The organism is Halorubrum sp. CGM4_25_10-8A, from assembly GCF_005435025.1.
Taxonomy (GTDB): Archaea; Halobacteriota; Halobacteria; order Halobacteriales; family Haloferacaceae; genus Halorubrum; species Halorubrum ezzemoulense.
The window spans coordinates 56,380-167,506 of the sequence record NZ_SGTX01000001.1 but is presented as its reverse complement, the minus strand read 5'-3'; the positions used below and the strand labels follow the sequence as shown (position 1 = coordinate 167,506).

The following is a 111,127-nucleotide window of genomic DNA, read 5'->3' as shown; positions in this document are numbered from 1 at the left end:
ATGCCTGTCTACGACGCCCTGTACGACTCCTCCGTCCGGCACGTGACGATGGCCCACGAGCAGGGCGCCGCGCACGCCGCCGACGCGTACGGCGTCGTCGCGGGCGAACCCGGGCTCTGTATGGCCACGTCCGGCCCCGGCGCGACGAACCTCGTCACCGGCATCGCCGACGCCGACATGGACTCCGACGCGATGTTGGCGCTGACCGGGCAGGTGCCCACGGAGTTCGTCGGCAACGACGCGTTCCAGGAGACCGACACGGTCGGCGTCACGCGCCCGATCACGAAGCACAACTACTTCGCGAGCGGGGCCGACACCGTCGGCGACACTGTCGGCGAGGCGTTCGAGCTGTCGCGCGCGGGGCGCCCCGGGCCGACGCTCGTCGACCTCCCGAAGGACGTCACGCAGGACGAGACCGACCGGACGCCCGGTCCGGCGACGCCGCCCGCGGGGACCGACCCCGACCCGAACGCCGACGCGGAGTCGGTCGAGGAGGCAGCGCGCGCCATCGAGGCCGCCGAGCGCCCCGTCTGTCTGTTCGGCGGCGGCGTCATCAAGGCGGACGCGAGCGACGAGGCGCGGACGTTCGCCCGGAGCTACGGGATCCCGGTGACGACGACGATGCCGGGGATCGGCTCGTTCCCCGAGGACGACGACCTCTGCCTCTCGTGGGCGGGGATGCACGGAACCGGCTACGCGAACCTGGCGATCACCCACACCGACTGCCTGATCGCGGTCGGCACTCGGTTCGACGACCGGCTCACGGGCGGGATCGACACGTTCGCGCCCGAGGCCGAGGTGATCCACGTCGACATCGACCCCGCGGAGATCTCGAAGAACGTCCACGCCGACTACCCGCTGATCGGCGACGCCGGGCGCGTCCTCGACCAACTGACCGCCGCGGTCCGCGACGCGCCCGACGCCGAGGCGTGGCGCGACCGGTGCGACGAGTGGCGGGAGACGTACCCGCTCACGTACGCGACGCCCGAGGACGAGCCGCTGAAGCCCCAGTTCGTCGTCGAGGCGTTCGACGAGGCGACCGACGATGACACGATCGTCACGACCGGCGTCGGCCAGCATCAGATGTGGGCCTCGCAGTTCTGGACGTACACGGAGCCGCGGACGTGGGTCTCCTCCCACGGGCTGGGGACCATGGGGTACGGCGTGCCCGCCGCGGTCGGCGCGCGGGTCGCGGCCGACACGATGGGCGAGGAGGACCGCGACGTGGTGTGTTTCGACGGCGACGGCTCCTTCCTGATGACGATGCAGGAGCTGTCGGTCGCGGTCCGCGAGGAGCTCGACATCACGATCGCCGTGCTCAACAACGAGTACATCGGGATGGTTCGCCAGTGGCAGGACGCGTTCTACGAGGGCCGACACATGGCCTCCGACTACACGTGGATGCCCGAGTTCGACAAGCTCGCGGAGGCGTTCGGCGCGCTCGGTCTCCGCGTCGACGACTACGACGAGGTCGCGCCCGCGGTCGAGGAAGCCCTCGACTATGACGGGCCGGCCGTGGTCGACTTCCACGTCGACCCCGCGGAGAACGTCCTGCCGATGGTGCCGAGCGGCGGTGCGAACGGGAAGTTCGCGGCCGCGGAGGACCAGCTATGAGCGACGACACCGCGGCGTCCGACGGGGGGCCGCACACCGGGCGCGATGAGGCGTCCGCGGCGGCCGACGGCGGGTCGCCCGTCGCGCCCGGCGCCGACTCCCGGCCGCTCCCGGGCGAACAGCCCGGTCCGAACGAGCGCGACCACCCGGAGGGGCGCCGGAACCTCGAGGGGATCCGGATCGACCCCGTCGTCGAGGCCGAACACGAGTCGCACCGCGCCGTCATCTCGGCACTCGTCGAGGACGAGCCCGGCGTGCTGGCGCGCGTCTCCGGCCTCGTCTCCCGCCGCCAGTTCAACATCGAGAGCCTCACCGTGGGGCCGACGACCGTCGACGGTCACTCGCGGATCACCATGGTCGTCGAGGAGACGGACCCCGGGATCGACCAGATCGAAAAGCAGATGTCGAAGCTGAAGCCGGTCATCTCGGTCGGCGAGGTCGCCGGCGACGCGGTCACCTCGGAGCTCGTCCTGCTGAAGGTCGAGGCCGACGACCCCGCGGCGGTCCACGCGGTCGCCGAGATGTACGACGGCCGGACGGTCGACGCCGGCCCCGAGACGATCACCGTCGAACTCACCGGCGACAAGGCGAGCATCGACAACGCGATCGGCGCGTTCGACCGGTTCGGTATCGTCGAGATCGCGCGGACGGGGCCGACAGCCCTCGCTCGCGGTAACACCCCCACGGCGCCCGGCGAGAAGCCCGGCACGGCCGCCGAACCGACCACGCACGACGACTGACACGCGACCACACAGGAACTCACAACGATACACATGACCGAAGACGACACGCAGACGTTCGACTCGACAGTATACTACGACGAAGACGCCGACGAGGAGGCGATCGCGCACAAGACGGTGGCCGTCCTCGGCTACGGCTCGCAGGGCCACGCGCACGCGCAGAACCTCGCCGACAGCGGGGTCGACGTGATCGTCGGCCTCCGCGAGAGCAGCTCCTCCCGGGCCGCCGCCGAAGGCGACGGGCTCCGCGTGGAGGCCCCCGCGGACGCCGTCGCCGCGGCCGACGTGGTGAGCGTCCTCGTCCCCGACACGGTTCAGCCGGACGTGTACGAGAACGCGATCGAACCGAACCTGGACGCGGGCGACACGCTCCAGTTCGCGCACGGGTTCAACATCCACTACAACCAGATCCAACCGCCCGAGGACGTCGACGTGACGATGGTCGCGCCGAAGTCGCCGGGCCACCTCGTGCGCCGCAACTACGAGAATGACCAGGGGACGCCCGGCCTGCTGGCGGTGTACCAGGACGCCACCGGCGACGCCCACGACGAGGGGCTCGCGTACGCGGCCGCGATCGGCTGTACCCGCGCCGGCGTCGTCGAGACGTCGTTCCGCGAGGAGACGGAGACCGACCTGTTCGGCGAGCAGGCGGTGCTCTGCGGCGGCGTCACCTCGCTGGTGAAACAGGGGTACGAGACGCTCGTCGACGCAGGGTACTCCCCCGAGATGGCGTACTTCGAGTGCCTCAACGAACTCAAACTCATCGTCGACCTGATGTACGAGGACGGGCTCGGCGGGATGTGGGACTCCGTCTCCGACACCGCCGAGTACGGCGGCCTCACGCAGGGCGACGTGGTCGTCGACGAGCACGCCCGCGAGAACATGGAAGAGGTCTTGGAGAAGGTCCAGAACGGCCAGTTCGCCCGCGAGTGGATCGCGGAGAACCAGGCGGGCCGCCCCTCCTACACCCAGCTCCGCGAGGCGGAGAAGACCCACGAGATCGAGGCCGTCGGCGAGGAGCTGCGCGGCCTGTTCGCGTGGGAGGAGTCGGCCGAGGGCGACGAGGAGGAGAGCGCCGAGGTGACCGCCTGATGGGCGTAGCGGTGAGCGGTCGGTCTTCCGACTGCGCGGCGGTCCGGGGTGACGCCCGATGAGCGAGGGAACGCTGTACGACAAGGTGTGGGAGCGCCACAAGGTGACGGAGCTGCCGAACGGGCAGGACCAGCTGTTCGTCGGGCTCCACCTCGTCCACGAGGTGACGAGCCCGCAGGCGTTCGGGATGCTGCGCGAGCGCGACCTCGACGTGGCGTACCCGGAGCGGACGTTCGCGACCACCGACCACATCGCGCCGACGGAGGCGGACAAGCGCGAGCGCCCGCTGGCCGACGACCAAGCCGAGGAGATGCTCTCGGCGCTCGAACGCAACACGAGCGAGAGCGGGATCACCTTCTTCGGATTCGACTCCGGGAAGCAGGGGATCACGCACGTCGTCGCCCCCGAACTCGGCCTCTCGCAGCCGGGGATGACGGTCGCGTGCGGCGACAGCCACACGGCGACCCACGGCGCGTTCGGCTCCATCGGCGTCGGCATCGGGACCAGCCAGATCCGCGACGTGCTCGCGACCGGCTGTATCGCCGCGGACAAGCAGAAGGTCCGCCGGATCGAAGTCGAGGGCGAGCTCGGCGAGGGCGTCTACGCCAAGGACGTGATCATGAAAGTGATCAAGGACCTCGGCGTCGACGGCGGCGTCGGCCACGTGTACGAGTACGGCGGCCCCGCAATCGAGGCGCTCGACATGGAGGGACGGCTTGCCGTCTGTAACATGTCCATCGAGGGCGGCGCCCGCGCGGGGTACATCAACCCCGACGAGACCACCTACGAGTACCTGCGGGGCCGCGAGTACGTCCCCGAGGGCGAGGCGTTCGAGGAGCGGAAGCGGTACTGGGAATCGATCGCCTCCGACGACGACGCCGAGTACGACGACGTGGTCACGGTCGACGCCGACGGACTCGACCCGCTGGTCACGTGGGGGATCAACCCCGGGCAGGTGGTCGGGATCGACGAGGCGGTGCCGCACCCGGACGACTTCGAGGAGCGGACCGACCGGGAGGCCGCCGAGAAGGCGATCGACCACATGGAGGTCGAGCCCGGGCAGTCGATGCTCGGGTACGACGTCGACGTGGCGTTCCTCGGCACCTGTACGAACGGCCGCCTTTCGGATTTCAAGGAAGCGGCGCGGATCCTAGAGGACCACAGCGTCGACGAGGACGTGCGCGCGCTCGCCGTGCCCGGCTCGGAGACGGTCCGCGCCCAGTGCGAGGAGCGCGGCATCGACCAGACGTTCATCGAGGCCGGCTTCCAGTGGCGGCGCGCCGGCTGCTCGATGTGCCTCGCGATGAACGACGACCAGCTCGGCGCCGGCGAGGTGTGTGCGTCATCGTCGAACCGCAACTTCGTCGGCCGGCAGGGCTCGAAGGAGGGGCGGACGGTGCTGATGAGCCCCGCGATGGTCGCGGCCGCGGCCGTCGAGGGCGAGGTCGTCGACGCGCGCGACTACCTGGACGACGGGCCGACCGGCGGCGCGGGCGGCGTCGAGGAGGTGGCCGACTGATGGCCCCCGACGCCAACGCGGGCGACGACCAACACATCACCGAGGTCTCGGGCACGGGCGTCCCGATCCCCGGCGACGATGTCGACACTGACCAGATCCTGCCGGCGCAGTTCATGAAGGAGGTCACGTTCGACAACATGGCGGACTACCTCTTCTACGACGCCCGGCGCGACGAGGACGGGGAGTTCAACGACCACCCGCTCAACCGCTTCGAGGGCGCGTCGATCGCGGTCGTTAACTCCAACTTCGGCTGCGGCTCCTCCCGGGAGCACGCGCCGCAGGCGATGATGCGGTGGGGCGTCGACGGCGTCGTCGGCGAGTCCTACGCCGAGATCTTCCGCGACAACTGTAAGTCGCTCGGCATCCCCGCGGTCACCGCCGACCACGAGACCGTGGTCGAGCTCCAAGAGTGGATCGAGGCGAACCCCGACGGCGACATCGAGGTCGACGTGGAACGGGAGACGGTCACTTATGGCGACACCGTCATCGACGTCGAGGTCGACGACGCGATGCGCGAGGCCTTGGTCGAAGGGATCTGGGACACGACCGCGCTGATGTACTCGAACCGGAGCAAGGTCGACGAGACGGTTGCCGACCTGCCGTACGTCGAGGGGGACGACTGAGCCGGATGACCGACGAGATCGTCGTCATCGAGGGCGACGGCATCGGCCGCGAGGTCGTGCCGGCCGCCGTCGAGGTGTTGGACGCGCTCGACCCCGACTTCGAGTTCGTCCGCGGGGACGCGGGCGACGCGACCCGGGACGCGACCGGCGAGGCGCTCCCCGACGAGACGTACGACCTGGTGGCCGACGCGGACGCGACGCTGTTCGGCGCGGCGGGCGAGACGGCCGCCGACGTGATCCTCCCGCTGCGTGAGGCGGTGGACTCGTTCGTCAACGTCCGGCCCGCGAAGGCGCTCCCGGGCGTCGACGCGCTCCGGCCGGAGACGGACGTGGTGTTCCTCCGCGAGAACACCGAGGGCGTCTACGCGGGCCACGAGGACCGCCTCTCGGAGGACCTCTCGACGCTGACGCGCGTCGTCACGTCGTCGGCCTCGCGCGAGCTGGCCGAGTACGCCTGTGACTTTGTCGAGGACGGGCGCGGCCCCGCCGGGGACCCAGAGGAGGGGTTCACCGTCGCCCACAAGGCGAACGTGATGCGCGAGACGGACGGCCGGTTCCGCGACGAGGTCGCGGCGGTCGCAGACGAGCGCGGCGTCGACGCCGACGAGGAGCTGATGGACGCGTTCGCGACGAAGCTCCCGCTCGACCCGGGCCAGTACGGCGTGATCGTCTGCCCGAACCTCGCGGGCGACGTGCTCTCCGACCTCGCGGCCGGGCTCGTCGGCGGCCTCGGTCTGCTCCCGTCGGCGAACATCGGCCACGACAACGCGCTGTTCGAGCCGGTCCACGGCACGGCCCCGGACATCGCGGGCGAGGGGGTCGCCAACCCGACCGCGGCGGTCCTCTCGGCGGCCATGCTGCTCGAGTATCTCGGCCACGTCGAGGCGGGGCAGCGGGTCCGCGACGCGGTCGAGGGCGTCCTCTCCGACGGCCCGCGCACCGGCGACCTCGGCGGCTCGGCGACGACCGACGAGGTCACCGCGGCGATCGTCGACCGCCTGTAGGGCGCGTCTCGCCGCCGGTTCCGCGCGATCGACGGCTCGTTTTCGACCGCGGCCAAACCACAAGACAAGAAACCCTGCGGCTCCTCCGACCGCGTATGAGCAACTACGAAGTCGCGATGGAAGCCGCCTGGTTGGTCCGTGACGTCGAGGAGACCGACGACGCCATCGGCGTCGCGGTCAGCGAAGCCGGCAAGCGACTCAACGAGACGGACAAGCAGTACGTCGAGGTCGAGCCCGGCGTCACCGGCTGTCCGGCCTGCGGCGAGCCGTTCGACGCCGCGTTCCTCGCGGCGAACACGGCCCTCGTAGGGCTGCTCCTAGAGATCGACGTGTTCAACGCCGACAGCGAGGAGCACGCGGAACGGATCGCGAAAAGCGAGGTCGGCGGCGCCCTCCGCGACGTTCCCCTCGAAGTCATCGACGTCTTCGAGACCGACGCGGACGAGGACGAAGAGCCGGAGCGATAGGCACGGACGCGGGGCGTCGGACGGATCTGCCGGGAGCGATCCCGGTGCCCGGTCGGTGCCGAAAGCTTTTCTAATAACCCTAAGTAATTAGCCGGCATGGAACTGCCGACGCCACAGGACCTCCGCGAGCGCCGGACCGCGCTGGAGCTGACCCAGAGCGAACTCGCCGACGCCGCGGACGTCTCCCAGCCACTCATCGCGCGGATCGAGGGCGGCGACGTCGACCCGCGGCTCTCGACGCTGCGCCGGATCGTCAACGCCCTCCAAGAGGCGGAGGGCGAGGTCGTGCGCGCGACCGACCTGATGAACCAGACCGTGATCAGCGTCGCGCCCGACGACGCCGTCAGCGGGGCCGTGGAGCTGATGGAGGCGGAGGCGTACTCGCAGCTCCCCGTCCTCCAGAACGGCGTGCCCGTCGGCTCGATCAGCCAGGGCGACGTCGTCCACGCCGGCGAGAATGTCGGCGATCACCCGGTCAGCGAGGTGATGAGCGAGTCGTTCCCGACGGTCGCGCCGTCGGCGACCGTCGACGAGGTCCGCAACCTCCTCGACCACTACAAGGCCGTGATGGTCACCGACGGCGGCGAGACGGTCGGGATCATCACCGAGGCCGACATCGCGGCGCAGCTGTCCTGACCGGGCCGCGGACCGTCGCTCACTCCTCTCTCCGCTCCGAGAGCCGCTCCCAGATCTCCGTACAGCCTGCGCCGTCCTCGACGCCGTCGAGGTGGCCGTCGGCGGGCTCGGCGTCCGTCTCTCCCTCCGCGTCGGTCCCGTCCCCGGCGTCGCACCGCTCATCGTCGGTCGCTCGGCTGTCGCCTCCCTCGGTCATCGTCGCTCTGAGGCGTCCTCGAAGAGCTCGGGCGCCACGTCCGCGGACGCGTGCTGTCGGTGCCTCCCGTCGGGCGGGTCGACGGGTCGATCGTCGGTGGAGTCGGGATCCGGGTCCGTCATTACACCGACGTACGCGGGCGCGGGTCATAAGCGTCGGCAAGCGCGTAAATCGGACCACTACTCTCGGATACCGGATTTCATGTCCGGTAGATCGGAGACTTATTTTACACAGTATCTCGGTGTAGTCTGCCGGTTTTCGCGTATCTGGTCGTCACCGGTACTGTCGTCGGTTGCGAGCAGCGTCACCCATTGGGTCGTCGCGGCCGAACTCCGGGCGTGACCACTCGTTTACGCGTCCTCGACGACGGTGCATGGATCTCCGTCAACGACAGCCGGGAAGTGCGTGTCAGCGAACTCTGGCGGCTCGACGCGCCGGATCTGTGCGAGTGCGCGCTCGCGGACCTAGCCGTCGAGAACTTCCAGTCGGTCGGCGTGGACGGCTCGACGGTGGATGCGAAGGTGTACGGCCAGTGTGTCGCGTGCGGGGCGACCGAGATCACCGCGTGGGTGCCGATTGGACGGGTACACGGGGACGAATTTGCCGAATTCGACCGTTCCGCCGTTCGACGGGCGCGGCGGCGAGAGTAGCGGCAACACGTGCCACATCGGTGGGGCACCGGGGAAGGTTGATGCCACGCTGTCAGCTATGTGGGTGTCGGCTGTAGGTCGGATCGATGCCAACGGACGTCGAAAACTGGAAATCGGAGGTGTACGGCAACGAGGTGCGCGACCGGCTGTTCGAGTTCGCCGAGGAGGGGTACGACTCGATCCCGGACGACGAGCGGGACGCGTGGTTCGAGCGGTTCAAGTGGTGGGGCCTGTACCACCAGCGGAACGGACAGGAGGGCTACTTCATGCTGCGGATCGGGACTCCGAACGGCGTGCTCGAACCGGGACAGCTCCGCGTCGTCGGGGAGATAGCTGACGAGTACGCCCGCGGTCCCGGAACGAACCCGGTCTTCGGCGACGCGTACGCCGACTTCACCACCCGCCAGTCGATCCAGCTCCACTGGATCGAACTGTCGGACGTGCCGGCGATCTTCGAGAAGCTGGAGGCGAACGGCCTCTCGACCCAGCAGGCCTGCGGGGACTCGTGGCGGAACATCGTCGGGAACCCGGTCGCGGGCAAGGACGGGCAGGAAGTGATCGACGCGTGGCCCGTCATCCGCGACCTCAACGAACGGTTCAAGGGTAACGACGACCACGCGAACCTCCCGCGCAAGTGGAAGGTGTCCGTGACCGGTTCCGCCGACGGCTCCGGACAGGGCGACATCAACGACCTCGCGTTCGAGCCCGCGTACAAGTCGGTCGACGGGGACGGCGACGCGAGCGGGGACGCGGTCGGCTTCAACGTCAGGGTCGGGGGCGGGCTCGCGCGAAACGAACCGCGGTTCGCCCGCGACATCGACGTTTGGGTGCCGCCGGAGCGAGTCCCCGACGTCGCCGGGGGGCTCTCCGCGCTGTTCCGCGACCACGGCGACCGCGAGGACAGATACAACGCCCGGGTGAAGTTCCTCGTCGACGAGTGGGGGGCCGAGGAGGTCCGCGAGACGCTTCAAGCAGAGTACGTCGACTTCGAGCTTGAGACCGCCGGCCGCGACGTGCGCGAGGAGTACACCTACAACGCCGGCGAGGGCGAGCGGAACGACCTGATCGGCGTCCACGACCAGAAGGACGGGGCGAACTTCGTCGGCCTGAACGTGCTCGTCGGGCGGATGGGCGCGGCCGACGTGCTCGACTTGGCCGACCTCGCGGCGGAGTACGGCTCCGGCGAGGTCCGGCTCTCGCAGCGGCAGAACGTCATCGTCACCGACGTGCCGGACGACGCCCTCGACGCGTTCCTCGACGAACCGCTGCTCGACGACTACTCGCCTTACCCGTCGCCGTTCATGCGCGGCTCGGTCGCGTGTACCGGCACGGAGTTCTGCTCGCTTTCGATCGTCGAGACGAAGAACCGACAGGTCCGGTTCGCGCGCTGGCTGAAGGAGAACGTCGACCTCCCCGACGGCGTCGACGAGTTCCACGTTCACCTCTCCGGGTGTACCGCCTCGTGCGCGCAGCCACAGATCGCCGACGTGAGCCTGCGCGGGATGAAGACCCGCAAGGACGGGGAGCCGGTCGAGGCGCTCGACGTCGGTCTCGGCGGCGGGCTCGGAGAGGACCCGGGGTTCGCCCGCTGGGTCACCCAGCGCGTGCCCGTCGATGAGGCCCCCGGAGCGATCGCCAACCTGATCGACTCGTTCGCCGCCGAACGCGACGAGGGCGAGTCGTTCCGAGCGTTCGTCGCTCGCCACGACGAGGACGAACTCGACGCCCTCGTGGACCCGGAAGAGACCGACTACGAGGACCCGATGATGCACAACACGAAGCGCACGTGGTACCCGTACGCCGAGAACGACTCGATGGACGACGCTCCGTCGCCGCCGGCGGACGACTGACGATGCGAGGAACGACCCCGGAGGCGGGCCGATGAGCGACCGCCTGCTCCGCGTGAACGCCTACACGACGCTCGATCTCGTCGAGGGTCGCGCCCGCGGACACGAGTTCGAGGCCGAGGCGCCCGGCGTCGTGAACGTCACGGCGCCGCGAGAGGACCCCGAACAGGTCACGCTGGAGGTCGAACTGGACGGGACGGAAATCGACGACATCGCCGCCCACGCCGACGAGATCGACCTCTCGCCCGCGCAGGCGAGAACGCTCGCCGAGGCGCTGGAGTCGACGGCGGACCGCGTCGAAGCCGCGCGAAACGGCGACGGCTCGCGATAGATAACCGGTGCGGCAGCGCGCGTCGGTGAGCGCCCGACTGGACGCGAGTCGCACGCGCGGGGTCGTCGGGCGTCGCCTGACCGCCGGAGGCGCGTCGCGCCTCGCCGTCGCTGGCGGCGGAGCCGACCGGCCGCCGGAGAGTCTCCCCTTCCCGCTGGACGCGGTGAGTGACGGACGACCGTAGGTGGTCTGAACCGACCGCGGTGGTGTGAGGTGCGGTCACGGTGCGGTCGGGTGAGAGCGAAACGGCAGCCCTGCGGGCCATCGCGGCCGGGACTTTTGCCCGACTCACCGCACCGGCGGCGACCTCGATCCGAACGGCCCTCTCTTACAGCTCCAGCCCGCGGATCGCGACGTTCCCCCCGTCGCCCGCGTGCTTCTCGACGCGACCGAGCACGCGCCCGTCGGTCGCGTCGGCCAGCGGCTCGGCCGCGTCCGGGTCGACCGCAGCGACGAACCCGGTCCCCATGTTGAACGTGCGGTACATCTCCTCGTCGGAGACGCCCCCCTCGGACTGGACGAACTCGAAGACCGGCTGCGGGTCGAACGCGTCCTCCACGACGTAGCGGTGGCCGCCGAGCCGGTCGAGGTTGGTCCAGCCGCCGCCCGTCATGTGGGCCGCGCCGCGGACGCCGTGCTCGCGCATCGGGTCGAGCAGGTCCGTGTATATCGCGGTCGGTTCGAGCAGCGCGTCGCCGAGTGTCTCGTAGTCGCCGAACGGGCAGGGGTCCGCGTAGGCGTGGTCGCGCGTGACGGCCTCGCGCGCCAGCGTGAGCCCGTTCGAGTGGATCCCCGACGAGCGCCAGCCGACGAGCGCGTCGCCCGGTTCGGCCCGTCCGTCGAACACGCCGTCTTTCGCGGCGAGACCGGCGCAGGTCCCGGCGAGGTCGAGCCCGCGGACCACTTCCGGCATCACGGCCGTCTCGCCGCCGACGAGTTCGACGTCCGCCAGGTCGGCGCCGCGGGCGAGCCCTTCGCCGACCTGCTCGGCGAACCGCTCGTCCGGCTCGTCGACGGCGAGGTAGTCGACGAAGGCGACGGGGCGGACGCCGGCCGCCACGAGGTCGTTGACGTTCATCGCCATACAGTCGATCCCGACCGTCGAGTAGTCGCCCAGCGCCTCCGCGACGAGCAGCTTGGTCCCGACGCCGTCGGTCGCGAGCGCGAGGTAGCGGTCGCCGATGTCGAGGAGGCCGGCGTAGTCGCTCGCGTCGTCGTCCGCGTCCGAGCCGACCGCGCCGATCAGCGCGGCGGTGGCGGCCTCGCTCGCGTCGATATCGACGCCCGCGTCCGCGTAGGTGAGTTCGTCGTCGCCGTCCGGTCCCCCGCCGCCGCTCCCGTCGCCCTCGGTCATGTGTGTGGAGGCACGCCGGCGGAGCAAAAACGCACCGTTCCGGGCGAAGCCGCCGGACGCGCGGCGGTCGCCCGACCGCGGCTCAGAACGGGCCGCCGAAGCCGAGCCCGACGACGAAGACGAGCCCGACGGCGAGCAGGACCGAGGGGACGAAGACGGCCGCCCAGACCGGCTTGCTCCACGACAGCACCGTCTTCCCGTCGAGCGGGCCGTACGGGACGAGGTTGAACGCCGCGAGAAACGCGTTGATCGCGATGCCGCGCGCGCCGAGGATCGTCACGAGCTCGCTGCCGAGGAGCCCGCCGAGCGCGAACAGCGGGAAGAACACGGCCATCAGCCCGAGATTCACGGCCGGGCCGGCGAGCGCGATATGCCCGTGCTCCCGCGGCGTCAGCCGCCCGCGGTGGTGGACGGCGCCGGGCGCGGCGAAGATGAACCCGAGGAGCGAGCTCATCACGGCAAGGAACAGCATGCTGTTGTCCGCGCGGAACTCCGCGACTTGGTCGTAGTGGACCGCGACGACCTTGTGCGCGACCTCGTGGAGGAGGAAGGCGACCCCAGCGGTCGCGAGCCCGACGAACAGCGGCGGGATCACGCCCGCGGCGAGGATGCGACCGATCCCGGCCGAGCCGCCGACGAAGAACAGGGTGAACGCCACGCCCAAGGCGAGCCACGCGACGAGCAGGTCGCGGAGCTCCGCGCCGCTGAAGTAGAGCCCCGCGATTCGCCGCCCCGAGAACGTCGCGCCGCCGCTCATGCGATCCCCCCCACGGCGCCGCGCACGAGGTCGGCGCCGTTGACCGCGCCCTCGACGAGCAGCCGCCCGACCTCGTCGACGCCGCCGACCTCGGCGCCGAACATCGCCGGGATGACGTACGCCGCGAAGAGGAAGCTCGCGACGATGCTGCCGACGTTCGTCATCGCGACGACGACGATGAGCCGGAAAAGCGGCACGTCGAGCATCGCGGAGACTAACTCGCCGACCGACCGCGTCTCGTCGCCGAGCAGGTCGTTGAGCGCGCCGATGTCCGCCACGTTCACGGTCAGGCTCCGCAGTTCGACGTAGCCGGTGAACCAGCCGGGCGCGAGCAGCGGGTTGATCGAGGTCATCCACGCGACGGCGCCGCCGACGCCCGCCGAGAGCCAGCGTGCGCCGGCGACCTTCGCGAAGGCGAAGGCGAAGACGCCGTTGATCAGGAACCACGCGCCGAACAGCCGGAGCAGGAACGCGTTGCCGGCGCCGCCGAGCGCCAGCAGGAGGAAGAAGCCGACGAAGCCGACGGTGATCGCGTAGCCGATCGCCTTCTTCCAGGGGAGCCCGCGTCCCGATTCCTCGCCGACCAAGTCGTCCATCGCCGGGAGGGTCGCGGGCTCGGCGAGGTACCGCTCGATCCCCGCCTGGTGGCCCGCGCCGACGACGGCGACCACGTCGTGCCCGGCCTCGCGGAGCGCGACGAGCCGGTGGGCGATGAACGCGTCGCGCTCGTCGATGAGCGCCTCCGCGCCGCCCGGGGAGAACTGCCGGAACTCCTCCATCATCATCGTCACCACGTCCGTGTCGGTGAGGTCCGCGGCGTCCAGCTCCTCGATACCCCCGGCCTCCGGGTCCACCTCGCCGCCGCCGAACCCGCTGACCGCGATCGCGAGGACGGCGCCGACGACGAGACCGAGGCCGATCCCGATCCCGAAGCCCCCGATCGCCGCAACGGGGAACCCGCCGAGGTACGCCGAGACGGGTCCGTTCGCGGCCCCGGTGACCCCGGCGGCGACGCCGGTCGAGAACCCGGTTCCGACCGCGGCGTAGAGCCGCTGGTCCGGGGAGAGCGCGAGCGAGCCGACCTGGTCGACGGCGATCCCGACGCCGAGCGCGACGAGGACGCCCGCGGCGACGCTCGTCAGGATCGCGTCGGTGATCCCGACGGCGCCGCCGAAGAGGCCGATGGCCGGCCCGGCGAGGATCCCGACCAGGAGCCCGCCGATCGCGCCGGCGACCCGCGGGTCGCTGACGCCGAACGCGAGCCCGCCGACGAGCCGGAGCTTCTCCGTGATCGTCATGCGGGCCCAGAAGCGTTGGATCGTGGTCTGGATGTCGCGGTCGACCAAGGCGACGTCGATGCCGAGCGACTCGGCGATGTCAACGGCGGCCTTCATATCGGCGCCCGGCTCGATATCGAACCGCTCGCCGAGCTGGGTCTGGACGTACGAGAGCATCCAGTACGCCAGAAACTGGAACACCGTGTTCCCCCTGAGCAGGTCGCCGGCGTCGAGGTCGTCGGGCGTCTCGCCGTTCATCTGGCGGTAGCGCCCCTCGTCGAGCTCGACCGCGACGACGTCGGGGCGTTCCCGCTCTATCGTCTCCTCGACCTCGTCGACGGAGCGCTCCGACACGTGCGCGGTCCCGACGACCGTCACGCTCCCCTCGCCGTCGGCGGCGGGTCCGCGGCCCGGCTCCCGGTCGAGGTCGCCGCCGTCGGTGCGCGGCGGTCTGTCGGTCGACGGGGGTGCCTCGTCGTCGGTCCCCCGTGACGTCTCTGTCATCACCCGACGTACTCGGTCACCGCGTTTAGGGTTTGTGCGTCGGTCCCGGCTCCCGCTCGGGCGGGGTCGACCCGTCCCCAACGATCCAACAAGTTTGTATCCTCACGCGCCACAGGATGTCGTATGTCCCGGCTGTTGCCCTCCCTGCCGGACGCGACGCCAGAGGAGCGCGAGCCCCGGGTCGTCGGCGTCGACGACGACGAGGCCGACGACCTCATCGCGGCCCTCGGCTCCGAGACGGCGCGCGCGATCCTCTCGACGCTCCACGACCGCCCGGCGACGAAGTCGGAGATCGCCGACGAGGTCGACACCTCGCTCCAGAACGTCCAGTACCACCTCTCCCGGCTCGACGAGGCCGACCTCGTGGAGGTGGTCGACACCGCCTACTCCGAGAAGGGCCGCGAGATGGACGTGTACGCCGCAGCGGACGAGCCGCTCGTGCTGTTCGCTGGCGGCTCCGAGGAGTCGACGGGGATCAAGACCGCGCTCATGCGTCTGCTCGGCGGGTACGGGATCATCGGACTCGCCGCGGTCGCCGCCCAGCGGCTCCTCGCGGTCGGCTCGCTCGCGGACCCGCGGACGAGCGCCTCGGGCGGTGACGACGTTGGGACGGCCAGCACCGACGGCCCCTCGATAGAGAGCGTCCCCGACCAGAACACCGCCGCCGACGGCGCCGACAGTGCGGTCGACCTCGTCGGCCGCCCGCTCGCGGAGTACGCGGTCTCGCTCGTCGAGCCGGGGGTCGTCTTCTTCGTCGCCGCCGCGCTCGTCTTCACGCTGGCGTGGGCGTACTGGTACCGAGCGTCGAGCTAGGGCGGCGGGGGTCGCGGACCGAACGGGACGCGCGTGGGACAGCTATTCAAGCGGCCGTCACCACGTTCCGATATGGAACACGAAGCCGAGGTCGTCGGGGTCGGTGCGGGGTCTGCGCCGAGCGGCGACGTCCCGGCGGTGATCCTCTCCGCGCGCGACGAGTACGTCCCGATATTCGTCAGCGGCGACCAGGCCCGATCGATCGGTATGGCGCTGGAGGGCGAACCGTTCGACCGACCGCTCACGCACGACCTGCTCGTTGACATCCTCACGGAGTTCGGCGGCGCCATCGACCGCGTCCGCGTCGACGACCTCCGCGACGGCACCTTCTACGCGAAGGTCGACGCCGAGCGCTACGAGGAGGGCGAGCCGGAGCGGTTCGTCTTCGACGCCCGTCCCTCCGACGCGCTCGCGCTCGCCGTGCGCCTCGACTGTCCGATCGTCGTCACCGACGAGGTGATAGACGAAGCGGGGCGACCGCCCGACTCGGTCCAGTTTAGCGGCGACGGCGACCCATCGGAGGAGCGCTGAGCCCGGGGCCCCGGACTCGGCGGGCGGCGGGCCCGCGCCGAAGCCCGTCGTTCAAGTTGCCGCATCTCCCACCACGGGCATGGACGAGACCGCGACGCTCGCCTCCTCGCACACGGAGATGACGGAGATGCTCCTCCCGAACGACACGAACAACCTCGGCCGGGCGCTCGGGGGCGCCGTGCTCCACTGGATGGACATCTGCGGCGCCATCGCCGGCATGCGGTTCTCGAACCGACAGGTGGTCACCGCGTCGATGGACCACGTCGACTTCATCTCGCCGATCGAGATGGGCGAGGTCGCGATCGTCGAGGGATACGTGTTCAACACCGGCCGGACGAGCGTCGACGTGAAGGTCGACGTGCGCGCGGAGAATCCCCGCACGGACGAGACGCGCCGGACCACCACCTCCTACTTCACCTTCGTCGCGCTCGACGACGACGGGCGCCCCACGCCGGTCCCCGACCTCGACTGTCCGACCGCCGACGAGGAAGCGCTCCGCGAGGACGCTATGAACGGGCGCGAGGAGCAGCTGCGACAGGTCGTGAACCGGTACGACCTCTGACCGCGCAGACCGACACGACCTCCAGCCCCGTGAACCGGCACGACCGCCGACCGCACGGCCCGTTACTCTCCCGAGCCCGCGACGACCTCGACGGTCGCGTCCGGGTCGGCGGCGGCCGCGACCGCGGCCTCGTGCGCCGCCAGCGCGCGCTCCGCGAGGCCGTCGAGCGCGTCGCGGTCGGGTCCGCTCACCTCGGCCGCCTCGGACGCGTCGCCTGCCGCGAGGTGACTCGGACAGTCGCAGTCGGAGGCGCCGAACCCGTCTACCGGGCCGGCGGGTAGGCGCTCCGCGACCGGACACTCGACGTCGACGCCGAGGCTCCGCACGACGCGGTCGATCCGCGCGGCCGGGTGACCAAGCAGGTAGTCGACGTGCCAGTGGCGGACGTCGTGGTCGCCCCGCGCCGTCCGCCGGTGCCTGTCGACCCGCGAGAACCCGCCGGCGCCGAGCGCGCTGCCCGTGTACGCGTACGCGCCGGCCGGGAGACGGTGTTCGCCGAGCGCGCCCGCCGACAGCGTGGCGTCGGCCGCGAGGGCGACGATGAGGGTGTAGCTGCCGCCGTCGGCGTCGGTCATCCGTCCCCCGCCGGCCGCGACCCGGTCCCGGTCGCGCTCACGACAGCGCGGTCGGCGCCTCGTCGGCGGCCGCCCGGAGCGACCCGACCATCTCGCCCGCGTCGTCGTCCAGTCGGTAGGTGTCGTGGACGTCCGCGGGGTCGCGGCCCCGGCCGGACAGCGTCCCGACGACGTCGGCGATGCGGTCGTAGTTGTCGCGCACGAGCCCGCCGACGATGCCCGGCGTTCCCGCGCGGTCGGCCAGCTCCTCGGCGGCCGACCGCCCCGCGTACACCCGCCGCTCGACCGGGTCGACGAGCACCATCGCGAACGGGCGCGAGCCGAACTGCGCGTCGAGGAACGGGCCGACCGGGTCGGCCTCCCACGGGACCGCGACGACGCCCTCGAGCCGGCGGAGCGCGACGGCGGCGACCGAGCAGTACGGGCAGTCGCCGTCGAAGATCAGCACCGGCGCGTCCGCGCCGTCCGGGTCAGTAGACATGCGAAAACGTAGGGACTCGACCGTCTTAAGCGGCCGGTCGGACGAACTCGTTCGGGTGCCGGGGCGCGTCGGACCCGCTCAGTGCGAGTGGCCGAGCGCGTCTTCGAGCGACTGCCCGAACCGCTCCTCGAACAGCTCCGCGGCCGTCTCGTTCATCTCCGCGATGTCCTCGGGCACGTCGCCCTCGCTGTGGTGGACGATGACGTGCGCCTGCTGGGCCATCGCCTGGACGACGACGTCTGAGACCACGGCGGTCGCGGCCTCGCCCTGCTCGCTGAGCACGTCGACGAGGCCGGCGGGCAGTTCGAACGACTCCTCGTCACCGTCGGGACCGGTGACCGTGTAGGTTTCTGTCTCTCCCATATCCGTCGGTCGCGGCCGCGACATAAGGGTCTGTGGAAACCGGACGCGAGCCGCGCACGACCGCCGCCTGCGGCCTCCGAGCCCGCCGGTCCGACCCGTCAACCGTGCGACGAGATCGCCTTCACCGAGGAGCCGGAGCCGACGATGCTGCCGAGGTACACCGCGATGGCCGTGACGACGATCGACCCCCCGGAGGGGAGGCCGAGTCCGATCGAAACGGCGAAGCCGCCGATCACCGACAGCTGGCCGAAGATGACGGCGAGGTACATCGTCTCGCGGAAGCTCCGGGCCACCTGCGAGGCGGCCGCGACGGGGACGACGAGCATCGCCGCCACGAGGATGACGCCGAGCACCTGCATCGCGCCGACGACGACGACCGCGGTCAGCACGACGAGCAGGGTGTTGTAGCCGGTGACGTTCAGCTGGGCGACCCGCGCGGCCTGCTCGTCGAAGGTGATGAAGAGGAGCTGCTTGTACGTCAGCGCAACGCCTGCGACGACGATCAGCGAGAGCGCTCCCATGAGGCGCGCGCCCTCCGGCGTGACGACCGCGAGGTTCCCGAACAGGTACCCCTGGATGTTCACGCCGGTGAGCCCGTCGCCGTAGCTGATGATCAGGGTCCCGACCGCGAAGCTCCCGCTGAGCATGATCGCGATGGGTACGTCGCCGTACGCGTCGGTGCGCTCGGTGAGCCACTGGACCCCGAGCGCCCCGAGGATGCCGACCGCGAGCGCGACGAGCAGCAGCGAGCCGTTCCACCCCGTCGAGGAGGTGACGAGGATCCCGACGGCGACCCCGGCGAACGCGGTGTGCGCGAGCGTCTCGCCGATCAGCGCCATCTCGCGGTGGACGAGGAAGGAGCCGACGAGCGGGGCGACCACCCCGACGAGCACGCCAACCGCCATCGACTGCCACATGATCGGGTGTCGGAAGACGTTCGTCCCGAACGCGGCGTCCATCGCGCGCCCCATCGAGCGGAACGCGGCGTACAGCTCGCTCGCCACCGGCAGGTCCTGCGTCCAGTAGAGGAGGAGGAACGAGAGCATGACCGCCGCGACGACGCCCGTGAGCCCGATCCCGGCGAGCTCCGCGGTCCGGCGGAGTCCTCGTTCGCGGCCGGTCCGGTCCGGACGCGGACGCTCCCGCTCCCGGTCGGCCGGTGTCTCCCCGGTCATCAGTGGTGGTGGTGGACGACCTGTCCGGTCGCGCCGTACGCCTCCGCGAGGGCGTCGCTATCGACGAACGACTCCGTGTCCCCGTGGTGGTACAGCTCGGTGTTGATACAGGCGATGCGGTCCGCGCGGTCGGTGACGACGCCGATGTCGTGTTCGATGAGGATGATCGTAATCCCGTCTTCGTTGAGCTCGTCGAGGAGGGCGTAGAACGCGTCGCGCGACTCGGCGTCGACGCCGACCGTCGGCTCGTCGAGCGCGAGCAGGTCCGCGTCGCTCGCGAGGGCGCGAGCGATGTACGCTCGCTGCTTCTGCCCGCCGGACAGCTCCGAGACGAGCCGGTCGGCCAGGTCCCCGACCCCGACCGTCTCGATGGCGTCCGCGACGGCTGCGCGGTCGGCCGCGGAGAGCCGCCCTCGCCCGGCGTGCGCGAACCGCCCCATCGTGACGCACTCACGGACGGTGACGGGCATCGCGCCGCCGCGGCTCGTCGCCTTCTGGGAGACGTAGCCGATCCGGCCGCCGTCGTCGAACTCGTCGACCGGCCGGCCGAACAGCTCGACGGACCCCTCGTCGGGCTCGTGGAGGCCGAGCATGAGGTGGAGCAGCGTCGTCTTCCCGGAGCCGTTTGGTCCGACGAGCCCGAGGAAGTCGCCCTCCTCGACGGTGAGAGAGACGTCTCTCACGGCGACGGTGTCGCCGTAGGAGAACGTCACGCCGTCGAGGTCGACGATCGCGGTCACTTCGTGTGCCCCATCTGGACCGGCCGCACGTTTAGCTCTTTTACTCCGTCGCCGCGCCGCCGGGTCGGGGCGTCGCTCGGCGCGCCGGCGACCGTGCCGGTCACTGCGCCCCGAACGCCCGCTCGAAGGCCGGGACGTTGATCTCGGTCATCTGTTCGAGGTAGCCGTACCCGGCGTCGTTCCACTCCCGCGTCGTCCCCCCGGCCGGCGTGACGGGAACCGCCTCCGTCGCGCCGCTGTTCTCGACGATCGACTCGGCGAGCCGCGGCGACTGGAACCGGTCGTACAGCACCACGTCGATCCCCTCCGCGTCGACGAGGTCGATCGTGTCGGCGATCTCCGACTGGGTCGGCTCGTTCTGCGGCGAGACGCCCACCGGCGAGCGGAGCCGGAACCCGTAGCGCGCCTCCAGGTACTGGAAAGAGTTGTGGCCCGCCAACACCGCCACGTCGCGCGCGGCGTCCTCGGCGATCGACCGGAAGGCGTCGTCGATCGCGTCCAGATCCGCGGCGTACGCCTCGGCGTTGGCGGCGTACGCCTCGGCGTTGTCCGGGTCCGCCTCGCCCAGCCCGGTCGCGATCGTGTCGACCATCTCGGCCGCGAGGACCGGGTCCGTCCAGACGTGGGGGTCGTACCGGGTCCCGTTGTCGTGGTCTCCCTCATCGTGGCCCTCCCCGTCGTGGTCCCCCTCGTCGTGGCCCTCCTCGTCGTGGCCCTCCTCGTCGTGGCTCTCCCCGTGAGAGTGGTTCCACTCGAGCAGATCGCCTTCGAGCCCGTCGAGCACGTCGACCGTGGCGACCGTGTCGTAGTCGCTCTCCAGCGTCGCCGCCAGGTCCTGCGCCCACGCGAACTCCGGACTGTCGAGGTAGACGAACGCGTCCGTCGCCGCGACGTCCGCCGCGAGGGTCCCGTCGGGCGTCCACCCGTGGCCGAGCTGGCCCACGTCGACCGGGTCCTCGAAGCTCGCGTTGTCGCCCGCGACCTCGTTGGCCCAGTCGTTGAGCGTGAAGAACGCGGCGTACCCGGAGTCGAACTCCTCGGAGCTGCCGCCCCCGTTCCCGGTACACCCCGCGAGCGACGCCGCCGTTCCCGCGACCGCCAACCCGGCACCGCGCCGCAGCACCGACCGCCGTGAGTGAGTCATACCGATCTGTAACGCGGATTAATAGAAAAAAGTTATTATTTCATATCTCAGTCTTAATAATCTCGCCCCCGAAACCGACCGTCGATTAACAACGCCGGAGTCGGAGCGGCGTCGGGCCTGTCGCGACGCCGCCTCATTCGGTGAGGTCGACGACCGCGGCGTCCGCGAGGTCGGCGAGCGTCTCGGGGTCGACCGCGAACACCGCGCTCGGCGTCCCGGCGGCGCCGTACACGGTGTCGTACTCGGTGAGCGTCGGGTCGAACACCGTCGGGAGCGCGGCGTCGTGGCCGATGGGCGGCACGCCGCCGATGCTCCAGCCGACGACCTCGCGGATGCGCCCCGGGTCGCCCATCTCGGCGTCGTCGGCGTCGAAGTGGTCAGCGACGGCGTCGAGGTCAAGCCGGTTCGCGCCGCTCGTGATCGCGGCGACGAGGCTTCCGTCTCGGTCGCCGCCGGAGAGCGAGACGACGATCGTCGACGCGATCGCGCCCGTCTCGCGGTCGAGCGCGTCGGCCGCCGCGGCCGCCGTCTCCGTGCCGGCGTCGAACTCCAGCACGTCGATTTCGACGCCGTACCGCTCCCGAGCCCGCCGTTCGAACTCCGCCGCGCGTGGGTGCATGCGATACGAGACCGCGCCCCGCGGACATCAACCTCTCGGAGGCGGTGAAACTGCGGCGACGGGCAGAGTCGCGGTCCGCGTCGTGGTCGGTGTCGCGAGCGCGGTCGGCGTTGCAGTCGCTCTCCGGGCGCGGTCGCCGTCGCCGGGCCGTCAGGACCCGTTACCGGGTCCGGAGTTCGTCTTTGTCCTTGATCACGCGGGCGTCGCCCTCGCCCGAGGTGACCTCGTTGACGAGGTCGTAGAGGTCGTTCTGGAGCCCGGCCGGGAAGGTGAGTACCCCAACCCAGGAGCCGTCGTTCTGCCACTCCTCGCGCTCAAGGTCGCCGAACTCCCGGATCTGCGCCTGTCCGGACCCCGCGTAGTCGGCCGGGAGCTGGACCGCCATCGTCACCTCCTCGAACCGGATCGGGATCACCGGTCGCAGCGCGTCGAGCGCGTCGTCGACCTGGTTCTCTACCGCTTCCATCGGGTCGATCTGGAACCCGGCCTCATCCAGCGCGCGCTCGATCCGTTCGGGCGGGTGCGGCGAGTCGTCCATCTGCGGGTTCACGGCGTTGCGCGTGATGGTGGTCACCAGCTGATTGTGCTTCCGCTCTTGCATCTCCGCGCGCTGCTCGGCGGTGATCTGTATCTCCCCGCGATCGACGACCTCCGGAATGATCGAGAGCGGATCAGTGGTGCCGAAGACGGTCTCTAAATCCTCCTCTGCCGGTCGGTCGCCCCGCGAGGCGTTCTCGAAGACGTCCTCCGCGGCGATGACCTCCTCTAAGTCACCGTCGAACTCGCCGCGCTTGATCGCGAGCGCGGCGTCGGGGTCGATCAGGACCTCGAAGCGCTCCCCGTGTGACTCCAGTCGGGCCGTCACGGCCTCGTCGAGCGATATCATACCGGACGCTACCACCCCCGCGGGCAAAAAGCCTCCCGCCGCCGTCTTCGCCGCAATGAACCGCGGCGTCCGGTCGCGGCGCCCCCGCGCCGACCCGGCTACCCTCCCGCAGACGGCCGCTCGTCGTCCCACTCCTCGCGGCACGACTCCGAGCAGAAGTGTCGGTGGACGATGTCGTCGCCGTCGACCCACGTGATCGTTCGACGACCGCTCCCCAGCGCCGGCTGGCCGCACGTGGCGCACCCGGGCGCGGACTCCTCGTCGACGTCCTCCTCGAGGTCCGAGGTCGGATCTACCATACCTCCCCGTACGTCCGGGGGCACTTGAACCCGCGAAGGGCGGCAGTTCTGGCCACGACGACGCCCGACCCTCGGCGGGACGGGTCCGGCAGCTACCGCCTCGTTCGCGCGTCGCGGTCGGTCGCCCTGCGCGACGGGTGTTCGACGGTGATCTCTCGGTCGGGGCTCGGCCCGACGACGGTCCGCTCGCGGCCGTCGGGCCACCGCACGTCCACGCGCAGCGGCTTCGCGCCGCCGAGCCCGAAGTGCGCGACCGGCTCCGTCTGACAGAGGCAGCCGCCGCCCGCGTCGATCGCCCGCCGCTGGACGCCGTCGGCGGTCTCCAGCGTGACGACCGCGCCGCGCGCCGGCGCGCCCTGCCGCGTCGTCGGGCGCACGCGGAGCCAGCCGGCGTCGGGCGCGTCCGTGGCGCCGTACACCGTCACCGGCTGCGCGGCGACCTCGCCGTGGACGACGAGGAGTTCGAGGGCCCCGTCGCCGTCGACGTCGGCCGCGACCGCGCCGGTGCCGAACCCGTCCGGCTCCGCGGCCGCCCCGAGCGAGACGGGCTCCCACTCCGGCGGCTCGCCTGGGCGGTCGACGCGCTCGAACAGCCGGTTCTCCGCGCCGCAGACGTTGAAGAAGAGCTCCTCGCGCCCGTCGTTGTCGAAGTCCGCGGCGACAACCGTCCGGACCGCGCCCACCTCGCGGAGCGGGGCGGGGGCCACGTCGTCGTAGCCGCCCGCCGGCGAACAGCGCAGGAGGCGGCTGGGCGCGGCCTCGTTGCCGACCGCGAGCGCGAACGTCCCGCCCTCGTCGACGACCGCCGCGCCGCGGGTGTCGCCGCTGGGATCGGAGAGGGCGGGACCGCCGTCCGTGCGGTCGTAGTGGCCGTCGCGGTTGCTGAACAGCCGGTTCGGTCCCCCCTCGACGCCCGCGAACAGGTCGCCCTCGCGGGAGCGGTACGGGACCGCGAGCAGCGACCGACAGCCGCCGTCGACCTCCAGCCCGACCGCCTCGGCCATGTCGGTCACCTCGCCGTCGTCGCCGAGCTCGTAGAACGCGAGCGGGGCGGCGTAGCCCGAGACCGCGACGCCGTACCGGCCGGTCCCCAGTCGGTCGAGCGCCGCGACCGACCGGCCCGCGCGGACGTCGAGGCGGTCGGCGTTCACCTCCCGCGCGAACACGTCGGTCCAGCGGTACCGGTCGGCCTCCAGTCGGCTCAAGAGGAGGTCGGGGTCGCCGCCGTCGACGCCGCGCGCGCAGTTGTGGACGTACACCTCCTCGCAGCCGTCGGCGTCGAGGTCGGCCGCGCACACGCCCATCCCGTGGCGCGTCCCGTCGGCGACGATCCCGCAGGCGGTGTCGACGTAGCGGCCGTCCTTCCGGGCGTACAGCCGATTCGGCTCGCCGTAGCCGGCGACGAAGACGAGCGGTCCGTCGCGGCCGGGCGTCACCGCGACCCCGTATCCGCGCATCGGGCGTCCGTCGTCGAGGAGACCGGACCGCTCCGTGAACATGGCCGCCCGTCACCGCTCCGAGAATATGAACGCACGGGTTGGATACGAGCGGCTCCCGCGGTGAGAAATGGTAACCGAGGCTATAGGTTCCGCTCGATGTACCGGTTCACCCGCGATATCCGGTCGGCGTCGAACGTCCACAGCCCGCGCCAGACTCGCGGCTCCGTCTCGACCGCGAGGAGTCCGACGCCGCCCTCGACACCCCGCTTGAGGTCGCTACTCGGGTCGCTCGCGGCCGAGTGCGGTCCCTCCGGCGGTCGGTACACCACGAACCAGCTATCTGTGAAGTCCGGGTCGTTCCCGGCGTGGATCACGGCGTCGAGGTCCGCCGGGAGCCTGTCGGGGACCCCGTAGAGGTGCGTGTCGACGGCGGTCTCGGTGACGCGCTCGTAGACGTTCCGCGTGCCGACCTCGTCGTCGATCCGCGAGAGCCGCTGGAACGACGAGCGCAGGGTGCCGTCGCCGGCGGCCCACGCCGCGCGCTCGATGAACCGCGAGATGGTGATGAGGAGCAGCTTCTGTCGGTTCGATTCGGGATACCCGCGGAGCGTGAACGTCGCGTCGCCGAGGCCGCTTATCACCGACGGGAGATCGACGTCGCCGAGGGACCGGCTGCCGGTGACGTACAGGTCCGAGTTGACGAAGAGCACCGCGTCGCCGAGTTCGGCGAGCGTCGAGCCGGCGACCACCTCGCCGCCCTCCATGAGCAGCACGAGGTTCTCGATCTCGTCGGGGTCGCCGCCGTCGAACGGAACGTCGTCGTGGCGGCGAAGCACCTCGACGTCGAGGGAGGGGACGGTCCCGGTGTCATCGTCGAGCACGCCGGTCGTCGCCAGTTCTCGGGCGGTGAGACCGTGCGTCCGCTCGCCGCTCGCGGCTCCGGCTGGCCCCGCGCCGTCGGTGACTCGTCGATCGCCCGAGCCGGTGATCACGCGGCCGTCGACCACTCCCACCGCGTCGTCGCCGAACGTGTCCACGAGCATGTTCAGCACGGGGTCCGGGTCGGTCCGGTTGACGATGACGACGGAGCGCTCGGGGCCGTCGAAGCGATCGAGAAACTGTTCGAGTGTCACGTGTACCGGTGTGGGCGTGTCCTCCTCATAAGGATTCTCGCACAGTTATCGCGTCCGATAACCACCGGTGAGCGGGGAAACCGCGACGTGCCGAGTCGGGTCCGGCGCGGGGGCGGAGCGACGGGACCTTACGCTCCCAGCGCGTCCTCGAGCAGCTGGAGCGGGTGTTCGATCTCGTAGCCGGTCCCGTGTTCCATCTGCATCGCGCAGGTCGGGCACTCGGTCATCCCGACCTCGCCCTCGGCGTCCTCCATGTGCTCGAACATCTCCGCGCCGATCTCCATCGACTTCTCGTACTTCTCCTCCTTCCAGCCGTAGGTGCCGGAGATGCCGGAACAGGAGTCGCCGACGTCCTCCATCTTCACGCCGTCGACGTCGCGGAACGTCTCGACTGCCTGCCGGGAGAGCCCCTGATTCCGGGCGTGACACGGCGCGTGATACGCGAAGGCGCGCTCGTCGTCGAGCCCGCCGGCCTCGTCGAGCGCCTCCTCTAGGTCCTCGTGGATGCGGAGGTACTCCAGCGCCTCGAAGGTGTGCTCGGCGACGTCGTCGATCCCGTGGAGGTCGAACAGCTCGGGGTACTCCTGGCGCAGCGACAGCGAACAGGAGGTACAGGAGGCGATCACGTCCGCGCCGTCGGCGATGGCCTCGACGAGGTTCTCGACGTTCGTCTCCGCGTGGCGGCGGGCGTCCTTCAGCATCCCGTTCGCGAACATCGGCGTGCCCGAGCACTTCTGGGGCGGGACCATCACCTCGTAGCCGAAGTGCTCGTAGACTGAGACCAACGCCTTGCCGACCTCGGGCGTGTTGTAGTTGGAGTAGCAGCCGTGGAAGTATGCCACGCGCTTGTCGGGGTTCTCCACCTGTGCGCCGCCGCGCGCCTTCCACCACTCGCGGAACGTCTCCGTGGCGAACTCGGGGAAGTCGCGCTCCTTCGGGATCCCCATAACCTTCTCCATCGCCCACCGCGCGGGGCCGAAGTTCATCGCGAACGATGCGGTCCGGGGGAACATACTCGCGAGGCTCGCCGAGGTGCGGTAGTTCGCTAACACCCGATTCCGGATGTACTCGACGGAGAGCTTCTCCATCTGGCGCTCGACGAACTGCCCGCGGGCCTCGTTGTGCATCTGGGAGAGCGGCACTCCCGAGGGGCAGGCGTCGTCACAGCGCATACAGTTCGAACAGGAGGTGATCGACTCGTCGATGTCGTGGTCGTCCTTCCGTTTGAGCCGCCACTGCTCGGGGCCCTGGAACTTCGGCCCGGGGAACTCGTCGTCGACCTCAGCCACCGGGCAGGAGGTATCGCAGCTCGTACACTTGTAACAGGAGTCGGCCCCCTCGCGGAGGTCGAGGTCGCCGCCGGGGAACACGTCGACCGGGTCGTACGCGTCCGGGTCGAGCTCGGTCGAATCCGCTCCGGCCGAGGCGCTTTCGACGCCGCCGTCGGTTGCGGCGCGGTCGCCCGCGGTCGCGTCCGTCTCCGCGACTTCCCCCTCGTCGGGGACGAACACCGACGGCTGCTCGTCGCGGCCGGACTCCGGGACGCCCGGCGTCGGCCCCTCGTAGCCGCCGTCGCTCGACTCGGTCGCCTCGTTCGACTCCCCCGCGTCTCCGTCGTCGTCCGTGTGTCGTGTCATTGGTTCGCCTCCGTCGCCGCCTGTCGCCCGGCCGCGAGGCCGGTCGCAAGCGACACCCCGCTCGCGGACTTCTCCCGCGCCGCGTCCGCGCCGCCGACGACGCCGCCGGCCGCGAACACGTTCTCGTACTGTACCGTTCCCTCGGCGTCCGTGGGGCGACACCGCTCGTCGGGCCGGACCCCGAACCGCGCGTACGGCTGGTCGCCGAACGCGTCGTCGACGAACCACTCGTACCGGTCGTCCGGCTGGTCGACGTGGAGGTCGAGGACGGGCTCCCGGACCCCCTCCCGGTCGGAGTCGAGCCCCTTCCCGACGAGCCCGCCGGTCGCCAGCACGAACGCGTCGGCGCCGTACGGCGCCGTGCGACCCTTCCGATCGACCGCGACCGTCTCCACGCGACCGCCGGTCGCGGACTCGACGCCGACGACGGGGTTCCCGGTCTCGAACCGGACGCCCTCGGCGTCGAGCGCGTCGAACAGGCGGTCTTCGAGCCGCAGGCCGGGGAGGCTCGGCGGGCCCATCGGGATCTCGAACACGTCGGCGCCGAGCCGGTCAGCGAGTTCTTCGCGGACCTCCTCGCCCCGGTCGTCGCCCAGGAACGCGGGGAAGCCGACGCGCTCGACGCGGTCGACGCCGCCTGCCTCGTCGACCACGTCGTGGAGGTGCGGCGCGACCGCCTTCGCGAGCGCCTCGCGGGCGGGGACGCCGTCTATCTCCTCGTCGTGGTCGAGCGCCTTCGCGAGCCGGGTGATCTTCGCGTCGGCGCGGAACGCCTCCGCGAACTCGACCTCCGCGCCCGCGGCGTCGAACGGCACGCCCGCGGCCTCGAGCCGCCCCGCGAAGGCGCGCGCGTCGTACTCCGTGAGCGACCGGAACCCGACGACCAGCATCGGGCGGTCGTCGCTCGCGAGCCCCGCCTCGGCGGCCGCGGGGTAGCGCGCCGTCGGCTTCACCGCGCCGCCGAACGTCGGGACGAGGGCGTTGCGGTCGGTGTGGCCGCCGCGGTACGCGTCGCCCGCGAGGTCGTCGAAGAGGTCGAGCCCCTCCCGGAGCGCGTCGCTCCCGACGACCCGATACGGGTGCGACTCGGGGAGCCGGTCGATCCCCTCAAACGGGTCGGCGAGCGGCCCCTCCGGGTCCGGCCACTCGTCGCGGTCGAGGTTCCGGCCCGCGGTCGGCGGCCCGTCCCGGAGCGGCTTCGCGGGCTCGGTCGCCGGGACGTAGCCGAGCGCGTCGATCAGCCCGGAGGCCTGCCGCAGCGTGCTCGACTTGTGCGAGACGAGCCGCACGTCCGCGCCCTCGCGGGCGGCCGAAACCGCGGCCGTGATCGCGGCGAGGCCGCCGCCGATCACGAGCACGTCGCTGTTTATCGCCATCAGCGCCCTCCGTCGGTGGCCGCGTCGTCACTTGCGCGGCCCCCGTCGGTGGCCGCGTCGTCGCTTGCGCGGCCCCCGTCGGTCGCCGCGTCGTCGCTTGCGCGGCCACCGTCCGCGGCCGCGGTCCCCGTGTCGCCGCCGGAGCCGTCGGCGCCCGGCGCGTCGGCGCCCGCGTCGAACGCGCCGAAGTCCACCTCGCCGTCGAGGTTCGCGGGGTCGCCGTCGCGGTTCATCGTGGTCGCGTGGAGCAGGTGGTTCAGCATCGCCTGCGAGAGCTGTTCGCCCCACAGCGCGTGGCGCTGGCCCTTCCAGCGCTCCTGGTACAGCTCGTCTTCCGCGTCGCGGACGACCGGCTCGGGGTACTCCTCGGCGAGCTCCGACGCGATGCGGTGCGTACAGAAGCCGCCCTGGCAGTTCCCCATCGAGGCGCGGGTCCGCAGCCGGACCGCGTTGAGGTCGGAGCCGGCGTCGTCGACAGCGTCCTGGACCTCCGCGCGGGTCACGCTCTCGCAGTTACAGACGATCGGGTTCGGGTCGTACTCGTCGAGCACGTCGTCGGCCCGGGAGCCGAGCCGCTGGCCCGAGCGCCGCGCGACGGGCGACCGGAGCCCGAACTCGTCCATCAGCTCCTCCATGCGCGCCGGGTCTTCGGAGCCCGGCAGCGGCGCCTCGGCGGTGTCGCAGGTCGCCTCGTGGCCGAGCGTCTCGCAGACGTGGTCGGAGATGGACTCGGCCATCATCCGGTAGGTGGTGAGCTTCCCGCCGACGATGGTCGTCATCCCCGGAAGGTCGTCGCGGTCGCCGTGGTCGAGGAGGAAGTAGTCGCGCGTGATGTCGGTCGGGTCCTCGGTGCCGGTCCCCGGGGGTTCGTACAGCGGGCGGACCCCCCAGAACGAGCGGAGCGTGCGGGCGTCTTCGAGCGCCGGCACGAGCTCCGAGAGCGTCTCGATCATCAGGTCGACCTCCCAGTCCTCCTCGGGGTAGTCCTCGGGGTCGTCGACCTCCTCGTCGGTCGTGCCGAGGATACAGGCGGTCTCGTGGGGGACGATGATGTCGGCGTCGCCCTTCGGCCGACAGCGGTTGATCACGGTGTCGACCTGCCGGGTGTTCATCACCGTCATCACGCCCTTCGAGGGGCGCACCTCCACGTCGACGCCGGCCATCTCGCCGACGTTCCCCGCCCACGCGCCGGTCGCGTTGACGACGTGCCGCGCGCGGATCTCCTCGGTCGTCCCCGGCTCGCGGTGGACGCGCTTCCCCGGTCCCGTCTCGTGTTCGATCTCGACGCCGACGACCTCGCCGTCCTCGACGAGCACGTCGGTCACCGGTGCGTGGGTCTCGATTCGCGCGCCATGCTCGCGGGCGTCCGCGGCGTTCGACACGCAGAGCCGGAACGGGTCGATCGCGCCGTCTGGTAAGGCGATCGCCTTCTCGACGTCGCGCGCGAGGTACGGCTCGCGACGGCGCGCCTCCTCGCCGTCGATCACCTCGGCGGGAATGTTACACGCCTTACATCCCTCCAGCTTCTCCTGGAAGTACTCCTCGGAGTCCTCGGGTCGCTTGACGAACATTCCCCCCGTCTCCTCGACGCAGTGGGCCGCGATGTCGCGGAGAACTCGGTTCTCCTCGATACACTCCTCCGCGCTCTTCTGGTCCGAGACCGCGTAGCGGCCCCCGCTGTGGAGGAGCCCGTGCATCCGTCCGGTCGTGCCGTGCGTCAGGTTCCCCTTCTCGACGAGGACTGCGTCGAGCCCCCGTCGCGCCAGGTCCCTGACGACGCCGCACCCCGTCGAGCCCCCACCGACGACGACGACGTCCACTTGTCTGTCCATGCGAGCCACTTGGACCCCGACCACTTTACTTTACCTCCCGAGGTGCCCCACCCATAACTATCACGGATATTCAAGTAGTGTAATCCCTGCCAGCGCCGATTTATTTATATACTAGACTTTTTCATTCGCGCCGATGTCCGGATTTCAACAGGAAGATTATTATGGTAGTACATTATGTTCACGATCGGCGTGGTAGCTTCCGTGAAGATATGTCGCGGCGGCGGCGGTGCGTCTTCCGGCCGTTTCGGTCCGGCTCCGGACGGGTCGGCCTCGACGGTCGGACGCCGTGACGGCGAACGCGACCCCGGATTCGCCCTCGACGACGAGGCCGAGCCGGTCGCCGACGCACGCGGACCAGCGCCACAGGAGGGATCCACAACATGACACAGTACGTCGGTGCGATAGACCAGGGGACGACCGGGACTCGATTCATGGTGTTCGACCATGAGGGCCAGGTCGTCGCGAACGCCTACGAACAGCACGAACAGATCTACCCGAACCCGGGCTGGGTCGAACACGACCCGATCGAGATCTGGGAGAACACCCAAGAAGTCGTCCTCGACGGGCTCGCCGAGGCCGGGCTCGACGCCGATCAGCTCGAGGCCATCGGCATCACCAATCAGCGCGAGACGACCATCGTCTGGGACAAAGACTCCGGACGGCCGGTCCACAACGCGCTGGTGTGGCAGGACCGTCGGACGACCGACCGCGTTGAGGAGCTACAAGAGGACGAGAAGGTCGAGGAGATCCGCGAGAAGACCGGCCTCGAGGCCGACGCGTACTTCTCGGCGACCAAGACCGAGTGGATCCTCGACAACGCGGAGCCGCTCAAGATGCAGAGCTCGCGCGGCGGCGACCTCCGCGACCGCGCTCGCGCAGGCGAACTCGTGATGGGCACCATCGACTCGTGGCTCATCTACAACCTGACGGGCAACCACATCACGGACGTCACGAACGCCTCCCGGACGATGCTGTACAACATCCGGGAACTGGAGTGGGACGACGAGCTCTTAGACGAGTTCGACGTGCCCAAGGAGATGGTGCCCGAGGTACGCCCCTCCTCCGACGAGGACTACTACGGCCACACGGACGCCGACGGCTTCCTCGGCGAGGAGGTCCCGGTTGCCGGCGCGCTCGGTGACCAGCAGGCCGCGCTGTTCGGCCAGACCTGCTTCGACGAGGGCGACGCGAAGAACACCTACGGCACCGGCTCGTTCTACCTGATGAACACCGGGACCGACGCCGTCGAGTCCGACCACGGACTGCTGACGACGATCGGGTTCCAGATGTCCGGCGAGCCCGTCCAGTACGCGCTCGAAGGGTCCATCTTCATCACCGGCGCCGCCATCGAGTGGCTCGAGGACGTCGACCTGATCAACAACGCGGCACAGACCGCGGAGCTGGCGCGCTCGGTCGACTCGACCGACGGCGTCTACATGGTCCCGGCGTTCACGGGACTCGGCGCGCCGCACTGGGACGGCCGCGCACGCGGGACCATCGTCGGGATGACCCGCGGCACGAGCAAGGAGCACATCGTCCGGGCGACGCTCGAATCGATCGCCTACCAGACCCGCGACATCGCTGAGGCCATGGAGGCCGACTCCGGCGTGGAGACCACGACGCTCCGCGTCGACGGCGGCGCGGTGAAGAACAACTTCCTCTGTCAGCTCCAGTCCGACATCATCCAGACCGACATCGCGCGGCCCGAGGTCGACGAGACCACCGCGCTCGGCTCGGCGTACGCCGCCGGGCTCGCGGTCGGCTACTGGGACAACGTCGACGAGCTGCGCGACAACTGGCAGATCGACCGCGAGTTCACGCCCGAGAAGGACCAGGCCGATGTCGACAAACTCTACGGCCGCTGGGACGACGCGGTCGAGCGCTCGAAGAACTGGGCGATCGACGAGGAGGACGAATAGATGAGCGTCGAACTGCTGCCGGAACTGGCCGTCGCGGCCGACACCGTGCTACAGGTCGGCTACGACCCGGGCGCGCCGACCGACGTGATCCAGAGCCTGACCAATCCAGCGATCCTTCTCGGGGCGCTCGCGGGCGGCGCCTTCGGGGCGGCGCTCGGCGCCCTGCCGGCGTTCATCTTCACGGGCTTCCTCGTGATCGGCGGGTCGCTCGGCGGCGGTGGATTCGGCGTGGACGTCGGGTTCGGTCCCGTCTTCGGCCCGCATATCTCCTTCGCGGGGGGTGTCGCGGCCGCCGGTTACGCTGCCAACAAGGGCTATATGGAGTCCGGATTCGACTACCACAACGCGAAGGACATCGGCTTCGCGCTGGGGAGTAAACCCGACATCCTCGCCGTGGGGGCCGTCTTCGGCGTCTTCGGCGTCCTCATCGAGCAGCTCTCCCGGCAGCTGGCGATCCCGGTCGACCCGATCCCGGTGAGCATCGTCATCAGCGCCCTCGTCGTTCGGGCGGTGTTCGGATACAGCATCGTCGGCAAGGTGAGCGACAAGGCGAACGGCTACTTCGACATGGGGCCGTTCGAGCGCGAGCAGATGCGCGAGCCCGGCGAAGTGGTGGGCGACGGCGGCAAGGCCAGCGAGGACCGCCTCGCCGTCGAGCCGTGGCTGCCGAACATGTACAAGTGGTCGCACGTCGCGGCGATCGGCTTCTTCGCCGGTCTCGCCTCGGCCGTCATCACGTACAACATGATCACCGGCGGGCACGGCCTCATCGCCGTGTTCGCCGGCTTCGGGATCAGTGCCGGGTCGCTGCTGTTCCTGAACCTCGGCGTCGACCGGATCCCGGTCACCCACCACATGACGCTGGCGGGGTCGACCGCCTTCCTCTCCGTGTGGCAGGGAGGCATCACGACGCTCACGGACCTCTCGGCGGCCGACCTGACCGCGCCGCTGGCGTTCGGCGCCGCGCCCGCGCTGCTGTTCGGCGCGCTGTTCGGCGTGTTCGCCGCGGTCGTCGGTGAGGCGTCGCAGCGCGTGTTCTACGCGCACTCCGACACGCACTTCGACCCGCCGGCGGCCGCCATCGTGGTCTGGTCGCTGACGCTCGGCCTGCTCGTCATCGCCGGACTGCTCAACTGGGCCGTCTGGATCCCCGGCACGGGGATCTAACGCGTCCTCACTTTCGGCAGGGGTCTTTTATTATGGCACATCGCTCATCCGCGGTCGGTCGGAATCGCCCGGACAGCGACCGGTGTCTCGGTGACGGCGCCCCGGTGCGACCGTCAGTCCGGGAGCAACGCGGAGAAGGCGAGGAACGCGCCGGCGGCGACCGCGGACGCGGCGACGGCGACCGTCGTCACCTCGACGCCGAGATACCGGGCGATCAGGGCGAGCGCGCCCGCCAGAACGAGCGCGACTCCGACCGCGCCGTGGTGGTAGCGCCCCGCAGTCGGCTGGTCGGCGACCGCCGCCGAGTCGCGGTCGACGAAGATCCGGGCGCCCCACCACACCGAGCCGAACCGGGCGCCGATCCCGATCGCGGCGGCGGCGATCGAGACGAACTCGATGTCGCCGACGGTGAACATGCCGGCACCGAACGCGGCCACGGTCGTCAGGACGGCGACAACTTTGCTCCGGTCGTCGACCGTGTGGAGCGCCTCCACGCCCGGGTCGTTCGACATACCAGTCGTAGTTCGCCCGACGCTGGTATAGGTTTCCATCGGGCGAGTCCCGCGCTCGCTCCCGCGACCGCGGTCGGCGCCGTCGAGGGCGCGCGTCCGGTGAGCCCTCGCCACGGAGCGAACGTGGGGTATTTAATCACCGCGCCGAGGAGGTGGTGGTATGTTGGACCGGCTCGGGCTCGACCGGCGGGATCGGCGGAACCTCCTCGTCGTGATGGCAGTCGTCGCGGCCGTGACGGCGGTGGTCTCGGCGGGAACGATCTCCGTTCGGCTCGTCGTCGGCGTGATAGCCGGCCTCATCAGCGGAGTCGTCTTTGTCGTCTCCACGGCGCTCATCAACCGATACAAACCCGAACACTGGTAACGGGCCGGTCGGCGCGCCGAACCCGCCCGACCGCGCCGCCGCGCGCGCTCCGCGAGTCGCGACAGTTTTGTTCGGCGATCACGGAGGGGGGCCCGTGAACATCGACGACCGGATCGAGCGACGGCTCGGCTACGACGCGGGCATGAGCGTTCTCGCCGACTTCGAGGCCGTCTCCCCGGTCACCCACGTCGACTCGCCGGTCGGCCGCGGCCCGGCTATCGAGCGCCTGCTCGACGTGTTCGAGCCCGCGTTCTCCGGGTCGCTCCCGCCGAGCGTCTACGTGTACGGCCCGAAGGGGAGCGGGAAGTCCGCCGTCGTCTCCTCGCTGTTCGACCGGCTCGCGGCGCACAGCGGCCCCCGTCGGGCCATCCAGACGACGACGCGGGCGGTCGAACCGACGATCCCCGGGTTCGTCTACGTCGACGCCCGGCGGGCGTCGACCCGCTTCCGACTGTACCACGCGATGCTGGCCGCCATGAGCGACGACTCCGTTCCCGACCACGGGATCGGGACCGAGGAGCTGGCCGCCTCCCTGCGCGACGCGATGCGCACCGGTCCGGACCTCGTCGTCGCTGTCGACCACGCGAACGAGGCCGAGACGCCGACGGCGGCGACGCTGATCGACTGGCTGAACGACGTGGGCGAGCGGCTCGTCCCCGCGTTCCTCGGCCGCGATCCGCCGGACGCGATCGGCTGGGAGCCGGAGACGACCGTCGAGTTCGCGAAGTACCGCCGACACGTGCTCGTCGAGCTGCTGACGAGCCGGTGCTCGACGGGGCTCGGCCGAGACGCGCTCAGCCACGACCAGATCCGCGAGGTCGTCGAGTGGGCCGCGGGCGACGCCCACGACGCCCTCGCGGCCGTGATGGGCGCGGCGGTCAACGCGGAGCGGTCGGGGGCGTCGACGATCCGATCCGGCGACGTCGACGCCGGCGTCGACGGCGTTCCCCGGCCCTGCGTGGCGCTGGGGCGTGTGCTCGCGCTCCCCGAGAGCCGCCAGCGGCTCCTCTACGAGCTCGCCGGGCTCTCCGAGGACGAGCGCTCGACCGTCGGCGTGGCGACGGAGACCATCGCGGCGCGCTCGGGCGTCGACCTCTCGGCGTCGACGGTCAGGCGCGTGCTCTACGAGCTGGCCGACGCCGGCCTGCTCGAACGAGTCACCGTCCGCGAGACCGACGGTAAGGGCCGACCGCCGAGCCGGCTCGTCCCGCTGTTCCCGACGGTCGTCTTCAGCGAGCTGTTCGACCGTCGCACCCGCTCCGGGTAGGCGCCGCGCGGGCGGCCGCCGTCCGGTCCGCCCCGCCTCCGTTCGAACGGAAGACAGTTGTCGCCGTGCCGCCGACCCGATGGTATGGTTCCGCCCCTCGCGCTCGACATCGACGGTACGCTGACGACGCCGAGCGGCCGGATCGATCCGCGAGTCTTCGAGTTGTTGCCCGGGTGGGACGCGCCGGTCGTGTTCGCCACCGGCAAGGCGTTCCCGTACCCGGTGGCGCTCGCGCACTTCCTCGGCCGCGAGGAGACCGTGATCGCGGAGAACGGCGGCGTCGCGTACGTCGGCGGCGAGACGACGCTCGTCGGCGACCCGGACGCGGCGTGGGCCGTCGTCGAGGCGTTCCGCGAGCGCGGCGGAGCGATCGGCTGGGGCGACGGCGACACGGTGAACCGCTGGCGCGAGACGGAGGTCGCGCTCGGACCCGACGTCGACGCGGGGCTGCTCCGCGAGGTCGCCGCGGCCGCGGGCGACGACGTGGAGATCGTCGACACCGGCTACGCCTACCACGTGAAATCGGTGGGGGTCAGCAAGGGTCGCGCGCTCCGCGTCGTCGCCGAGGCGCTCGGCGTCGACCCCGCCGCGTTCGTCGCGATCGGCGACAGCGAGAACGACGCGTCGACGTTCGGCGTCGCCGGCGAGTCGTACGCGGTCGCCAACGCCGACGCCGCCGCCCGCAATGCCGCCGACGAGGTGGTGGACGACGGGTACATGAACGGGACGGTCTCGGTGCTCGAACGGCTGCGCGAGCGCGCCGAGTAGTCCGTATCCGACGGCGGAGCGCGTCCGCTCTGCTCAGCTCGTCCCGGCGACTCCGGGGGACGCGTACGGGTCATCTGTTCGATTCGGGGGCATCGCCCTCGGGGTCGGTCTCCGCTCACGCGTCCGTCACGGCCGCGAGTTCGCGGAGCGAGTCGATTTCGTGGGTGGGCGCGACGGAGAGGGTCGTGTCCCGGCAATGTGGCCGTCGGACGAACGCCGAGTCCAGCCCGGCCCGGTGGGCCGCTCTCACGTCGCTCTCGCTGTCGCCGACGTAGAGCGCCGACTCGGCGCCGAGCTCCGCGAGCGCCCGGTCGAGATAGTGCGTGTTCGGCTTCTTCAGGTCCAGGCTCTCGACACTCTTCTCTCGGCCGTGATAGGTGTCGAACGCGTGCCGCAGGCCGAAGAAGTCCAACACGAACGCGACCGTGCTGTGGTGGTTGTTGCTCACGACGCCGCGGGGTCGATCGAGGTTCGTGACGCTCTGAACGTCGTCGTAGAGCGCCCGTGACCCCGACTCGAACTTCTCGAACTGAGACCGTTCGTCGAGCCGCTCTCGGGCTCGCCAGAACGCCTCCACGTCCACGTCGTAGACCGCGCACATCTCACGCAGTCTCTCGACGGTCGTCCCGCGTACGACGTCGTCGACGTGCGCCTGGTCCGGGTCTCGGACGCCTACCGCTTCGAACGCTTCCCGCGTCGCTTCGACCGCCGTCTCGTGGGCCGGCGGCTCGACCAAGACGCCGTCGTTGTCGAAGAGAACCGCGTCGTATCCGGTCACGTCTCCGTGTTTCCCGAAATTCGGATTAGTCGTTTCGGTGTCCCGGTTCGACCGGCCACACGGCGGCCGCGTCGAGAGGGTGGCGTCGTCGGCCAGCGACCGCTGCGATCACTCCTCACCGTACGGGTACCGCGCCGTCGACCCGCATTCCGTACACCGGACGACCACGCGCCCGGGTCGCGTCCGGACGCGGCTCGTCTTGCCGGGGCGGAGGTAGACGGCGCAGTCGTCGCAGGCGCGCCGTGAGAGCTCGGCGGGAACGCCGCAGCGGTTGCGCTCGGCGATCCGGCGGGCGCGGGCGACGTACTCGCGGGCGCGATCGTACTCGTCGTCGACGACGGCCTCGCGAGCGAGCGCGAACAGCCGCTCGATCCGCTCCGCCGGGATGCCCATGTCACCGAGGGCGGCGCGCGGCGCCAAAGAGGTTGTTATCCGGGTCGGGCGGGGCGGCCGCCCGGACCGTGCCGACGCTCCGGACGCGGGGCGCCGGCCGGGACCCGCACGCTTTTTTATCGGTCCGACCCAACCGAGTGATATGAAAGAATCCCTGATGGACGTGATCTGCTGTCCGCTCGACAAGGCGACTCTCGAACTCGACGTCGACGACGCGGACGACGAGGAGGTCCTCGCCGGGACGCTCACCTGTACGGAGTGCGGCGAGACGTACCCCATCGAAGACGGGATCCCGAACCTCCTCCCGCCGGACATGCGCGAGGAGGCGGCTGCGTAGGGGGTTCCGCTCCGGAGCGGCGGGAGCGGATCCGCCCCGAGGCGCCGACCGCGGCGACGGCCTCCGGCGGTCGACGCCGCCGCCCGAACTCCTCGCTCGTGTGAATCTTTTTTTAGTGCGGGGTCGTGGTTCCACCCGTGCCGACACTCGACGTCGAACTGAACGGGGAGGCGGTCCACGACATCGACGCGCCGGACTCGTTCGTCACCGACGGGCCGTTCCCGGTCGTGCTCGAGAACAGCGGCCGCTCGACGCACGTCCACCTTCACTTCGACGACGAGCTGGACCGGGTGGCGACGCTCGACGAGGGGAACCACTTCGTCGCCGACGAGGCCACCCGTCACGTCCACGTGTCGACCGCCGACGTCGACGAGCGGGTCCGCGGCAAGCTGAAGATCGTCACCGGCTACGGGTCGAACACGCGCTACGTCGACGTGCGGGTCGATCCGTCGCCCGACTCCCCGAGCGAGCCCGTCGCCGTCGACGAGACGCTCTCCGCCCCCCCGGAGCAGACCCCGGAGGTGCCGCCCGGGCAGCGCGCGGTGAACGCGCTCGACCGACTCGTTCGGCGCGGCGGGGTCGCGGGCGCGGCGTTCGGGCTGATCGCGGTCGTCGCCGCGGTGGGAGTCGCGCTCGCCGCCGACAGCGCCGTCGTCTGGCTCGCGGTGGGGGTCGCGCTGATGACCGCGTTCGGCGCGGTGCTGCTCGCGGTGACGTGAGGCGACGCGGGTCGCCGTCCCGCCCGTTCCCCCGCGCGCGGTCCGCGTCCTCTCAGTCGGGATCCGCGCGCTTTTAACCGTCCCGGCGGAACGAAACGCCATGAGCTTCGAGAAGGAAGACGAAGTCGTGCTCCACGACAAACACAGCGAGTACGACGGCGAGTCGGGCACGATCACGCAGGTGATGGAGACCATGTTCGGCGACGCGACGTACACGGTCAGCTTCGAGGACGGCCAGGAGACGGGCGTCCCCGAGGACGCGCTCGACGCCGTCGAGAGCGAGGAGTAACGCCGCCCCCACCCGTCCCGCATGCCGAAAGTCCCCTTCCACTACGTCGACCTCCGCGCGTTCTCGTACGCCACCGAAGACGTCAAACGGGTCGAGCAGGCGCTGTACTCCCTCCTCTCCGACGAGGTCGAACTCGACCGCGTCGAGAACGTGGGGCACCACGGGGACCGCATCGTCGTGCTCTCGGCGCGGGTCGAGCGGGCCGACGAGATGCGACACGTGTTAGACCGGCTCGCAGAGCTGGAGGACCTCGACCGCGTCCTCGACGAGCTTGACGAGCGGGTCGACGACAACTGCGCGCTGTTCCTCCGCCTCGACAAACAGGCGGCGTTCCGCGACGAGGTCCGCCTCGGCCCGGGTCTCACCGTCCGCACGAAGGTCGAGGCGTACCCGGCGAAGAAGGAGAAGGCAGTCGCGAACGCCCGCGAGACGCTCTCGCGGCTGGCCGACGACGACTGACAGACTACTGCTCGGCGACAACTGATCGACGACGGCCGCGCGATCGAGCCGCGCTCTCCCGGTCGCGTGCCCCGGCCGCACCCGCGGCGTGACTTTTTCACCCGTCCCGTCGATGTCACGTCATGACCGATCCGTTCGTGGTCGTCGGCGCCGACGCGGCTGGATTGAGCGCGGCCAGCAAGTTCCGTCGCGAGGCGCCCGACCGAGAGGTCGTCGTCTTCGAGAAGGGTCGCTGGATCTCGTACGCCTACTGCGGGATGCCGTACTTCATCGCCCGCTACGTCGACCGCATGTCGGACCTCCTGTCGCTGTCGCCGAGCGAGGTCGACGAGCGGGGGATCGACCTCCGACGCGGCCGGGAGGTGGTCGCCGTCGACCCCGACGCGAAGCGCGTCACGGTCGAGACGGCCGACGGTGATCGAGTCGAGCAGGCGTACGGCGACCTCCTCGTCGCCACCGGCGCGCGCGCCGACTCCGGCCCCTTCGACGTGCGCGGCCTCGACGGCGCGTTCACGCTTCACGACATGGACGCGGCGGCCGCCATCGACGCGTACGTCGCGGACCCCGACGACTACGACTCGGACCGCGTCGACGTGAGCGCGGTCGACCGCGACCGCGTCGAGCGCAACGCGGCGATGCCGGCCCCCGAGACCGCCGCGGTCGTCGGCGGCGGGTACGTCGGCGTCGAGGTCGCCGAGGCGCTCTCGGAGCGCGGGGTCGACGTCCGCGTCTTCCACCGGTCCGGGCACCTCCTCTCGCCGTTCGGCGAGGCGGTCGGGAACCGCGTCGAAACCGCGCTCGAGGCCGAGGGCGTCAGCGTTCGCACCGACGCCCCGGTCGAGGCGCTCGTCGGCGACGAGCGGATCGAGGCGATCGACGTCGGCGGCGACCGCGTTCCGGTCGACATGGCCGTCGTCGGGGTCGGGATTCGACCGAACACCGAACTGCTCGACGGCACCGGGGTCGACCTCGGACCGGGCGGCGCGGTCCGGGTAGACGACCACGGCCGGACTAGCCTCCCGGACGTGTACGCGGCGGGCGACTGCGCGACCGCGCGCCACGCGGTGACGGGCGAGCCCGACTGGATGCCCCTCGGACTCACCGCGAACCGCGCCGGTCGCGCGATCGGTGCGACGGTCGCGGGGGATCCCGCGCCGGTCGGGGACATCGCGGGCACGGCGGCGGTGAAGGCGTTCGACACCGAGGGGGCCCGGGTCGGGATCCTCGACCCCGAGGCGGCCGAGGCGGCCGGGTTCGACCCGGTCAGCGAGACGGTGACCGCGGGGTCGCGCTCCGGCTACTACCCCGGTGCGGCCGAGACCGACGTGACGCTCGTCGCCGACCGCGACACGAGGCGACTCCTCGGCGGGAGCGTCGTCGGCACCGACCGCGCGGCGATCCGGATCGACACGCTCGCGACCGCGATCGAGGCGGACATGACCGTTCCCGAGGTAGAGCGCCTCGACCTCGCGTACGCGCCGCCGTTCAGTCCGGTGTGGGACCCGATACTGGTCGCCGCGAAGGTGTTGAACGGAAAAATCGAGGACTGAACGGCGGCGACGGCGGTGCGGCCCGGACGAAGTCGCTCACTCCCGTATCCGACCGACGAGGAACCCGACCACCGCCGCCGCGAAGCCGACCGCGACCGCAGCGGCGGCGGCGAGCGCGAGCGGCGCGGTGACCGCCGAGAGGGGCGGGCCGCCGAGGCCGCCCGGGACCGCGTACGGCGTCGGTCCGAGCCCCCGCAGCAGGGTCCCTGCGAAGGGCCCGTACGCGAGGAGGGCCGTCGGGAGGGCGCCGGCTCCGGTCGCGGCGAACGCGACCGCGCCGACCGCCGCCACCGCGGCGAGGACGCCGGTGGTCGCCGGGGCGCCGACGCCGACCGCCGCCGTCGCGTCGAAGGCGACGTACGACAGCGCGAGCCCGACCGCGCTCCACACCGTCGCTCGCTCGAAGCCCGTCTCGCCGAGCGCGATCCGCCGGAGCGCCGCGCGACCGGAAGCGGCACCATCGGCCCCGCCCGCGTCGCCCTCGGTCGCGTTCGCGTCGGTCATTCCGGTCGCGTCGCCCCCCGCCCCTCGCGGTCCGGGGTGAGGTTGCCGTGTTCGTCTATCTCGCCCGCGACGATCCGCGTCGAGGAGATGCGCTCGCCGTCCTCGGCCGCGACGTGGTCGACGACGACCAAGTCGAGGGGATCGCGCCCGCGCTCGCGACGGATCTCGTTGATCCGCTCGCCGCCCGCCTTCGTCTCCGGGGAGACGATTAGCGCGTCGAACTCCGGCTCGACCGCGATGCCGGTCGGCTCCGTCAGCTCACGGACCTCGTAGTCGCGCCCGTGCGACTCGGCCAGCGGCGCCAACTCCGCTTCGAGGTCGCGCTCGCGCCGGTCGAACGGGCGGACGTACCGGTCGACGTGGCGGGTCTCCGGCGCCAGCTCGTCGGAGGTGAGACCGACGGTGACGTCACCCAGCTCGAACGCCCGCTCGAACAGCTTGCGGTGGCCGTCGTGAACGGGGTCGAACGTACCTCCCAGCGCGACGTTCATGCCTCTCCGTTGCGTGGGTCAAACTTAAAACGTCCCGAACCGCGTCCCGGCCCGGTGAAGTCGGGCGGCGGGGCCGAGTCGTCGACCGGCTCAGTTCTCCGTCTCGTCGTCCGTTCCGTCGCCCTCCGCGCCGTCGTCGGCTTCGCTCACGCTGGCGTCGCCGCCCTCGTCGTCGACGGATATCTGGACGGGTTCGGTGTCGCCGTCGGGCGACTCGCCGCCGAGCCGCCGGTCGAGATTGAAGACGGCGTTCAGCTCCGCCTGAACGTCGCCGACGACGCCGCGGACCAGCTCGCTCGGCGCGATGGCCTCGTACTCGTAGGGGTTGTTGCCCGCCCCCTCCGCCTTCCGCTTGCCGCGCTCGACGGTCCCCTCGTCGTGGAGTTCGGCGAGCGCCTCGCGGACGGTGCTGGGGTAGAGGCCGGTCCCGTCCGCGACCTCGTCGCTCGTGCTGTGGGGGTTATCGCGCAGGTAGACGTAGATGCGCGCCCGGGTCTCGGTGTCGAGCAGCCACGCGAGCAGGTCGACGACGTTGTCGTCGAACCCCTTCACCGCCTGGTCGGCGCCCTCGCTGAGCCGCTCTTTCGTCTTCCGAAGCTCCTCCCGCGTCCGGTCCGTCGGCGACTCCTCCGGGTCGTCGACCGGCTCGGCGGCTGTGTCGTCCGTGGTCATATCCGAAACAGGGGGCCACGCGGGCAAAAGGGTTTCTCGTCGCTTTCGTTCCGACGAAACGCTTCGACGCCGATCGTCCTGAGCGCCGTCAGGGTCTCACGAGGAGGTCCGAACACAGCGCGTCCACGCCCGACTCCTCGCGGATCCGGCGCTGGCGCGTGGCGCCGCTCTCCGCCTCGTACACCTCGCGGATCCCCGAAATCCCGAGCCGGTCGCACTCGGCGTCGACGACCTCGCCGAGCGCGGTCGTTTCCTCGCCGTCGCGGTCGACGAACGCGGCGTCGTGGCCGTGACGGATCGCGCGCCACTTGTTCTCGTCGAGGAGTTCGCGGCGCAGGGAGCGGGGCGACTCACCGTCCTCGTACCGCTCGGCGTAGTCGACGACCAGCGCACGGACGTACTCCGCGAGCGCGAGGGTGATCGCCGGGTCGCGTTGTACATCGGGCGCGCGGACCTCCACGGTCCCGTGCCCGGTGTGGGGGCGCACGTCGAACCACAGCTCGCCGCGGTCCGCGATGGACTCCGTCTCGACCATCCGGCGCTCGTACCGCTGGAAGGCGTCGAAGTCCTCGAAGGCGGAGGGGATCCCGGTGTTCGGGAGGTTCTCGAACACCTTGGCGCGGGCCGAGGCGAGCCCGGTGTCGAACCCGTTCCAGAACGGGGAGTTGGCCGACAGCGCGAGCAGCACCGGGCAGTGCCACCGTAGCCGGTTCGCGACCCAGACCGCCTTGTCCGCGTCGTCGACGCCGACGTGGACGTGGAGCCCCGCGGTCACGTTGCGGTGCTGGGGATACTGGATGCGGTCCAGCTGCGCCTGATACCGCGGCTTCTGGACGTGGTCGAGCTCGCGCCACTTCGCTGTCGGGTGGAGCCCCGCGGCCGCGATCCGGTAGCCGTCGGCGGCGGCGTGGTCGACGAGCGCCTCGCGGACCGTCGCGAGCGCCTCGGCGGGGTCGTCACCCTCCTCGATCGTTTCGGTCTGGGCCTCTATCGTACACTCGAACAGCTCGTGGTCGAACCCCTCCGGCACCGCCGCGGGCGGGTCGCGACCGTACACGAGGTCGTCGGTCCCGGACGTCGGGCGGCCCTCGGCATCGACGATGTAGAACTCCTCCTCGATGCCGAGCGTCCCCATCCGGGAGAACGCGTCCCGCGAACCGAGTTCCATTACCGCTCCGTACCGGTCGCTCGCTCTTATAAGGATTGGAAGGCGGAAGGCGCGGCGCCGTCGCTCTCCGACGAGCGCTCGGGCAGGTGAATCGAGTGGGAAGATCGAATCGGCCGAACCGCACTCCGCGCGTCGAAAACGAGTCGGCGGCGCGCGTTCGCGCGCCGGGGGCTGCGACGCTCGGTCCCGCGTCCCGTTCAGCCGAGGACGTACCGGAGCGCCGGGACCTTCTCGACGAGCGCCTGCCCGCCGACCTGAATCTGCTCGATGTAGGCGTCGAGGCCGAGGACACGGCCCGCGCCGAACGCGGCCACGGTGAGGAACACCATCGCGTACACCAGCGTCGAGTCGAACAGGGCGAGGAAGTCGCCGCTCCACCCGCCGAGGTAGAACAGCGTCATCTGTATCGCCCCGCCCAGCGCGGCCAGGCGGACGAACGCGCCGAGGATCAGCGCCGTGCCGATCAGCAGCTGCGTCGCGGGCACGAACACGTTCGCGAACTCGACGAACCACGGCGTCGACCCCATCGCGGCGTACAGGCCGCTGACCGGGCTCGCCGCGTCGGGCGCGTGGACGAGGTAACCGCTGGCGTCGAACGGCCACTCCGAGACCTTTCCGAGGCCCGCGAACAGGATCATCCCGCCGATGGTCGCCCGCAGCAGGACGATGAACAGCGCCGACAGCGAGTGCGCCTTCCCCAGTAACGTGATTCCGCCGAACTCGCCGCCGAACTCGTTTGTGGTCTTCGTGGACATTGTGTCTCTCCTCACTTGCGAATACGCCGGACGAGTATATAAACCGGAAAGCGGGTTCCCCTTCGCCGAGACGAATTCGACCTGGCCCCCTATCTGTCGGGTCTTTAAATACAATTCCCGAACTTCATCGGATCGGACCGCTTCTCCGGGCTCACCACGCCTCGCCGCTGGCGAGGTCGACCTCGGCGTCCCCCTTCTCTGAGGGACAGATGTCGGCGAGCACGCAGTCGGCGCAGTCGGGGTTGATCGCGGTACAGGTCGCGCGCCCGTGGTCGATCATGAGGTGAGTGAACTGCTGCCAGTCGCTCTCGGGGACGACGTCCAGCAGGTCCTGTTCGATCGCCTCTGGCCGTTCCTCCTCGGTGACCCCCAGCCGCCGCGTGAGCCGCTGGACGTGGGTGTCGACGACGATACCCTCGACCACGTCGTGGCCGTGCTGGAGGACGACGTTCGCGGTCTTGCGACCCACGCCCGCGAGGTCCGTCAGCTCGGACATCGTGTCCGGCACTTCGCCGTCGTGCTCCTCCGCGATGTCCGCGCACGCGGAGCGGATGTACTTCGCCTTGTTGTTGTAGTAGGTGATCGAGTTGATCGCCTCGGCCATCTCCTCTTGGGGCGCGTTCGCGTACTCCTCGGGCGTCTCGTACGTCTCGAACAGGTCTGCGCACACCTTGTTCACGCGCTCGTCCGTACACTGCGCGGAGAGGATCACCGCGATGAGCAGCTCCAGCCGATTCGAGTAGTTGAGCGAGATTGTCGAGTCAGGGTACTCCTCGTACAGCCGGTCGAGGACCTCGGCGACCTGCTCCTCACGCGGATCGAGTGGCGTTCCCATACGAATCCCTCCGTCCGGGCGACATTGAACGATCCGACTGTGCGCCCCGCCGCGACGGATCGGCACGCCGCCCGCCCCGCCGAGTAGTAAGACAGTTACCACGCGGCGCGCTGGTGAGCGTATGGACGTACTCGACGTCGCGGCCCGCGCGACAGAGACCGGGCCGGTGTGCGACGCCTGCCTCGGCCGGCTCGTCGCCGACCGGAGCTTCGGGTTGTCGAACGCCGACCGGGGCTCGGCGCTCCGCGTGTCGCTGGCGTTGCGCGACGACGAGGACCACGAAGCGGTCGACACCGCGGACTGCTGGGTGTGCGAGGGTCGCTGCGCCGCGTTCGACGACTGGGCCGACCGCGCCGCCGAGGCGGTCGAGGGCGTCGAGTTCGCCACCTACAACGTCGGCACGCGCCCGCCACCGCTGATCGAGGAGAACGAGGCGCTGCTCCGCGCCGACGCCGGCCTCGACGAGGACGCGGGCGAGCCGTTCAAGTCGGAGTTCAACCGCGAGGTCGGCAAGCGGTTCGGGCGGCTCACGGGCGTCGAGGTCTCCTTCGACCGCCCCGACGTCCAGTTCACGATCGACTTGGCCGAAGACGAGATCGACGCGAAGGTGAACTCCACGTTCGTCTACGGCCGCTACAGGAAACTGGAGCGGGACATCCCCCAGACCGAGTGGCCCTGTCGCGAGTGTAAGGGCTCCGGGCGGCAAGGGGCCGACCCCTGCGACCACTGCGGCGGCTCCGGCTACCTGTACGACGACAGCGTCGAAGAGTACACCGCGCCGGTCGTCGAGGACGTGATGGACGGGACGGAGGCGACGTTCCACGGTGCGGGCCGCGAGGACGTCGACGCGCTCATGCTCGGCACCGGCCGCCCGTTCGTGGTCGAAGTGGAGGAGCCGCGCCGTCGCCGGGTCGACACCGACCGCCTCCAGTCGGACATCAACGCCTTCGCCGACGGCGCGGTCGAGGTGGAGGGGCTCCGCCTCGCGACCTACGAGATGGTCGAGCGCGTCAAGGAGCACGACGCCGCGAAGCGGTACCGCGCCGCGGTGACGTTCGACGCCGACGTGGACGCCGACGCCCTCGCGGACGCGGTCGCCACGCTGGAGGGGGCGACCGTCGAGCAGTACACGCCGAACCGGGTCGACCACCGCCGCGCGAGCATCACGCGCGAGCGCGACGTGTACGAAGCGACGGCCGACCTCGACGACGCGCGTCACGCGACCGTCGAGATCCGCGGCGAGGGGGGCCTCTACATCAAGGAGCTGATCTCCGGCGACGAGGGCCGGACCGAGCCGAGCCTCGCGGGCCTGCTCGGCGTCGGCGCCGAGGTGACCGCGCTCGACGTCCTCGCGGTGGAGGGCGAAGACGAGCCGTTCGAGCGCGACGAGTTCTTCCGGGAGTAGCGCGCTCCGAGGCCCGGCCGATGCCGTCGCATCTCGTCCGGTCCGGTCGATCCGATCCGGCGCCGCCCGCTCCGGTCGGGGGCCCCGACGCACCGTACCGAGCCGGCCGCGGACGCGGAATCAACGGGATTTATCTGACGAGCGTCAGACGTTCGAATATGAACGGGAGCGACGCCGACGGCGGAAACGCCCGAGAGGGTGGCACCCGAAACGGCGCCCCCGGCGGCGAGTCGAACGGTTCGACCGCGGCCGGCGACGCCGGTCGCGCGGGCTCGCCCGCGGTGGGCGACCCCGTGATCCGCCCCGCCGTCGACGACGCGGGGGCGGTTCCGACCGCCGCCGACGTATCGCTGAACGGTGCCGACCGCGCGGAGCGACCCGACCGGGTCTCTTCGGTCCTCGTCGCCGTCGGGCCCGGGCCGCACTCCGGAGCCACCGTTGACGTCGCCCGGGAGATCGCGGACGCCACGGACGCGTGGCTCGAACTGTTCCACGTCGTGCCCTCCGACGCGGCGCTCGCCGACGCGGCACCCGACGACGACGCCTCCGGGACCGTCGCCCCCGCCGGCGCGGCCGACCCCGACTACGCCGCGGCGGGGGAACGACTCCTCGACGCGGCCGAGGACCGGCTCACCGGGTTCGACCGCGCCGACCGGTGGCTCGTCGAGGACCGGACCGCGGCGGGCGCGGTCGTCGAGCAGTCCGCGTACTACGACCTGGTCGTCGTGGGCGCGCCGACGACGGGTACCGTCGGCCGGTTCGTGTTCGGCTCCACGACCGACACGGTCGTCGGCGACGCCGAGGTCCCCGTCGTCGTCGTCGAGGCCGACGGGTCGACCGCCCTCGACGCGGAGTAGGCGCCGACCGCCGTCGTTGCTACGACAAAGGCCCGTTTTCGCCGTTCTCGGCCCCGTTGACTGCGTGTTACCGTCTCACGTCTCGGCGACAGCGTTAAAACAGTGTACATACTTGTACATCATAACGCGGAATACTACATCGGTGGACACAATGAATCTCAACGACACGGTCGAGCGCGTGACGGACGGGGAGGATCTGACCGTAGAGGAGGCGCGCGAGGCCGCGCGGCTCGTCTTCGAGGAGGCGACGGAGGCCCAGATCGGGGCGCTGCTCGCCGCGCTCCGGGCGAAGGGCGAGACCGAGGCCGAGATCGCCGGGTTCGCGCAGGGGATGCGCGACGCGGCGCGCACGATCGAGCCCGACCGCGAGCCGCTCGTCGACACCTGCGGCACCGGCGGCGACGACCACGACACGATCAACGTGTCGACGACCGCCGCCGTCGTCGCCGCGGGCGCGGGCGTCCCGATCGCCAAGCACGGCAACTACTCGGTCTCCTCCTCCTCGGGCAGCGCGGACGTGCTGGAGGTCGCGGGGGCCGACGTCGAGGCGGAGCCGCCAGCCGTCGAGGCGGCGATCGAGGACGACGGGATCGGCTTCATGCTCGCGCCCGTCTTCCACCCGGCGATGAAGGCCGTCATCGGTCCGCGCAAGGAACTGGGGATGCGGACGATCTTCAACGTCCTCGGCCCGCTCACCAATCCCGCCGGCGCCGACGCGCAGGTGCTCGGCGTGTACGACCCCGACCTCGTCCCCGTCATCGCGCGGTCGCTGGCGCACATGCCCGTCGAGCGCGCGCTCGTCGTCCACGGCGCGGGCATGGATGAGATCGGAATCCATTCCGAGACGGTCGCGGCCGAGGTCGACGGCGAGGACGTGACGGAGTTCACGATCGAGCCCGCCGACCTCGGGCTCGACCGCGCCCCGATCGAGGCGGTCGCCGGCGGGACGCCCGCGGAGAACGCCGCGGACCTGCGCGGGATCGTCGACGGCTCGGTCACCGGTCCGAAGCGCGACCTGATCCTCGCGAACGCGGGCGCAGCCGTCTACGTCGCTGGCGAGGCCGAGACCCTCGCCGCGGGCGTCGAGCGCGCCGCGGAGGCGATCGACTCCGGCGCGGCCGCCGAGAAGTTCGCGGCCCTCTGCGACGGCGACGAGGCGCCCCCGGCTGACGCGGGGACGAGCGGAGCGGCGGACGGCGCGACGACCGCGGAGGACGACGACTGATGGCGCGGGTGAAGATCTGCGGGATCACGCGCGAGGCCGACCTCCGCGCCGCGGTCGACGCGGGGGCCGACGCGGTGGGCGTGATCACGGAGGTGCCGGTCGACTCGCCGCGCGAGGTCGACCCCGCCGAGGCGGCAGAGCTGCTCGCGGACGTGCCCGCGTTCGTCACCGCGACGCTCGTGACGATGCCCGAGTCCGCCGAGCGCGCGGTCGAGCTCGCCCGCACGACCGCGCCCGACGCGATCCAGCTCCACGGTGAGTGGACCGTCGACGAGCTCCGCTACATCCGCGCGGAGACGGAGCGCAAGGTGCTGCTCACGGTCGACGCCGACGACCCGGCCCGCGCCGAGGAGTTCGACGGCGCGGTCGACGCCTTCGTCGTCGACTCCACGGACGACTCGGGCGCGGGCGGCACCGGCGAGACGCACGACTGGCGCGCGACCGGCGAGCTCGCCGAGCGACTCACCACGCCCGTCGTGCTCGCTGGCGGGCTCACGGCAGACACCGTCGCCGAGGCGGTCCGCGTCGCCGACCCGTTCGCGGTCGACGTGGCGTCGGGCGTCGAGATCGAGGGCGGCCGGAAGGACCACAACGCGGTGGCCCGCTTCGTCGCCAACGCGGGCCGGGAGATGGAGCTGGCATGAGCGACGCGGCCCCCTCGCTCGACCGCCCGAAGGCCGAGTTCGTCGATCTGGCCGCCGATGCCGAGAAGCCGGTCGTCGTCCGCGCGTCCGCGTCGCTCGACGCCGACGTGACCCCGCTCGGCGCGTACGCGACCCTCGTCGGCGAGGGGCCGTACGGGTTCCTCCTGGAGTCCGGCGAGAAGGTCGCCTCCAGCGACCCTGACGGCGCGTTCACGAACGGCGGGAAGGCGGACCGGCACGCCCGCTACTCGTTCGTCGGCTACGACCCGGAGGCGGTCGTCTCCGTCCACCCGGATCGCACGGAGGTGACCGAGCTCGGCCCGGCGGCCGAGTTCCTCGGCGACGGGCTCGACGGCGACGCGGGGGCCGCGACGACCGCGCCCGGCCTCGGCCCGGACGAAGGCGACGCGGTCGACCGCGTCCGCGCCGCGTTCCCCGACGTGGCCCTGCGCGGCTTCCCCGACACCGACCGCCAGATCCTCTCGGGCGGGTTCGTCGGCTTCCTCGCGTACGAGGCGGTCTACGACCTCTGGTTAGAGGAGGTCGGTGTCGACCGCCCCGAGACCGAGTTCCCGGACGCGGAGTTCGCCCTCACGACCCGGACCGTCGTGTTCGACGAGCGGGAGGGCGGCGCCGAACTCGTGTTCACCCCGGTGATCGGCGTCGACGACGACCCGGCCGCGGTGTACGACGACCTCCTCGCGGAGGCCGAGCGCGTCGCCGCCGAACTGCGAGAGGCCGCCCCGCCAGACCCCGACGGCGTGCGCGTCCGCGAGGAGTCCGCGGACCCCCGCGGGGAGTACGAGGAGGCCGTCCGCACGGCCAAGCGACACGTCCTCGACGGCGACATCTACCAGGGCGTGATCTCGCGCAGCCGCGAGCTCCGCGGCGAGGTGGACTCGCTCGGCCTGTACGCGGCGCTGCGCGACGTGAACCCCTCGCCGTACATGTACGTGCTGCGCCACGACGACCGGAGCGTCGTCGGCGCGAGCCCCGAGACGCTCGTCTCCGTCCAGGGCGACCGCGTCGTCTCGAACCCGATCGCGGGGACCTGTCCGCGCGGGACCAGCCCGGTCGAGGACCGCCGGCTCGCGGGCGAGATGCTCGCCGACGGGAAGGAGCGCGCCGAGCACACGATGCTCGTCGACCTCGCGCGCAACGACGTGCGGCGCGTCTCGGAGCCCGGCTCCGTCCGGGTCGAGGAGTTCATGAACGTGCTGAAGTACAGTCACGTCCAACACATCGAGTCGACCGTGACCGGGACGCTCGCGGCCGACGCGGACGCCTTCGACGCGACGCGCGCGACGTTCCCCGCGGGGACGCTCACCGGCGCGCCGAAGGTGCGCGCGATGGAGATCATCGACGACCTCGAAACGACGCCGCGGGAGGCGTACGGCGGCGGCGTCGGCTACTACTCGTGGACCGGCGACGCCGACTTCGCGATCGTGATCCGGACCGCGACGCTCGACGAGTCGGGCGACGAGTCGGTCGTGGGCGTCCGCGCGGGCGCGGGGCTCGTCGCCGACTCCGACCCGGCCGCGGAGTACGAGGAGACAGAACAGAAAATGGACGGCGTGTTGACCGCGATCGACCGGATCCGCGAGGACGCAGCCGACGAGGGCGGCAACGCCGACCGGGAGCCCGGCGACGCCGACCCGATCGCCACCGGCTCGGAGGCGGAGCGATGAAGGTCGTCGTCGTCGACAACTTCGACTCGTTCACCTACAACCTCGTCGAGTACGTCTCCGACCAGACGATCGACGGCGAGCCGGTCGGCGTCGAGGTGTTCAAGAACACCGCGTCGCTCGCCGAGGTCGAGGCCGCGGATCCGGACGCGGTGATCATCAGTCCCGGGCCGGGCCACCCGAAGAACGACCGCGACGTGGGCGTGACGATGCCGGTGTTGCGCGACCTCTCGCCGACGGTGCCGACGCTGGGCGTGTGCCTCGGTCTGGAGGCCGCCGTGTACGAGTACGGCGGGACCGTCGGGCACGCGCCGGAACCGGTTCACGGCAAGGCGTTCCCCGTCGACCACGACGGCGAGGGCGTGTTCCGCGGGCTCGACCAGGGGTTCCGGGGCGGCCGCTACCACTCGCTCGCGGCGACCGAGGTCACCGACGCGTTCGCGGTGACGGCCACCACGGACCACGACGGCGAGTCGATCGTGATGGGGATCCGTCACCGCGAACACCCGATCGAGGCGGTCCAGTTCCACCCGGAGAGCGTGTTGACCGGGTCGGGCCACGACCTCGTCCGGAACTTCCTCACTTCGGTCTGAGGGTCCGGGCGTCAGGCCCCGTCGCTCGGCGAATCTTCGTCGCCGTCGGCTTGCCCGTCGGCGTCTTTCTCGTCACCTTCCTCGTTGAGGCCCCGCCCGGCGAGGCCGACGAGGTGGCCGACCTCGGCGAGTATGATCTCGTCGACGCCGAGCTGAACCGCGTTCTCCGAGCCCGGCAGACAGAACACCGGCGTGGCGGAGACGACCCCGGCAGTCGCGCGCGACCCGATCGTCCGCGTGCCGACCACCTCGTGAGAGAGCCGGCGGAACAGCTCGCCGAACCCGGGGAGCCGCTTCGCGAACAGCCCTCGCACGGCCTCCGGCGTGACGTCGTCCGGCGTGACGCCCGTCCCGCCGGTGGTCACCACCGCGTCGGTGTCCTTCCGGCGGGCGAGGCGGTCGACGGTGCCTTGGACGCTGTCGTAGTCGTCGGGGATCAGCTCGCGGACAGCCACCTCGTGGCCCGCCTCCTCGAACGCGGCCGCGACGTAGTCGCCCGCCGGGTCCTCGTCCGCTGACCGCGAGGAGGACACGGTGACGACCGCGACCGCGACCGACTCGGCGTCGTGGTGGTGATGGTGGTCGCGGCCGTGGTCGTGGTCATGACCGTGACCGTGATCCTCTCGGTCGTCGTGGCTGTGGCCGTGGTCGTCGTGGTCGCTCATGGACCGACGTTCGGCGCCCGCGTGAAAACATCTCCCGGTCGGCGAGCCGCGCATGGCCGTTCCGGGCGACCGCCGGAGGGCCGGAGTCCGCTCGGAGACCCGTCGCCGCTCAGGGCCAGTCGTCTCGGGCCTGCTCTTCCGGCGCCTCGTCGGTCTCGTCCTCGGTCGCGAGCGTCCACTCCGCAGCCTCGGCAGCGTCCTCGACGTGAAGGAACTCCCAGTCGGTCGCCTCGGCGACCGCCTCGTCCTCGTCGTCGATCCCGACGAAGACGTGGCGGTCCGTGTCGAACTGGCCGCTGATGTTCTCTAAGCTCTCCTCGACGCCGCGCGGCCCGGAGAAGAAGTCCTGTCGCACGCGGTGTTTCCGCGTGAAGTTCGTGACGACGTAGGTCGGCTTCTCGCTGACGACGCCGACGTACTCCGTCCACTGTCGGGCGTTGTTGAACACCGCGTTGGGGTCCGCGAGCGCTTTCAGCGCCTTCAGCTCGAACGCCAGCGTCATGTCTGTGGATCCGCCGCTGTCCATGCGCCAGGTTACCCCCGCCCGGCGAAAACAACTTCGCTTCCGCGCAGCCACCCCCTCCGCCGCTCACCGACCGGTCGCGGTCCTCTCGGCGGCCGCGGGGGTCTCACCGCGCTCGCACCCGATAGTAATCGGTGAACTTCACCACGTCGCCGTCGTCGAGGTCGCCGGTCTCCGGCGCCGTCTGCGGCTCGTCGGCTAGCTCCCGCACGATCTCCTGTTCGTCGTCGTCCAGTTCGTCGTAGTGCCGGACCCGCGCGTCGGCCGGAACGCGACCGGTGCGACGCAGCCGTAGCCGCCGTCCGGTGTCTCTAAGTGACATGTGGTACCGTATGACATGGTTAATCATAAACGTTTCGCGGCGGTCGCTGACTCGACCGACGCCGTTCGCCCCGCGTCGCGGGCGCGACGTTCCACCGCCGTTGGCAGCGGTTCGACTGTCGGCGGCTCAGTCGTCCGCTCGGGGGAGCGTGAGCGTGATCGCCGTACCGCGGGGCTCCGCGCTCGCGACGGCGGCCGAGCCGCCCGACTGTCGAACGACCCAGTAGACGAGCCACAGCCCGAGGCCGCTGCCGTGGTACAGCGCGTCGACCGCCGTGCCGTCGACGAGGACGTCTCGGTCCATCCCGGTCAACCCCGGCCCGTCGTCCTCGACGCGGACCTCGACCGCGTCGGGCCGGGCCTCGACCGACACCGCGACGGTCGGCCGGTCGCGGTCGTGATGTTCGACCGCGTTTCGGACCAGTTCGTCGATCGCCCGCGAGATCCACGTCGTCGCGGACGCCGTCGCGTGCCCGTCGTCGGGCACCGAGACGCCGACCGTCGCGTTCGGGAACTCCTCGTCCCGCTCCGCGGCCACCTGTCGGGCGACGCGCCCGATGTCGACGGGTTCGGTCTCCGGCGCGTCGCTCAGCACCTCGGTGATGTGGTGGGACTTCTCGCTCGTCTCCAGCAGGTCGTCGGCCCGCGACACGATGTACTCGGCCGCGTCGGCGGGGTCGACGGCCCCCGCCGCGATCTGCTTCGCCCGTCCCCGGACGACCGTCAGCGCGTTCCGGAGGTTGTGCTGGAGGACTCTGTCGACGACCCTGAGCTGTCGCGCGCGGTTCTCGCTGTCGGTCACGTCCCGAAGCACGCCGACGACCCCGGCGGGCTCCTCGCTCTCGGGGCTGTCGAGGGGGTAGTACCGCACGTCCATCGTCCGCGTCCCGCGGGTCGGGTGCGTCCGGGTCGTCCGGTACTCCACCGACTCCCCCCGGAGCGCGCTCTCCACCTCACGCTCGACCCGCCGGTAGTCGTCGTCGGGGACGATGTCAGCGAGCGTCACGTCCGTCACGTCGCCGTCGCCGAGGTCGTGATACTCGCGGTACTGGGGGTTCGCGAACAGGAGTCGACCCTCGCGGTCGACCGCGGCGATGAGGTCGGTCGCGCCGTTGATCGCGCGCTCGTACCGCTCCAAGTCGCGTTCGCGCTCCTTGCGCTCGGTGACGTCCCGACAGATGGCGAACGTGCCGGCCAGATCGCCGTCGGCGTCGTAGTAGGGGTACCGCTGCGTGCTGAACGTCGCCGCCCGGTCGCTCTCGGGGAACGTCGGCGATATCTCGTACTCGGTCATCGCCTCGGTTTCGAGCACCTCCCGCCGCCGCGCGTCGACCTCGGCGGCCGCCTCCGGGTCCATGAACGCGAACTCGTCGCCGCCGTACAGCTCCTCGCGGGGTATCCCGGCGAACTCGCTCACCGCCTCGTTGAGCAGCTCGAACTCGCCGTCGCGGTTCTGGAGGAGGACGGGGTCGTCGAGCTGCTCGACGATGTCCCGGTACTGTTTCAGCCGCCCCGTTGCGGCCTTCCGTTCCGTGATGTCCGTCTGAATGGCGACGAACCGCGTGATCTCGCCGTCGTCGTCGACGACCGGCGCGATGGTCTGGTGGGCGTGGTACGGCGTGCCGTCGCGCCGCCGGTCGACTATCTCCTCTTCCCACACGTCCCCGGCCAAGAGCGTCGACCACAGCGCGTCGTAGTACTCGTCGGACATCTCGCCGGAGTTGAGTATCGCCGGCGTCTCCCCTAGGGCCTCCGCGGTCTCGTAGCCGGTGTTGTCCGTGAACGCCGGGTTGACGTACTCGATCGTCCCGTCGGTGTCGGTGACGTAGATCGCGTGCCCGGCGTGTTCGACGAGGTTGCGGAACGTCTCCGCCCGCTGCCCGCCGATCTCCTCGACGCCGTCGCGGAAGATCCCAGTGTACACCGCGTCGCAGTCGTCCGGACTCGGCTCGCCGTCGCCGCCCCCGCTGCCGTCGTCGTCTCCGTCGCCGTCGCGGCCCTCTCGACCCGGGCCGTGTTCGTGAAAGCGGGCGGAGAACGTCACCGTGTGACCGTCGGCGTGCCGGATCGGCACCGAGACGCTCCCGCTCTCGTCGAGCCCCTCGGCCCGAGCGAGCCGGTCGCGAACCGACCTGCTACCCGCATCGCCCACGTCCGACACGACGACGGAGGCGAGGTCGCGCCCAAGTAGCTCGTCGGGCGCGTAGCCGAACGCCGCTTCGGTCGCGGGGTTGACGTAGACGACGGTCCCCTCGCGGTCGAGTGAGACCACCGGGTCCGAACACTCCGCGACGAAGGCGGCGAAGAACTCGTCGTCGGGGGACCGTCCGGAGCTCATCGGTATGAGGAATACGCGCTCGCGGCCCAAAAGGTACCGGAACTCGCGGCGGTGCCGCGGTCTACTGCTCCGTCGTCGCCGCCAGGTCGTCGACTGAGAACCCGGGCTCCATGAGGAGGTCGGTCTGCCCGCTCACGTCGCGCCCCTCGCGCATCAGCTGCTTGAAGGCGGACTGCGGCGAGAGGTCGCCGATGAGCACGCCGCCCACGACCTTCCCGTCCTTCAGCGCGACGCGGCGCCACTCGTTCTCGCCGGTGGTCGCCTCCACGGAGTCGTCGCCGAGCGTCGGGTGGCCGAACGAGAGGAACGGGAAGTCGAAGTGCGTGATCGAGTACGAGGAGACCCACTCGAACTCCTCGGCGCCGTAGTCGACCATGCTCCGGGCGGCGATCGTCCCCTGCTCTTTCGCGGACCCCCACGAGCCGTTCTTCGCGCGCTCGCCGAGGATGAGGTCGTTGAACGTCGTGATGTCGCCCGCGGCGAACACGTTGTCGACGTTGGTTCGCATGAACTCGTCGACGACGATGCCGTCGTCGAGCTCCAGCGGCGTGTCTTGGAGGAGCTCGGTGTTGAAGTCGAGCCCGATGGCGACGCCCGCGAAGTCGCACTCGTAGCGCTCGCCGTTCGGGTCGACCGCGGCCTCGACGTGGCCGTCGTCGTCGACCTCGAAGTGGTCCACGCCCGAGCCGAAGACGGGCTCGACGCCGCGCTCGCGCATCGCCTCGTGCATGATCTCTGCGCCCTCCTCCGAGAGCGCGTAGCGCCACCAGTTGTCGCCGCGCATGAGGTACTTCGCCTCGACGCCCTGCGCGCCGCAGATGGCCGCGAAGTCGATGCCGAGCAGTCCGGCGCCGACGATGACAGCCTGCTCGGCGCCCTCGACGCTCTCTTTGATCCGGCGGGCGTCCTGGAAGGTCCAGAAGTGGTGGATCCCCTCCGCGTCGGCGTTCTCGACCGGGAGCTGCTGGGGCGTGCCGCCGACGGCCAGCAGGAGGGAATCGTACTCGAACGTCTCGCCCTCGTGGGTGTGGACCGCGTCGTTCTCGATGTCGATGTCGACGACGACCGTGTTGAGCCGGAGGTCGACGTCGTGGTCGTCGTACCACGATTCCTGATGGATCGAGATCGGGGCCTCGGGGAGCTTCCCCTTCGCGTACTCCTTGATCAGGATCCGGTTGTAGAGGGACTCTCCCTCGTCCGTGAGAACCGTGATCTCGGCGTCGGGCACTTCATCGCGGAGGGTCTCGGCCGCGGACGCGCCCGCGATACCGTCACCGACGATCACGTACGAATCGCTCATATCCCGGCGTTCGGATTCACGGTTAATGTGGGTTGTCATCCGCGCCCGCCACTGTGCGGCCGAGACGCACGCCCGCCGGAAACGCCGTACTCGGGGCCTTCTCGCGACGGGGCGAGGGCGGTCGATCGCGGACGCCCGCGGAAAAAGTCGCGTCCCGGTCAGTGGTCCGCGCCGGCCGGCTCCGCGGGGAAGTCCCGCTCGCCGGCCTCGATCGCGACGTCGAGCCAGTTCTCCGTCGGTACGAGCGGGCACTCGTAGGCGTGGTTGTACGCGCACGTCGGGTTGTACGCCAGGTTGAAGTCCACGATCCACTCGCCGTCGACGCGGTCGCGGTCGGGCTCCAGATCGAGGTAGCGACCGGCGCCGTACGTCTCCTCGCCGCTGGTCGCGTCGCGGAACGGCACCCAGAACCGGTCCGCGCCGTCGGCCGGTCGGTACGCCTGAAGCGTCGCCTGCTCGCCGTCGACCTCGAAGCGGAACTCGCCCCAGCGGCTGTACGTCTGCTCACCGTCGGCGGTCGTCTCGACGGTCACCGTCTCCTTCTCGTCGTGCTCGTGGAGCGGGACCACGAACCGGAACGCCGGGTTCGGATCGAAGTACGCCAGTCCGGGGAACGCGTCGCCTCGCATCGAGACCGGCAGCGGCGACCGGGCCGAGTCGCGGAACTGCTCGACCTTCGCCGCTCGCTGCGCCTCCACCTGCGCCGCCCAGTCGTCAGCGTCGTCCATGATCGGCTTAGTATTGCGCTCCACACACAATAATAATTCCGACCACGGAAGCCTCGACCCCGCCGGCGACAGAAGGCACTTATAATCCTCTCGGGGACGTTGCGGCGTGAACAGACGAACTGCCCTCTCCACCTTGGCGGTCGGTGGGTTCGTCGGAGTTGGTGGCTGTCTCGACAACGTGCGCGGCGGCGACGACGAGCGATCGGACAGCGACCGCCCGGACCCCGAACTGAACCGGGAGGTCGAGACGAACGGCGCCGAGGACAGCGCACGCTCGCAGTTCCAGTGGGGACCGGCGCACGGAGGACACCGCGAGGAGGCGGGACCGAAAGACGATGTCGACGTGTTCTGGCGCCGGACGCCGTACCGGTACGACCACTCACAGCCGGTCGTCGTGGGCGATCGGGTGTACGTCTCGTTCTCGGGGACCTTGTTTCGTCTCGGTCTCGCGACCGGCGAGGTACAGTGGTCGACGGAGGTCGGTCACGACGGGTCGTCGACGCCGGCGGTTCGCGACGGCATCGCATACGTGACGGTGTGGAACGGCGGAGGCGAGACAGACCGCGGACTGGCGGCCGTCGACGCCGAGAGCGGTGAGGTGCGGTGGCGGCGGCTGACCGACGCGGAGATCACGACGGCGCCGACCGTGACCACCGACGGCGTGTTCGTGGGAGGCGGCTACGAGACGCAGACCGTCGCGGCGTTCGACCGCGACGGGACCGAACGGTGGCGCAACGACCTCGCTGAGTACGCTTCCGCGCCCGCCATCGCCGACGGAACTGTCGTCTACGGCGCGGGCGGTCCTCGTGTCGTCGCCTACGACGCCGCCTCGGGAGCGGAACTGTGGACGACCGACGTCGACGGCGACGCGACCGCGACGCCGACCGTCGCCGACGGCCGCGTCCTGATCGGAACGCGGGCCGGGACCCTGTACGCGCTCGACCTCGGCGACGGAAGCGTTGAATGGACTGACGACCTCCCGGGGCCCGTCCGGCGATCGGTCGCCGTCACGGCCGACAGAGCGGTTGTTCCGACTGAACTCGGCCTCGTCGCCGTCGGCGACGGCGGCGAGCGCCTGTGGAGCGACGAAAAGATCGCCGGCGCGACCGCGCCGATGGTCGCGGACGGGGTCGCGTACCTCGGCGACGGTCGGACCGTCCGCGCGATCGCGGTCGAAGACGGGACAGAGCGGTGGTCCTTCCGGAGTCGCGAGCGCTCTTACACCGACGTCCTCCTCCAGGGCGTCCGCGCCGCCCCGACCGTCGTCGACGGCGTCGTCCTCGCGGCGACCCATGCGGGTGACGTGTACGCGCTCGGCGAGAGCTGAAACGGTTGCCGGGTCGCGCTTCGACCCGATGAGACGCCACACATTCAATAGCGTCCCGGCCCAATCGCGGATATGAAAATCCGGCAGAACATCCGTCATTGGGCCGCCAAGAAGGCGCTGACCACGCCGGTTGTCGGCGATGTCGCCAACGACAAGCTCGTCGACCTCCACACGAGCATCTTCCTCAACAAGGCGGACGAAGACCGGCGCGAGGAGCGCCGCGATCACCTCGACAGCTTCTTCGACGCGACGATGGACACCTACGTCGCCGCTTTGGAGGCCGGGTTCCCGGAGGCCGAGGCCCGCGAGATCACCCACGTTCAGGCGAACTTCGACTTCTTCAACCACGGCTGGACGGAGATGATGGAGATCCCGGGCGACGAGCTCGAGGCGCACTACCGCCGGTACGAGTCCTTCTTCACCGACTTCGGGATCACCATCGACGACCCGCTGGGCGAGTTCCGCCCGCCCGAGGGTCTCGCCGAGGCCCCCGAGACGCCGGGGAAGCTCGACGAGCCGGAGTACGAGAACGCGCTAGCCGGCTTCGCCGACGACGTGTACGTCGAGACCGACGACGGCGAGACGGTCGTGGGCGGCGGCGCAGAGGAGCCAGAGGAGGTAGACCCGGCGACCGCGCCCGGCCTCGACGAAGACGAAGCGAGCGCCTGATCGCCGTCACGGTCGGTCGGTAGATCCGCCTTCGCTCTCACGTTCGCCGGCAGACCCGCCGACTGCGTCCGCCTGCGGGGCACGTTTATAGTCCGCGGGGGACACCGTGGCGTATGAACCGCGGGCAATCGTTCCTCCTCCTGCTCATGGGAGCGGTCTCGCTCCTCACGCTCTTCGTCATCCTCCCGTTCGTCGAGTACGTGATCGCGTCGGCGATCCTCGCGTTCATCCTCTACCCCTTCCACCGGCGGCTCACGCGCCGGCTCCGCCGTCGCGTCTCGACGCGGTTCGGCGAGATGCTGTCAGCGTTGACGCTCATCCTCTCCGCCATCGTCGCCGTGATCTTGCCGCTTGCGTACATCACGTTGGTGTTCGTCCGCGACCTCACCGCGATCGCGGCGGGCGAGACGTCGATAAACGTGGCCGCGATCGAAGCCGAAATCGCGACGCTCACGGGACAGGACCCCGAGATCGGCGATCTCCTCCAGACCGGCGGCGAACTACTCGTCCAGACGCTGTTCGGCGGGTTTAGCGGTGTTTTGAACACGGCGATCCGAGCGTCGGTCGGCCTGTCGCTCGCGCTCTTTCTGGTGTACTACACCCTTATCGACGGTCCGGCGTTCGTCGGGTGGATCCGAGAGACGAGCCCGCTGCCGGCGGAGGTCACAGCCGACCTCGTCGACCGCGTCAACGTGATGACTCGGGGGGTCGTCATCGGCCACATCTCGGTCGCGCTGCTCCAAGCACTGGTCGCCGGGCTCGGCCTGTGGGCCGCCGGCATCCCCAACGTGGTGTTCTGGACGTTCGTGATGGCGGTGCTGGCGCTTTTACCCCTCATCGGGGCCTTCTTCGTGTGGGGGCCGGCGGCCGCATACCTCGTGATCATCGACCAGGTGACCGCGGGCGTGTTCCTCGCCGTCTACGGCGTCGCGGTGATCGCGATGGTTGACAACTACGCCCGACCGCTCGTCATCGACCAGCAGGCGCACCTCAACCCCGCGGTCATCCTCCTCGGCGTGTTCGGCGGCATCTACTCGGTCGGGTTCACCGGGCTCTTCGTCGGCCCCATCGTGATCGGCGTGCTCGCGGCCACGCTGGAGACGTTCCGGGAGGACTACGACGCGATCTGAGCGGGATTTAAGCCCGAGCGGGGTCGAGAACGCCCATGGCGACGACCGCGACCTCTCGGCTTCCGGACCGACGCGACATCCTCCGCATCGCCGGCGCGGCGGTCGCCGTCAACCTGATCGGCGCGCTCGGCGTCCCCTTCACCACGACACAGAGCGCGTGGTTCGCGGCGCTGGAGCTGCCCGCCTTCTACCCGCCCGGCTGGGCGTTCGGCGTCGTCTGGCCGATCCTGTACGCGCTGTGCGGCGCCGCAGCCGCCCTCGTCTCTCTCGCCGGACGCGACGGTGCGGCGTCGGCGGGGCGCGTACGAACGGCGCTCGCGCTGTTCGGGATCCAGCTCGTCCTGAACGTCACGTGGTCGCCGGTCTTCTGGGGGCTCGAACGCGCCGACCTCGGGCTCGTCGTCCTCGCCGTCCTCCTCCCCTTGGTCGTCGCGACGGTCTGGGCGTTCGACCGCGTCGACCGGCGCGCGGCGGCGCTTCTCCTCCCCTACCTCGCGTGGGTCTGCTTCGCGACCGCGCTCAATTACGCGATCTGGGCGCTCAACTAGCCGCCGTCACGCGGGCTCCGGTCGAGTTCCGGAGGCCCGCGCTTCAGCCGCTCGGCGACGAATCGGCGCTCCGCTCGACTCAGTTCCCCGTCAGTCTCGCGAAACGCTTCCAGCCCCTCGCGGTACCGCTCTGGCTCTGCGTCCGCGGGCGCCGCCGCCGGTCGCGCCAGCTCCAACTCGGCGATACCCGTCTGCTCCCCCGTGTACGCGAAGCCGCACTTGTGGCACGCCTCGTACGCGAACGGGTTGTTCACGGCGATCTTCACGCGCTCGAAGCCGGCGGCGGACAGGTCGGCGACGGTCTCGCCGATGAGCCGCGGGCCGATCCCCTCGCCGCGCCGCGCGGCGTGGACGGTGACGTAGCGGAGTCGACAGCAGGAGGGGTCGGTGCGGTCCGCGGAGAATGAGACGGCGGCGATCACGTCCTCGTCGAACGCGTCGGGGTTGACCGTTTCCGGCAGCGGTTCGTCGGGCTCCCACTCCGGCGCGGCCGGGCTCCCGTCCGGCGTCCGGATCACCGACTTCCCCGGCCCGCCGACGACGAACTTCCCGGCGTACGCGAAGGCCCGGTAATCGAGCCGCAGGGTGGTCCCCTCGTCCGGGGGACAGACGAGCGCGTACTCCATGGGTCGTCGTACGGCGTCGAGCGGTTAAACACGGTCGGTGGCTCTTTATCCGTCGCCGGGCTCATTCCGCTCATGTACGGACTCGGCGACGTGGGCTTCTTCGACCGGGTAGCGCCGCTGTACGACCTCGCGATGCCGCCGGCGGACGGCGAGGCGCTCGCCGCGGGGCTCGCCCACGCCGAGTGTCCGATCGAGCGCCTCCTCGACGTCGGCGGCGGGTCCGGACGGGCGGCGGCCGCGCTGACCGGTCCCGACATCACGGTCGTCGACGCCTCCGTCGAGATGCTCTCACGGGCGCGGCGCGTCCGCGGACTCTCTGGCCTCGCCGGCGACGCGGGGCGACTCCCGTTCCGGGACGCCAGCGTCGACGCGGTCACGGTCGTCGACGCGTTCCACCACCTGCCCGATCAGGACGCCGCGCTCGCGGAGACGGCCCGCGCGCTCGTGCCCGGCGGCGCGCTCGTCGTCCGGGAGTTCGATCCGGACCACCCGCTCGGACGGCTCCTCGCCGTCGGCGAACGCGCGATCGGGATGGAGTCGCGGTTCCGCGCGCCGGACGACCTCGCGGCCGCGATGGACGACGCCGGCCTCGACCCGCGGATCGTCGATCGCGGGTTCGGCTATACGGTCGCCGGCGTTCGGCGCTGAGTCCCCGCGAACTCGGCGTTCATACTCGACCGCAGAACCGAAGCCGACGGGTCAGTCCTGCGTCCGTCCCTGCGGCTCGGCGCCGCGGGCCGGGTCGGGTGACCCCTCGTCGGCGTGATCGTGGTCGTGATCCGCGTGGTCGTGGGCGTCGTTCGACCCCGTCTCGCCGAGGACTTCGGCGCCCTCCCCGTCGATCATGTCCATGTTCTTGAGGTTGTCGCGCTCCTCAAAGTCCTCGACCGCCTCCATCACGTCCGCCTGCGTGATCGTCATCCGGTCCTCCGTGAGCGCGCCGAGGACGGCCTCGCGGAGCACCATCCGGAGGTCGGACCCGGTGAGGCCGGTGGTCCGGTCGGCGACCTCCTCGGGGTCGAAGTCCGCGATCTTCATCTCCTTGGTCACCACGCGGAGGATGTCCGCGCGCATGTCGCGGTCCGGCTTGGGGAAGTTGACGATCTCGTCGAAGCGGCGCCACGCGGCGGCGTCAAGCTGGTCCGGGTGGTTCGTCGCGCCGATGAGGAGGACCTCGTCGCGGACCAGCGACACCTCGTCGATCGACTTCAGCAGGGTGTTCACCGCGCGCTTCAGGGCGGCGTGCTCGTCCGAGCGGCGCGTCTTCGCCACCGAGTCGAACTCGTCGATGAAGAGGATACACGGCGAGAGCCGCTTGGCCACCTCGAAGCTCTTCTCGACGTTCTTCGACGTCTCGCCGAGGTACTGGCTCGTGATCATCGAGAGCTTCACCTCGACGAACGGGAGCCCGAGCTCGTGAGCGAGCGCGCGCGACACGGTGGTCTTTCCGGTGCCGGGCGGGCCGACGAACAGCAGCTTTCCGATCTCGCGGAGGCCGATCTCCGCGAGGTACTCGCGGTGTTCGATCGCCTTGACGATCTTCTGGATCTCGCCCTCCTGGTCGCCGGTCAGGACGAGGTCCGCCAGCGTCGTCTCGATCTCCTCGGGCGCGCGGACGTTGACGAGGTCGAGCATCTCCCCGTCCTCGTCCTCGTCGAAGTACTGCGAGAGCAGCGCGTCGATCCAGACGCGGTCGGCTTGGACCGGCCGCACGTCGTCTCTCGCCGCCTCGCGCGTCACCGGCGCATCGAGGTCGTCCGCGGCCTCCAAGGCGGCGACGAGCGTCGGGTTCCCGGCGATCCGGTCGTCGTCGGCGTGGTCGCGGTACCACTCCAGTCCCATTCCGGGCTGCGTCAGCGATATCTCGCCGGAGAACTCCGTGCGTTGGGTGAAGAGGAGGTCGGAGACCGCGTCCCAGGGTCGCTCGACGCCCGTCGCGGTGCGGGTGGCCTCGTCGGTCGCCTTCAGCGGTCGCTCCACGCCGCCGGGGGCGTCCTCGGCGGCGTCGGCCGACCAGAACACCTGTCGGAACCGCGGGGGCAGGTCGTTCTCGTCGAGGTCGCGGTTCTGCGTGTAGAAGTGCGTCGTCAACACGAACTCGACGACGTCGAGCGCCGGGTCACTCATCCGCGGCTAGTAGCGCCGGGACGCGGTTAAGAGCGTCGAAGCGCCCCCGGGCGGCGGGCGGTAGCATCGGCGGATGGCGGGCCAAAGCGGAACGACCGGCGCGGCGAGGCGACCGTCGTATCGAACCCTTATTAGCCTTGGTCTGCGACGTACCGCGCATGAGTTCCGAAGACGCGGCCGCGCCGGGGGATCCCGCCGGCGACGACGCGACCGGCGAGGCGAGCGACACCGACCACGAGAACGCGCTTCAGGACGTCATCGCCGTCGACCCGGACGACGTCGCGCAGGGAACGGTGAACCGACTCGACGCGCACACCGGCGACGGGATCCGCCACCGCGCGTTCACCTGCCTGGTCTTCGACCGGGACGGCCGGATCCTGCTGGCCCAGCGCGCGCCGAACAAGCGCCTCTGGGACGGCCACTGGGACGGCACGGTCGCCTCCCACCCCGTCGAGGGACAATCTCAGGAGGACGCTACCGAGCAGCGCCTCGAAGAGGAGCTGGGCATCTCGCCCGACCAGTACGACGACCTCCGGGTGACGGACAAGTTCGAGTACAAGCGCTACTACCCGAACGAGGGCGTCGAGTGGGAGGTGTGTGCGGTGCTGAAGGTGACCCTCGACGACACCGCCTTGGACCCGGACGACGACGAGATCGGCGGGATGCTGTGGGCCGACTACGACCACCTCCACGAGAACCCCGAGCTGTACCGGCAGCTCCGCCTCTGCCCGTGGTTCGAGATCGCGATGCGCCGCGACTTCTCCTGACCGACCGCCGCATCTCCCAGATCGGTCCGCGCGTCCGGGCTCCCCTTCCTCGGACCGAAACGGCGACTTGAAGGCGCTCCCGCGCCGCGATCCCGTATGACCGTCGTCGTCCTGCTGGCGAATCCGCCCCGCGAGGGGCTCGTCGGAACCGCGATCGCCGAGTCGACGCCGCTGTCCGCCGCCGAGGCGGCTGACCTCTACGAGGCGCAATTCCGTGACGCCGTCCTCGCGGTCGACCGCTCCGGCGGCGAGCTCCTCGTCAACTATCCCGACGACGAGGACCTCCCCGCCGAGCACCGGACGGAGACGAGTCCGGAGGCGGAGCTGCGGACGCTCGTCGCGGACACCCTCGGCGGCACCGACGAGGTCCGCTTCGAGCGGCAGGTCGGTTCGTCGTTCGGCGCGCGCGCCGGCAACACCGTCACCCACCTTTTGCGCGAGGAGGGCGCCGACTCCGTCGCGGTCGTCACCCCGACCGCGCCGTTGCTCTCGCGGACGAGCGTCGACTCCGCGGCGATGAAGCTCCGGACGACCGAAGTGGTCCTCGGGCCCTCGACGGACGGCCGGGCGTACTACGCCGGGTTCACGGAACCGATCGACTTCGACGGCGCTTTCGAGGCGCCCGCGCTGCCGACGCTCGCGGAGCGCGGCCGCGACGCCGACCGCTCCGTGGACTTCGTCGAGCCGTCCCCCTCGCTGGAGACCGGGGCGGACCTCCTCGACGTGGTCCCGATGCTCCGCGCGCGGTTCGCCGCGGAGCGCGTCGTGCCGGACTACACGGCCGCGTTCGTCCACGAGAAGGGGTTGGACGTGGTCGTCGAGGACGGCGAGCAACGATTGGTTCGGGACTGAGCGTCTCGTGCGCGGCGGCGGGGCCCGGTGCGTTGGATCCGACACCACTTAGTCGTCCGACGCCGAGCAGTCACGTGTGGTGGGATGGCAGAGTGGCCCATTGCGCCTGCCTTGAAAGCAGGTAGCCTCACGGCTTCCTGGGTTCGAATCCCAGTCCCACCGTAGGTGCGCGGCGCAGCTCGCGCCGCGCGCGTCTCGTGCGGGATTCGAAGCCTGTGAGTCGCAGCGCCAGAGCGGAGGGAGGGTGACCGTCTCACATCGGTTCGAATCCCAGTCCCACCGTAGGCGCGCGGCGCAGCTCGCGCTGCGCGCGTTTCGTGCGGGATTGAATCAGTGAGCGACCGCGAAACCGAATTCAGTTACTCGGTTCTCTCGACAGCCGATTCGGATCGGTCTCTCGTCTCGCGCTTTCGACCGCCGGAACCGCAATCACATCGCTGCTGGCCTGAAACGCCCGGTAACACTCACGTCCGGTGACGCGTGGTACCACGTGCCGCATTATCTTTAACAGGTTTCCGGCACATGTTCGTGATAGGTGATACAAGCATGAGTTACGAACTCGATCCGCTGCCGTACGATTACGACGCGCTGGAACCGCACATCTCCGAACAGGTGCTCGAATGGCACCATGACACCCACCACCAGGGGTACGTCAACGGCTGGAACTCCGCCGAGGAGACGCTCGAGGCCAACCGCGAGGACCACGACTTCTCCTCGTCGGCCGGGGCCATCCGCGACGTGACCCACAACTCGTCGGGCCACATCCTCCACGACCTGTTCTGGCAGAACATGTCGCCGGAGGGCGGCGACGAGCCCGAAGGAGACCTCGCCGACCGTATCGAGGAGGACTTCGGCTCGTACGAGGCCTGGAAGGGCGAGTTCGAAGCCGCCGCGGGCAGCGCGAGCGGCTGGGCCCTGCTGGTGTACGACACGTTCTCGAATCAGCTTCGCAACGTCGTGGTCGACAACCACGACGAGGGCGCGGTCTGGGGCGGTCACCCGATCCTCGCGCTCGACGTCTGGGAGCACTCCTACTACCACGACTACGGCCCGGCTCGCGGCGAGTTCGTCGACAACTTCTTTGAGGTCGTCGACTGGGACGAGCCGTCCACCCGCTACGAGCAGGCCGTCGAGCTGTTCGAGTAAGCGCGTCTCCGGACGCGTTACGCGCGTCGAGATCCGCATTTTTTCGCAGCGTGTTGCCCGGTGAGCGACGGGTTCGCGTAGGCGGTGTGAGTCATGACTGGTCGCCGGCGAGGCGATGACGAACGCCTCCGAAGCCCCAGCCGCGCTCGACTCCCACAGCTTCGCCGCGCTCCGCGGTCGTCCGCCGTGCTCACTCCCTGCGGTGCTTGCGTCGCTGGGATTCGGCGAGCGCGGCTGCCCGTTTGAGCCCCGTCCCGCACGGCACCGCACCTCTCACCGCCCCAGCCTCGTCGGCCTCCCTCCAGTCGGCCGACTCCCTCGCACGCGCTCCTCGCGGCCGCCTCCGGCGGCCACTCGAAGGCGCGCGCCACCCCACGGAATGAGGTTCGAACCGTATCGGCAGCGTTTACGGACGCCGTCGCGTACGCTCGCGCATGCCCGAACCGAAGTCGGCGTTCGACGCCACCTACCCGTGCGACTTCTACGAGCCCGCGGAGCTGTTCGAGCCGGACCAGATGTACACGATCCCGGAGATCGGTCGCCTGCTTCAGGGGTTAGAACCGGACGCCGAGGTCGACCCCGACACCGAGGCCGTGCTGGTCGACTGGGCCGTCCCGTGGGTGATGGTCCACGCCGACGACATGGTCGTCGCCGAGCCCCTGACCGAGGACGGCCCGGGATACTACGGGCTCGCCACGGACGAGGACCACAGCGGGGCGTCCGACACCGACGCCGAGTCGGACGCTGACTCCGACGAACTCGACGAGTCGGCGTGACCGGGGACCGATCCGACCCGCCGACGTACCTCGTCGCCGGCGGCGCGCGCGTCGACGCCGGCAAGACCACCTTCTCGGCGGGGCTGGTCGCCCACCTCGCCGACCGCGCGGGCGACGCGGTCGGCGTCAAGCCCCGGGCCGGCAACGACCTCTGGTTCGACCACGACGACTATTTGATCGCGACCGACGCGGCCCGACTCTACGGGAAGGACGCCCGCACCCTCGCGGCCGCGAACACCCGCGCGCTCGCGGCGGCCGACGACGATTCCCCGTCGCCCTCGGCGGTCACGCCGGAATCGATCAACCCCGTCCACCGGCTCTGGCGACCGACGCCGGGACGGACGGGCATGCTCGGCGACGCAGAGCGCACGTTCCTCTGCGACCGCGTCACCACCGCGTCCGGCACGCGCTTCGTCGTCAACGGCGCGGCCGAGGAGGCGGGGCTGTTCCCCGACGCGCTGACCGACCGCCTCCCCCTCGCGGAGGCGACTCGCGTGCGCGACGTACCGGCGTTCAACGAGGTGATGGCCGAGGCGCACCTCCCCGCGATCGAGCGGCTCGCGGACCGCGTCGCGCGGACGCCAGTCCCGGTCGTCGTCGAGTCGTACGCCGACGTGGCCGGGACCCTTCCCCGCGACGGGCCGGTCGCGCCCGACGCGGTCGCCGTCGTCGACCCCGGCCGCGCGCGGCTATACGCCGGCGACCGCTACGCCAAGGCCCGCGCGGTCGCGGCCGGGAGCCCGCGAGAGGGGAGCCGCGAGGAGCACGTCGACGCGGTGACGGAGATGATCGAGCCGCTCGCGACCGTCTCGCTGCCGGCGCTGTCCGGCGACGTCCGCGGCGATCCCGACCGGATCGCGGCGGCGTACGAGCCGGCGTACGCGACGCTCACGGATTCGGTCGAGAACTGAAGGAGCGACGGAGCGTCGCGTGCGGCCCGGGCTCAGGCGTTCCGCTTCGTGTAGTGTTCCAGCGCGGACTCGATCGACGAGAGGTCGGCGGTCACGCGGCTGTCGGCGACGCGCATGAAGCCGGGCGTGTACGACGACGAGTAGTCGAAGATCCGGTTGACTGCGCGCTTGGGCGCGGCGACGGCGCCGAAGTCGGTGACCGTGTACACCCGCGTGGTGGGGAAAGCGGTCCAGAAGGTCCCGCTCACCCAGCGGTCCTCGTCCGCGAACGCCTCGCCGACGCGGCCGGTCGCGACGTACTCGTCGTCCGCGTAGAACAGCAGGAGGTCGCCCGACGCCATCTTCTCGAACGTCGACCCGTTGCCGCTGTCGTCGTCGACGGCCCACAGGCGCGTCTCGTCGAGGTCGGCGAGGGGTTCGGGGCGATCGGGGTAGTCGGTGAGATCGACCGGGGACCGGACGGTTCGGTCGAAGTTCTCCGGGTCGATCGGGACCAGGAAGACGTTCTCGCTCATTACCCGTCGTTTCGCCGGGAGGGGTTTAAACCCGTTTGTTGATGTGTCAGGTCAGGACGGGTGCGGTCACTCGCCGTCGGCGGCGTACAGGCGGTCCATCCGCGCCGCCATCACGAAGTCGGCGCGGGTGAGGCCGCCGACCTCGTGGCTCCACATCTCGATCCCGACCTCGCCCCACGACAGCGAGATGTCCGGGTGGTGCCACTCCGCCTCGGCGAGCTCGCCCACGTCGTTCGTGAACGCGAGCGCCGTCTCGAAGTCGGGGAACTCGTAGCTCGCCTCCAGGTGGTGGTCGTTGACGACCTCCCACGCGTCGCCCAGTTCGTCGAGGTGGTCGGCGCACTCGTCTCCGTCGAGCGGCTCCGCGTCGTCGCCGGCCGGTTCGACCGGCTCGTCCGCGAGCGGTGAGGACATACCCCACGTTAGGCGACGAACGGTTTGTACCTTCCGCGGTCGACCCCGGAGGACGACGGGCGACCGAAAAGCGCGGACCGAGGCCTTACCGGAGCCGCGAGATCGCCTCGCGTACCGCGCGCCGCAGCCGGCCGAGGCGCCCCCTCCCGCGCTCGTCGTCAGTGGCGCCCCCGTCCGCGCCGGTCGCGCTCGGGTCAGAGAGCTCCCAGCCGGCCTTTTCGGCGGCCTCGTCGACGCGCAAGAACTCGTAGCCCGTCTCGGTGGCGACGCACTCGTCCGCGCGGGTCGTGCCGACGAACACGCACCGCGGGGCGGCGCTCTGCTCGCGGATGTCCGCGAGGGTCCCCCACTTGTCCCACTTCGTGAGCGCGTAGTCGTTGTCAATCCCGTAGTCGCCCGCGAACTGCGCGACCCGGTCCGCCTCGTTCGCGACGATGCCGACGTGGCGGCTCCACTGGCGCGCGTCGGCGAACGCCGCGGCCGGGTCGGCGAGCGACCGCGCGGCGCCGAGCGAGAAGACGAGCGTCACGTCGCCGTCGCCGGTCGTCGTCGCGTCGATTCCCATCTCGACCGGATCCAGGTGGCCGGCGGCCTAAACGCTGTGGGGAGGCTTTTGTCCGAGGCCCTCCTCGTCCCCGAGAATGGAGTTCGAATCCACCTTCGACACCGCTGCGCCGCTGCTCGGCATGGTCCACCTCCCGCCGCTTCCCGGTGCCCCGAACGCGCCCGACGACGGCCGCGAGGCGATGCGCGCGGCGGTCGACCGGGCCGCGAGCGACGCGCGCGCGCTCGACAGCGGCGGCGTCGACGGGATCGTGATCGAGAACTTCGGCGACGCCCCCTTCTACCCCGACGAAGTCCCGCCGCACGTCGTCGCCGGCGTGACCCGCGCCGCGACCGCGGTCGCCGCCGAGACGGACCTCCCGCTCGGGGTCAACGTCCTCCGGAACGACGCCGAGGCCGCCCTCTCGGTCGCCGCCGCGGTCGGCGCCGACTTCGTCCGGGTGAACGTCCACACCGGCGCCCGCGTCACCGACCAGGGGATCGTCCAGGGGCGCGCCCACGAGACGCTCCGCCTGCGCGACCGCCTCGGCGTCGACGTCGGCGTCTTCGCCGACACCGACGTGAAACACTCCGCCCCGCTGACGCCCGCGGGGTACACGGCCGAGTCGTTCGCCGACACCGCCGAGCGCGGCCTCGCCGACGCCGTGATCGCCTCCGGGCCGGGGACCGGCGAGGCGGTCGATACCGACGCCCTCGGGTCGGTCGTCGCCGAGCGCGAGCACCACGGCCTCGACACGCCCGTCCTCGTCGGCAGCGGCGTCACGCCGGAGACGGTCGCCGACCTGCTCGACGTCGCCGACGGCGCGATCGTCGGCACCGCGCTGAAACGGGGCGGCGAGACGACCGCCCCGGTCGACGCCGACCGCGTCGCGGACCTCGTCGACGCCGCCGACGCGGTTCGGTGAGCGGGGCGCGGTGATCGGGAGGAGGGTCCCCTACCGGCCGACGTCGACGCCGCGGTCCGCGAGGAACGCCTCGACCTCGCTCCGCGTCGGGAGCCCGGGCTGCGTGAACCGGCTCGTACAGTTGATCGCGGCGATCGCGGCCGCGAACCGGACGCCGCCAGCGACGCCGTCACGGTCGGCGGACGGCCCCGCGGGGGCTCCAGCGATCCACCGGTCGATCAGCCCGGCGGTGAACGCGTCGCCGGCGCCGGTCGCGTCGACCGTCTCGACGTCGAACGCGTCGAACTCGGACACCTCGCCGCCCGCGATCGCCGTCATCCCGTCGGCGCCGTGCGTGAGGACGGCGCGGGGCCACGTCGGGCCACCCCGCGACCGCGACTCGGGCCCGGGTGAGGGCGCCGACTCGGCCGCTCGGGTATGCGCGCTCGCGACCCGCTTGACCGCGGCGTCCGCCGACCCGAAGAACGCCGGCGCGGCGACGCCGTCCGCGACGAACAGGTCGGCCTCATGGAGAAACCGGTGGACCGTCGCCGGCTCCGTGCCGCGCCCGACTAGCTCCTCGACGGATCCCGAGAGGTCGAAGACGAGCGCGGGCGGGTCGCTCCCTGACTCGCCTGATTCGGCGGCTTCGCGGAGCGACCGAACCCGGTCGAGGGCCCGCCGCGCCACGCTGTCAGGCGTGTAGGCGGTGAGGAAGACCGCGTCGGCGTCGGCCATCGCGGCGAGCGCGTCGCCGTCGAGGCGGAGCCCGCGGAAGCTCTCGCCGGCGGTGACGATGGCGCGCTCCCCATCCGGGTCGCGGAGGATCAAGGACCGGGTGTGGGCGTCGTCGCCGACCGCGACGTGCGTCCCGTCCACGCCCGTCTCGCCGAGGTACTCCAGGGCTCTCCGGCCGTACTCGTCGTCGCCGACGCGGCTGACGAGCCCCGCGTCGCGGCCGAGGCGGTCGAGCGCGACCGCGACGTTCGCGCCCACGCCGCCGAACGCGGACGTGACCTCCCGGGCGAACGCGCCGCCGTCCGGCTCCGGGAGGTTGCTGACCGCGTACCACTCGTCTATTGCGGCGGCCCCGACGCAGAGGACGGCCGGCGAACCACCGCTTCCGCCGTCGCTCGCATCTGACTCCGCCGTCACGACTCGCCGAAGAAGGGGCGGTGAACGGCCATCGCGGCGTCGACGGCGATCGGTCCCTCGACGCTCGTCTCCCCGCCGCCGCGCCGGACCACTTCCTCGCAGGGGATCGGCACCACGCCGCCGGAGAGCTCGCCGAGCGTCTCGCCGTCGACGCCGAAGACGACCCGGTCGATCCCCGCGTAGTGGATCGCGGTCGAACACATCGGGCACGGCTCCGTGCTGGCGTACATGGTACAGTCCGCGAGCTCGTCGGCGTCGAGCTCCCGCGCGGCCCACCGCGCGAGCGTCAGCTCCGGGTGCGCCGTCACGTCGTCCTCGGTCCGCGTCTCGTTGCGCGCCTCGCTGACGACCTCGCCGTCGACCACGAGCAGGGCGCCGAACGGGGTGTTTCCGGCCTCGACCGCCTCCTTGGCGAGCCGGATCGTTCGCTCCACGTACTCCCGGTCGGTCGGGTCGTCCGGCAGGTCGTCGAGGTCACGGAACTCGCTGGGATCGCCGGCGTCGTCCGCGTCGGTCATACGTCCCCGTTCGCCTCCGGGAACCTAACGGTTGGTACCGCCGGCTGCGTGCGGTCGTCGTCCGGCGAGCTCGGTTCCCCGTCGAGGCGTCTCGGTCCGCGTCGTCTCCGTCGCCGACGCGCGTCGGGGTCACGCTCGGCGTTCGCGTCGGACGCTCCGCCACGCTCTTGACCGCCACGAGCGAAGCAAGAGTAATGCTGGACAGGCTGCGAGCGAAACTCGGCGCCGCTCGCCGACGGGCACGTCGGATCGAACGCCGGGAGTTCGCGGAACTCCGGCAGTGGGCCGAGGACACGAGCAATCTGCTCCACCTGACGACGCTGTTGCTCGTGCCGATGCTCATCGCGCTCGTCACTCAGATAACGAACCTGACCGACCTCTCGTTTCTCCTCTTCCCGCCGCTGGCGTCGGGAGCCTACACGCTCTTCTCCGACCCGCAGGGACAGTACTCCTCGCCGAGAACGTTTGTCGGTGGGCTCGTGGCGGGGGCGCTCGCGGGGTGGGCCGCGCTGGAGCTCTCGCTGCTCGGTGTCGGCGGCGTCTCGACCGGCGCGATCAGTCCGCTCAGCGCCGGGCTGTCGATCATGCTCTGCGGCGGCCTGACGTGGCTGGCCAGCGTCGAGGAACCGGCCGCCTTCTCGACTGCGCTTCTGGTCCTCGTGAGCGCGCGCGGCGACGCGGTGTTCGTGTTCGGCACCACCGTCGACCCGGCGGCGGCCTACGTCGTGGCCGTCGCGGTCTCCGGCAGTCTCGTCGCGGGCGCGTTCACCGTCTGGCGCACGCGGTTCTACGAGGAGCGCGCTCGCTACCTCTACGGGACCACGCAGGCTGACGACCACGTCCTGGTGCCGATGCGGGGGGAGACGAGCGAGGCGACCGCGTTCTTCGGCGCGCGGCTCGCGGCCGCCCACGACGCCGGGAAGGTCGTCCTCCTCGACATCGTCGACGACGCGGAGATGGCGGTCGCGGAGCGGGCAGTGTCCGCCGACCACGGCGCCGCGACGCCCGGAGACCTCCCGGACTCGGTGCGGGCGTCGTTCGACGGCGACTTCGAGGAGGAGGTCTCGGACCGAGCGGCGGCGGCGGCGGTCGAGCGGCTCGAACCTCACGCCGCGGAGATCCGAGCCCGGTTCGACGTGCCGTGCGAGGTGGTCGTCGCGGCCGACGGCGATCCGGCCCGGGTCGCCGTCGAGACCGCCCGCGCGACGAACTCGGACCTGATCGTGACGCCGTACGAGACCGAAGACGGCCTCCTCTCGCCGTTCGCCCGGGAGGTCTTCGCCGGTCCACTCGACGCCGTCGCGTTCCGGTCGACGACGGGCGTCCACACCTGGCGGCGCGTCCTCGTACTGGTCGCCCGGCCCGGCGACTCGGCGCACGCGATGATCGACTTTGCAGAGCGACTGGCCGGCGAAAGCGGCGGGGTGAGCGTCTGTACCTGTATCGACGCCGAGTCCGAGCGCAGACGGGCCGAGACGAAGCTGGCGAACCTCGTCGAGACCACGACAGGGCCGGTCGAGACGCGGGTCGCGCGGTCGGAGGTGACGGCGTTTCTCGGCGCGAACGCGGACGCCTACGACCTCGTCCTCATGGGGTCGAGCGGGGACCGCTCCGCGGCCTCGCGGCTCGTCTCTCCGCCGACCTTCGAGCGCATCCAGGACGTCCAGTGCGACGTGGCCATCGTGGACCGCGGGAACGCGGACCACGAGGTGCGGGTGTTACGAGAGGGGTGAGACCGTCGACGGCGCGCGCGACGGATCCCTTCTCGGCCAACCGCCGCCGCTCCTCCATTTATATACCTCCCGCCGCGTAGTTCGGTCGTGTCCCGCGTCACCGTCAGCATCGACCCGCACGTGCACTCCGAGGACAGCTACGACGGGCACGAGCCGGTCGATCTGATCTTGGAACACGCGGCCGAGATCGGGCTCGACGCGGTCGTTATCACCGACCACGACGTGATCCGCGAGTCGAAACGCGCCGCGGAGACCGCCGCCGAGTACGGGCTGATCGGCATCCCCGGCGTGGAGGTGTCGACCGCGCACGGCCACCTGCTGGCGATCGGCGTCGATCGAATGCCGCCGCGCGGCGAGCCGTACGCCGAGACGGTCCGGCGGATCCACGAGCAGGGCGGCGTCGCGATCGTTCCCCACCCGTTTCAGCGCTCGCGCCACGGCGTCCGTCAGCGCGACATCCCGACGCCCGGATCGGGCGACGGCTCCGGCGGGGAAGCGCCGGACGCCGAAATGTCCGGCGTGGACGCGGAACTGCCGGACGAGGACGCGGTCGACGCGGCCGGGGCCGCCGCGCCGGGCGCCGAGGTCGACGCCGTCGAGGTGTTCAACGCGTGGCTGTTCACGGGGTACCGAAACCGACGCGCGCGGCGGTTCGCGGCGAACCACGGCTACCCGGGGGTCGCCGCGAGCGACGCGCACCACCTCCAGTACGTCGGCCGGGCGTTCACTGAGCTGACGATCGAGGGGCGAGAGTCGGTCGGCGAGGTCACCGCGGACGACGTGCTGACGGCGATCCGCCGCGGCACGACGACCGTCGACGGCCGGCGCGCGCCGATCCGAATGGCGGCGAAACACTACGTCGGCGCCGCCGGACGCCGGTCCGGGTACTACGCGCGGACCGGCGCGGCCCGGGGCGCCCGGGCCACCAGGCGGACGACCCTCGGCGCGCTCACGGCCGCGAAGGTCGCCGCCCTCCAGTCGGTCCACCGGACTCGCCGGTTCCTCTCGTGGTTCGCCTGACCGGGCGCGTCGGCGGCCGGGGGCGTCGGCGAGCGGCCGCGACCGAGGGTCCGAACGCCGGCGCCCGCGGAGAACGGGGTTTTTGCCCGCGGCCGCGAATGTGTGAGCATGAGCCACGACAGACGGGAGTCCGGGTTCAAGCGGCGGACCCGGGTCGCGGACGCGAGGGCGACGCTGCTCGACGCCGTCGCGCCGAACGACCGGACGGAGACGGTCCCGGTCGAGGCGGCCGACGGCCGCGTCGTCGCCGAACCGATCGACGCGCCGGCGCCGGTGCCGGGGTACGACCGCGCCGCGATGGACGGGTACGCCGTCCGCGCGAGCGACACCTTCGGCGCCGGCGACCGATCGCCGGCGGTCCTGACCGCCAAGCCCGCCGAGGCGGACGCGGTCGCGCCCGGCGAGGCCGCTCGGGTCCACACCGGCAGCGCAGTCCCGGAGGGCGCGGACGCGGTCGTGATGATCGAACAGGTCGAGTCGGTCGGCGGCGAGGTGGAGGTGTTCGAGGCGGTCGCGACCGGCGAGAACGTCGGCAAGGCCGGCGAGGATGTCGCCGACGGCCAGCGCCTCTACGAGCCCGGCCACGCCCTGCGCCCCTCCGACCTCGGCCTGCTGCGCTCGGTGGGCTTCGACACCGTCACGGTCCGGGAGCCGCCAGAGGTCGCCGTGATTCCGACCGGCGAGGAGCTGGTGGAGTCGGATCCCGGCCCCGGCGAGGTGATCGAGACGAACGGGCTCACCGTCTCCCGGCTCGTCGAGCGCTGGGGCGGCGAGGCGCGCTACCGCGACGTCGTCACCGACGACCCGGAGGCGCTGCGCGAGGCCGTCGCCGCCGACCTCGACGCCGACGTGGTCGTCACCACCGGCGGCTCGTCGGTCGGGGAGCGGGACCTGATCCCCGAGGTCGTCGGCGACCTCGGCGAGGTGCTGGTCCACGGCGTCGCGCTGAAGCCCGGGCACCCAGTCTGCCTCGGCCGCGCCGAGGGGACGCCGATCGTGTCGCTGCCCGGCTACCCGGTCGCGTGTATCGTCAACGCGGCGCAGTTCCTCCGCCCCGCGATGAAGCGCGCGGGCGGGGCCGACGTAGAGCCGTTCCCGACGCGGCGCGCGACGCTCGGCCGGAAGGTCGCGAGCGAGCCCGGTGTACGGACCTTCGCGCGCGTGTCACTTTCGGGTCCCGACGACGGCCCCGACGGGGACGCGGCGGTCGACGACGCGCTCCCGACCGCGACGCCGACCCGCGCGAGCGGCTCCGGCATCCTCTCTAGCGTCGCGCTCGCTGACGGCTGGGTGGTCGTGCCCGAGCCGCGGGAGGGGCTCGACGCCGGCGAGTCCGTCGACGTCGAACTGTGGGAGGTGACGGAATGAGCGACCGCAAGGAGTTCCGGGACCTCGCGACCCCCGAGGCCGCGCGCGAAGCGATCGAATCGCTCGACCTGTCGCCGACCCCGGAGACGGTCTCGCTGGCGGACGCCCGCGGTCGCGTTCTCGCCGAGCGCGTCGACGCCGCGATCGACGTGCCCGGCTTCGACCGCGCGTCGATGGACGGGTACGCCGTCCGCGCGCGGGAAACCTTCGGCGCGGACGAGGCGGATCCCGCCGAACTCGACCTCGTCGGCGCGGTCCACGCGGGCGCCGCGCCCGACGTGACCGTCGAGCCGGGGACCTGCGCGGAGATCTCCACCGGCGCCGTCATGCCCGACGGCGCCGACGCGGTCGTGATGGTCGAGCGCACCGACGAGCTCGGTTCGGGCGGGGACGGGGTCGACGACGACGGTCCCTCGCGGATCGCTGTCCGCACGTCGGTCGCGCCGGGCGATCACGTGATGACAGCCGGGACCGACATCGCCGCCGGCGCCCGCGCGCTCGGACCGGGCACGCGGCTGACGCCCCGCGAGATCGGGCTGCTGTCGGCGCTCGGCGTCGACGAGGTCCCGGTCGAGGGGCGGCCGCGGGTCGGTATCGTCTCGACCGGCGACGAGCTGGTCCGCCCGGGCGAGGCGCTGAACCCGGACCGCGGGGAGATCTACGACGTGAACTCGACGACGATCGCCGCCGGCGTCGAGGAGGCGGGCGGCGAGCCGGTCCTCTACCCGCACGCCGGCGACGACTACGACGAGATGGAGCGGCTGCTGCGCCGGGCGGCCGACGAGTGCGACCTCGTGCTCTCGTCGGGGTCGACCTCGGCGAGCGCGGTCGACGTCATCTACCGCGTGATCGAGGCGCGCGGGGAGCTCCTGCTCCACGGCGTCGCGGTCAAGCCCGGGAAGCCGATGCTGATCGGCCGGCTCGACCGGGGCGGCTCCGACGGCGGCGACGGCGACGGCGACGAAGGCGTCGGCGAGGACGCCGCCCGGAACGATGCCTCGGTCGGCGAGTCCGCGTACGTCGGCCTCCCCGGCTACCCGGTGTCCGCGCTCACCATATTTCGCACGTTCGTCGCGCCCGCGATCCGCGACGCCGCCGGCCAGCCCGAGCCCGCGACGGCGACAGTCGAGGGGCGGATGGGCGTGAGCGAGCGCTACTCGGAGGGCCGTCTCCGGCTGATGCCCGTCGGCCTGCTCGACCTAGACGACGACGCCCCCCCGCTCGTCTACCCGGTGGACAAGGGGTCCGGCGCGACGACGAGCCTCGTCGAGGCTGACGGCGTCGTCGCGGTCGACCCGGACACGGAGGTCCTCGACGCCGGTGAGGCGGTCGAGGTACAGCTGTTCTCGCCGGACGTGCGCCCGCCGACGCTGCTCGGCGTCGGCGAGGACGACCCCGCGCTCAACCGCCTGCTCGACCGCCTCGCGAACCCGCGGTACCTCGCCGTCGGCTCGCGCGAGGGGCACCGCCGCCTCCGCGACGGCGTCCCCGACGTGGCGGTGACCGCCGGACCGACCGACCGCGAGGTCGGCGCCGAAGCCCTCGGCGGCTGGACCCGCGAGTGGGGGCTTGTCGTCCCCGACGGCAACCCGGAGGCGGTGACCGGGATCGCGGACCTCGTCGACCGTGACCTCCGCTTCCGGAACCGGCCGACAGTCTCGGGCCTCCGTCGGAGCCTCGACACGGCGCTCGACGACCTCGCGGACGAGCGCGACGCCGACCGCCGGGACCTCGCCGAGCGGATCGACGGCTACGAGCGGACCGCGAAGGCGTTCGAGAGCCCGGCCCGCGCGGTCGTCGCGGGCGACGCGGACGCCGGGCTCGGGCTCCGCGAGACGGCGGAACGGCTGGGCTGTGCGTTCGTCCCGCTCGGCGAGCAGTCGGTCGTCGTCAGGGCGGCCCCCGATCGCGCCGGCCGCGAGCCGGTCGCGGCGCTGGCGGCCGCACTCGACGGCGACGGCGGTCGCGGCGGGATCGACGCGATCCTCGCCGACCTCCCGGGCTACTCGCGGAACAGCCGAAACGATCCCTGACCGACGACGACCTCGCCGCGGTCCTCGTCGAGGCCGCTGGTGACGGTCATCTCGCTGACGCCGATGGAGCCGCCGGCCCGGATCACTTCGGCCTCCGCGCGGAGGTCGCCGGTCGCGGGGCGGAGGTAGTTCGCGTTGAGGTTCACCGTCGCGACGCCGCCGTCGAGCGGGTCCTCGAACGTCGTGCGCTGCGCGACGCCGCCGGCCGTGTCAATCAGCGTCGCCGCCACGCCGCCGTGGATCGTCTGCCCGTCCGTGTTCGTGAGCTTCTCGTCGAAGGGGATCGAGAGCACGACGCGCCCGCGCTCGACCGTCTCGACCGACGTGTTCAGCCACGAGAGGTAGCCGTGTTCGTCCTCTAACTTTTGTTCGACGAACCGCGTCGCCGCGTCGGGGAGCGGGTCCATCTCCGCGATGTCCGTCTGATCCATGTCCCGCCGGTCGTCCCGGGACGGCTTGTACCCCCCGGAAACGGGCGACAACCGGCGATCGATTGACGGCCTCGCTCACCCGACGCCGAGCCGGATCGGGTCGTCGCTTGGCACGAGCTCGACCGTCACCGACTCGCCGATCGCGAACGACCGGTCCGGACAGACCAACTTGACGCCGAAGCGCTCGCCGCGCGCGGCGAACAGGGAGAGCCCCACGATGCGATCGCCGTTCGCGCGGACGTCGACCGCCCCCCACTCGACCCGTGGCGCCCCGGACGACCCCCCGCCGTGGGCGGCCGCGGTTCCGATCCGGGTCCCGAGGAGGGACACCGCGTCGCCCGACCGCGGGCGTCGCTCGTCTCTTCCGTCCTCGCCGGGCGCCGCGTCGCTCGCCGCGAACGTCCCGCCGCCCGCGTAGTGCGTCAGCCCGCCGTCGAGCGGGACCCCCCCGTCGCTCGCGAGCGCCGCGAACGACGGTCCGGGCTCGGTCCGCCGCGGGCCGGCGAGCACGACGTGGGTCGGCCCCCGCTCGACGACGGTTCCGGTCCCGTCCCACGCGACCCGCTCCACGGGGAGGTCCGCGGCGACCGGGAGCGACCCGCTCGCTCGGAGGGGATTCGCGTCCGGCGGGCGGAACCCGAGGTGGACGTGGTCGTCGACCCACTGGCCGAAGAAGCCCGAGCGGGTCGTCGGGCCGAGCGCGTCGCCGACGGTGACCCGGTCGCCCGGCGTCACCGCCGGGATCACGTGGAGGATCCGCGCGACGGTGCCGGAGGGCGCGCCCGCGCGAGCACACCACTCGTCGTCGAGGCCGACGACGATCAGGTGGTCCTCGTCGGCCGCGTACGGGCGGTCCGGACAGCCGACGGTGCGGACCGCGCTGACGGTCCCGGCGACCGGAGAGTGGCCGACCCCGTTGCCCGGGTAGAGGTCGACGGCGCGACCGCGTTCGTGGGCGGGGTACGGGGAGTTGAACCGCGAGAACTTCTCGTATTGCTCGACGACCTCCGCGGGGAGCGTGACGGTTGCCTCCGGCGGGTCGGTCACGGGTCGGCGACCTCCATCCCCTCGATCACGAACCGCGCGCCGCCGGCGTCGGACTCGGCGACCGAGAGCGTCCAGCCGTGCGCCTCGGCGATGTCGCCGACGATCGCCAGCCCCAGCCCGGTGCCGCCGCCGAGCGACACGCCGCGCTCGGTGACTCGCTCGCGCTCCTCGGCCGGGATCCCGGGACCGTCGTCGCCGATCGAGAGCGCGGCCCGGTCGCCGCCCCGGGTGATAGCGACCGTGACGGCCACGTCCTCTCCCGCGTGTTCGATCGCGTTGCGGAACAGGTTGGAGGTCAGCTGTTCGAGCCGGTCGCGGTCGGCCAACGCGGTCGCGTCGCCCTCGACGGTCAGCGTCGCGTCGGTGGTCTCGAGCCGCGACCAGACGCGTCTGACCGTCCCGTCCAGCGAAACCCGGTCGAGGTCGTCGACCGTCTCCCCCGCCGTCGCCAGCGCGAGGAGCCCCTCGATCATGTCGTCCATCCGCTCGTGGGCGTTCGCGGCCCGCTCTAAGGCGCCGTCGGGGTCGCCGTCGCGCTGGCGGGCCAGCTCGACGGCCGCAGACGCGGCGGCGAGTGGGTTTCGCAGGTCGTGCGAGACGACGCCGGCGAACTCCTCTAACCGCTCGTTCTGCCGTTCGAGCTCCGCCTCCCGGCGTTCGAGTTCCGCCTGTCGCCGCTCCCGCGCGGTCACGTCGCGGAGCAGAAAGACGTGGCCGCGGTCGGTCCCGCGCGGGTCCGTGATCGGGTTCTCTTGGATGTCGAACTCGCGGTCCCCGATGGCGATCGGGTGTTCGACGCCGGACTCCAGCCGCGGGAACACGTCCGACAGCGACGAGCCGACCGCGTCGGGCGGGAGGAGCGACTCGGCGGCGGGGTTGAGGTCGCGGATCCGCCCGTCGGAGCCGGAGACGATCACCGGGTCCTGCATCACCTCGACCGCGGTGTCGCGCGCGACGACCGCGGCGTCGAGGGTGCCGAGCCAAAAGACGGTGCCGTAGAGGAACACGCCGTGGATCACGAACGCCGTCGGCAGCCACGAGAGGTCCCCGTAGCTCCCGACGTCGACGAACGTCACGGCCCCCGCGAGGAACGGGAACAGCGTGCCGAGCAGCACGACGAACGTCTGGAGCCGGTAGCGGTTCCCGGTCCGGTCGTAGAGGTCGACGACGAGGGACGCGCCGGCGAGACACAGCGCGTACGCGAAGAGGACGAACGCGCCGCCGGCGGGACCCAACCCGTATCCGAGCAGCGTGAACGGGCCGTCGGCGACGGGGGCGACGGAGCGCCGGGCCAGCCCGTGGGTCCCGCTCGACCACGCGAGGAGGACCCAGACGAACGCGGGGGTCGCGAGCGCGACGATCCGGTTCTCCGTCCGCCAGCGTTCGCGCCCGGTGAACGCCAGCGCGAACGCCATCCAGAGGACGGGAAGCGCGCCGAGGAGCGGCGTCGCGAGGCTGAGCGCGACGCGCATCGCGAGCTCACCGGACGCGGCGATCTGGAGGCCGTACAGCAGCGACGCGCCGCCGCCGCTGAGGAGGTACAGCGCGACCTCGAGGCCGCCGGGCTCGTCGCGCTCCCGCCACGCGACCCGACCGAGCCAGAGCCCGATGACGCCGGCCAGCAGGCAGGCGGTCAGGTACGCCTGAACCGGCAGGGCGCTCAGGTCGCTCATCGATACCGGTACCACTTCCAGCGCCGACAAAACTGTTGTGTCACGCGCCGGCGCCCCCCGGGGCCCTCGGTTTCTCCCCGCCCCGAGCGACCGCGCTCGGCGCAAGGGGCTTGTGTGCCGCCGCCGTCGGCACGTCCATGCGCGTGTACAGGGGCGAGTTCGCGACCCCGGCGGCCGACCGGGAGCCGGCGGGCGACCTGCTCGCGTCGGCCGCGGAGGGGGTCCCGGCCGTCCGCGTCACGGCGCCGCCGAAGCAGGTCGCCTTCGGCCGGCGGGACGCCCGCGAGCCGGGGTTCGACCGGGCGAAGCGGGCGGCGCGCGCGGCCGGATTCCCTGCCGTCGAGCGCGACGTGGGCGGTCGCGCGGTCGCGTACACCGGGTCGACGCTCTCGTTCGGCGTCGCAGTACCGACCGGCGGCGACCGGGGGTCGATCGACTCGCGGTACGAGACCGCGACCGAGACGCTCCGCGACGCGCTCCGCGACCTCGGCGCCGACGTGGTCCGCGGCGAGCCCCCGGCCGCGTTCTGCCCCGGCGAGCACTCCCTGCGCGTCGCTGGGGCCGGTGCGACGGAAACCGGCGGGGCCGCGGGCGGCGGGAAGGTCGCCGGGCTCGCGCAGCGCGTGCGCGCCGACGCGGCGCTTGTCGCCGGCGTCCTCGTCGTCTCGGCGGCGGACGCCGCGCCGATCGCGTCGGTCACCGAACCGGTCTACGACGCGCTCGGCCTGCCGTTCGATCCCGGCTCGGTCGGGAGCGTCGCCGACGCCGGCGGTCCGGACGACCCCGACGCCGTCGCCCGCGCGGTCGAGACCGCGTTCGTGGAGGGGCCGTGGGGCGACGGCGAGCGCCGGATCGTGCGCGTCGGCGGGGCAGCCGACTGAGCGCTGCGCGGCGCGCGGTTCCGACGTTTCGACGTGCTTTTTATGCGCGGGGGTCTGCGTTCGGGCATGGCCGAATTCAAAGTCGTCGTCGCCGACCCCGAGACCGGCGAGACGTTCCAGCGAGAGGTCGACGGACAGGACGCCAACCGATTCCTCGGTCGCGAACTCGGCGACGAGATCGGCGGCGACGCCGTCGGGCTCTCCGACCATACGATCGAACTCACCGGCGGCTCCGACGAAACCGGGCGCCCGATGCGCGAAGACGTCTCCGGCACCCGCCTGAAGGAGCTCCTCCTCGAGGGCGGCGTCGGCTTCGAGCCCTCCCGCGAGGGCGAGCGCAAGCGGATCACCGTCCGCGGCCGCGAGGTCGACGACGACATCGCGCAGATCAACGCGAGCGTCGTCGACGGCGACGGCGACGTGGCGGCCGCGCTCGGCGAGGGCGACGACGACGCCGACGAGTAACGGCGCTTCGATGCCTCGCGTTCCCTCCGACGGCGAGGACGTTTCCTCGGTTCGCGTCTCGCTCGCCCGGAGCGGCGGGACTCGCCGCCCCTGCGTCAGACTTCCCGACGACGACGCGCTCGACGGGCGCGTCGAGTCCGGGACCTGCGACGCGCTCGGAGTGAGTCAGGGGGACCTGATCCGCGTCGCGATCGGTCGCGACGAGTACCACGCGCGTGTCGCGGCCGACTCGCGCGGGCGGCTCCTCCGCGGCGCGTTCGACAACCGGCGGCTGGCGCGCGAGTCCGGCGAGGGGACGAACCGGCTGGTCAAGTGGCTCGACGCGAACGGCCGGGAGCCGGGCGAGAGCGTCGTCCTCGACGTGGTGGTGTCCGGCGAGCTGTACGGGCTGCGGATCCCCGGCGAGCGGACCGTGTACGACGCGGACCGCGGGCCGCGGTCGTCGCTCGCGGATATCGCCCGCGACGTGGACGGGTAGCTCCCGGAGCGCGCCGGGCGTCGACGGTCACCCTCCGCCGCGGCGGCGCGGCGTCAGGTCGGATCGCTTATTCTCGCGCGGCCCCGAGATCGGTCCATGCAGGAGGTCGACGCGGACCTGACGGCGCTCGACCGCGCGATCATCAACGCGTTCCAGGGCGGCTTCCCGGTCGCGGAGCGCCCCTTCGACGCGGCGGCGGCCGCGCTCCGCGAGCGCGGCGTCGACGTGACGGGACCGGAGCTGTGCGAGCGCGTCCGCGAGCTCGACGAGGAGGGGATCCTCTCGCGGTTCGGCGCGCTCGTCAACGCCGAGGAGATCGGCGGCGCCGCCTCGCTCGTCGCGATGCACGCGCCCGAGGACCGCTACGACGAGGTCGCGGAGACGGTGAACGAGTTCACCGCGGTCGCACACAACTACGAGCGGGAGCACCCGCACCTCAACATGTGGTTCGTGGTGAGCGTCGCGGACCACCCGGACCCCGACAAGGACGGGAGCGACCGCGTCGAGGAGGTGCTCGCGGAGATCGAGGACGCGACGAGCCAGGAGACGTACAACCTCCCGAAGCTCCGGGAGTTCCACGTCGGCGCGAAGTTCCTCGTCGACGGCCCGGTCCCCGACGGCGACGTGGACCTCTCGGGGCTCGGGCCCGACGTCTCGCCCAGCGACCGCGGAACGTTGACGCCCGACGAGCGCGACCTCGTCGTCGAGATCCAGGGCGGGCTCCCGGTGACCGAGACGCCGTACGCCGACGTGGCCGCCGCGGTCGGCGCCGACGTGGACTGGGTGATCGAGACGATCAAGCGGTTCGAGCGGGAGGGGAAGGTGCGCCGCGTCGGCGTCATCCCGAACCACTACGCGCTCGGCTACACGGAGAACGGGATGACCGTCTGGGACGTGCCCGAAGACGCCCTCGACGAGGTCGGCCCCGCCGTCGCCGACTTAGGCTTCGTCACGCACTGCTACGAGCGCCCGCGCCACGCCGGCGTTTGGGAGTACAACTTCTTCGCCATGACGCACGGCCGCACCGAGGCCGAGAGCGAGCGCCGGATCGCCGAGGTCAGGGAGCTGATGGACGACTACTGGGACGTCGGCGCGGACGACTGGGACACCCTGTTCTCGACGCGCATCCTGAAGAAGACCGGTATCCGCATCGCGGACCGGGCGGACAGCAACACGGCGTGACTCCCCGAATCGCGGGGACCGGAGGCCGTCCGTGACGCCGCTGTACCACGACTTCGCGGGCGAGACGGTGGTCGTCTTCGGCGGCGGCGCCGTCGGCTCGCGGAAGGCCCGCGGCTTCGACGAGGCCGCGCGCGTCGTGGTCGTGAGTCCCGACTTCGACGAGCGATTGCCCTCGCCCGACGACCCCGCGGCGGAGCGCGACACCGCGATCGAACTGCTGCGCGCCGCTCCGGACGCCGACGCGGTCGCCGGCTGGATCGATCGGCTCGGTCCCGCGCTCGCGGTCGCCGCGACCGACGACGCCGCGGTCAACGCCGCCGTGGAGTCGGCCGCGCTCGACCGCGGGATCTTGGTCAACCGGACCGACGTCTCCGGGGGTCGCGACCCCGGGAGCGTCGTGGTGCCCGCGACGGTGGAAGACGAGCCGGTGACCGTCGCGCTCTCGACGGGCGGGACCAGCCCCGCGCTCGCGAAGGCGTTACGCGAGCGGATCGAGGCCGAGATAGAGGGGGCGGGCGAGATGGCGGCGCTCTCTGGCGAGATCCGCGAGGAACTGAAATCCGAGGGTATACCTCCCGAGAAACGCCGGGAAGCGGTTCGCCGCGTTGTCAGATCCCGGGGGGTTTGGAAGGGTTTACAAAAGGGGAGATCCAACGGACGGCAAGAGGCCGACACCGTGATCGAGGAGGTACTCGACCGATGAGAGAGACGGGTGCGATCGCCGGCGTGAGCGTCGCCCACGCCGATGCGACCGTCGACGAGATCGAGGCCGCCGGCGGCGACGGCGTCCGCGCGACCGTCTCCGACCTGCTCGCGCGAGAAGGGGTCGAAGAGGCGTTCGCGGTGCAGACGTGTAACCGCTCGGAGGCGTACGTCGTCACCGACCGGACCGTCGACGGCACGACGGCGCTGTCGACGTTCGCGCCGGACGTCCGCGGCGGCGCGGTCCGCCGCCTCGACCACGAGGAGAGCCTGGAACACCTGATGCGCGTCGCCTCCGGGCTGGAGTCGCTCGTGCTCGGCGAAGACCAGATCATCGGGCAGCTGCGGGAGGCCTACGAGGAGTCGAAGTCCGCCGGCGGCATCGGCCCCGTCCTCAAGGACGCCGTGACGAAGGCGCTCCACGTCGGAGAGCGGGCGCGGACGGAAACCGAGATCAACGAGGGCGTCGTCTCGCTCGGTTCCGCCGCGGTCCGGCTCGCGGCGGACGAGATCGACCTCACCGACGGCTCGGCCGTCGTCGTCGGGGCCGGCGAGATGGGGACGCTCGCGGCCCGGGCGCTCGACGACACGCCGGTCTCGGACATCGTCGTCGCGAACCGCACCGTCCCGCACGCGGAGTTCGTCGCCGAGGAGGTCGACACGCCCGCGGAGGCGGTGCCGCTCGCGGACCTCCCCGCCGTGGTCCCCGACGCCGACCTCGTCGTCACCGCGACCGGCAGCCCCGACCTCGTCGTCCACCCGTCGTACGTCGACGGCGCCGGCCGGGTCGTCTGTATCGACATCGCGCAGCCCCGCGACGTCGACCCGGCGGCCGGCGCGCGCGAGGGCGTGACCGTCTTCGACATCGACGACCTCGAAGACGTGACCCAGCGGACTAGGGAGAGCCGCGCCGCGGAGGCGCGCGAGGTCGAGTCGATCATCGACGCGGAGCTCGACCGCATCCTCGAGGCGTACAAGCGCAAGCGCGCCGACGACGCCATCTCGGCGATGTACGCCGGCGCGGACCGGGTGAAGGCGCGCGAGCTCGACCGCGCGATGTCGAAGCTGGAGGCGCAGGGCGACCTCACGGACGAGCAGCGCCAGACGGTCGCCGACCTCGCCGACGCCCTCGTCGGCCAGCTGCTCGCCGCCCCGACGCGCTCGCTCCGAGACGCGGCCGGCGAGGACGACTGGGAGACGATCCGCACGGCGCTCCGGCTGTTCGACCCCGACTTCACACCGAAGACGGGCGACTCGGTCGAGTCGGACGCTCCCGACGCCGGGGTCGGCTCCCCGGACGCGGTCCCGGACTCCGTCGCCGAGGAGCTCGACGACTGACCCCCGACCGCCGGCCCCGACGTTCTCGACCGCGCCCGCTCCGCGCCCTTTATTCGCCGACGCGCACACCGACCGGTATGAGGCTCTCCGAGTACGTCGACCGACTCGACGAGGAGCTCGACACGGCCGCGTACGCCGACGTCGACGCGAGCGCGAACGGCCTTCAGGTCGGCCCGGGCGGCGAGGCCGCTAGCCCGGGCACCGGACCCGCCGACGACCCCGAGGTCGAACGGGTCGCCTTCGCGGTCGACGCCGCGACGGCGACAATCGAGGCCGCCGCGGACGCGGGCGCCGACGTCCTCGTGGTCCACCACGGGCTCTCGTGGGGCGGCATCGAACGCGTGACCGGTCGCGTCCACGACCGGATCGCGGCGCTCATCGAGCACGACATCGCGCTGTACGTCTCGCACCTCCCGCTCGACGGCCACCGGGAACTGGGCAACGCGGCGGGCGTCGCCACCGAGATCGGACTCGAAGACCGCGACCCCTTCGGCGAGATCGGCCCGGTGACGATCGGCACGATCGGGGAGACGGCGGCGCCGCGCTCGGCGGACGCGCTCCGCGAGACGCTCGACGGGTTCGAGGGCCAACCGGACGGCGAGCCGTCGCCCACGCGCGTCCTGGACTTCGGGCCCGACGAGGTCGAACGGGTCGCGGTCGTCACCGGCTCCGGGGTCGACTGGCTCGACGAGGCGGTCGCGGCGGGCGCGGACGCGCTGATCACGGGCGAGGGGAAACAACAGGTGTACCACGACGCCCGCGAGGCCGGGCTGACAGTCTTCCTCGCCGGCCACTACGCGACGGAGACGTTCGGCGTTCGGGCGCTGGAGTCGCTGACCGCCGACTGGGGCGTCGAGACGACGTACCTCTCGCATCCGACCGGGCTCTGAGCCCCGCCCGCGCCGGGCGGCGGCCCCTGCGGGCGCGCTCGCCGCCGAACGCAACCCTTACCGCTCGCGTCCGCGCAGTCCGGGTATGCGCGATCACTTCGAGATCCGGGACCACGACGCCGCCGGGCGGATCGGTCGGCTGACGGTCCCCCGCGCCGACGTCACGGTCGAGACGCCGGCGCTCCTGCCCGTGGTCAACCCCAACGTGCTCACGATCGAGCCGGAGCGGCTCCGCGAGGAGTTCGGCGCGGAGATGCTGATCACGAACTCCTACATCATCCGCAGCACGGACCGCATCCGCGACCGCGTGCTCGACGAGGGGCTCCACGAGTTCCTCGGCTTCGACGGCGCGATCATGACCGACTCGGGCTCCTTCCAGCTGGCCGAGTACGGCGACATCGACGTGACGACCGAGGAGATAATCGAGTTCCAGCGACAGATCGGCAGCGACGTGGCGACGCCCGTCGACGTGCCGACGCCCCCGGACGCCGACCGCGAGCGCGCCGAGTCAGAGCTCGAGACGACGAAGCGGGCGCTCGCAGACGCCGAGGCCGCCGAGACCGGCGAGATGCTCGTCAACGGGCCGGTCCAGGGGGCGACGTACGCCGACCTCCGCGAGGAGGCGGGGCGCCACGCGGCCGCGACCGACCTCGACGTGTTCCCGGTCGGGGCGATGGTGCCGCTGCTCAACTCGTACCGCTACGCCGAGGTGGTCGAGGCGGTGCGCGCGGCGAAGCACGGGCTCGGGCCGGGGGCGCCGGTCCACCTGTTCGGGGCCGGCCACCCGATGATGCTGGCGCTCGCGGTGGCTGCTGGCTGCGATCTGTTCGACTCGGCCGCGTACGCGCTGATGGCCCGCGACGGCCGCTACCTGACGGTCTCGGGCACCGAACACCTCGAAGCGCTCGACTACTTCCCCTGCTCGTGTCCCGTGTGCGCCGACCACGAGCCGGCGGACCTCCGCGGCTTCGACGACGGCGAGGCGGAGCGGCTGCTCGCCGAGCACAACCTCCACGTCACCTTCGAGGAACTGCGCCGCGTGAAGGAGGCGATCCGCTCGGGGACGCTGCTGGAGCTGGTCGACCGCCGCGCCCGCGGCCACCCGGCGATGCTCGACGGCTACCGCGCGCTGCTCGACCACGCCGACGAACTGGAGCGGACCGACCCCGGGTCGAAGGACGCGTTCTTCTACACCTCACGGGAGGCGGCCCGTCGCCCCGAGGTGATGCGACACCACGACCGACTCGATCGGCTGGCGGCGCCCGACGACCTCCTGCTCACCGAGTCGAAGGCCCCCTCGAATCACGCGTACGACGCGGTGTGGCGCGTGAAGCCACCGTTCGGGCCGTATCCGCCCGCGCTCTCGGAGACGTACCCGCTCACCGCCGAGGTTCCGGAGCGGACCGACGATGCGGCGCAGGTCGCCGCGGCGGCGGGTGTGGCCGCGCTCGCGGCGGCGAACCCGGAGACGACGCTCACGCTCGGGCACGACGCGTGGTGCGACGCCGCGTTGGCGCGGCTGCCGGACCGCGTCGAGACGGAGAACCTCCGGACGCTCGGTTGAGCCGGCGCTGGCGCGTGGATTCCGACGCGGCGAAAACCGCAGCCGTGACCGGAGTCGTCGGTCGGTTCGGCGGCGTCGAGCGACTCAGTCGCGCCGGTGACCGAGCGGTTTCTTCTGGCCGACCTCGACCTCGACGTGGATCGAGTCGGGGAAGCCGCGCGCGACGACGGACCGCGCGATGTCGTCGGCGCCGTGGATCTCCATCGAGCGGTGATACACGTCGTAGCGCCACGGCGAGAACTCGTCGCCCGGTGAGAGGTCCTTGTACAGCGGCACGGTGACGCGCTCCGAGGGGCTCGCGTGCGGGCCCTTACACTCGGCGCCCTTGCGTTCGAGCGTCTCTTTGAGCTCTTGGACGGTCTCGGCGAGCACGTCGCGGTCGCCGGACGCGAAGTGGAGTTTCGTGACGAAGGTCATGGCTGGGGGTCGTGCGTGAATGACCGCCGGAGCGGTAAAAACGCACCTACCCGCGGTCGCCGCGCGAGACCCCGCCGCGAATCCGGCCGAAGACCGGTCGACGCGGCCGAGCCGTTCGGATCCGTTCGGGAGTCCGACACGCTCTTTAGGGGTGATCGCTTACCTGCGGCCAATGACGGTCGAAGCGACCAGTGCCGGAGCCATCCTCTTCCGCGATACCCGCGGCGAACGGGAGTACTTGCTCCTGAAGAGCCGACCGGGGGACTGGGAGTTCCCCAAAGGCGGGGTCGAGGGGGACGAGGAGCTCCAGCAGACGGCGATACGAGAAGTCGGCGAGGAGGCCGGGATCGAGGATTTCCGGCTGATCGACGGGTTCCGCGAGGAGTACGACTACGTGTTCGAGGCGAACGGCAAGACCATCCACAAGACGGTCCACCTGTTCATCGCCCGCTCGTTCGAGGCGAGCGCCGAACTCTCGAAGGAGCACCGCGACCTCCAGTGGCGCGACTACGACCAGGCGCTCAACACGATCACCCAAGACGGCCCGCGCGAGATCCTCGAGGAGGCCCACGTGTACCTCGACGAGCGGAAAGACGAGGAGGACGGGAAGTACGTCTGATCGGGGGGCGGGGACGGGCGCGCGATCGATCGGCCGACAGCGGGCGCCCCCGCCCCGAGCGTTTCGCTTTTGTCCGCGCCCCGCGACGGTGTGGACAGTGACGCCCGACGCCGAGTTCGGCTACGAGCTGTTGGTCTGTCGGTACGCCGAGCTGGAGTGGCACCCGAGCGAGGGACGCCGTCCCGCGCTCGTCGCCCGCCAGCTCGGCACGCAGGCGCGCCGCTGGGACACCGTCGTGATCGAGGTCGACCCCGCGGCGTTCGAACGGCGGCGCGCGTTCGGCGACCGGGCCATCGACTCCGACCTCCTCCACGTCGTCCGCGGCGCGCCCGCCGCGTGGGCGTGGTACCGCGACGCGCTGCCCGACCCCGGCTACCCGTGGCGCTACGTTCGACAGGCGGTCCACCGGGCGGCGGGCCGCGGCCTGATCGAGAAGCGGCGCGACGGGAACCGGATCCAGATCCGCCGCAAGCGACCGTATCCGGACTGGGTCGAGCGGATCGTCGCGGTCGAGAACAAGCCGGACCTAGACGCCAGCGCGGCCGACAGGCTCGCCGACCAGCTCGAACACGACGTCGAGACCGCGCTCGCCGACGAGGTCTGGCTCGCGACCGAGACGACCGGTGAACGCGTCGAGCCCGCCCTCCTCCGCGAGATGCCCGTCGAGGCCGGGGTCCTCGCGACCGACTTCTCCGCGGGCGTCGACGCCGACGCGGTCGACGTGGCGTGGCACCCGAGCGCCCTCTCTCCCGGACCGGGTGAGCGACGTGACGCCGCGACGGAGACGCTCCGCCTAGAGATCGCCGAGCGCGCTTACGGGAAGGGGTGGCGCACCTTCCACGACACGATGCGGCCGGACTGCCGACACTTCGAACTCCGCCGCGAGGGGCGCGCGCTCGTCCCCTACTGCGCGGCGAAGGGGAAGGTCCCCACCGCGCGGGAGTGTTCGGGGTCCTGTCCGGAGTTCTCGCCGGAACCCCCGCAGTGGCGCACGAATGGGTGGCCGATCGAGGGCGGACCGGGGAAGGGTATCGAGCGGCTGCTGGCGCGGCGTCGCGAGCGCGAACGAGATCGGGTCGAAAGCGTTGAGTGACCGAGGGCGCCAGCAGGTCGCATGCGGTTCCCGAACCCTCCGCTCTCCGAGTACGCGCTCAACACGGCCGTCGTGGTCCTCACGCTTGGGGTCCTCCAGTACACCGGTTGGCTCTCCGAGGACCCCGGCGGGCTTGACCCGGCGTTTCTCGCCGTGGTCGCGGTGACGTTCCCGGCGTTCTCGTACCTCATCGCGCTCGCCGGGGCGAACGTGTGGTCTGACGCCGGGTGACCGCCCGAACGAGCCGTCCCCCTACGCCAGCGCGGCCGCCAGCTTCTCCACGGGATGCGACGGCTCCGGCACTTCGCCCGGCCCCTCCTCCAGCTGCGTCCGGCAGGACGTTCCGGGGGCGACGAGACCGTCGCCGTCGCTGGCGTCCACCTGCTCGAAGAGGTTCTCGCCGATCGCCTTGCTCATCGAGTAGTGCTCGGCCTCATAGCCGAACGAGCCCGCCATCCCACAACAGGAGGAGTCGAGCGGGTCGACGCCGTAGCCCGCGCGCCGGAGGACGCCGACCGCGTGGTGGTCCTTCTTCGTCGCCTTCTGGTGACAGTGACCGTGGTAGGTGAGCGACTCCGTCGGGGCGTCGAGGGAGAGAGTCTCGTCGAGCCGGTGGGCGTCGACGTACTCCATGACGCCGTAGGCGTTCTCCGAGACGGCGGCCACGTCCTCGTCCGGCACGTCGCTGGCCTCGCCGTCGAGCAGGTCGTGGTAGTCGGACTGGAGCATCACGGCGTCGGACGGTTCGACGACGACCACCTCCCAGTCATTCCGGACCCGGGGGGCGAGCGTCTCCACGGCGTCCCTCGCCGTCGCGCGCGACACGTCGAGCATCCCCTTCGAGTGTGGCGGCCGCCCGCTCCCGTCGACGTCCGGGATCTCGACGTGGCAGTTCGCGGCCTCCAGCACGCGCACCGCGGCCTTCCCCGCGCCGGGGTTCGTGTAGGTCGTGTACACGTCGGGGAACAGCAGCACGTCGCGGTCGGCCTCCTCGCGCGAGACGCCCGCGCCGCCGCGGGCTTCGAACCAGTCGACGAGGGTCTCAGAGCGGAACTCGGGGAGGTCCCGCTCCCTCGCGATCCCGAGCGCCTTCTCCGCGATGAGCCCGCTCCCGGGGATCTTGTTCGGGAGGTTCGAGAGCGGCGCGAGCTTCGAGGCGAGCGGCGCGAGCGACTCGAAGCGTCCGAGCAGCCGCGTCCGCAGATCGATCCCGTGCTTCTCGTGGTGGGCGTGCTCGACCTCCGCCTTCAGCTTCGCCATGTCGACGCCGCTCGGGCAGTCCACCTTACACCCCTTACAGCCGACGCAGAGGTCCATCACCTCGGTGACGAACTCGTCGTCCGTCGGGTCGTCCGGGAGCTCGCCGGAGATGGCCCCGCGGAGCATGTTCGCCCGCCCGCGGGTCGACTGGACCTCTTCCTCGGAGGCGCGGTAAGTGGGACACATCACGCCGCCGGTGGTCTCCTGCGGGCCGCGGCAACCGCCGCAGCCGTGGCAGAGCTCCACCATCCCCTGCATCCCGTTGTCGACCGCCCACTCCATCGCGGGGTCGAACCCGGCGTCGTACTCGTAGTCGGCGTCGAACCGGAGGTTCTCGCCCATGTCGACGTCGCCGCAGACGTTGCCCGGGTTGAGCAGCCAGTCGGGATCGAACGCGGTCTTGAGGTCGCGGAACGACTCCCAGAGGTCGTCGCCGTACAGCTTCCGGTTCCACTGGGTCCGCGCGCGGCCGTCGCCGTGTTCGCCCGAGACGGAGCCGCCGAGTCGGACCACCGCGTCGGTGACGCGGTCGGCGATGTCGAGCATCGCCTCCACGTCGTCGACCTCCTTCGTGTTGATGAGCGGACGGATGTGTAACACACCCGGGCCGGCGTGCGCGTAGAAGGTGGCGAAGGTGTCGTTGTCCTCCAGAATCTCTTGGAACTCGCGGGTGTACTCCGGGAGGTGTTCCGGCGGGATGGCGCAGTCCTCGATGAAGGAGATGTGCTTCTCGTCGGTGGTGCGCGAGAGGAGGATCGGTAGCCCCGCCTTCCGCATCTTCCAGAACCGGTCGCGCTCGTCCGGGTCGTGCGCCTCCAGCGCGTCGACTGCGCGGCGAGGGTGGCTCGTCGTCTCTGCGGCGCCCGCGCTCGGGTCTGTCGTCGTCTCGACGCGGGCTCCCGCGGCGCCGTCGGCCGCGCCGACCCGGTCCGCGATCAGGTCCGCGACCTTCTGTTCTCCCGTCGCGTCGTCCTCGGCGTAGAACTCGATGAGCAGCACGGAGTCGGTGCCGTCGGGTAACATTCCGACGACGTCCTCGAACTCCGGCGTGTCGGCCGCGAGCCCGAGGAGGACGTCGTCCATTACCTCGACGGCGGCGGGGTCGTGTTCGAGGCACGCGGCGACGTCCTCCATCGCGTCGAGGAGGTCCTCGTAGGTCAGCAGCGCGACCGCCTTCGTCTCCGGGATCTCGACGAGCGAGACGGTCGCCTCAGTCACGGTCGCGAGCGTCCCCTCGCTGCCGGCCATGAGGCGGCCGAGGTTGACGACGCCCTCCTCGCCGTGCTCGCCGCGGTACTCGGCGAGCAGGCGGTCGAGGTTGTAGCCGGAAACGTTCCGCTTCAGCTCCGGGAAGCGCTCGTCGATCTCGTCGGCCTCCTCGTCGAGGATCCGCACGACCTCGGCGTGGATCCTCGGGAGGAGCCCGTCGGCGTCGGGGTCCGCTGACTCGCGGAGCTCCTCGACCGCCACCTCGCCGAACGTCGTCACGGTGCCGTCGGCGAGGACGACCTCCAACTCCTCGACGTAGTGGTCCGTCTTGCCGTACTTCAGCGAGTGCGCGCCGGTGGAGTTGTTGCCGATCGCCCCGCCGACCGCGGACTTGTCGCGCCACGCCGGGTCGGGTGCGAACTTCAGCCCGGCCGGTTCGACCGCGGCGTTGAGGTCGCCCACGTACGCGCCAGCCTGAACGCGGGCGGTCTCCGCGTCGGGGTCCGTCGACAGCACGCCGTCCATCTCGTCGGTCAGGTCGAGGACGACCGCCTCGTTCACGGTCTGGCCGGCGAGCGAGGTACCGCCGCCGCGGGGGAGGACGGGGATCCCCTCCTCGAAGCAGTACTCGTGGACCGCGGCCACGTCCGCGGTCGACTCCGGGATCACGACGCCGATCGGCGTGACCTCGTACGCCGAGGCGTCGGTCGCGTACAGCCGCTTCGAGTAGTCGTCGAACCGCACGTCGCCGTCCACTCGGCGATCGAGCGCGTCGACGAGATCCGGCCGTTCCACCGTCCCGCCGGTGTAGTCGAAGTCCCCGCCGTCTGTCGGGTCCGGCTCCGAGGTGTTCGTCGCCATACGAATCCCTCACGGTCGAATTATGAAAAACCTCCTGCCGTCGGCGCGCGGCGGGAACCCGGGCCGCGGGACCAGCCCGCGCTCACCGTCCGACGCGCGTCGTTCGACAACGAACGCTTAATAGGCGCGCTCGTGACCGTACCGAGTATGAACGCAGCCCCCGAGGAGATCACGTCGCTCGTCGGTCGCGAGGTGTACTCGAGCAACGGCGTCTTCGTCGGCGAAGTCGAGGACATCCAGCTCGATCTGGACGCCCGCGCCGTGACCGGACTCGCGCTCGCCGAACTCAACCACGAGCTGTTCGCCGGGCAGGTGGGCGGCTCGACCGGCGTCATCGTTCCGTACCGCTGGGTCCGCGCCGTCGGCGACGTCGTCCTAATCAACGACGTCATCGAACGATACGACGCCGGCGAGCCCGACGAGGAGGCGCCGGAGGTCGAGGCGCGCTCGGAGGCGCGCTAGGCGCGGCCGGCCGCTCCCAGACCCCCTTGGCTCCCGCTCAGAACGGCAACGCGTCGCGGAGGCTGGCGATCACGCCGCGCTCCTCGCGGCGCGCCTCGTCGAACACCGGGTACAGGGCGTCGAGGAACTCGGTCTCGTTCTCGAACTTCTCTTGCGGCACGCGGTCGAGCGCGTCCGCGAGCGCGAGGGAGCGCCCCTGCGCGTCGTAGGGAACCTCCTGATCGCCCAGCGCGTCGCGGAGCTCCGCGGTCGTCGCGGGGAACGACACGTCCGCCTCGTCGAGCCGGGCGTCGAGCGCGGCGATACCGAACTCGATAGCCTCGGGCTCTTTCGTGTCGCCGCCGCCGGGTGGCCGTGCTGCCATTACGCCGGGGTATTCCCTCCGACGGCTTGAAACCCCTGTTCTCCGCTCACTCCGGCACGGATTCGCTCGGCGGAGCGGCGTCGACGACCGCCAGTTCGACTCCCGTTCCGGAGCGGTCGAAGGCCGCGACAGAGTCGCCGTCGTACGGCGGGACGGCGACGATCACCACGGCCGCGAGGTCGTCGGTGCGCGACACCCCGAGGAACCCGTCCGGGTGCGAGAGGAACCGCGCGCCCCCCTCGCCGGCCGGCGTGCCGAGGTCGACGCCGAACACGGAGTTGACCGAATTCCCGACCGACGGCAGTGTGAAGTGAGTCACCACCGGCGTCTCCGGGTCGAGCCCGATGTCGGCCTCGAACTCGCCGGCCGGCGTCGCGGAGAGCCGGACGTTCACACCGTCTGGGTCCTCGCTCGCGGCGCGCTCGCGGAGTACGGCCAGTAGGTCGCGGGTGACGTAGATCACTGTTCGACCTCCGCTATGGGACGGATTGGCAAAAGGACACGCACGGGTCGTCCCGCTCGGTCGCGTTCAGAACGGCAGCGCGGACGCGAGCGTCTTCGCGTACAGCCCGGGCGCCTTGCGCCGCGAGTCCGAGATGGCGTCCTCGACGGCGACCGCGGCTCGCTCGTGGACGCCGACGCCGTGACCGACGAGCACGCGCTCGGGGTCGAGCCCGGAGAGCGCGCTCGTCGGCGGGGTGAGCCGCAGCATCGGGTGGACGCCGAGGCGCTCGCGGTCGCCGCGGAAGTACGACGCGGACCCGAGCGACTCCGGGACGATCAGCGTCTCGCCGTCGAAGAGCCCGACCTCCTGCCACGGCGGCACCGACGAGTCGCGGATCCGGATCGCCTCGAAGCCGGTGTCCGCGAGCCGCGACCCGAACCGCTCGACGTCGACATCGGGGCCGAGATCCTCGGTGACGCCGGTCATCCACTCGGGGACGTACACCGGGGCGTCGTGGCGGGCGGCGAGTTCGCCGCTGTCGCGCACGTGGCGGTCCAGTCCGACCACGACGCCGGCGACGGAGCCAAGCCCGTCGAGGAGGTCCTCGACACCGGGCGCGTCGACCGGGTCGACGACCCACACGTCGTCCGCGTCCGCCTCCTCGTTCTCGACCGCGAACGCGTGGCTCGCGCGCTCCATCGTCTCGTCGGGGTACGCGATCCAGCCGACGCCGCCGTCGTACCGGTCGATCTCGTGGAGGTCCGGCTCGTCGCCTTTCATGCTCATACCACCCGTTCGACCCGGTCCCTTGTTAAGTCGTCTCTGTTAGTGCGGCGTTCCGACTTCGGGAGGGCGTCGGTCGCTCACTACCGTCCGCTACTCGCCGGGCCACTTGATGGAGCAGCCGCGCGAGGGCCGGTCCGGAATCTCGACGTCCTCACCCGCGAGGACGGCGTCGACTGCGTCGCGGATGTAGAACTCTGTCGGCTCGTCGTCGGGGTTGAGCGCGTCGTCGAGCCGGCCGTGGTAGCGCAGCCGCCACTCGCCGTCCTCGCGGCCGAAGAGGAACGGGTCGGGCGTACAGACGGCGTCGTAGGCGGCCGCGACCTCGCCGGTCTCGTCGCGAAGGTACGCGTCGTACGCGACGGTGCCGTCGGCGACGGCCTCGCGCATCGCCTCGAAGGAGTCCTCCGGGTATGCGTCGGCGTCGTTGGGGTTGATCCCGACGACCGCGAGGTCGTCGTACTCGGCCGCAAGCTCGTTCAGCAGGTCGATCTTCGCCTTCGCGTACGGGCAGTGATTACACGTGAACACGACGAGCAGCGCGTCCGTCTCGAAGTCGTCGCGCGCGTGGGTTTCGCCGTCCGCGCCGGGCAGTTCGAAGTCGGGCGCGGCGTCGTCGCGGTCGAGTTCCGAGTCGGATTCCATCTGGACCATACGCGGCCGTACGGGCGGACACTGAAAAGGCGTTGCGAGCTACTCTAGGTGTCGAGTCAGGGTCCACGACGGGCCGCACACTCGAGACCGGCGAGTCAATGTCCGATCTGATCTATTAACTACCTAACTCAACGCTAGCGTTTTATATGACCAAACAAAAGTATTAATAAGAAATAGTATGAGCGAGACGGAGTCTGAAAAGGTGGTGTCCGTATCGTCGCGCGGGCAAGCCACAATCCCGAAGTAGTTCCGTGAGGAGTTGGGTATCGACACGCCCGGCCGTGTGAAGTTCATTCGCACTGAAGAGGGCGACATCGTTGTCCGCCCCATCCGCTCGGTTACAGACCTGCGTGGGGTTTTGGAATGAAAAACCGATGAGCAGGGGCGCTCAGCAACGGAGCGCCTCCAAGAGGAACGTACACCGGACAAAGCCAGTGAAGAAGAGTTGCGACAGCGCTACGCCGGTGACGACGAGGCTGACGAACGACGGACTGCGCTGAGATTCCCGAAACGATCGTCTTCGACGCTGAACCACTAATCGCGTGTTTTTGTAACGAACCAGGGAGCGACACCGTCGAGACGTACGTTGACGCCATTGAAGGCGCAGCAGACGGTTACATCTCGGCGATCAATCTTGCCGAGGTCCACTATATCGTGCGGGCAATCGACGGCGAGGACCGGGCTGATGCCGTCGTCGACGTCCTCGAGGAAAGTGGCATCCGTCGCATCGACACCGAACAGACATGGGCGCGAGCAGCCGACTTCAAATTCCGCTACTCGCCAGCACTCGGTGATGCTTTTGCGCTCGGGACAGCAGCCCACGTCAGCGGGGTGCTGTTGGTCGGTGCCGACGACGGCTACGACGATGTCATCGATGTTCCGATCACTCGGTTCCGGACCGAACCAGCTTGACTTCCTCCACGACTGTTGTGGGCTCTCCCCTCTGTTCTCTGTAAGGTCGGCCAGAACCCGGGCCACCGACAAGGCCACCCATTTGGGGGTGGTTGGTGACGGCAGACTAGCTGTGACCCGCTTTCCCTTCTTGGCCGCGACCGGACCCGCCGCTCAGTACTCGATCGCCGCGGAGTAACGATTCAGAACGGCCACGAGCCCGGCACCGACGAGCGCCGCCAGCGCGAACCGCGGGGCGGCCGCCCGCCACGACTCGCCGCTCTCGGCCAGCCGGGCGGACACCTCCACGAGCGGCGCGCGCAGCGCCCCGACGATCAGGCTCACGAGGAAGGCGAGCGTCGCGGCCCGCGCCCGGGCCAGCGCGTATCGGACGGCGTGGGCGATCGTGAAGAGCCCGCCGACGCCGCCGAGCAGGAACGCCGCCACCGCCGGCAGCGTCTCGACGAGCGCGTCTCCCCCGTTTCCGAGCGCGAGCGCGCCCGCGCCGTCGACGAATCGAGACACGACGCCGGACATGTACTCGTACTGGCCGAGGACGATAAGCAGCAGCGAACCCGAGATCCCCGGCAGCACCATCGCGCTGACCGCGACCGCCCCGGCGACGAAGACGACCGGCAGCGAGCTCCCGAGCGCGGTCGCGGCGACGCCCGACGCGAGGAACGCGAGCGCGAACCCGGCGACTGCGGCGGACTTCCGGCGCGGCGTCGAGAGGTCGACATCGCCGAGCAACACCGCGGCGCTCGCCGCGATCAGCCCGAAGAAGAAGCCGTACGTCGCCACCGGTTGCGTGGCGAGCAGGCGGTTCACCGCGCTCAACACGGTCACGACCGCGGTCCCGATCCCACCCCCCAGCACGAGGAGGAAGGCGCCGTCGACCTCCCGGAACGCGGCCCGAGCGTCGGCGCGGCGTCCGGGCCGCACGCCCGCGAGCACGCGGCGCGCTCGCTCGGGGTCGACCGCGGTGACCGCCGCGATCAGGCGCTCGTAGATCCCGACGATCAGGGCGATGGTGCCGCCGGAGACGCCCGGGACGGCGTCGGCGCTGCCCATCGCCACGCCCTTCAGATACAGCGTCGCCCAGTCGCGGAGTCCGGCCATTCGTACGATAAAAAGCGGAGCGTCCGTAATGAAAGACCCGAGATCAGGCGGCCGCGGGCTCGGTGGGGGCGACCAGTCCGCTCGCGGTCGTCGCCGCGGTCGGCTCGGCGCCGAGCGGCGATCCCGCGTCGGTCGAGTTCGTCGAGCCGCCGCCGTCACTCCCGCCGCCGACCGGGCAGTCGGCGTCGCCGCTCGGACAGTCCACGATTTGCTCTTCGAGTTCGACGGTGGCTGCGGCGTCGTCGGCGCCGACGACTTGGCCCTCGGTCACCTCGACTTGGCCGACGCGCTGTGTAGTGTAGAGGTCGTCGCCGGTCGTTCGCTCGGTGGTGACATTGTACGGGCCGGTCGCGCGGACGCTCGTGTTCGTGTACCCGTTCTCGGGGCCGAACTCGTCGTACCCCGTCGTCGAGTACGGGAGCGTGAACTCGAAGTTCCCGTCGTCGTCCGCGGTCGCGTACTGCGTGTACTCGAACGTCTGTCCGTTCGGCTTCTCGAGTTCGACCGTCGCCTCGACCTCCTGACCGGGGGCCGCGCCCGATCCCTCGACGGTCGCGCCCGGCACCCGCTCGAACGTCTTGACGAAGTCGTCGCTGAACGCGCCGAACAGCGACTGACCGAACGTCGCCCGGAGGTCGACGCCGAACCGCTGGGCGAGTATCTGCGCCTGCTGGGCGTACGGAGACCGACCCGGCGCCTGCGTGGCGTGGACCAACCGGTAGTGTTCGAGCGCGTCGATGCGGTCCGTCGGGACGCCCATCACGCCGCCGATCTGCGCCGAGCCGTCTTCCTCGACGTATGACCGCGCGGCAGAGAGGTTGTCGAACCGCTGGACCGGCTGTCCTTCGCTCGGCAGGACCTTGATATCGACCTGCTCGCCGGACTGGGTCTGTGCCGTCTGCGGCTCCCAGTCGAGGACGACCGGGTCCGGCTCGACCGCGCTCCCGTAGTGCTGGTAGAGCCGGATCATCTGGCTCTCGTGGTAGCGCTGGGTGCGCGTCTGGAGGGCCGGCCGGAGTCCTCCCTGCTGCCCGTTCTGCCCTTGGACCCGTTCGTAGAGTAGCTCGTTGAAGTCGTTGACCGTCTCGTTCCCCGAGTAGAAGGTGACCGGCGCGTTGAACTTGGAGTTCGGCGACGCCATCTGCCAGTCGACCATGACGTAGCGGGTCTCGTTGCCCTCGGTGCTCTGGCTCGCGAGCACCTCCGCGGCCTCCTCCTCGCTCGGTGCGAGCAGGTAGTCGGCCGCCTCGCCCGCGTTCTGCTGGAACGGGTTGGCGTTCGGAATGCGCTCGGCGCGCGTGGTGATCCAGTGGCCGTAGTCCCACCACGACTGGACGCCGTACGCGCCCTCGGGGTACTCGAAGTCGCCGTCGGCCGGCCGCTCGTAGGTGCCGTACAGCTCCATGGGGTCGTCGGCGCCCTCGAGCTCGCCCGGCGCGGGCGTCTCGTCGTTCATCCACTGGAGGCTCTCGTCCCACTGGACGACGCTGCCGGGACTGCTCGAGTTGCCCTCCACCCAGACCGGGGCGGCGCCGGCGGCCGGGAAGAGGAGCGGGAGGAGGAGGACAGCGAACACCGCGACCGCCGTCAGCACCTGCCATCCCTCGATGTCGCGGAGGGCGTCGAGGGAGGTGAGCTCGATTGCGTCGAGCGCGACCTGGATGAAGTACGCCGTGCCGACCGCAACGACGACGGCGAAGTAGTAGTTGAAGCGGACTTGGGTGAACGCGGCGCTGCCGATGAACGCCGCCCACACGACGAAGTACAGCTCCTCGGCGTCGTACTCGACGAGCAGCGTCGCACCGACGAGGAAGGCGGCGGCGATGAGGAGACCGATCACCTGCCAGTCGACGCCGACGACGCCGCCGATCGCGCTGTACGCCTGCGGGACGGCGTAGACGGAGCCGATAACCGCGAGCGCGGCCGGGATGTATAGCGTGTGGTTCGTGTCGTCAGAGCGGTACAACGGCCGCGCGACGATGTAGAGGACTGCGGCAAGGGCGAGGAAGAAGGCGAGGCCGTACTGCGAGAGGACGAAGTTCGAGAAGGAGGCGCCTTGGAGGGGCGGTTGGGCCTCGCCGATCGTGCGAGCACCAGCGCTCGCGGAGAAGGCGACGGTGTTGAGGAGGCTGTTAATGACCGTCGACCACAGCGACGGGAGGGCAAGCCAGACGAATCCCGCAGATGCGAGGATGAGCCCGCCGACCGCAGCAGGGTAGGTATTGCTCCCGAGGTCGCGCGCCTCCCACTGACGGGCGAGCCACGCGAGGAAGACGGCGCCGAGCGCGACGGCGAGCGGCGTGACGATCTGTAGGAACGAGTACTCGCTCACCGCGAACCGGAAGGTATCGAGCGGGATGACCTGCATCAGGCCAGCGACCGACAGTGCGACCGCGCCGGCGAACGCGACCGGCTCGGGACTTTTGCCGTGGTAGGTGTCGCTTGTGAGTTTGACCGCGAGGAAGATCCCAGTGAAGCCGACCATCAGGATACCCGGCTGCCACGTCCACATGTAGAGGCCGAGCGCGACTCCGGCCGCGGCGGCGTAGGTGATCGGTTTACGGAGCGCGTCCCAGTCTTGGTCGACCACGAGCTCCCACACCGGCTTCTCGCGTTCGGCGACGCCGAGCGCGACGAGGAACGCGAGAATAGCGGTGCTCTGGAAGAGGACCTCGGCCGCGCTGTGGTCCGGGAACCCGACGAGGCTGTACCGGAGGAACGTCCCGGAGAACAGCGCCAGCGTCGCGGCGCCGACGAGCGCGGGCACGCGGTCAACGAAACGACGCGCAATGAAGTACGTCGGCACCGCGACGAGCGCGCCGGCGATTGGGGCCATGACGAGCATGACCTCCTCGGTACTGCCCATGATCGGTCGGGCGACCCAGATGCCGACCGCCATGATGTGATCCCAGAGAGTACCGAACTGGCCGGCGTTCGTTCCGAGCGGGAAGCCGGTCCAGACGTCGAACGGGAGCGTATTCGGCCAGTTTTCGAGGAGGTAACTCGTCGTGCGGAGGTGGTACCACGGGTCGTTCCCCCGGAAGTACACCTCGCCGTTCTGTACGAAATTCCCGTACGAGCGCAGTCGCGTCCACAACATGAATGCGACCACCCCGAGGAGGGCGGGAACGTGATACCACCGCGCGAGGAGATCGGACGGGGACGAGTCCGATTCGTCCGGCGGATCGTTCGAATCGCTCATTGTCCCATGGCACTGTCAAAACGCGCATAAGGCTTGTCATCTACCCGCGTCCGCCGCGCGTGTTCGGGCGTGTTTACCCGCAGACACGTTCCGGGCCCGAAGCGAGGCGGAAACCCTAAGCGCGCGGGTCGAAAGCGTCTCGGTGTGAAGGTCTCGGTCGTCATCTGTACGTACACACTGGACATGTACGAGCACTTCCGCGAGGCCGCCGACAGTGTCCTCGCGCAGACGTACGACGATGTCGAGCTCGTCGTGGTCGTCGACGGGACGCCGGAAGTGTACGACCGCGTCGTTGAGGACTACGGCGACCGCGAGGACACGGTGATCGCGTGTAACGACGAGAACGTGGGGCTGCTGGCGAGTCGGAACCGCGGCGCCAAGCTGGCGTCCGGCGACGTGGTCGCGTTCATCGACGACGACGCGGTGGCGAACGAGGCGTGGGCCGAGCGGCTGGTCCGTGCGTATGAGGAGGAGGACGCGATCGCGGCCGGCGGAAAGATGACGCCGGAATGGATCTCCGGGAAGCCCTCGTTTCTCCCCGAGGAGTTCTACTGGCTGGTCGGTGTGACGCATCGCGGATTCGCGGACGGCCCGGGCGAGGTGCGCAACACTTTCGGCTCAAACATTTCGTTTCGGGCGGATGTGTTCACGGAGTTGGGAGGGTTCGACGTCGACGTCGGCGGGCGGAAGGGCGACAAGAACCTCCAAGGGGGGGAGACCGAGCTGTGCGCACGGATGCGAGAGGAGTACGGGCAGGGCGTGTGGTACGACCCGGAGGCCGAGGTTGCTCACAAGGTGTTCGAGTACCGGACCGAGTTCCGGTGGTTACTTGACCGGGCGTTCTGGCAGGGGTACTCGAAGCGGGCGATGGAGTCGTTCGTCGACGATGAGGGTGGGGAAGAGGGAGCGTTTCTCAGCTATCTCATGATGAGTGCAACACCGCGTCGAGCCAGTCGGTTGGTTACAGCACCGTCTGTATCGGGTCTCCAGCGACTTGTGACGCTTTATATACTCACCGCACTGGTTGGTTTTGGCTATCTCTACGGAGTTATCAACTACTCGGCGTAGCCGAGCATGCGAAGTCGTTCCGAAGTCGCCTCGTCGACCGTGGTGGATTCGGAGTCCGGTGGCTCCGCAGTTATCTCTTTTCGCGGTTCGTTGGTGTGCGTGAGCCAGGGCACCTGAGTGAGCGCCGGGATCAACATTCCGAGCGGGTGCCCGTACACGCGAATCGGGAAGGGCCACGCACGCTCTCCCAAGGCGTTCCCGTGGTCGGCGGTGACCGCAGTCAGTCCCGGAAGTTCCGAGAGAAGCTGTTCGACGGCGGGCCATGCGAGTTCAAGATTCGAACGGTACGCTTCCCAGACCTCCTCGCGCGTTACCTTTCCCGCATCGAGCAGTTCGAAGGGCGTCTGATGGCGCGTTCTCGCCTCGTTGTTTCCCATTGCCTGCTCACGAATTGCGAACGTCTCTCGTTGGCCGAGTCTGACGTCGCCGACAAACGGTGCGTGTGGTTGAAGAAAGTGACTGATAATCCGCTTATCCGGATACTGTCTAGCTATCTTTACTGTCCGCTCAGCCATCGTGTCCGGGTGAACTGTGTGTAACTCCTCGTCCCACCCGTCTTGCCATACGGATTCTACAGCGTGAAATGTCTCTGATGGCAAGTCCGCATTCACGTACGGATTACCCGTCACGTACACGATGTCGTGGAATTTGTCGTTCGCGAACGTTTCAAAGAGAAATCCAGGTGTTCCCGACTGGACACTCGTTCGCGATCGTAAGTCTCCTTGAAGAGGCTCTTCCTGATACAGCTCCTGAAAGAGGTCGTACCGGCAGGCATCTAAAATGATCAGATTGTCCCACTCCCGATCGGTCACGGGATCACTGTCCGGCTTTCTGACCTTCGTGAAGTACTGACTCACCACATGGGTGAAAAAGCGTTTCCGCCACCACGTCCGGTCAAATCCGTTTTTCCGGATTTCCCTGATCGCGTATCGGAGATTCATATCGAGTGTTTCCGATGAGAGAGGTATAAGTGCTTATCACCGACTGATTCGTAGCGTCGCGCAGAGGCTAGATCCGTGTCGCAACAGAACTTGAGTGTCAGATGGTTCACCCCGGACAAACCCGAAAATATTAGCGTCGGTCGACAGCGGATCTCATCACATCTCCGAATAGCCGGATTCGACGTCAAAACCGTTGCCACGACATCGGAGACGACTCAGGAAGCGTTCGCCGAACGTGGACAGTACGAGGTCATTATTGGTACGACCCGTGCCGGTGCGTTCGCCGCGACGCTCGTGGGAAAACTCACTGGGAAACCCGTAATCGTCGATCACGTTGACCCCCTTCGACAGTTTCGTGAAACGCACTCAGTGGGTGCCTCCATCCCGGTTCGGTTCGCCGAAAACGTCTGCTTCGCGCTTTCGGACTGCGTCATGTACGTATACGAGGAGGAGCGATCACGCGTTGAACGGTACGCGAAGGAGATCAGATCGACGAGTTTGGGAGTTGACTACGATCGGTTCGTCGACCCGGATCGAGACGCAGTTGAATCGGCGCGGAGCAGACTGTCGTCGCTTCCGCTCCAAGACAATATCGCGATATATGTCGGTGGTCTCGAACAAATATATCACGTCGTAGAAATGATGGATGCGATGGAATCCCTCCCGGAATGGTCTCTGATCGTACTCGGAGAAGGGAGCTTACGGAACGCGGTAGAGCGAACCGAATCAGAGACCGAAAATGTCCACTATCTCGGTACCGTACCACACGAAGACGTGCCGGGATACCTCTCTTTAGCCGATGTCGGAATATCATTAGTGGACGATCCTCACACACTCAAGATGTTAGAGTACGGCGCCGCCGGTTTGTCCGTCGTTCAATTAGCTGGTAGATCCGAAGAGCGGTTCGAGGGAATGGTAGAATTCGCACGTCCGGAAGCGGAGGCAATCGCACGGGCAATCGAAGACGCGGGACAAAAAGAGTCGGATTCCGCGTTGGCGTCGTTCGCTGCGAACTTCAGTTGGAAGAGCGTGGCGTCGGACTACGCGGAAGCGCTCAAAAGCGTCAAATAGTCTGCGGGCGACATCGGTGATATGCGCGACATCGTTCTCGTGACGGTCGATTCGCTCCGCGCGGATCACGTCGGCTGGCACGGCTACAATCGGGATACGACTCCGAATCTCGACGAGCGCGCCGCCAGCGCCGAAACGTTCCAGTCCGCTTTTTCGCATGCCTGCTCTACTCGGCCCTCTTTCCCGTCCATCATGACGTCCTCGTACGCGCTTGAGCACGGTGGATTCGAACGACTCTCCCCGAAACGAACCACAATTGCCGAACTTCTGAAAGAGGCAGGCTACGAGACCGCTGGCTTCCACTCGAACCTCTATCTCTCTGCTGATTTTGGCTACGATAGGGGATTCAATCGGTTCTTTGACTCGAAATCGGATCCGGGAACGCTCGCTAAACTTCGACAGGAGGTTAAAACACATCTTGACACCGATGGCCGTCTCTACGGTTTTCTTCAGCAGGTGTTCAACGCAACGGAGAAACGAGCAGGTATCGAGCTCGGTTCTGCCTACGTTGACGCCGAGGAAATCACCGACCGTGCGCTCTCTTGGGCGTCTTCGACGAGTAGCAACCCTCGTTTCCTCTGGGTACATTACATGGATGTCCACCATCCCTACGTCCCGCCGTCGGAGCATCAGCGGCGATTCCGTGATGAACCGGTCAACGACCGTGACGCCGTTCAGCTTCGAAGGAAGATGTTAGAGTCGCCGGGGGAGATAACCGATACCGAATTTGACACTCTCATCGACCTATACGACTCCGAGATCTCCTACGTCGACGCACAAGTCGAACGGCTGATAGAGACGCTTCAAACGGAGTGGGACAACGACCTCGTAATCGCGTTCACCGCCGATCACGGGGAGGAATTCCTCGATCACGACGGGTTCAGTCACAGTGCCACCTTCCACGACGAAGTCGTTCACGTCCCGCTTTTTATTGAGACTGGAGGAGAGGAAACAGGAGAAAACGACAATCTCGTCGGATTGATGGATCTGGGACCCACTCTCGCGGATAAAGCGAACGTTGATCGACCCGAAACCTATCGGGGTCACCCGCTGAGTCAGGTCGACGACCGGTGGAATCGGTCAGAGGTCATCGCCGAGTGGGCCGACACCGACACAGATGACCGTCGGTTTGCGATTCGGACTACGAACTGGAAGTATATCCGTGAGGAGAGTGGCGATGAGCAGCTTTACGACCTTACTACTGATCCGGATGAAACGAACGATCTATCTACTGAAAATCTCGATGTGGTATCAGACCTCCGCGGAACGCTAGAGGACCATCTGGCGATGTTAGACGAAAGCCGCGAGGACATCGGTGATGTCGAGATGGACGAGGAGGTTCGCCAGCGCCTCCGTGACCTGGGATATCAGGAGTAGCGCAGGTTCGGTCGCTGGCTACGTATCGAGTACGCGTTCCCAGACATCGACGTGATCAGCAGCGCGCTCCTCGTTGTAGGTTGTCATCTTCCTGCGGCTCTGGGTCGCGAGCGACTCGCGGTGATCGTCGTCAGTGAGGAGGCGTTCAATCGTACCGCGGACGCCGTCGGGCGTCGGTGGACAGATGTCACCAGCTTTGCCGACTGCGTCTGGGACTCCCATCGCATCGCCCCCGATGACGGGAAGGCCGGCGGCCTGTGCTTCCAGCACCACGGTCCCGTAAGAGTCGAGGAAACTCACGTAGACGAACACGTCGGCGCTGGCGAACTCGTCTTCGACGGCGTCGACGAACCCGAGAACGGTCACGCGGTCGGCGTATTCGTAATCGGTGAGGTACTCGCGGAGCGCGTCCAGATACTGTCCGCCGCCGGCGACTCTGTATCGGAGTGTCGGATGCGCTTCGAACAGCGGTCGGAGGGCGCGCAACACCGTCAGAACGCCATCGTACTTCTCCTCGTAGCGTAGGTTCGTGACGGTGAGGAGGTCAAACGTCTCCCGGTCACTCGTCCGGCCGGTACCGTACCGGTCGGTATCGACAGGCCGGCCGATGACAGAGTACTGGGAAACCGGGTACCGCTCGCGAAACGTCTCGCTAGCCGTGTCGCTGATGAATATCACCTCAGACGCTTGGTGAAGAGCGAGGCGGGTTCGGGTCCGGATGGTGGCGTCTTTAAACCAACCGTACTGTCCGTGGGCGTTCGTGTAGTCCGCCCACCCGCGAATCGTGACGACGAGCGGGACATCAAAGACCGCCGACGCACCGGTAGCGAGTATTCCATTGGCTATCAACTCGTCCGTCTGAATAAGGTCGTACTCGCGTGCGAGGAGGGCACGAAGCCGTTCCGGAACAGGGACGCGAGAGACAACATCGACATCATATGACGGATACTCGGCCGAGACGTAGTGGGCTAGCGTTTCTGCGTATGACTCGTTCGTGTGAAGGAGGAGAATCTTGACCACGTCATCAATACCTCATAGGGTAGGAACTTCGGTTTCAGACTTCAAGATGTCGGTACGAATAGTCGAATACGATTTATTCGTATTCCGAGATTAATAGGTATCTCCCATATTATAGAAAAGGTACGCTACCCCGTCGACGAGATCTCGGCGAACTTGATCGTCCGGCGTATAGCGTCGCGACTACCGACCTCACGGCGCTGTTTTTCGATTCCACGATTCTGCTGTTCGGGATAAATATCGCCGTAGACCGCTTTCTGCCATGTTTTGACGACGAGATCGGCAGCCGAGGGAATCAGAACGTCCAATCTATAGGTCGTGACAGGGTTCTCCGTCAGCTGTGCTGCTCTTCTGTTTGTCTTCGTTGAGTTGGCTGAAATAAACACCCTCTATCTGCTGGCACTACTACAAAATTAGAATGGATAACAAAAGGACTTTAGCGGGAACTGTGAATTTTTCTCATACTTATGAAGCTCGGACAGATCTCGGCTATCTCTTTTATATCACAGGTAATTGGCGCTGCGGTCGGCTTTGTTGCCACCTTGTACGTTGCTAGGTCGATCGGGGCCGAACCCCTCGGAATTTACAATCTTGCACTAGCGGTGGTGTCTTGGATTTCGATTGCGGGAACTATCGGTTTTTCAGGGGCGATATCGAAACGTGTTTCTGAGGGGTCAGATCAGGGTAAATTCGCCGTTGCCGGTGCCACAGTAGTCATTTTATTGTTCGTCGTATTATCTGTCGGGTTTCTAATTACTCGCACATACCTGAATGACTACATCGGGTTTCCGGCGACGGGATTTCTGGTTCTGATTCTTTTTAGCAACTTGGCTTCTGCAACCGTGAACCCATTATTGGTCGGGTTACAGCTTGTTCATTTGCGGGACATCCTGAGTACCGTCCGGGTCTTTATTCGAAGCGTTCTTCATATCAGCCTCATTACAGTCGGTCTGGGGGTGACTGGTTTATTTATGGGGCATATTGTCGCCTACCTCTTGATTATTGGTATCGGCGGATATATAGTGGTGCGCAAACTCCCGGAGCTATCACGCCCGGAGGAGCAACATCTTAGAAGCTTAGGAGATTTTGCAAAGTACGCGTGGGTCGGACGACTCCGAGGTCGCATGTTCAATTATACCGACGTCATCGTGCTTGGTTTCTTTGTTCCACAATCTCTTATCGGAATATACTCCGTGGCTTGGACTATCGGGACGTTCCTCTCGATATTCACTGGGTCGTTACAATCAACCCTATACCCCGCCTTGAGTGAAATTTCCGCGAAAGACGATGTACAGGCTGTCGAAAATATTGTCGAACAATCGCTCACTTACGGGGGTCTATTTCTCATTCCCGGGCTGTTTGGCGGCGCGCTTCTCAGTGAACGTCTCCTCCGAATCTACGGGCCAGAATTCACACAGGGGACAACTGTACTCGCTATCCTCATATTGGCAAATGTCGTAATGGGATATCAGTCACAACTTCTTAATACTCTTAATGGAGTTGACCGTCCGGATCTCGCATTCCGCGTGAACGGAACGTTCGTCGTCGCTAACTTGGCCCTGAACGTAATTTTCGTTTACCTGTATGGCTGGGTCGGCGCAGCCGTCGCAACGGCAACTTCGGTATCGATTAGTTTGATTACTGCTTACCGATATGTGTCTGCGATTATTAACTTTGACTTCCCGGTGATAGCGATAACAAAGCAGTTTATATCGGCTGGCATCATGACAGGCTTTGTTTACGCAGGCCTCTGGGTAGAAAACACTCACAGTGTAGTTAATCATAATCTTGTATTCATTATATTGCTGGTACCGAGCGGGGCCGGGGTGTACTTTCTTTCTTTACTGTGGATATCTCACGAGTTCAGGGAAACTGTAAGTCAGAACCTGCCCGATGAGATCCCACTATAGTAATAATTGTGTTATACACGAGCCGCACCGCTGTTATGTGGTTCGGTGTATATCGTATTTTCAGCTGTGGATAGTAGAAATCGCACTCATCTCACTTTTCACGATTAACTAAACACGACCTTCCCACCGATGTCTGCCATTTTCAATGGTAGTATCCCTCGCTACTTATAAGTACACACGATGTAGTGAACGAACATATGGAACGCAATGTTATTTTGATAATCCTTGATACTGTTCGAAAAGATTACTTTGATAAGTTTGCTGAACGTATACAACATAAATCACAGACCTCTTTTGAACAGTGTCGGGCGGCCGCGTCATGGAGTACTCCCAGCCACGCAAGTATTTTGACAGGGCAACTTCTCCATCAGCACGGAGTTCACTCTGAAAATCAATCATTTGACAATATTGGTGTAGGTGAAACTTTCTTACGCCGACTACCAGACTACAACAAACTCTGTATCACGGATCACGGACTTCTACAACCGGACTACGGATTCAATAAATTCTTTGACCGACACAGAACCACCGGATGGGAACAGATCGTAAACAATGCCGATATGGATGCCGGCGTAGAGAAGTACTTGATCGCACTGAAAGAAACACTCGCGTCGGGCGACCCTTTCACGATGTACAAAAATGTAGAACGTGCCCTGTGGAATGATCTTGAGGATCTGATGTTCAAACTGCCAGTTAATGGGCCGCCAGATCAAGGCGCTGCCGAACTGAGTCGGATAGCGAAAGAAGAAGCTGAACAGGCTAAAGAGCCATTTTTTATATTTATGAATTTCATGGACGCCCACACAAAACACAGAGTTCACAAGAATCTCGATCACTCACTTCATTCGGCCCCTGAGAATTGGTCGAGCGAATCACACTATGTGTGGGAAAGCGATGAGTTCGAAGAATCGTACATCAACCACTATCGAGACCTGTACGGAGCATCCATCGATTATCTTGATCGCATCGTAGCAGAGTTGTACGAAAATATTAGCAAAGTGACTGAAAATGAAACAACCGTACTAATAACGGCCGATCACGGTCATAATTTGGGATACTCCTACGACGACAACCTCCTCGGTCACATGGGTTCCATGACCGAATCGGTATTACATGTTCCTTTATCAATCATAAATCCGCCCGAAGGGTTCCCGGAGAGCGTTGATAAATATTTTTCTCAATT

At 69.7% G+C, this 111,127-nt stretch carries 117 protein-coding genes, 1 tRNA gene and 1 pseudogene (2 of these 119 running past the window's edge); 65 read left to right on the top strand and 54 right to left on the bottom strand.

All coding sequences use genetic code 11. From position 1 onward, the window contains the following. The 8 genes from ilvB to EXE52_RS00810 all read left to right on the top strand — a co-directional run. Positions 1-1,614: the 3' portion of a biosynthetic-type acetolactate synthase large subunit gene (gene ilvB, locus EXE52_RS00845; RefSeq protein WP_086215685.1), read on the top strand. The gene continues 198 nt to the left of window position 1, outside the view; the window shows 1,614 of its 1,812 coding nt (coding positions 199-1,812); the start codon falls outside the window, past its left edge; it ends in the stop codon at positions 1,612-1,614. After that, positions 1,611-2,354, top strand: a complete 744-nt coding sequence (ilvN, locus tag EXE52_RS00840; protein ID WP_049929878.1) for an acetolactate synthase small subunit — start codon at positions 1,611-1,613, stop codon at positions 2,352-2,354. Before ilvB ends, ilvN begins: the two co-directional genes overlap by 4 nt. A 33-nt stretch (positions 2,355-2,387) precedes the next feature. Continuing rightward, the gene (gene ilvC / locus EXE52_RS00835) at positions 2,388-3,446 is read left to right on the top strand and encodes a ketol-acid reductoisomerase (protein ID WP_049929877.1); all 1,059 of its coding nucleotides are present in this window, start codon (positions 2,388-2,390) and stop codon (positions 3,444-3,446) included. A gap of 58 nt (positions 3,447-3,504) precedes the next feature. Next, a complete protein-coding gene (gene leuC / locus EXE52_RS00830; RefSeq protein WP_049929875.1) occupies positions 3,505-4,965 on the top strand; it encodes a 3-isopropylmalate dehydratase large subunit in 1,461 nt (486 codons plus the stop codon). Next, positions 4,965-5,588 (top strand): 3-isopropylmalate dehydratase small subunit, encoded by a 624-nt coding sequence (gene leuD / locus EXE52_RS00825; RefSeq protein WP_089307771.1) that lies wholly within the window; start codon positions 4,965-4,967, stop codon positions 5,586-5,588. Before leuC ends, leuD begins: the two co-directional genes overlap by 1 nt. Before the next feature lie 5 nt (positions 5,589-5,593). Continuing rightward, positions 5,594-6,592, top strand: coding sequence for an isocitrate/isopropylmalate family dehydrogenase (locus EXE52_RS00820; RefSeq protein WP_049929873.1), 999 nt, complete (start codon positions 5,594-5,596; stop codon positions 6,590-6,592). A 95-nt stretch (positions 6,593-6,687) separates the two neighbouring features. Beyond that, the gene (locus EXE52_RS00815) at positions 6,688-7,059 is read left to right on the top strand and encodes a DUF555 domain-containing protein (RefSeq protein WP_006113355.1); all 372 of its coding nucleotides are present in this window, start codon (positions 6,688-6,690) and stop codon (positions 7,057-7,059) included. Positions 7,060-7,155: 96 nt separating this feature from the next. After that, positions 7,156-7,695 carry a CBS domain-containing protein gene (locus EXE52_RS00810; RefSeq protein WP_089307770.1) on the top strand — a complete coding sequence of 180 codons (540 nt, stop codon included), beginning with the start codon at positions 7,156-7,158 and terminating at the stop codon, positions 7,693-7,695. Positions 7,696-7,714: 19 nt separating this feature from the next. On the opposite strand, the gene EXE52_RS18360 is transcribed toward EXE52_RS00810, so the two are convergent. Both EXE52_RS18360 and EXE52_RS18955 read right to left on the bottom strand, forming a co-directional pair. Beyond that, positions 7,715-7,891 carry a hypothetical protein gene (locus EXE52_RS18360; RefSeq protein ID WP_167373061.1) on the bottom strand — a complete coding sequence of 59 codons (177 nt, stop codon included), beginning with the start codon at positions 7,889-7,891 and terminating at the stop codon, positions 7,715-7,717. Next, positions 7,888-8,013 (bottom strand): hypothetical protein, encoded by a 126-nt coding sequence (locus EXE52_RS18955; protein WP_255509785.1) that lies wholly within the window; start codon positions 8,011-8,013, stop codon positions 7,888-7,890. Before EXE52_RS18955 ends, EXE52_RS18360 begins: the two co-directional genes overlap by 4 nt. A gap of 216 nt (positions 8,014-8,229) precedes the next feature. On the opposite strand from EXE52_RS18955, the gene EXE52_RS00805 reads away from it, so the two are divergent. The 3 genes from EXE52_RS00805 (at position 8,230) to EXE52_RS00795 (ending at position 10,719) form a co-directional block, all read left to right on the top strand. Beyond that, positions 8,230-8,541 (top strand): hypothetical protein, encoded by a 312-nt coding sequence (locus EXE52_RS00805; RefSeq protein WP_089307769.1) that lies wholly within the window; start codon positions 8,230-8,232, stop codon positions 8,539-8,541. An 86-nt stretch (positions 8,542-8,627) separates the two neighbouring features. Beyond that, positions 8,628-10,391, top strand: coding sequence for a nitrite/sulfite reductase (locus tag EXE52_RS00800; RefSeq protein WP_089307768.1), 1,764 nt, complete (start codon positions 8,628-8,630; stop codon positions 10,389-10,391). Between the two features lie 31 nt (positions 10,392-10,422). Continuing rightward, a complete protein-coding gene (locus EXE52_RS00795) occupies positions 10,423-10,719 on the top strand; it encodes a DUF6360 family protein (protein WP_089307767.1) in 297 nt (98 codons plus the stop codon). 328 nt (positions 10,720-11,047) lie between these two features. On the opposite strand, the gene purM is transcribed toward EXE52_RS00795, so the two are convergent. The 3 genes from purM to EXE52_RS00780 all read right to left on the bottom strand — a co-directional run bounded on the left by purM (position 11,048) and on the right by EXE52_RS00780 (position 14,611). Continuing rightward, entirely contained in the window at positions 11,048-12,073 is a 1,026-nt protein-coding gene (gene purM / locus EXE52_RS00790) for a phosphoribosylformylglycinamidine cyclo-ligase (RefSeq protein ID WP_089307766.1), read from the bottom strand. 82 nt (positions 12,074-12,155) lie between these two features. Next, positions 12,156-12,830: a metalloprotease gene (locus tag EXE52_RS00785; RefSeq protein ID WP_086215691.1), complete on the bottom strand. Its 675-nt coding sequence runs from the start codon at positions 12,828-12,830 to the stop codon at positions 12,156-12,158. Next, positions 12,827-14,611, bottom strand: coding sequence for a TraB/GumN family protein (locus tag EXE52_RS00780; RefSeq protein WP_089307765.1), 1,785 nt, complete (start codon positions 14,609-14,611; stop codon positions 12,827-12,829). Before EXE52_RS00780 ends, EXE52_RS00785 begins: the two co-directional genes overlap by 4 nt. 123 nt (positions 14,612-14,734) lie before the next feature. Here EXE52_RS00780 and EXE52_RS00775 point away from each other — a divergent pair, with 123 nt between their 5' ends. From EXE52_RS00775 to EXE52_RS00765, 3 genes are all read left to right on the top strand, one after another. After that, a complete protein-coding gene (locus EXE52_RS00775; RefSeq protein ID WP_049929867.1) occupies positions 14,735-15,424 on the top strand; it encodes a winged helix-turn-helix domain-containing protein in 690 nt (229 codons plus the stop codon). A gap of 72 nt (positions 15,425-15,496) precedes the next feature. Then, positions 15,497-15,955 (top strand): bifunctional nuclease family protein, encoded by a 459-nt coding sequence (locus EXE52_RS00770; protein ID WP_049929866.1) that lies wholly within the window; start codon positions 15,497-15,499, stop codon positions 15,953-15,955. Between the two features lie 79 nt (positions 15,956-16,034). After that, the gene (locus EXE52_RS00765; RefSeq protein WP_049929865.1) at positions 16,035-16,517 is read left to right on the top strand and encodes an acyl-CoA thioesterase; all 483 of its coding nucleotides are present in this window, start codon (positions 16,035-16,037) and stop codon (positions 16,515-16,517) included. A gap of 62 nt (positions 16,518-16,579) precedes the next feature. Here the strand turns inward: EXE52_RS00765 and EXE52_RS00760 are convergent, their stop codons facing one another. The 14 genes from EXE52_RS00760 to glpA all read right to left on the bottom strand — a co-directional run bounded on the left by EXE52_RS00760 (position 16,580) and on the right by glpA (position 30,216). Beyond that, positions 16,580-17,092: a DUF123 domain-containing protein gene (locus EXE52_RS00760; protein ID WP_049929863.1), complete on the bottom strand. Its 513-nt coding sequence runs from the start codon at positions 17,090-17,092 to the stop codon at positions 16,580-16,582. 37 nt (positions 17,093-17,129) lie between these two features. Then, the gene (locus EXE52_RS00755; protein ID WP_049929861.1) at positions 17,130-17,573 is read right to left on the bottom strand and encodes a hypothetical protein; all 444 of its coding nucleotides are present in this window, start codon (positions 17,571-17,573) and stop codon (positions 17,130-17,132) included. Between the two features lie 78 nt (positions 17,574-17,651). Continuing rightward, on the bottom strand, positions 17,652-17,936 hold the full coding sequence (locus EXE52_RS00750; protein WP_049929859.1) for a hypothetical protein: 285 nt from the start codon (positions 17,934-17,936) through the stop codon (positions 17,652-17,654). A 98-nt stretch (positions 17,937-18,034) separates the two neighbouring features. Next, positions 18,035-19,111, bottom strand: coding sequence for a metal ABC transporter permease (locus EXE52_RS00745; RefSeq protein WP_049929856.1), 1,077 nt, complete (start codon positions 19,109-19,111; stop codon positions 18,035-18,037). Further along, positions 19,111-19,851, bottom strand: coding sequence for a metal ABC transporter ATP-binding protein (locus tag EXE52_RS00740; protein ID WP_049929854.1), 741 nt, complete (start codon positions 19,849-19,851; stop codon positions 19,111-19,113). Before EXE52_RS00740 ends, EXE52_RS00745 begins: the two co-directional genes overlap by 1 nt. A gap of 100 nt (positions 19,852-19,951) precedes the next feature. After that, positions 19,952-20,995: a metal ABC transporter solute-binding protein, Zn/Mn family gene (locus EXE52_RS00735; protein WP_089307764.1), complete on the bottom strand. Its 1,044-nt coding sequence runs from the start codon at positions 20,993-20,995 to the stop codon at positions 19,952-19,954. 133 nt (positions 20,996-21,128) lie between these two features. Then, positions 21,129-21,614 carry an aminoacyl-tRNA deacylase gene (locus tag EXE52_RS00730; protein ID WP_049929852.1) on the bottom strand — a complete coding sequence of 162 codons (486 nt, stop codon included), beginning with the start codon at positions 21,612-21,614 and terminating at the stop codon, positions 21,129-21,131. Positions 21,615-21,774: 160 nt separating this feature from the next. After that, positions 21,775-22,500, bottom strand: a complete 726-nt coding sequence (locus EXE52_RS00725; RefSeq protein WP_089307763.1) for a ribosome assembly factor SBDS — start codon at positions 22,498-22,500, stop codon at positions 21,775-21,777. 98 nt (positions 22,501-22,598) lie between these two features. Continuing rightward, on the bottom strand, positions 22,599-22,799 hold the full coding sequence (locus EXE52_RS00720) for a hypothetical protein (protein ID WP_049929846.1): 201 nt from the start codon (positions 22,797-22,799) through the stop codon (positions 22,599-22,601). A 92-nt stretch (positions 22,800-22,891) separates the two neighbouring features. Next, entirely contained in the window at positions 22,892-24,298 is a 1,407-nt protein-coding gene (locus EXE52_RS00715) for a CRTAC1 family protein (RefSeq protein ID WP_049929844.1), read from the bottom strand. 80 nt (positions 24,299-24,378) lie between these two features. Then, positions 24,379-25,371, bottom strand: coding sequence for a hypothetical protein (locus EXE52_RS00710; protein ID WP_049929843.1), 993 nt, complete (start codon positions 25,369-25,371; stop codon positions 24,379-24,381). 128 nt (positions 25,372-25,499) lie between these two features. Continuing rightward, positions 25,500-27,008, bottom strand: a complete 1,509-nt coding sequence (locus tag EXE52_RS00705; RefSeq protein WP_086215701.1) for an anaerobic glycerol-3-phosphate dehydrogenase subunit C — start codon at positions 27,006-27,008, stop codon at positions 25,500-25,502. Further along, the gene (gene glpB / locus EXE52_RS00700; protein WP_089307762.1) at positions 27,005-28,384 is read right to left on the bottom strand and encodes a glycerol-3-phosphate dehydrogenase subunit GlpB; all 1,380 of its coding nucleotides are present in this window, start codon (positions 28,382-28,384) and stop codon (positions 27,005-27,007) included. The genes EXE52_RS00705 and glpB overlap by 4 nt, the downstream gene beginning before the upstream one ends. Beyond that, complete coding sequence (gene glpA / locus EXE52_RS00695; RefSeq protein ID WP_086215703.1) at positions 28,384-30,216, bottom strand: anaerobic glycerol-3-phosphate dehydrogenase subunit GlpA; 1,833 nt, start codon at positions 30,214-30,216, stop codon at positions 28,384-28,386. The genes glpB and glpA overlap by 1 nt, the downstream gene beginning before the upstream one ends. 380 nt (positions 30,217-30,596) lie before the next feature. Between glpA and glpK the strand changes: the two genes are divergently transcribed. Together glpK and EXE52_RS00685 are read left to right on the top strand one after the other, a co-directional pair. Then, a complete protein-coding gene (gene glpK, locus EXE52_RS00690; protein WP_049929837.1) occupies positions 30,597-32,135 on the top strand; it encodes a glycerol kinase GlpK in 1,539 nt (512 codons plus the stop codon). Continuing rightward, the gene (locus EXE52_RS00685; RefSeq protein ID WP_080508546.1) at positions 32,136-33,302 is read left to right on the top strand and encodes a hypothetical protein; all 1,167 of its coding nucleotides are present in this window, start codon (positions 32,136-32,138) and stop codon (positions 33,300-33,302) included. Positions 33,303-33,415: 113 nt separating this feature from the next. On the opposite strand, the gene EXE52_RS00680 is transcribed toward EXE52_RS00685, so the two are convergent. After that, positions 33,416-33,814: a hypothetical protein gene (locus EXE52_RS00680; RefSeq protein ID WP_049929835.1), complete on the bottom strand. Its 399-nt coding sequence runs from the start codon at positions 33,812-33,814 to the stop codon at positions 33,416-33,418. 160 nt (positions 33,815-33,974) lie between these two features. On the opposite strand from EXE52_RS00680, the gene EXE52_RS00675 reads away from it, so the two are divergent. The 3 genes from EXE52_RS00675 (at position 33,975) to EXE52_RS00665 (ending at position 36,213) form a co-directional block, all read left to right on the top strand. Beyond that, positions 33,975-34,178 carry a hypothetical protein gene (locus tag EXE52_RS00675; RefSeq protein WP_049929833.1) on the top strand — a complete coding sequence of 68 codons (204 nt, stop codon included), beginning with the start codon at positions 33,975-33,977 and terminating at the stop codon, positions 34,176-34,178. 94 nt (positions 34,179-34,272) lie between these two features. Next, positions 34,273-35,445, top strand: a complete 1,173-nt coding sequence (locus tag EXE52_RS00670; RefSeq protein ID WP_049929831.1) for a Cdc6/Cdc18 family protein — start codon at positions 34,273-34,275, stop codon at positions 35,443-35,445. An 84-nt stretch (positions 35,446-35,529) separates the two neighbouring features. Continuing rightward, positions 35,530-36,213: an HAD-IIB family hydrolase gene (locus EXE52_RS00665; protein ID WP_086219216.1), complete on the top strand. Its 684-nt coding sequence runs from the start codon at positions 35,530-35,532 to the stop codon at positions 36,211-36,213. A gap of 115 nt (positions 36,214-36,328) precedes the next feature. Here the strand turns inward: EXE52_RS00665 and EXE52_RS00660 are convergent, their stop codons facing one another. Further along, positions 36,329-36,991, bottom strand: a complete 663-nt coding sequence (locus EXE52_RS00660; RefSeq protein WP_004596230.1) for an HAD family hydrolase — start codon at positions 36,989-36,991, stop codon at positions 36,329-36,331. A gap of 108 nt (positions 36,992-37,099) precedes the next feature. After that, positions 37,100-37,384, bottom strand: a complete 285-nt coding sequence (locus EXE52_RS00655; RefSeq protein WP_049929827.1) for a ribonuclease P protein component 4 — start codon at positions 37,382-37,384, stop codon at positions 37,100-37,102. Between the two features lie 142 nt (positions 37,385-37,526). On the opposite strand from EXE52_RS00655, the gene EXE52_RS00650 reads away from it, so the two are divergent. The 5 genes from EXE52_RS00650 (at position 37,527) to EXE52_RS00630 (ending at position 40,738) form a co-directional block, all read left to right on the top strand. Further along, the gene (locus tag EXE52_RS00650; RefSeq protein WP_004596226.1) at positions 37,527-37,721 is read left to right on the top strand and encodes a methytransferase partner Trm112; all 195 of its coding nucleotides are present in this window, start codon (positions 37,527-37,529) and stop codon (positions 37,719-37,721) included. A 137-nt stretch (positions 37,722-37,858) separates the two neighbouring features. Then, the gene (locus EXE52_RS00645) at positions 37,859-38,440 is read left to right on the top strand and encodes a hypothetical protein (protein ID WP_176454919.1); all 582 of its coding nucleotides are present in this window, start codon (positions 37,859-37,861) and stop codon (positions 38,438-38,440) included. Between the two features lie 100 nt (positions 38,441-38,540). Continuing rightward, on the top strand, positions 38,541-38,729 hold the full coding sequence (locus EXE52_RS00640; protein WP_006113388.1) for a hypothetical protein: 189 nt from the start codon (positions 38,541-38,543) through the stop codon (positions 38,727-38,729). Between the two features lie 21 nt (positions 38,730-38,750). After that, entirely contained in the window at positions 38,751-39,188 is a 438-nt protein-coding gene (locus EXE52_RS00635; RefSeq protein ID WP_089307761.1) for an RNA-binding protein, read from the top strand. A gap of 122 nt (positions 39,189-39,310) precedes the next feature. Continuing rightward, positions 39,311-40,738, top strand: coding sequence for an FAD-dependent oxidoreductase (locus tag EXE52_RS00630; RefSeq protein WP_089307760.1), 1,428 nt, complete (start codon positions 39,311-39,313; stop codon positions 40,736-40,738). Positions 40,739-40,774: 36 nt separating this feature from the next. Here the strand turns inward: EXE52_RS00630 and EXE52_RS00625 are convergent, their stop codons facing one another. The 6 genes from EXE52_RS00625 to nth all read right to left on the bottom strand — a co-directional run bounded on the left by EXE52_RS00625 (position 40,775) and on the right by nth (position 45,163). Further along, complete coding sequence (locus EXE52_RS00625) at positions 40,775-41,242, bottom strand: hypothetical protein (protein ID WP_089307759.1); 468 nt, start codon at positions 41,240-41,242, stop codon at positions 40,775-40,777. Then, positions 41,239-41,733 carry a phosphopantetheine adenylyltransferase gene (locus EXE52_RS00620; protein ID WP_049929820.1) on the bottom strand — a complete coding sequence of 165 codons (495 nt, stop codon included), beginning with the start codon at positions 41,731-41,733 and terminating at the stop codon, positions 41,239-41,241. The genes EXE52_RS00625 and EXE52_RS00620 overlap by 4 nt, the downstream gene beginning before the upstream one ends. Positions 41,734-41,823: 90 nt before the next feature. Beyond that, entirely contained in the window at positions 41,824-42,405 is a 582-nt protein-coding gene (locus tag EXE52_RS00615) for a winged helix-turn-helix domain-containing protein (RefSeq protein WP_089307758.1), read from the bottom strand. 88 nt (positions 42,406-42,493) lie between these two features. Beyond that, entirely contained in the window at positions 42,494-43,573 is a 1,080-nt protein-coding gene (locus EXE52_RS00610; protein WP_089307757.1) for a glutamate--cysteine ligase, read from the bottom strand. A gap of 197 nt (positions 43,574-43,770) precedes the next feature. Further along, the gene (locus EXE52_RS00605) at positions 43,771-44,328 is read right to left on the bottom strand and encodes a DoxX family protein (protein WP_049929816.1); all 558 of its coding nucleotides are present in this window, start codon (positions 44,326-44,328) and stop codon (positions 43,771-43,773) included. A gap of 151 nt (positions 44,329-44,479) precedes the next feature. Then, positions 44,480-45,163: an endonuclease III gene (gene nth, locus EXE52_RS00600; protein WP_049929815.1), complete on the bottom strand. Its 684-nt coding sequence runs from the start codon at positions 45,161-45,163 to the stop codon at positions 44,480-44,482. A 121-nt stretch (positions 45,164-45,284) separates the two neighbouring features. On the opposite strand from nth, the gene EXE52_RS00595 reads away from it, so the two are divergent. From EXE52_RS00595 to trpG, 6 genes are all read left to right on the top strand, one after another. Next, positions 45,285-46,568, top strand: coding sequence for a tRNA pseudouridine(54/55) synthase Pus10 (locus EXE52_RS00595; RefSeq protein ID WP_086219375.1), 1,284 nt, complete (start codon positions 45,285-45,287; stop codon positions 46,566-46,568). A gap of 158 nt (positions 46,569-46,726) precedes the next feature. Continuing rightward, positions 46,727-47,425, top strand: coding sequence for a universal stress protein (locus EXE52_RS00590; RefSeq protein ID WP_086219376.1), 699 nt, complete (start codon positions 46,727-46,729; stop codon positions 47,423-47,425). 151 nt (positions 47,426-47,576) lie between these two features. After that, positions 47,577-48,650, top strand: a complete 1,074-nt coding sequence (gene trpD, locus EXE52_RS00585) for an anthranilate phosphoribosyltransferase (protein WP_049929811.1) — start codon at positions 47,577-47,579, stop codon at positions 48,648-48,650. Beyond that, complete coding sequence (locus EXE52_RS00580; RefSeq protein WP_086219377.1) at positions 48,650-49,294, top strand: phosphoribosylanthranilate isomerase; 645 nt, start codon at positions 48,650-48,652, stop codon at positions 49,292-49,294. Before trpD ends, EXE52_RS00580 begins: the two co-directional genes overlap by 1 nt. Continuing rightward, the gene (gene trpE / locus EXE52_RS00575; RefSeq protein WP_089307756.1) at positions 49,291-50,982 is read left to right on the top strand and encodes an anthranilate synthase component I; all 1,692 of its coding nucleotides are present in this window, start codon (positions 49,291-49,293) and stop codon (positions 50,980-50,982) included. The genes EXE52_RS00580 and trpE overlap by 4 nt, the downstream gene beginning before the upstream one ends. Further along, complete coding sequence (gene trpG, locus EXE52_RS00570; protein ID WP_086219379.1) at positions 50,979-51,572, top strand: anthranilate synthase component II; 594 nt, start codon at positions 50,979-50,981, stop codon at positions 51,570-51,572. Before trpE ends, trpG begins: the two co-directional genes overlap by 4 nt. 11 nt (positions 51,573-51,583) lie before the next feature. Here the strand turns inward: trpG and EXE52_RS00565 are convergent, their stop codons facing one another. From EXE52_RS00565 to EXE52_RS00540, 6 genes are all read right to left on the bottom strand, one after another. Continuing rightward, positions 51,584-52,237 (bottom strand): molybdenum cofactor biosynthesis protein B, encoded by a 654-nt coding sequence (locus EXE52_RS00565; RefSeq protein WP_089307755.1) that lies wholly within the window; start codon positions 52,235-52,237, stop codon positions 51,584-51,586. 109 nt (positions 52,238-52,346) lie between these two features. Beyond that, the gene (locus EXE52_RS00560) at positions 52,347-52,763 is read right to left on the bottom strand and encodes a hypothetical protein (protein WP_049929803.1); all 417 of its coding nucleotides are present in this window, start codon (positions 52,761-52,763) and stop codon (positions 52,347-52,349) included. 103 nt (positions 52,764-52,866) lie between these two features. Next, a complete protein-coding gene (locus EXE52_RS00555) occupies positions 52,867-53,082 on the bottom strand; it encodes a hypothetical protein (RefSeq protein WP_049929801.1) in 216 nt (71 codons plus the stop codon). A 126-nt stretch (positions 53,083-53,208) separates the two neighbouring features. After that, the gene (locus tag EXE52_RS00550; RefSeq protein WP_049929799.1) at positions 53,209-55,419 is read right to left on the bottom strand and encodes a PAS domain S-box protein; all 2,211 of its coding nucleotides are present in this window, start codon (positions 55,417-55,419) and stop codon (positions 53,209-53,211) included. 61 nt (positions 55,420-55,480) lie between these two features. Beyond that, positions 55,481-56,719, bottom strand: coding sequence for an NAD(P)/FAD-dependent oxidoreductase (locus tag EXE52_RS00545; protein ID WP_049929797.1), 1,239 nt, complete (start codon positions 56,717-56,719; stop codon positions 55,481-55,483). A 158-nt stretch (positions 56,720-56,877) separates the two neighbouring features. Continuing rightward, positions 56,878-57,447, bottom strand: coding sequence for a DUF1684 domain-containing protein (locus EXE52_RS00540; protein ID WP_089307754.1), 570 nt, complete (start codon positions 57,445-57,447; stop codon positions 56,878-56,880). A 106-nt stretch (positions 57,448-57,553) separates the two neighbouring features. Here EXE52_RS00540 and EXE52_RS00535 point away from each other — a divergent pair, with 106 nt between their 5' ends. The 4 genes from EXE52_RS00535 to EXE52_RS00520 all read left to right on the top strand — a co-directional run bounded on the left by EXE52_RS00535 (position 57,554) and on the right by EXE52_RS00520 (position 61,121). Next, positions 57,554-58,774 carry a PQQ-binding-like beta-propeller repeat protein gene (locus EXE52_RS00535; protein WP_241988187.1) on the top strand — a complete coding sequence of 407 codons (1,221 nt, stop codon included), beginning with the start codon at positions 57,554-57,556 and terminating at the stop codon, positions 58,772-58,774. 72 nt (positions 58,775-58,846) lie between these two features. After that, the gene (locus EXE52_RS00530; RefSeq protein ID WP_049929791.1) at positions 58,847-59,443 is read left to right on the top strand and encodes a DUF6149 family protein; all 597 of its coding nucleotides are present in this window, start codon (positions 58,847-58,849) and stop codon (positions 59,441-59,443) included. Between the two features lie 113 nt (positions 59,444-59,556). After that, on the top strand, positions 59,557-60,573 hold the full coding sequence (locus EXE52_RS00525) for an AI-2E family transporter (RefSeq protein WP_086216545.1): 1,017 nt from the start codon (positions 59,557-59,559) through the stop codon (positions 60,571-60,573). Between the two features lie 35 nt (positions 60,574-60,608). Then, positions 60,609-61,121, top strand: coding sequence for a TspO/MBR family protein (locus tag EXE52_RS00520; protein ID WP_089307753.1), 513 nt, complete (start codon positions 60,609-60,611; stop codon positions 61,119-61,121). Here EXE52_RS00520 and EXE52_RS00515 read toward each other — a convergent pair. Next, a complete protein-coding gene (locus EXE52_RS00515) occupies positions 61,118-61,747 on the bottom strand; it encodes a GNAT family N-acetyltransferase (protein ID WP_089307752.1) in 630 nt (209 codons plus the stop codon). The genes EXE52_RS00520 and EXE52_RS00515 overlap by 4 nt on opposite strands. Before the next feature lie 72 nt (positions 61,748-61,819). Between EXE52_RS00515 and EXE52_RS00510 the strand changes: the two genes are divergently transcribed. Beyond that, on the top strand, positions 61,820-62,395 hold the full coding sequence (locus tag EXE52_RS00510) for a class I SAM-dependent methyltransferase (protein ID WP_049929783.1): 576 nt from the start codon (positions 61,820-61,822) through the stop codon (positions 62,393-62,395). Between the two features lie 51 nt (positions 62,396-62,446). On the opposite strand, the gene EXE52_RS00505 is transcribed toward EXE52_RS00510, so the two are convergent. Beyond that, positions 62,447-63,874 (bottom strand): ATP-binding protein, encoded by a 1,428-nt coding sequence (locus EXE52_RS00505; protein WP_086216548.1) that lies wholly within the window; start codon positions 63,872-63,874, stop codon positions 62,447-62,449. A gap of 158 nt (positions 63,875-64,032) precedes the next feature. Here EXE52_RS00505 and idi point away from each other — a divergent pair, with 158 nt between their 5' ends. The 6 genes from idi (at position 64,033) to EXE52_RS00475 (ending at position 68,326) form a co-directional block, all read left to right on the top strand. Then, the gene (gene idi / locus EXE52_RS00500; RefSeq protein WP_049929779.1) at positions 64,033-64,641 is read left to right on the top strand and encodes an isopentenyl-diphosphate Delta-isomerase; all 609 of its coding nucleotides are present in this window, start codon (positions 64,033-64,035) and stop codon (positions 64,639-64,641) included. Between the two features lie 96 nt (positions 64,642-64,737). Next, a complete protein-coding gene (locus EXE52_RS00495; RefSeq protein WP_049929778.1) occupies positions 64,738-65,493 on the top strand; it encodes a DUF2064 domain-containing protein in 756 nt (251 codons plus the stop codon). A gap of 78 nt (positions 65,494-65,571) precedes the next feature. After that, positions 65,572-65,655 (top strand) — tRNA-Ser (locus EXE52_RS00490). A gap of 384 nt (positions 65,656-66,039) precedes the next feature. Beyond that, entirely contained in the window at positions 66,040-66,639 is a 600-nt protein-coding gene (sod, locus tag EXE52_RS00485; RefSeq protein WP_049929776.1) for a superoxide dismutase, read from the top strand. Positions 66,640-67,073: 434 nt separating this feature from the next. Then, a complete protein-coding gene (locus EXE52_RS00480; protein ID WP_049929775.1) occupies positions 67,074-67,415 on the top strand; it encodes a DUF5827 family protein in 342 nt (113 codons plus the stop codon). Then, positions 67,412-68,326, top strand: coding sequence for an ATPase (locus EXE52_RS00475; protein WP_086216551.1), 915 nt, complete (start codon positions 67,412-67,414; stop codon positions 68,324-68,326). The genes EXE52_RS00480 and EXE52_RS00475 overlap by 4 nt, the downstream gene beginning before the upstream one ends. 32 nt (positions 68,327-68,358) lie before the next feature. On the opposite strand, the gene EXE52_RS00470 is transcribed toward EXE52_RS00475, so the two are convergent. From EXE52_RS00470 to EXE52_RS00460, 3 genes are all read right to left on the bottom strand, one after another. Continuing rightward, positions 68,359-68,841, bottom strand: a complete 483-nt coding sequence (locus tag EXE52_RS00470; RefSeq protein WP_049929771.1) for a hypothetical protein — start codon at positions 68,839-68,841, stop codon at positions 68,359-68,361. Positions 68,842-68,907: 66 nt separating this feature from the next. Then, positions 68,908-69,255 (bottom strand): 4a-hydroxytetrahydrobiopterin dehydratase, encoded by a 348-nt coding sequence (locus EXE52_RS00465; protein WP_049929769.1) that lies wholly within the window; start codon positions 69,253-69,255, stop codon positions 68,908-68,910. Between the two features lie 85 nt (positions 69,256-69,340). Then, positions 69,341-69,820: a hypothetical protein gene (locus tag EXE52_RS00460; protein ID WP_089307751.1), complete on the bottom strand. Its 480-nt coding sequence runs from the start codon at positions 69,818-69,820 to the stop codon at positions 69,341-69,343. Between the two features lie 76 nt (positions 69,821-69,896). Here EXE52_RS00460 and EXE52_RS00455 point away from each other — a divergent pair, with 76 nt between their 5' ends. Beyond that, the gene (locus EXE52_RS00455; RefSeq protein WP_089307750.1) at positions 69,897-70,724 is read left to right on the top strand and encodes a BtpA/SgcQ family protein; all 828 of its coding nucleotides are present in this window, start codon (positions 69,897-69,899) and stop codon (positions 70,722-70,724) included. 30 nt (positions 70,725-70,754) lie between these two features. Here the strand turns inward: EXE52_RS00455 and EXE52_RS00450 are convergent, their stop codons facing one another. Together EXE52_RS00450 and EXE52_RS00445 are read right to left on the bottom strand one after the other, a co-directional pair. After that, entirely contained in the window at positions 70,755-71,858 is a 1,104-nt protein-coding gene (locus tag EXE52_RS00450) for a carbohydrate kinase family protein (RefSeq protein WP_049929765.1), read from the bottom strand. Then, positions 71,855-72,376: a nucleoside deaminase gene (locus EXE52_RS00445; RefSeq protein ID WP_049929764.1), complete on the bottom strand. Its 522-nt coding sequence runs from the start codon at positions 72,374-72,376 to the stop codon at positions 71,855-71,857. The genes EXE52_RS00450 and EXE52_RS00445 overlap by 4 nt, the downstream gene beginning before the upstream one ends. Before the next feature lie 194 nt (positions 72,377-72,570). Here EXE52_RS00445 and EXE52_RS00440 point away from each other — a divergent pair, with 194 nt between their 5' ends. The 4 genes from EXE52_RS00440 (at position 72,571) to EXE52_RS00425 (ending at position 78,530) form a co-directional block, all read left to right on the top strand. After that, positions 72,571-74,109 (top strand): universal stress protein, encoded by a 1,539-nt coding sequence (locus EXE52_RS00440; RefSeq protein ID WP_089307749.1) that lies wholly within the window; start codon positions 72,571-72,573, stop codon positions 74,107-74,109. Positions 74,110-74,196: 87 nt separating this feature from the next. Continuing rightward, positions 74,197-75,129 (top strand): PHP domain-containing protein, encoded by a 933-nt coding sequence (locus EXE52_RS00435; RefSeq protein WP_089307748.1) that lies wholly within the window; start codon positions 74,197-74,199, stop codon positions 75,127-75,129. A gap of 108 nt (positions 75,130-75,237) precedes the next feature. Next, positions 75,238-76,497, top strand: coding sequence for a gephyrin-like molybdotransferase Glp (glp, locus tag EXE52_RS00430; RefSeq protein ID WP_089307747.1), 1,260 nt, complete (start codon positions 75,238-75,240; stop codon positions 76,495-76,497). After that, complete coding sequence (locus EXE52_RS00425; RefSeq protein ID WP_089307746.1) at positions 76,494-78,530, top strand: molybdopterin biosynthesis protein; 2,037 nt, start codon at positions 76,494-76,496, stop codon at positions 78,528-78,530. The genes glp and EXE52_RS00425 overlap by 4 nt, the downstream gene beginning before the upstream one ends. On the opposite strand, the gene EXE52_RS00420 is transcribed toward EXE52_RS00425, so the two are convergent. From EXE52_RS00420 to EXE52_RS00410, 3 genes are all read right to left on the bottom strand, one after another. Continuing rightward, a complete protein-coding gene (locus EXE52_RS00420) occupies positions 78,500-78,961 on the bottom strand; it encodes a PaaI family thioesterase (protein WP_089307745.1) in 462 nt (153 codons plus the stop codon). The two genes, EXE52_RS00425 and EXE52_RS00420, sit on opposite strands and share 31 nt — an antisense overlap. 75 nt (positions 78,962-79,036) lie before the next feature. Then, a complete protein-coding gene (locus tag EXE52_RS00415; RefSeq protein WP_089307744.1) occupies positions 79,037-80,008 on the bottom strand; it encodes a hypothetical protein in 972 nt (323 codons plus the stop codon). After that, a complete protein-coding gene (locus tag EXE52_RS00410) occupies positions 80,005-81,681 on the bottom strand; it encodes a histidine kinase N-terminal 7TM domain-containing protein (RefSeq protein ID WP_089307743.1) in 1,677 nt (558 codons plus the stop codon). The genes EXE52_RS00415 and EXE52_RS00410 overlap by 4 nt, the downstream gene beginning before the upstream one ends. Before the next feature lie 137 nt (positions 81,682-81,818). Here EXE52_RS00410 and EXE52_RS00405 point away from each other — a divergent pair, with 137 nt between their 5' ends. The 8 genes from EXE52_RS00405 (at position 81,819) to tgtA (ending at position 89,181) form a co-directional block, all read left to right on the top strand. Beyond that, the gene (locus tag EXE52_RS00405; RefSeq protein ID WP_089307742.1) at positions 81,819-82,562 is read left to right on the top strand and encodes a lipoate--protein ligase family protein; all 744 of its coding nucleotides are present in this window, start codon (positions 81,819-81,821) and stop codon (positions 82,560-82,562) included. Between the two features lie 66 nt (positions 82,563-82,628). Beyond that, positions 82,629-83,027, top strand: a complete 399-nt coding sequence (locus EXE52_RS00400; protein ID WP_049929755.1) for a 30S ribosomal protein S6e — start codon at positions 82,629-82,631, stop codon at positions 83,025-83,027. A gap of 10 nt (positions 83,028-83,037) precedes the next feature. Continuing rightward, a complete protein-coding gene (locus EXE52_RS00395; RefSeq protein ID WP_089307741.1) occupies positions 83,038-83,505 on the top strand; it encodes a hypothetical protein in 468 nt (155 codons plus the stop codon). A gap of 96 nt (positions 83,506-83,601) precedes the next feature. Next, a complete protein-coding gene (locus tag EXE52_RS00390) occupies positions 83,602-84,687 on the top strand; it encodes an Lrp/AsnC family transcriptional regulator (RefSeq protein ID WP_089307740.1) in 1,086 nt (361 codons plus the stop codon). Between the two features lie 31 nt (positions 84,688-84,718). After that, positions 84,719-85,390 (top strand): bifunctional precorrin-2 dehydrogenase/sirohydrochlorin ferrochelatase, encoded by a 672-nt coding sequence (locus EXE52_RS00385; protein ID WP_049929752.1) that lies wholly within the window; start codon positions 84,719-84,721, stop codon positions 85,388-85,390. Then, on the top strand, positions 85,387-86,727 hold the full coding sequence (gene hemA / locus EXE52_RS00380) for a glutamyl-tRNA reductase (protein ID WP_049929751.1): 1,341 nt from the start codon (positions 85,387-85,389) through the stop codon (positions 86,725-86,727). Before EXE52_RS00385 ends, hemA begins: the two co-directional genes overlap by 4 nt. Positions 86,728-86,804: 77 nt before the next feature. Beyond that, positions 86,805-87,617 carry a Nif3-like dinuclear metal center hexameric protein gene (locus EXE52_RS00375; RefSeq protein WP_089307739.1) on the top strand — a complete coding sequence of 271 codons (813 nt, stop codon included), beginning with the start codon at positions 86,805-86,807 and terminating at the stop codon, positions 87,615-87,617. An 85-nt stretch (positions 87,618-87,702) separates the two neighbouring features. Further along, complete coding sequence (gene tgtA / locus EXE52_RS00370; protein ID WP_089307738.1) at positions 87,703-89,181, top strand: tRNA guanosine(15) transglycosylase TgtA; 1,479 nt, start codon at positions 87,703-87,705, stop codon at positions 89,179-89,181. A gap of 84 nt (positions 89,182-89,265) precedes the next feature. On the opposite strand, the gene EXE52_RS00365 is transcribed toward tgtA, so the two are convergent. Next, a complete protein-coding gene (locus EXE52_RS00365) occupies positions 89,266-89,598 on the bottom strand; it encodes an uS10/mL48 family ribosomal protein (protein WP_049929748.1) in 333 nt (110 codons plus the stop codon). 172 nt (positions 89,599-89,770) lie between these two features. Between EXE52_RS00365 and EXE52_RS00360 the strand changes: the two genes are divergently transcribed. The 3 genes from EXE52_RS00360 to EXE52_RS00350 all read left to right on the top strand — a co-directional run bounded on the left by EXE52_RS00360 (position 89,771) and on the right by EXE52_RS00350 (position 91,541). After that, complete coding sequence (locus EXE52_RS00360; RefSeq protein ID WP_049929747.1) at positions 89,771-90,217, top strand: bis(5'-nucleosyl)-tetraphosphatase; 447 nt, start codon at positions 89,771-89,773, stop codon at positions 90,215-90,217. A gap of 97 nt (positions 90,218-90,314) precedes the next feature. Beyond that, positions 90,315-91,310 carry a DUF5787 family protein gene (locus EXE52_RS00355; protein WP_089307737.1) on the top strand — a complete coding sequence of 332 codons (996 nt, stop codon included), beginning with the start codon at positions 90,315-90,317 and terminating at the stop codon, positions 91,308-91,310. A gap of 21 nt (positions 91,311-91,331) precedes the next feature. After that, positions 91,332-91,541, top strand: a complete 210-nt coding sequence (locus EXE52_RS00350) for a hypothetical protein (protein ID WP_049929745.1) — start codon at positions 91,332-91,334, stop codon at positions 91,539-91,541. A gap of 21 nt (positions 91,542-91,562) precedes the next feature. On the opposite strand, the gene EXE52_RS00345 is transcribed toward EXE52_RS00350, so the two are convergent. Continuing rightward, positions 91,563-94,640: an FAD-binding and (Fe-S)-binding domain-containing protein gene (locus EXE52_RS00345; RefSeq protein ID WP_089307736.1), complete on the bottom strand. Its 3,078-nt coding sequence runs from the start codon at positions 94,638-94,640 to the stop codon at positions 91,563-91,565. A 147-nt stretch (positions 94,641-94,787) separates the two neighbouring features. On the opposite strand from EXE52_RS00345, the gene EXE52_RS00340 reads away from it, so the two are divergent. Continuing rightward, positions 94,788-95,102 carry a PRC-barrel domain-containing protein gene (locus tag EXE52_RS00340; RefSeq protein WP_049929743.1) on the top strand — a complete coding sequence of 105 codons (315 nt, stop codon included), beginning with the start codon at positions 94,788-94,790 and terminating at the stop codon, positions 95,100-95,102. Between the two features lie 37 nt (positions 95,103-95,139). On the opposite strand, the gene EXE52_RS00335 is transcribed toward EXE52_RS00340, so the two are convergent. From EXE52_RS00335 to EXE52_RS00320, 4 genes are all read right to left on the bottom strand, one after another. After that, positions 95,140-95,466 (bottom strand): hypothetical protein, encoded by a 327-nt coding sequence (locus EXE52_RS00335; RefSeq protein WP_049929742.1) that lies wholly within the window; start codon positions 95,464-95,466, stop codon positions 95,140-95,142. A gap of 46 nt (positions 95,467-95,512) precedes the next feature. Then, positions 95,513-95,929 (bottom strand): hypothetical protein, encoded by a 417-nt coding sequence (locus EXE52_RS00330; protein WP_049929741.1) that lies wholly within the window; start codon positions 95,927-95,929, stop codon positions 95,513-95,515. A 66-nt stretch (positions 95,930-95,995) separates the two neighbouring features. Continuing rightward, positions 95,996-96,691, bottom strand: a complete 696-nt coding sequence (locus tag EXE52_RS00325; protein ID WP_089308089.1) for a hypothetical protein — start codon at positions 96,689-96,691, stop codon at positions 95,996-95,998. Between the two features lie 96 nt (positions 96,692-96,787). Continuing rightward, a complete protein-coding gene (locus EXE52_RS00320) occupies positions 96,788-97,348 on the bottom strand; it encodes a thioredoxin family protein (RefSeq protein WP_094494305.1) in 561 nt (186 codons plus the stop codon). 259 nt (positions 97,349-97,607) lie between these two features. Here EXE52_RS00320 and EXE52_RS19095 point away from each other — a divergent pair. Then, positions 97,608-97,886 (top strand): annotated as a pseudogene (locus EXE52_RS19095) (AbrB/MazE/SpoVT family DNA-binding domain-containing protein). Beyond that, a complete protein-coding gene (locus EXE52_RS00310) occupies positions 97,850-98,260 on the top strand; it encodes a PIN domain-containing protein (protein ID WP_089307733.1) in 411 nt (136 codons plus the stop codon). Before EXE52_RS19095 ends, EXE52_RS00310 begins: the two are co-directional and overlap by 37 nt. 153 nt (positions 98,261-98,413) lie before the next feature. On the opposite strand, the gene EXE52_RS00305 is transcribed toward EXE52_RS00310, so the two are convergent. After that, positions 98,414-99,358, bottom strand: a complete 945-nt coding sequence (locus tag EXE52_RS00305) for a DUF368 domain-containing protein (protein WP_137703397.1) — start codon at positions 99,356-99,358, stop codon at positions 98,414-98,416. 43 nt (positions 99,359-99,401) lie between these two features. Beyond that, positions 99,402-102,560: an oligosaccharyl transferase, archaeosortase A system-associated gene (locus EXE52_RS00300; RefSeq protein WP_137703396.1), complete on the bottom strand. Its 3,159-nt coding sequence runs from the start codon at positions 102,558-102,560 to the stop codon at positions 99,402-99,404. A 144-nt stretch (positions 102,561-102,704) separates the two neighbouring features. Here EXE52_RS00300 and aglG point away from each other — a divergent pair, with 144 nt between their 5' ends. Beyond that, entirely contained in the window at positions 102,705-103,628 is a 924-nt protein-coding gene (aglG, locus tag EXE52_RS00295; protein WP_137703395.1) for a glucosyl-dolichyl phosphate glucuronosyltransferase, read from the top strand. On the opposite strand, the gene EXE52_RS18355 is transcribed toward aglG, so the two are convergent. Beyond that, positions 103,616-104,569 (bottom strand): hypothetical protein, encoded by a 954-nt coding sequence (locus EXE52_RS18355; RefSeq protein WP_199239126.1) that lies wholly within the window; start codon positions 104,567-104,569, stop codon positions 103,616-103,618. The genes aglG and EXE52_RS18355 overlap by 13 nt on opposite strands. Positions 104,570-104,644: 75 nt before the next feature. On the opposite strand from EXE52_RS18355, the gene EXE52_RS00285 reads away from it, so the two are divergent. Next, entirely contained in the window at positions 104,645-105,640 is a 996-nt protein-coding gene (locus EXE52_RS00285) for a glycosyltransferase (RefSeq protein WP_137703394.1), read from the top strand. A 21-nt stretch (positions 105,641-105,661) separates the two neighbouring features. Further along, the gene (locus EXE52_RS00280) at positions 105,662-107,017 is read left to right on the top strand and encodes a sulfatase (RefSeq protein ID WP_137703393.1); all 1,356 of its coding nucleotides are present in this window, start codon (positions 105,662-105,664) and stop codon (positions 107,015-107,017) included. A gap of 18 nt (positions 107,018-107,035) precedes the next feature. On the opposite strand, the gene EXE52_RS00275 is transcribed toward EXE52_RS00280, so the two are convergent. Then, the gene (locus EXE52_RS00275) at positions 107,036-108,037 is read right to left on the bottom strand and encodes a glycosyltransferase family 4 protein (protein ID WP_137703392.1); all 1,002 of its coding nucleotides are present in this window, start codon (positions 108,035-108,037) and stop codon (positions 107,036-107,038) included. Positions 108,038-108,501: 464 nt separating this feature from the next. Between EXE52_RS00275 and EXE52_RS00270 the strand changes: the two genes are divergently transcribed. Together EXE52_RS00270 and EXE52_RS00265 are read left to right on the top strand one after the other, a co-directional pair. Beyond that, entirely contained in the window at positions 108,502-109,944 is a 1,443-nt protein-coding gene (locus EXE52_RS00270; RefSeq protein ID WP_137703391.1) for an oligosaccharide flippase family protein, read from the top strand. A 197-nt stretch (positions 109,945-110,141) separates the two neighbouring features. Then, positions 110,142-111,127 carry the 5' portion of a sulfatase-like hydrolase/transferase gene (locus EXE52_RS00265; protein WP_137703390.1) on the top strand. Its footprint extends 403 nt past the window's final position, so the window shows 986 of its 1,389 coding nt (coding positions 1-986); it begins with the start codon at positions 110,142-110,144; its stop codon lies beyond the right edge, outside the window.

Coding starts and splice junctions, on each gene's coding strand:
- ilvN (WP_049929878.1), top strand. CDS start 1,611: ATGAGCGACGACACCGCGGCGTCCGACGGGGGGCCGCACACCGGGCGC.
- ilvC (WP_049929877.1), top strand. CDS start 2,388: ATGACCGAAGACGACACGCAGACGTTCGACTCGACAGTATACTACGAC.
- leuC (WP_049929875.1), top strand. CDS start 3,505: ATGAGCGAGGGAACGCTGTACGACAAGGTGTGGGAGCGCCACAAGGTG.
- leuD (WP_089307771.1), top strand. CDS start 4,965: ATGGCCCCCGACGCCAACGCGGGCGACGACCAACACATCACCGAGGTC.
- EXE52_RS00820 (WP_049929873.1), top strand. CDS start 5,594: ATGACCGACGAGATCGTCGTCATCGAGGGCGACGGCATCGGCCGCGAG.
- EXE52_RS00815 (WP_006113355.1), top strand. CDS start 6,688: ATGAGCAACTACGAAGTCGCGATGGAAGCCGCCTGGTTGGTCCGTGAC.
- EXE52_RS00810 (WP_089307770.1), top strand. CDS start 7,156: ATGGAACTGCCGACGCCACAGGACCTCCGCGAGCGCCGGACCGCGCTG.
- EXE52_RS18360 (WP_167373061.1), bottom strand. CDS start 7,891: ATGACCGAGGGAGGCGACAGCCGAGCGACCGACGATGAGCGGTGCGAC.
- EXE52_RS18955 (WP_255509785.1), bottom strand. CDS start 8,013: ATGACGGACCCGGATCCCGACTCCACCGACGATCGACCCGTCGACCCG.
- EXE52_RS00800 (WP_089307768.1), top strand. CDS start 8,628: ATGCCAACGGACGTCGAAAACTGGAAATCGGAGGTGTACGGCAACGAG.
- EXE52_RS00795 (WP_089307767.1), top strand. CDS start 10,423: ATGAGCGACCGCCTGCTCCGCGTGAACGCCTACACGACGCTCGATCTC.
- purM (WP_089307766.1), bottom strand. CDS start 12,073: ATGACCGAGGGCGACGGGAGCGGCGGCGGGGGACCGGACGGCGACGAC.
- EXE52_RS00785 (WP_086215691.1), bottom strand. CDS start 12,830: ATGAGCGGCGGCGCGACGTTCTCGGGGCGGCGAATCGCGGGGCTCTAC.
- EXE52_RS00780 (WP_089307765.1), bottom strand. CDS start 14,611: ATGACAGAGACGTCACGGGGGACCGACGACGAGGCACCCCCGTCGACC.
- EXE52_RS00775 (WP_049929867.1), top strand. CDS start 14,735: ATGTCCCGGCTGTTGCCCTCCCTGCCGGACGCGACGCCAGAGGAGCGC.
- EXE52_RS00770 (WP_049929866.1), top strand. CDS start 15,497: ATGGAACACGAAGCCGAGGTCGTCGGGGTCGGTGCGGGGTCTGCGCCG.
- EXE52_RS00765 (WP_049929865.1), top strand. CDS start 16,035: ATGGACGAGACCGCGACGCTCGCCTCCTCGCACACGGAGATGACGGAG.
- EXE52_RS00760 (WP_049929863.1), bottom strand. CDS start 17,092: ATGACCGACGCCGACGGCGGCAGCTACACCCTCATCGTCGCCCTCGCG.
- EXE52_RS00755 (WP_049929861.1), bottom strand. CDS start 17,573: ATGTCTACTGACCCGGACGGCGCGGACGCGCCGGTGCTGATCTTCGAC.
- EXE52_RS00750 (WP_049929859.1), bottom strand. CDS start 17,936: ATGGGAGAGACAGAAACCTACACGGTCACCGGTCCCGACGGTGACGAG.
- EXE52_RS00745 (WP_049929856.1), bottom strand. CDS start 19,111: ATGACCGGGGAGACACCGGCCGACCGGGAGCGGGAGCGTCCGCGTCCG.
- EXE52_RS00735 (WP_089307764.1), bottom strand. CDS start 20,995: ATGACTCACTCACGGCGGTCGGTGCTGCGGCGCGGTGCCGGGTTGGCG.
- EXE52_RS00730 (WP_049929852.1), bottom strand. CDS start 21,614: ATGCACCCACGCGCGGCGGAGTTCGAACGGCGGGCTCGGGAGCGGTAC.
- EXE52_RS00725 (WP_089307763.1), bottom strand. CDS start 22,500: ATGATATCGCTCGACGAGGCCGTGACGGCCCGACTGGAGTCACACGGG.
- EXE52_RS00720 (WP_049929846.1), bottom strand. CDS start 22,799: ATGGTAGATCCGACCTCGGACCTCGAGGAGGACGTCGACGAGGAGTCC.
- EXE52_RS00715 (WP_049929844.1), bottom strand. CDS start 24,298: ATGTTCACGGAGCGGTCCGGTCTCCTCGACGACGGACGCCCGATGCGC.
- EXE52_RS00705 (WP_086215701.1), bottom strand. CDS start 27,008: ATGACACGACACACGGACGACGACGGAGACGCGGGGGAGTCGAACGAG.
- glpB (WP_089307762.1), bottom strand. CDS start 28,384: ATGGCGATAAACAGCGACGTGCTCGTGATCGGCGGCGGCCTCGCCGCG.
- glpA (WP_086215703.1), bottom strand. CDS start 30,216: ATGGACAGACAAGTGGACGTCGTCGTCGTCGGTGGGGGCTCGACGGGG.
- glpK (WP_049929837.1), top strand. CDS start 30,597: ATGACACAGTACGTCGGTGCGATAGACCAGGGGACGACCGGGACTCGA.
- EXE52_RS00685 (WP_080508546.1), top strand. CDS start 32,136: ATGAGCGTCGAACTGCTGCCGGAACTGGCCGTCGCGGCCGACACCGTG.
- EXE52_RS00680 (WP_049929835.1), bottom strand. CDS start 33,814: ATGTCGAACGACCCGGGCGTGGAGGCGCTCCACACGGTCGACGACCGG.
- EXE52_RS00675 (WP_049929833.1), top strand. CDS start 33,975: ATGTTGGACCGGCTCGGGCTCGACCGGCGGGATCGGCGGAACCTCCTC.
- EXE52_RS00665 (WP_086219216.1), top strand. CDS start 35,530: ATGGTTCCGCCCCTCGCGCTCGACATCGACGGTACGCTGACGACGCCG.
- EXE52_RS00655 (WP_049929827.1), bottom strand. CDS start 37,384: ATGGGCATCCCGGCGGAGCGGATCGAGCGGCTGTTCGCGCTCGCTCGC.
- EXE52_RS00650 (WP_004596226.1), top strand. CDS start 37,527: ATGAAAGAATCCCTGATGGACGTGATCTGCTGTCCGCTCGACAAGGCG.
- EXE52_RS00640 (WP_006113388.1), top strand. CDS start 38,541: ATGAGCTTCGAGAAGGAAGACGAAGTCGTGCTCCACGACAAACACAGC.
- EXE52_RS00635 (WP_089307761.1), top strand. CDS start 38,751: ATGCCGAAAGTCCCCTTCCACTACGTCGACCTCCGCGCGTTCTCGTAC.
- EXE52_RS00630 (WP_089307760.1), top strand. CDS start 39,311: ATGACCGATCCGTTCGTGGTCGTCGGCGCCGACGCGGCTGGATTGAGC.
- EXE52_RS00625 (WP_089307759.1), bottom strand. CDS start 41,242: ATGACCGACGCGAACGCGACCGAGGGCGACGCGGGCGGGGCCGATGGT.
- EXE52_RS00620 (WP_049929820.1), bottom strand. CDS start 41,733: ATGAACGTCGCGCTGGGAGGTACGTTCGACCCCGTTCACGACGGCCAC.
- EXE52_RS00615 (WP_089307758.1), bottom strand. CDS start 42,405: ATGACCACGGACGACACAGCCGCCGAGCCGGTCGACGACCCGGAGGAG.
- EXE52_RS00610 (WP_089307757.1), bottom strand. CDS start 43,573: ATGGAACTCGGTTCGCGGGACGCGTTCTCCCGGATGGGGACGCTCGGC.
- EXE52_RS00605 (WP_049929816.1), bottom strand. CDS start 44,328: ATGTCCACGAAGACCACAAACGAGTTCGGCGGCGAGTTCGGCGGAATC.
- nth (WP_049929815.1), bottom strand. CDS start 45,163: ATGGGAACGCCACTCGATCCGCGTGAGGAGCAGGTCGCCGAGGTCCTC.
- EXE52_RS00595 (WP_086219375.1), top strand. CDS start 45,285: ATGGACGTACTCGACGTCGCGGCCCGCGCGACAGAGACCGGGCCGGTG.
- EXE52_RS00590 (WP_086219376.1), top strand. CDS start 46,727: ATGAACGGGAGCGACGCCGACGGCGGAAACGCCCGAGAGGGTGGCACC.
- trpD (WP_049929811.1), top strand. CDS start 47,577: ATGAATCTCAACGACACGGTCGAGCGCGTGACGGACGGGGAGGATCTG.
- EXE52_RS00580 (WP_086219377.1), top strand. CDS start 48,650: ATGGCGCGGGTGAAGATCTGCGGGATCACGCGCGAGGCCGACCTCCGC.
- trpE (WP_089307756.1), top strand. CDS start 49,291: ATGAGCGACGCGGCCCCCTCGCTCGACCGCCCGAAGGCCGAGTTCGTC.
- trpG (WP_086219379.1), top strand. CDS start 50,979: ATGAAGGTCGTCGTCGTCGACAACTTCGACTCGTTCACCTACAACCTC.
- EXE52_RS00565 (WP_089307755.1), bottom strand. CDS start 52,237: ATGAGCGACCACGACGACCACGGCCACAGCCACGACGACCGAGAGGAT.
- EXE52_RS00560 (WP_049929803.1), bottom strand. CDS start 52,763: ATGGACAGCGGCGGATCCACAGACATGACGCTGGCGTTCGAGCTGAAG.
- EXE52_RS00555 (WP_049929801.1), bottom strand. CDS start 53,082: ATGTCACTTAGAGACACCGGACGGCGGCTACGGCTGCGTCGCACCGGT.
- EXE52_RS00550 (WP_049929799.1), bottom strand. CDS start 55,419: ATGAGCTCCGGACGGTCCCCCGACGACGAGTTCTTCGCCGCCTTCGTC.
- EXE52_RS00545 (WP_049929797.1), bottom strand. CDS start 56,719: ATGAGCGATTCGTACGTGATCGTCGGTGACGGTATCGCGGGCGCGTCC.
- EXE52_RS00540 (WP_089307754.1), bottom strand. CDS start 57,447: ATGGACGACGCTGACGACTGGGCGGCGCAGGTGGAGGCGCAGCGAGCG.
- EXE52_RS00530 (WP_049929791.1), top strand. CDS start 58,847: ATGAAAATCCGGCAGAACATCCGTCATTGGGCCGCCAAGAAGGCGCTG.
- EXE52_RS00525 (WP_086216545.1), top strand. CDS start 59,557: ATGAACCGCGGGCAATCGTTCCTCCTCCTGCTCATGGGAGCGGTCTCG.
- EXE52_RS00520 (WP_089307753.1), top strand. CDS start 60,609: ATGGCGACGACCGCGACCTCTCGGCTTCCGGACCGACGCGACATCCTC.
- EXE52_RS00515 (WP_089307752.1), bottom strand. CDS start 61,747: ATGGAGTACGCGCTCGTCTGTCCCCCGGACGAGGGGACCACCCTGCGG.
- EXE52_RS00510 (WP_049929783.1), top strand. CDS start 61,820: ATGTACGGACTCGGCGACGTGGGCTTCTTCGACCGGGTAGCGCCGCTG.
- EXE52_RS00505 (WP_086216548.1), bottom strand. CDS start 63,874: ATGAGTGACCCGGCGCTCGACGTCGTCGAGTTCGTGTTGACGACGCAC.
- idi (WP_049929779.1), top strand. CDS start 64,033: ATGAGTTCCGAAGACGCGGCCGCGCCGGGGGATCCCGCCGGCGACGAC.
- EXE52_RS00495 (WP_049929778.1), top strand. CDS start 64,738: ATGACCGTCGTCGTCCTGCTGGCGAATCCGCCCCGCGAGGGGCTCGTC.
- sod (WP_049929776.1), top strand. CDS start 66,040: ATGAGTTACGAACTCGATCCGCTGCCGTACGATTACGACGCGCTGGAA.
- EXE52_RS00480 (WP_049929775.1), top strand. CDS start 67,074: ATGCCCGAACCGAAGTCGGCGTTCGACGCCACCTACCCGTGCGACTTC.
- EXE52_RS00470 (WP_049929771.1), bottom strand. CDS start 68,841: ATGAGCGAGAACGTCTTCCTGGTCCCGATCGACCCGGAGAACTTCGAC.
- EXE52_RS00465 (WP_049929769.1), bottom strand. CDS start 69,255: ATGTCCTCACCGCTCGCGGACGAGCCGGTCGAACCGGCCGGCGACGAC.
- EXE52_RS00460 (WP_089307751.1), bottom strand. CDS start 69,820: ATGGGAATCGACGCGACGACGACCGGCGACGGCGACGTGACGCTCGTC.
- EXE52_RS00455 (WP_089307750.1), top strand. CDS start 69,897: ATGGAGTTCGAATCCACCTTCGACACCGCTGCGCCGCTGCTCGGCATG.
- EXE52_RS00445 (WP_049929764.1), bottom strand. CDS start 72,376: ATGACCGACGCGGACGACGCCGGCGATCCCAGCGAGTTCCGTGACCTC.
- EXE52_RS00440 (WP_089307749.1), top strand. CDS start 72,571: ATGCTGGACAGGCTGCGAGCGAAACTCGGCGCCGCTCGCCGACGGGCA.
- glp (WP_089307747.1), top strand. CDS start 75,238: ATGAGCCACGACAGACGGGAGTCCGGGTTCAAGCGGCGGACCCGGGTC.
- EXE52_RS00425 (WP_089307746.1), top strand. CDS start 76,494: ATGAGCGACCGCAAGGAGTTCCGGGACCTCGCGACCCCCGAGGCCGCG.
- EXE52_RS00420 (WP_089307745.1), bottom strand. CDS start 78,961: ATGGATCAGACGGACATCGCGGAGATGGACCCGCTCCCCGACGCGGCG.
- EXE52_RS00410 (WP_089307743.1), bottom strand. CDS start 81,681: ATGAGCGACCTGAGCGCCCTGCCGGTTCAGGCGTACCTGACCGCCTGC.
- EXE52_RS00405 (WP_089307742.1), top strand. CDS start 81,819: ATGCGCGTGTACAGGGGCGAGTTCGCGACCCCGGCGGCCGACCGGGAG.
- EXE52_RS00400 (WP_049929755.1), top strand. CDS start 82,629: ATGGCCGAATTCAAAGTCGTCGTCGCCGACCCCGAGACCGGCGAGACG.
- EXE52_RS00395 (WP_089307741.1), top strand. CDS start 83,038: ATGCCTCGCGTTCCCTCCGACGGCGAGGACGTTTCCTCGGTTCGCGTC.
- EXE52_RS00390 (WP_089307740.1), top strand. CDS start 83,602: ATGCAGGAGGTCGACGCGGACCTGACGGCGCTCGACCGCGCGATCATC.
- hemA (WP_049929751.1), top strand. CDS start 85,387: ATGAGAGAGACGGGTGCGATCGCCGGCGTGAGCGTCGCCCACGCCGAT.
- EXE52_RS00375 (WP_089307739.1), top strand. CDS start 86,805: ATGAGGCTCTCCGAGTACGTCGACCGACTCGACGAGGAGCTCGACACG.
- tgtA (WP_089307738.1), top strand. CDS start 87,703: ATGCGCGATCACTTCGAGATCCGGGACCACGACGCCGCCGGGCGGATC.
- EXE52_RS00365 (WP_049929748.1), bottom strand. CDS start 89,598: ATGACCTTCGTCACGAAACTCCACTTCGCGTCCGGCGACCGCGACGTG.
- EXE52_RS00360 (WP_049929747.1), top strand. CDS start 89,771: ATGACGGTCGAAGCGACCAGTGCCGGAGCCATCCTCTTCCGCGATACC.
- EXE52_RS00350 (WP_049929745.1), top strand. CDS start 91,332: ATGCGGTTCCCGAACCCTCCGCTCTCCGAGTACGCGCTCAACACGGCC.
- EXE52_RS00345 (WP_089307736.1), bottom strand. CDS start 94,640: ATGGCGACGAACACCTCGGAGCCGGACCCGACAGACGGCGGGGACTTC.
- EXE52_RS00340 (WP_049929743.1), top strand. CDS start 94,788: ATGAACGCAGCCCCCGAGGAGATCACGTCGCTCGTCGGTCGCGAGGTG.
- EXE52_RS00335 (WP_049929742.1), bottom strand. CDS start 95,466: ATGGCAGCACGGCCACCCGGCGGCGGCGACACGAAAGAGCCCGAGGCT.
- EXE52_RS00325 (WP_089308089.1), bottom strand. CDS start 96,691: ATGAAAGGCGACGAGCCGGACCTCCACGAGATCGACCGGTACGACGGC.
- EXE52_RS00320 (WP_094494305.1), bottom strand. CDS start 97,348: ATGGTCCAGATGGAATCCGACTCGGAACTCGACCGCGACGACGCCGCG.
- EXE52_RS00305 (WP_137703397.1), bottom strand. CDS start 99,358: ATGGCCGGACTCCGCGACTGGGCGACGCTGTATCTGAAGGGCGTGGCG.
- EXE52_RS00300 (WP_137703396.1), bottom strand. CDS start 102,560: ATGAGCGATTCGAACGATCCGCCGGACGAATCGGACTCGTCCCCGTCC.
- EXE52_RS18355 (WP_199239126.1), bottom strand. CDS start 104,569: ATGAATCTCCGATACGCGATCAGGGAAATCCGGAAAAACGGATTTGAC.
- EXE52_RS00280 (WP_137703393.1), top strand. CDS start 105,662: ATGCGCGACATCGTTCTCGTGACGGTCGATTCGCTCCGCGCGGATCAC.
- EXE52_RS00270 (WP_137703391.1), top strand. CDS start 108,502: ATGAAGCTCGGACAGATCTCGGCTATCTCTTTTATATCACAGGTAATT.